Origin of the sequence: Cystobacter fuscus, assembly GCF_044360685.1 — a bacterium.
GTDB classification, from domain to species: domain Bacteria; phylum Myxococcota; class Myxococcia; order Myxococcales; family Myxococcaceae; genus Cystobacter; species Cystobacter fuscus_C.
This window is the reverse complement of record NZ_CP043491.1, coordinates 1,323,517-1,435,959: the sequence shown is the minus strand read 5'-3', so window position 1 is coordinate 1,435,959 and position 112,443 is coordinate 1,323,517. Positions and strand designations below refer to the sequence as shown.

General features: G+C 68.5%; 106 protein-coding genes (2 of these 106 cut by a window edge). 50 read left to right on the top strand and 56 right to left on the bottom strand.

The window, feature by feature from the left end:
* Both F0U63_RS06020 and F0U63_RS06015 read right to left on the bottom strand, forming a co-directional pair.
* Window positions 1-761: the beginning of an ATP-binding protein gene (locus F0U63_RS06020; protein ID WP_395844615.1), read on the bottom strand. It extends 1,216 nt beyond the left edge of the window; the window shows 761 of its 1,977 coding nt (coding positions 1-761); its start codon is at window positions 759-761; its stop codon lies beyond the left edge, outside the window.
* 2 nt (window positions 762-763) lie between these two features.
* A complete protein-coding gene (locus tag F0U63_RS06015; RefSeq protein ID WP_395844613.1) occupies window positions 764-1,927 on the bottom strand; it encodes an acyl-CoA dehydrogenase family protein in 1,164 nt (387 codons plus the stop codon).
* 233 nt (window positions 1,928-2,160) lie between these two features.
* Here F0U63_RS06015 and F0U63_RS06010 point away from each other — a divergent pair, with 233 nt between their 5' ends.
* Window positions 2,161-3,147: an alpha/beta fold hydrolase gene (locus tag F0U63_RS06010; RefSeq protein WP_395844611.1), complete on the top strand. Its 987-nt coding sequence runs from the start codon at window positions 2,161-2,163 to the stop codon at window positions 3,145-3,147.
* 6 nt (window positions 3,148-3,153) lie between these two features.
* Here the strand turns inward: F0U63_RS06010 and F0U63_RS06005 are convergent, their stop codons facing one another.
* From F0U63_RS06005 to F0U63_RS05990, 4 genes are all read right to left on the bottom strand, one after another.
* Entirely contained in the window at window positions 3,154-5,226 is a 2,073-nt protein-coding gene (locus F0U63_RS06005; RefSeq protein ID WP_395844609.1) for a DUF2075 domain-containing protein, read from the bottom strand.
* Window positions 5,227-5,530: 304 nt separating this feature from the next.
* Window positions 5,531-5,995, bottom strand: coding sequence for a dirigent protein (locus F0U63_RS06000; RefSeq protein ID WP_395844607.1), 465 nt, complete (start codon window positions 5,993-5,995; stop codon window positions 5,531-5,533).
* A 256-nt stretch (window positions 5,996-6,251) separates the two neighbouring features.
* Entirely contained in the window at window positions 6,252-7,028 is a 777-nt protein-coding gene (locus F0U63_RS05995) for a hypothetical protein (RefSeq protein WP_395844605.1), read from the bottom strand.
* A gap of 9 nt (window positions 7,029-7,037) precedes the next feature.
* Window positions 7,038-7,517, bottom strand: coding sequence for a MarR family transcriptional regulator (locus tag F0U63_RS05990; RefSeq protein ID WP_395848323.1), 480 nt, complete (start codon window positions 7,515-7,517; stop codon window positions 7,038-7,040).
* Between the two features lie 1,318 nt (window positions 7,518-8,835).
* Between F0U63_RS05990 and F0U63_RS05985 the strand changes: the two genes are divergently transcribed.
* Together F0U63_RS05985 and F0U63_RS05980 are read left to right on the top strand one after the other, a co-directional pair.
* Entirely contained in the window at window positions 8,836-10,317 is a 1,482-nt protein-coding gene (locus F0U63_RS05985) for a carboxylesterase/lipase family protein (RefSeq protein ID WP_395844603.1), read from the top strand.
* A 51-nt stretch (window positions 10,318-10,368) separates the two neighbouring features.
* Complete coding sequence (locus F0U63_RS05980) at window positions 10,369-11,598, top strand: uracil-xanthine permease family protein (RefSeq protein WP_395844601.1); 1,230 nt, start codon at window positions 10,369-10,371, stop codon at window positions 11,596-11,598.
* 24 nt (window positions 11,599-11,622) lie between these two features.
* On the opposite strand, the gene F0U63_RS05975 is transcribed toward F0U63_RS05980, so the two are convergent.
* Window positions 11,623-13,278 (bottom strand): acyl-CoA synthetase, encoded by a 1,656-nt coding sequence (locus F0U63_RS05975; protein WP_395844599.1) that lies wholly within the window; start codon window positions 13,276-13,278, stop codon window positions 11,623-11,625.
* Window positions 13,279-13,453: 175 nt separating this feature from the next.
* Here F0U63_RS05975 and F0U63_RS05970 point away from each other — a divergent pair, with 175 nt between their 5' ends.
* The 6 genes from F0U63_RS05970 to F0U63_RS05945 all read left to right on the top strand — a co-directional run bounded on the left by F0U63_RS05970 (window position 13,454) and on the right by F0U63_RS05945 (window position 24,610).
* Window positions 13,454-13,969, top strand: coding sequence for a hypothetical protein (locus F0U63_RS05970; RefSeq protein WP_395844597.1), 516 nt, complete (start codon window positions 13,454-13,456; stop codon window positions 13,967-13,969).
* Window positions 13,970-15,463: 1,494 nt separating this feature from the next.
* Window positions 15,464-16,576, top strand: a complete 1,113-nt coding sequence (locus F0U63_RS05965; protein ID WP_395844595.1) for an S-(hydroxymethyl)glutathione dehydrogenase/class III alcohol dehydrogenase — start codon at window positions 15,464-15,466, stop codon at window positions 16,574-16,576.
* Between the two features lie 2 nt (window positions 16,577-16,578).
* Window positions 16,579-17,424, top strand: a complete 846-nt coding sequence (gene fghA / locus F0U63_RS05960) for an S-formylglutathione hydrolase (RefSeq protein WP_395844593.1) — start codon at window positions 16,579-16,581, stop codon at window positions 17,422-17,424.
* Between the two features lie 177 nt (window positions 17,425-17,601).
* Window positions 17,602-18,639, top strand: a complete 1,038-nt coding sequence (locus tag F0U63_RS05955) for a polysaccharide lyase (protein WP_395844591.1) — start codon at window positions 17,602-17,604, stop codon at window positions 18,637-18,639.
* Between the two features lie 199 nt (window positions 18,640-18,838).
* Window positions 18,839-22,921: a serine/threonine-protein kinase PknK gene (locus F0U63_RS05950; RefSeq protein WP_395844589.1), complete on the top strand. Its 4,083-nt coding sequence runs from the start codon at window positions 18,839-18,841 to the stop codon at window positions 22,919-22,921.
* A 66-nt stretch (window positions 22,922-22,987) separates the two neighbouring features.
* Complete coding sequence (locus F0U63_RS05945) at window positions 22,988-24,610, top strand: hypothetical protein (RefSeq protein ID WP_395844587.1); 1,623 nt, start codon at window positions 22,988-22,990, stop codon at window positions 24,608-24,610.
* On the opposite strand, the gene F0U63_RS05940 is transcribed toward F0U63_RS05945, so the two are convergent.
* On the bottom strand, window positions 24,591-26,402 hold the full coding sequence (locus F0U63_RS05940; protein WP_395844585.1) for an OPT/YSL family transporter: 1,812 nt from the start codon (window positions 26,400-26,402) through the stop codon (window positions 24,591-24,593). The genes F0U63_RS05945 and F0U63_RS05940 overlap by 20 nt on opposite strands.
* Entirely contained in the window at window positions 26,399-28,714 is a 2,316-nt protein-coding gene (locus tag F0U63_RS05935; RefSeq protein WP_395844583.1) for an ATP-binding protein, read from the bottom strand. The genes F0U63_RS05940 and F0U63_RS05935 overlap by 4 nt, the downstream gene beginning before the upstream one ends.
* A gap of 208 nt (window positions 28,715-28,922) precedes the next feature.
* On the opposite strand from F0U63_RS05935, the gene F0U63_RS05930 reads away from it, so the two are divergent.
* Together F0U63_RS05930 and F0U63_RS05925 are read left to right on the top strand one after the other, a co-directional pair.
* The gene (locus tag F0U63_RS05930; protein ID WP_395844581.1) at window positions 28,923-30,296 is read left to right on the top strand and encodes a protein kinase; all 1,374 of its coding nucleotides are present in this window, start codon (window positions 28,923-28,925) and stop codon (window positions 30,294-30,296) included.
* 335 nt (window positions 30,297-30,631) lie between these two features.
* Window positions 30,632-31,576 carry a hypothetical protein gene (locus F0U63_RS05925; RefSeq protein WP_395844579.1) on the top strand — a complete coding sequence of 315 codons (945 nt, stop codon included), beginning with the start codon at window positions 30,632-30,634 and terminating at the stop codon, window positions 31,574-31,576.
* 7 nt (window positions 31,577-31,583) lie between these two features.
* Here the strand turns inward: F0U63_RS05925 and F0U63_RS05920 are convergent, their stop codons facing one another.
* Together F0U63_RS05920 and F0U63_RS05915 are read right to left on the bottom strand one after the other, a co-directional pair.
* Complete coding sequence (locus F0U63_RS05920; RefSeq protein ID WP_395844577.1) at window positions 31,584-32,336, bottom strand: YqjF family protein; 753 nt, start codon at window positions 32,334-32,336, stop codon at window positions 31,584-31,586.
* 10 nt (window positions 32,337-32,346) lie between these two features.
* Window positions 32,347-32,775 carry a hypothetical protein gene (locus F0U63_RS05915; RefSeq protein WP_395844575.1) on the bottom strand — a complete coding sequence of 143 codons (429 nt, stop codon included), beginning with the start codon at window positions 32,773-32,775 and terminating at the stop codon, window positions 32,347-32,349.
* Between the two features lie 206 nt (window positions 32,776-32,981).
* Between F0U63_RS05915 and F0U63_RS05910 the strand changes: the two genes are divergently transcribed.
* Window positions 32,982-34,508 carry a peptide MFS transporter gene (locus F0U63_RS05910; RefSeq protein WP_395844573.1) on the top strand — a complete coding sequence of 509 codons (1,527 nt, stop codon included), beginning with the start codon at window positions 32,982-32,984 and terminating at the stop codon, window positions 34,506-34,508.
* Between the two features lie 13 nt (window positions 34,509-34,521).
* Here F0U63_RS05910 and F0U63_RS05905 read toward each other — a convergent pair whose 3' ends face one another.
* A complete protein-coding gene (locus F0U63_RS05905; protein ID WP_395844571.1) occupies window positions 34,522-34,923 on the bottom strand; it encodes a hypothetical protein in 402 nt (133 codons plus the stop codon).
* A gap of 594 nt (window positions 34,924-35,517) precedes the next feature.
* Here F0U63_RS05905 and F0U63_RS05900 point away from each other — a divergent pair.
* On the top strand, window positions 35,518-36,144 hold the full coding sequence (locus tag F0U63_RS05900; protein ID WP_395848322.1) for a DUF4265 domain-containing protein: 627 nt from the start codon (window positions 35,518-35,520) through the stop codon (window positions 36,142-36,144).
* A 533-nt stretch (window positions 36,145-36,677) separates the two neighbouring features.
* Window positions 36,678-37,088 (top strand): ester cyclase, encoded by a 411-nt coding sequence (locus F0U63_RS05895; protein ID WP_395844569.1) that lies wholly within the window; start codon window positions 36,678-36,680, stop codon window positions 37,086-37,088.
* Window positions 37,089-37,139: 51 nt separating this feature from the next.
* Here the strand turns inward: F0U63_RS05895 and F0U63_RS05890 are convergent, their stop codons facing one another.
* The 11 genes from F0U63_RS05890 to F0U63_RS05840 all read right to left on the bottom strand — a co-directional run bounded on the left by F0U63_RS05890 (window position 37,140) and on the right by F0U63_RS05840 (window position 48,156).
* Window positions 37,140-38,480 carry an amidohydrolase family protein gene (locus F0U63_RS05890; protein WP_395844567.1) on the bottom strand — a complete coding sequence of 447 codons (1,341 nt, stop codon included), beginning with the start codon at window positions 38,478-38,480 and terminating at the stop codon, window positions 37,140-37,142.
* A 106-nt stretch (window positions 38,481-38,586) separates the two neighbouring features.
* The gene (locus F0U63_RS05885; protein ID WP_395844565.1) at window positions 38,587-39,489 is read right to left on the bottom strand and encodes a MerR family transcriptional regulator; all 903 of its coding nucleotides are present in this window, start codon (window positions 39,487-39,489) and stop codon (window positions 38,587-38,589) included.
* A complete protein-coding gene (locus tag F0U63_RS05880) occupies window positions 39,482-40,156 on the bottom strand; it encodes a lysophospholipid acyltransferase family protein (RefSeq protein ID WP_395844563.1) in 675 nt (224 codons plus the stop codon). Before F0U63_RS05880 ends, F0U63_RS05885 begins: the two co-directional genes overlap by 8 nt.
* Window positions 40,153-40,500 (bottom strand): lycopene cyclase domain-containing protein, encoded by a 348-nt coding sequence (locus tag F0U63_RS05875; RefSeq protein ID WP_395844561.1) that lies wholly within the window; start codon window positions 40,498-40,500, stop codon window positions 40,153-40,155. Before F0U63_RS05875 ends, F0U63_RS05880 begins: the two co-directional genes overlap by 4 nt.
* The gene (locus F0U63_RS05870) at window positions 40,497-40,913 is read right to left on the bottom strand and encodes a lycopene cyclase domain-containing protein (RefSeq protein ID WP_395844559.1); all 417 of its coding nucleotides are present in this window, start codon (window positions 40,911-40,913) and stop codon (window positions 40,497-40,499) included. The genes F0U63_RS05875 and F0U63_RS05870 overlap by 4 nt, the downstream gene beginning before the upstream one ends.
* Complete coding sequence (locus F0U63_RS05865) at window positions 40,910-42,046, bottom strand: glycosyltransferase (RefSeq protein ID WP_395844557.1); 1,137 nt, start codon at window positions 42,044-42,046, stop codon at window positions 40,910-40,912. Before F0U63_RS05865 ends, F0U63_RS05870 begins: the two co-directional genes overlap by 4 nt.
* Window positions 42,043-43,014 carry a carotenoid 1,2-hydratase gene (locus F0U63_RS05860; protein ID WP_395844555.1) on the bottom strand — a complete coding sequence of 324 codons (972 nt, stop codon included), beginning with the start codon at window positions 43,012-43,014 and terminating at the stop codon, window positions 42,043-42,045. Before F0U63_RS05860 ends, F0U63_RS05865 begins: the two co-directional genes overlap by 4 nt.
* Entirely contained in the window at window positions 43,011-44,468 is a 1,458-nt protein-coding gene (locus tag F0U63_RS05855) for a phytoene desaturase family protein (protein ID WP_395844553.1), read from the bottom strand. The genes F0U63_RS05860 and F0U63_RS05855 overlap by 4 nt, the downstream gene beginning before the upstream one ends.
* Before the next feature lie 25 nt (window positions 44,469-44,493).
* Window positions 44,494-45,531, bottom strand: a complete 1,038-nt coding sequence (locus F0U63_RS05850) for a phytoene/squalene synthase family protein (protein ID WP_395844551.1) — start codon at window positions 45,529-45,531, stop codon at window positions 44,494-44,496.
* On the bottom strand, window positions 45,528-47,072 hold the full coding sequence (locus tag F0U63_RS05845; protein ID WP_395844549.1) for a phytoene desaturase family protein: 1,545 nt from the start codon (window positions 47,070-47,072) through the stop codon (window positions 45,528-45,530). The genes F0U63_RS05850 and F0U63_RS05845 overlap by 4 nt, the downstream gene beginning before the upstream one ends.
* A gap of 13 nt (window positions 47,073-47,085) precedes the next feature.
* Window positions 47,086-48,156: a polyprenyl synthetase family protein gene (locus F0U63_RS05840; protein WP_395844547.1), complete on the bottom strand. Its 1,071-nt coding sequence runs from the start codon at window positions 48,154-48,156 to the stop codon at window positions 47,086-47,088.
* Between the two features lie 89 nt (window positions 48,157-48,245).
* Between F0U63_RS05840 and F0U63_RS05835 the strand changes: the two genes are divergently transcribed.
* From F0U63_RS05835 to F0U63_RS05820, 4 genes are all read left to right on the top strand, one after another.
* Window positions 48,246-48,833 (top strand): peroxiredoxin family protein, encoded by a 588-nt coding sequence (locus tag F0U63_RS05835; protein ID WP_395844545.1) that lies wholly within the window; start codon window positions 48,246-48,248, stop codon window positions 48,831-48,833.
* Between the two features lie 10 nt (window positions 48,834-48,843).
* Window positions 48,844-49,749, top strand: coding sequence for a TIGR01777 family oxidoreductase (locus F0U63_RS05830; RefSeq protein ID WP_395844543.1), 906 nt, complete (start codon window positions 48,844-48,846; stop codon window positions 49,747-49,749).
* A 77-nt stretch (window positions 49,750-49,826) separates the two neighbouring features.
* Window positions 49,827-51,029 (top strand): metallophosphoesterase, encoded by a 1,203-nt coding sequence (locus tag F0U63_RS05825; protein WP_395844541.1) that lies wholly within the window; start codon window positions 49,827-49,829, stop codon window positions 51,027-51,029.
* A gap of 106 nt (window positions 51,030-51,135) precedes the next feature.
* Window positions 51,136-51,678: an FHA domain-containing protein gene (locus tag F0U63_RS05820; RefSeq protein ID WP_395844539.1), complete on the top strand. Its 543-nt coding sequence runs from the start codon at window positions 51,136-51,138 to the stop codon at window positions 51,676-51,678.
* Window positions 51,679-51,702: 24 nt separating this feature from the next.
* Here the strand turns inward: F0U63_RS05820 and F0U63_RS05815 are convergent, their stop codons facing one another.
* The 5 genes from F0U63_RS05815 to F0U63_RS05795 form a co-directional block, all read right to left on the bottom strand.
* Window positions 51,703-52,350 carry a tetratricopeptide repeat protein gene (locus F0U63_RS05815; protein ID WP_395844537.1) on the bottom strand — a complete coding sequence of 216 codons (648 nt, stop codon included), beginning with the start codon at window positions 52,348-52,350 and terminating at the stop codon, window positions 51,703-51,705.
* Window positions 52,322-53,815, bottom strand: a complete 1,494-nt coding sequence (locus F0U63_RS05810) for a protein kinase (protein WP_395844535.1) — start codon at window positions 53,813-53,815, stop codon at window positions 52,322-52,324. The genes F0U63_RS05815 and F0U63_RS05810 overlap by 29 nt, the downstream gene beginning before the upstream one ends.
* A 178-nt stretch (window positions 53,816-53,993) precedes the next feature.
* A complete protein-coding gene (locus tag F0U63_RS05805; protein ID WP_395844533.1) occupies window positions 53,994-55,127 on the bottom strand; it encodes a MopE-related protein in 1,134 nt (377 codons plus the stop codon).
* 2 nt (window positions 55,128-55,129) lie between these two features.
* Entirely contained in the window at window positions 55,130-56,377 is a 1,248-nt protein-coding gene (locus F0U63_RS05800; RefSeq protein WP_395844531.1) for a PEGA domain-containing protein, read from the bottom strand.
* Window positions 56,378-56,426: 49 nt separating this feature from the next.
* Entirely contained in the window at window positions 56,427-57,590 is a 1,164-nt protein-coding gene (locus F0U63_RS05795) for a M20 family metallopeptidase (protein WP_395844529.1), read from the bottom strand.
* 206 nt (window positions 57,591-57,796) lie between these two features.
* Here F0U63_RS05795 and F0U63_RS05790 point away from each other — a divergent pair, with 206 nt between their 5' ends.
* The 3 genes from F0U63_RS05790 (at window position 57,797) to F0U63_RS05780 (ending at window position 60,980) form a co-directional block, all read left to right on the top strand.
* Window positions 57,797-58,231: a host attachment protein gene (locus F0U63_RS05790; RefSeq protein WP_395844527.1), complete on the top strand. Its 435-nt coding sequence runs from the start codon at window positions 57,797-57,799 to the stop codon at window positions 58,229-58,231.
* Between the two features lie 224 nt (window positions 58,232-58,455).
* The gene (locus F0U63_RS05785; protein ID WP_395844525.1) at window positions 58,456-60,351 is read left to right on the top strand and encodes a methyl-accepting chemotaxis protein; all 1,896 of its coding nucleotides are present in this window, start codon (window positions 58,456-58,458) and stop codon (window positions 60,349-60,351) included.
* A 26-nt stretch (window positions 60,352-60,377) separates the two neighbouring features.
* Complete coding sequence (locus F0U63_RS05780) at window positions 60,378-60,980, top strand: HAD family hydrolase (RefSeq protein WP_395844523.1); 603 nt, start codon at window positions 60,378-60,380, stop codon at window positions 60,978-60,980.
* Window positions 60,981-61,193: 213 nt separating this feature from the next.
* On the opposite strand, the gene F0U63_RS05775 is transcribed toward F0U63_RS05780, so the two are convergent.
* Entirely contained in the window at window positions 61,194-61,796 is a 603-nt protein-coding gene (locus F0U63_RS05775) for an adenylate/guanylate cyclase domain-containing protein (protein WP_395844521.1), read from the bottom strand.
* 273 nt (window positions 61,797-62,069) lie between these two features.
* On the opposite strand from F0U63_RS05775, the gene F0U63_RS05770 reads away from it, so the two are divergent.
* Window positions 62,070-62,483: a hypothetical protein gene (locus F0U63_RS05770; RefSeq protein WP_395844519.1), complete on the top strand. Its 414-nt coding sequence runs from the start codon at window positions 62,070-62,072 to the stop codon at window positions 62,481-62,483.
* A 16-nt stretch (window positions 62,484-62,499) separates the two neighbouring features.
* Window positions 62,500-63,303: a hypothetical protein gene (locus tag F0U63_RS05765; protein ID WP_395844517.1), complete on the top strand. Its 804-nt coding sequence runs from the start codon at window positions 62,500-62,502 to the stop codon at window positions 63,301-63,303.
* A 77-nt stretch (window positions 63,304-63,380) separates the two neighbouring features.
* On the opposite strand, the gene F0U63_RS05760 is transcribed toward F0U63_RS05765, so the two are convergent.
* From F0U63_RS05760 to F0U63_RS05750, 3 genes are all read right to left on the bottom strand, one after another.
* Window positions 63,381-64,286 (bottom strand): hypothetical protein, encoded by a 906-nt coding sequence (locus F0U63_RS05760; RefSeq protein ID WP_395844515.1) that lies wholly within the window; start codon window positions 64,284-64,286, stop codon window positions 63,381-63,383.
* Window positions 64,287-64,289: 3 nt separating this feature from the next.
* Complete coding sequence (locus F0U63_RS05755; RefSeq protein ID WP_395844513.1) at window positions 64,290-66,569, bottom strand: AAA family ATPase; 2,280 nt, start codon at window positions 66,567-66,569, stop codon at window positions 64,290-64,292.
* Window positions 66,570-66,757: 188 nt separating this feature from the next.
* The gene (locus tag F0U63_RS05750; RefSeq protein ID WP_395844511.1) at window positions 66,758-67,168 is read right to left on the bottom strand and encodes a hypothetical protein; all 411 of its coding nucleotides are present in this window, start codon (window positions 67,166-67,168) and stop codon (window positions 66,758-66,760) included.
* Window positions 67,169-67,303: 135 nt separating this feature from the next.
* Here F0U63_RS05750 and F0U63_RS05745 point away from each other — a divergent pair, with 135 nt between their 5' ends.
* Together F0U63_RS05745 and F0U63_RS05740 are read left to right on the top strand one after the other, a co-directional pair.
* Entirely contained in the window at window positions 67,304-68,227 is a 924-nt protein-coding gene (locus F0U63_RS05745) for a DUF2381 family protein (RefSeq protein ID WP_395844509.1), read from the top strand.
* An 11-nt stretch (window positions 68,228-68,238) separates the two neighbouring features.
* Window positions 68,239-68,739, top strand: a complete 501-nt coding sequence (locus tag F0U63_RS05740; RefSeq protein WP_395844507.1) for a hypothetical protein — start codon at window positions 68,239-68,241, stop codon at window positions 68,737-68,739.
* A 40-nt stretch (window positions 68,740-68,779) separates the two neighbouring features.
* Here F0U63_RS05740 and mnhG read toward each other — a convergent pair whose 3' ends face one another.
* The 7 genes from mnhG to F0U63_RS05705 form a co-directional block, all read right to left on the bottom strand.
* Window positions 68,780-69,136 carry a monovalent cation/H(+) antiporter subunit G gene (mnhG, locus tag F0U63_RS05735; RefSeq protein WP_395844505.1) on the bottom strand — a complete coding sequence of 119 codons (357 nt, stop codon included), beginning with the start codon at window positions 69,134-69,136 and terminating at the stop codon, window positions 68,780-68,782.
* Entirely contained in the window at window positions 69,133-69,411 is a 279-nt protein-coding gene (locus F0U63_RS05730) for a K+/H+ antiporter subunit F (protein WP_395844503.1), read from the bottom strand. The genes mnhG and F0U63_RS05730 overlap by 4 nt, the downstream gene beginning before the upstream one ends.
* Window positions 69,408-69,896 (bottom strand): Na+/H+ antiporter subunit E, encoded by a 489-nt coding sequence (locus F0U63_RS05725; RefSeq protein WP_395844501.1) that lies wholly within the window; start codon window positions 69,894-69,896, stop codon window positions 69,408-69,410. The genes F0U63_RS05730 and F0U63_RS05725 overlap by 4 nt, the downstream gene beginning before the upstream one ends.
* Window positions 69,893-71,533, bottom strand: coding sequence for a monovalent cation/H+ antiporter subunit D (locus F0U63_RS05720; protein ID WP_395844499.1), 1,641 nt, complete (start codon window positions 71,531-71,533; stop codon window positions 69,893-69,895). Before F0U63_RS05720 ends, F0U63_RS05725 begins: the two co-directional genes overlap by 4 nt.
* Entirely contained in the window at window positions 71,530-71,868 is a 339-nt protein-coding gene (locus F0U63_RS05715; protein WP_095984321.1) for a Na+/H+ antiporter subunit C, read from the bottom strand. The genes F0U63_RS05720 and F0U63_RS05715 overlap by 4 nt, the downstream gene beginning before the upstream one ends.
* Complete coding sequence (locus F0U63_RS05710) at window positions 71,868-74,759, bottom strand: monovalent cation/H+ antiporter subunit A (protein WP_395844497.1); 2,892 nt, start codon at window positions 74,757-74,759, stop codon at window positions 71,868-71,870. The genes F0U63_RS05715 and F0U63_RS05710 overlap by 1 nt, the downstream gene beginning before the upstream one ends.
* 248 nt (window positions 74,760-75,007) lie before the next feature.
* The gene (locus tag F0U63_RS05705) at window positions 75,008-75,325 is read right to left on the bottom strand and encodes a DUF1330 domain-containing protein (protein WP_395844495.1); all 318 of its coding nucleotides are present in this window, start codon (window positions 75,323-75,325) and stop codon (window positions 75,008-75,010) included.
* A gap of 344 nt (window positions 75,326-75,669) precedes the next feature.
* On the opposite strand from F0U63_RS05705, the gene F0U63_RS05700 reads away from it, so the two are divergent.
* Both F0U63_RS05700 and F0U63_RS05695 read left to right on the top strand, forming a co-directional pair.
* Window positions 75,670-76,488, top strand: coding sequence for a slipin family protein (locus F0U63_RS05700; RefSeq protein WP_395844493.1), 819 nt, complete (start codon window positions 75,670-75,672; stop codon window positions 76,486-76,488).
* Window positions 76,489-77,021: 533 nt separating this feature from the next.
* Window positions 77,022-77,423 (top strand): YybH family protein, encoded by a 402-nt coding sequence (locus F0U63_RS05695; protein ID WP_395844490.1) that lies wholly within the window; start codon window positions 77,022-77,024, stop codon window positions 77,421-77,423.
* A gap of 314 nt (window positions 77,424-77,737) precedes the next feature.
* On the opposite strand, the gene F0U63_RS05690 is transcribed toward F0U63_RS05695, so the two are convergent.
* On the bottom strand, window positions 77,738-78,691 hold the full coding sequence (locus F0U63_RS05690; protein WP_395844488.1) for a LysR substrate-binding domain-containing protein: 954 nt from the start codon (window positions 78,689-78,691) through the stop codon (window positions 77,738-77,740).
* A gap of 45 nt (window positions 78,692-78,736) precedes the next feature.
* Here F0U63_RS05690 and F0U63_RS05685 point away from each other — a divergent pair, with 45 nt between their 5' ends.
* From F0U63_RS05685 to F0U63_RS05675, 3 genes are read left to right on the top strand one after another with little or no spacing between them, the layout of a single operon-like run.
* Complete coding sequence (locus F0U63_RS05685) at window positions 78,737-79,045, top strand: carboxymuconolactone decarboxylase family protein (protein ID WP_395844486.1); 309 nt, start codon at window positions 78,737-78,739, stop codon at window positions 79,043-79,045.
* Window positions 79,046-79,070: 25 nt separating this feature from the next.
* Window positions 79,071-79,478: a tautomerase family protein gene (locus F0U63_RS05680; protein WP_395844484.1), complete on the top strand. Its 408-nt coding sequence runs from the start codon at window positions 79,071-79,073 to the stop codon at window positions 79,476-79,478.
* Window positions 79,475-80,038, top strand: coding sequence for a DUF4865 family protein (locus F0U63_RS05675; RefSeq protein WP_395844482.1), 564 nt, complete (start codon window positions 79,475-79,477; stop codon window positions 80,036-80,038). Before F0U63_RS05680 ends, F0U63_RS05675 begins: the two co-directional genes overlap by 4 nt.
* Before the next feature lie 147 nt (window positions 80,039-80,185).
* Here the strand turns inward: F0U63_RS05675 and F0U63_RS05670 are convergent, their stop codons facing one another.
* From F0U63_RS05670 to F0U63_RS05660, 3 genes are all read right to left on the bottom strand, one after another.
* The gene (locus tag F0U63_RS05670) at window positions 80,186-81,553 is read right to left on the bottom strand and encodes a sodium-dependent transporter (protein WP_395844480.1); all 1,368 of its coding nucleotides are present in this window, start codon (window positions 81,551-81,553) and stop codon (window positions 80,186-80,188) included.
* Between the two features lie 85 nt (window positions 81,554-81,638).
* Window positions 81,639-82,292, bottom strand: coding sequence for a hypothetical protein (locus F0U63_RS05665; protein ID WP_395844478.1), 654 nt, complete (start codon window positions 82,290-82,292; stop codon window positions 81,639-81,641).
* Window positions 82,293-82,372: 80 nt separating this feature from the next.
* A complete protein-coding gene (locus F0U63_RS05660; RefSeq protein WP_395844476.1) occupies window positions 82,373-82,915 on the bottom strand; it encodes a GNAT family N-acetyltransferase in 543 nt (180 codons plus the stop codon).
* A gap of 294 nt (window positions 82,916-83,209) precedes the next feature.
* Between F0U63_RS05660 and F0U63_RS05655 the strand changes: the two genes are divergently transcribed.
* The 5 genes from F0U63_RS05655 (at window position 83,210) to F0U63_RS05635 (ending at window position 86,288) form a co-directional block, all read left to right on the top strand.
* Complete coding sequence (locus F0U63_RS05655; protein ID WP_395844474.1) at window positions 83,210-83,827, top strand: hypothetical protein; 618 nt, start codon at window positions 83,210-83,212, stop codon at window positions 83,825-83,827.
* Window positions 83,828-83,878: 51 nt separating this feature from the next.
* A complete protein-coding gene (locus F0U63_RS05650) occupies window positions 83,879-84,448 on the top strand; it encodes a hypothetical protein (protein ID WP_395844472.1) in 570 nt (189 codons plus the stop codon).
* 3 nt (window positions 84,449-84,451) lie between these two features.
* A complete protein-coding gene (locus F0U63_RS05645) occupies window positions 84,452-84,976 on the top strand; it encodes a hypothetical protein (RefSeq protein ID WP_395844470.1) in 525 nt (174 codons plus the stop codon).
* Window positions 84,977-85,096: 120 nt separating this feature from the next.
* Window positions 85,097-85,690 carry a hypothetical protein gene (locus F0U63_RS05640; protein WP_395844468.1) on the top strand — a complete coding sequence of 198 codons (594 nt, stop codon included), beginning with the start codon at window positions 85,097-85,099 and terminating at the stop codon, window positions 85,688-85,690.
* Window positions 85,691-85,739: 49 nt separating this feature from the next.
* Window positions 85,740-86,288: a hypothetical protein gene (locus tag F0U63_RS05635; protein WP_395844466.1), complete on the top strand. Its 549-nt coding sequence runs from the start codon at window positions 85,740-85,742 to the stop codon at window positions 86,286-86,288.
* A 66-nt stretch (window positions 86,289-86,354) separates the two neighbouring features.
* Here the strand turns inward: F0U63_RS05635 and F0U63_RS05630 are convergent, their stop codons facing one another.
* On the bottom strand, window positions 86,355-86,900 hold the full coding sequence (locus F0U63_RS05630; RefSeq protein WP_395844464.1) for a cysteine hydrolase family protein: 546 nt from the start codon (window positions 86,898-86,900) through the stop codon (window positions 86,355-86,357).
* A 117-nt stretch (window positions 86,901-87,017) separates the two neighbouring features.
* Between F0U63_RS05630 and F0U63_RS05625 the strand changes: the two genes are divergently transcribed.
* Window positions 87,018-88,007, top strand: a complete 990-nt coding sequence (locus F0U63_RS05625) for a GlxA family transcriptional regulator (RefSeq protein ID WP_395844462.1) — start codon at window positions 87,018-87,020, stop codon at window positions 88,005-88,007.
* A gap of 82 nt (window positions 88,008-88,089) precedes the next feature.
* A complete protein-coding gene (locus F0U63_RS05620; RefSeq protein WP_395844460.1) occupies window positions 88,090-88,446 on the top strand; it encodes a hypothetical protein in 357 nt (118 codons plus the stop codon).
* Here F0U63_RS05620 and F0U63_RS05615 read toward each other — a convergent pair.
* The 5 genes from F0U63_RS05615 to F0U63_RS05595 all read right to left on the bottom strand — a co-directional run bounded on the left by F0U63_RS05615 (window position 88,432) and on the right by F0U63_RS05595 (window position 95,726).
* Window positions 88,432-90,135, bottom strand: coding sequence for a methyl-accepting chemotaxis protein (locus tag F0U63_RS05615; RefSeq protein WP_395844458.1), 1,704 nt, complete (start codon window positions 90,133-90,135; stop codon window positions 88,432-88,434). The two genes, F0U63_RS05620 and F0U63_RS05615, sit on opposite strands and share 15 nt — an antisense overlap.
* 353 nt (window positions 90,136-90,488) lie before the next feature.
* Complete coding sequence (locus F0U63_RS05610; protein ID WP_395844456.1) at window positions 90,489-91,259, bottom strand: SDR family oxidoreductase; 771 nt, start codon at window positions 91,257-91,259, stop codon at window positions 90,489-90,491.
* A 633-nt stretch (window positions 91,260-91,892) separates the two neighbouring features.
* On the bottom strand, window positions 91,893-92,654 hold the full coding sequence (locus F0U63_RS05605) for a DUF5953 family protein (protein ID WP_395848321.1): 762 nt from the start codon (window positions 92,652-92,654) through the stop codon (window positions 91,893-91,895).
* Window position 92,655: 1 nt separating this feature from the next.
* Window positions 92,656-93,300, bottom strand: coding sequence for a DUF6310 domain-containing protein (locus F0U63_RS05600; protein WP_395844454.1), 645 nt, complete (start codon window positions 93,298-93,300; stop codon window positions 92,656-92,658).
* Window positions 93,301-93,728: 428 nt separating this feature from the next.
* A complete protein-coding gene (locus F0U63_RS05595; RefSeq protein WP_395848320.1) occupies window positions 93,729-95,726 on the bottom strand; it encodes a S46 family peptidase in 1,998 nt (665 codons plus the stop codon).
* Between the two features lie 252 nt (window positions 95,727-95,978).
* Here F0U63_RS05595 and F0U63_RS05590 point away from each other — a divergent pair, with 252 nt between their 5' ends.
* A complete protein-coding gene (locus tag F0U63_RS05590; RefSeq protein ID WP_395844452.1) occupies window positions 95,979-97,175 on the top strand; it encodes a hypothetical protein in 1,197 nt (398 codons plus the stop codon).
* A 163-nt stretch (window positions 97,176-97,338) separates the two neighbouring features.
* Entirely contained in the window at window positions 97,339-98,472 is a 1,134-nt protein-coding gene (locus F0U63_RS05585; protein ID WP_395844450.1) for an esterase/lipase family protein, read from the top strand.
* A gap of 1 nt (window position 98,473) precedes the next feature.
* Here F0U63_RS05585 and F0U63_RS05580 read toward each other — a convergent pair whose 3' ends face one another.
* A complete protein-coding gene (locus tag F0U63_RS05580; RefSeq protein WP_395844448.1) occupies window positions 98,474-99,229 on the bottom strand; it encodes a hypothetical protein in 756 nt (251 codons plus the stop codon).
* Window positions 99,230-99,368: 139 nt separating this feature from the next.
* On the opposite strand from F0U63_RS05580, the gene F0U63_RS05575 reads away from it, so the two are divergent.
* The 4 genes from F0U63_RS05575 (at window position 99,369) to F0U63_RS05560 (ending at window position 103,073) form a co-directional block, all read left to right on the top strand.
* Window positions 99,369-100,088 (top strand): esterase/lipase family protein, encoded by a 720-nt coding sequence (locus tag F0U63_RS05575; RefSeq protein WP_395844446.1) that lies wholly within the window; start codon window positions 99,369-99,371, stop codon window positions 100,086-100,088.
* A 147-nt stretch (window positions 100,089-100,235) separates the two neighbouring features.
* Window positions 100,236-100,793: a DNA starvation/stationary phase protection protein Dps gene (dps, locus tag F0U63_RS05570; RefSeq protein ID WP_395844444.1), complete on the top strand. Its 558-nt coding sequence runs from the start codon at window positions 100,236-100,238 to the stop codon at window positions 100,791-100,793.
* A gap of 83 nt (window positions 100,794-100,876) precedes the next feature.
* Entirely contained in the window at window positions 100,877-101,767 is an 891-nt protein-coding gene (locus F0U63_RS05565; RefSeq protein WP_395844442.1) for a CHAD domain-containing protein, read from the top strand.
* Window positions 101,768-101,819: 52 nt separating this feature from the next.
* Window positions 101,820-103,073: an Hsp70 family protein gene (locus F0U63_RS05560; protein ID WP_395844440.1), complete on the top strand. Its 1,254-nt coding sequence runs from the start codon at window positions 101,820-101,822 to the stop codon at window positions 103,071-103,073.
* A gap of 15 nt (window positions 103,074-103,088) precedes the next feature.
* Here F0U63_RS05560 and F0U63_RS05555 read toward each other — a convergent pair whose 3' ends face one another.
* The 4 genes from F0U63_RS05555 to F0U63_RS05540 form a co-directional block, all read right to left on the bottom strand.
* Entirely contained in the window at window positions 103,089-104,453 is a 1,365-nt protein-coding gene (locus F0U63_RS05555) for a hypothetical protein (RefSeq protein ID WP_395844438.1), read from the bottom strand.
* A 145-nt stretch (window positions 104,454-104,598) separates the two neighbouring features.
* On the bottom strand, window positions 104,599-105,192 hold the full coding sequence (gene def / locus F0U63_RS05550) for a peptide deformylase (protein ID WP_395844436.1): 594 nt from the start codon (window positions 105,190-105,192) through the stop codon (window positions 104,599-104,601).
* 62 nt (window positions 105,193-105,254) lie between these two features.
* Window positions 105,255-105,659 carry a helix-turn-helix transcriptional regulator gene (locus F0U63_RS05545; RefSeq protein ID WP_395844434.1) on the bottom strand — a complete coding sequence of 135 codons (405 nt, stop codon included), beginning with the start codon at window positions 105,657-105,659 and terminating at the stop codon, window positions 105,255-105,257.
* A gap of 128 nt (window positions 105,660-105,787) precedes the next feature.
* Window positions 105,788-106,366 (bottom strand): chalcone isomerase family protein, encoded by a 579-nt coding sequence (locus F0U63_RS05540; protein ID WP_395844432.1) that lies wholly within the window; start codon window positions 106,364-106,366, stop codon window positions 105,788-105,790.
* Window positions 106,367-106,479: 113 nt separating this feature from the next.
* Here F0U63_RS05540 and F0U63_RS05535 point away from each other — a divergent pair, with 113 nt between their 5' ends.
* The 6 genes from F0U63_RS05535 (at window position 106,480) to F0U63_RS05510 (ending at window position 111,655) form a co-directional block, all read left to right on the top strand.
* Complete coding sequence (locus F0U63_RS05535) at window positions 106,480-107,259, top strand: alpha/beta fold hydrolase (protein ID WP_395844430.1); 780 nt, start codon at window positions 106,480-106,482, stop codon at window positions 107,257-107,259.
* Between the two features lie 87 nt (window positions 107,260-107,346).
* Window positions 107,347-108,204, top strand: a complete 858-nt coding sequence (locus tag F0U63_RS05530; protein WP_395844428.1) for a hypothetical protein — start codon at window positions 107,347-107,349, stop codon at window positions 108,202-108,204.
* A 386-nt stretch (window positions 108,205-108,590) separates the two neighbouring features.
* On the top strand, window positions 108,591-109,061 hold the full coding sequence (locus F0U63_RS05525) for an Lrp/AsnC family transcriptional regulator (protein ID WP_395844426.1): 471 nt from the start codon (window positions 108,591-108,593) through the stop codon (window positions 109,059-109,061).
* A 3-nt stretch (window positions 109,062-109,064) separates the two neighbouring features.
* Window positions 109,065-110,276 carry a PLP-dependent aminotransferase family protein gene (locus F0U63_RS05520; RefSeq protein ID WP_395844424.1) on the top strand — a complete coding sequence of 404 codons (1,212 nt, stop codon included), beginning with the start codon at window positions 109,065-109,067 and terminating at the stop codon, window positions 110,274-110,276.
* A 123-nt stretch (window positions 110,277-110,399) separates the two neighbouring features.
* On the top strand, window positions 110,400-110,744 hold the full coding sequence (locus F0U63_RS05515; RefSeq protein WP_395844422.1) for a hypothetical protein: 345 nt from the start codon (window positions 110,400-110,402) through the stop codon (window positions 110,742-110,744).
* Between the two features lie 32 nt (window positions 110,745-110,776).
* Window positions 110,777-111,655 (top strand): RimK family alpha-L-glutamate ligase, encoded by an 879-nt coding sequence (locus F0U63_RS05510; RefSeq protein ID WP_395844420.1) that lies wholly within the window; start codon window positions 110,777-110,779, stop codon window positions 111,653-111,655.
* A 9-nt stretch (window positions 111,656-111,664) separates the two neighbouring features.
* On the opposite strand, the gene F0U63_RS05505 is transcribed toward F0U63_RS05510, so the two are convergent.
* A complete protein-coding gene (locus F0U63_RS05505) occupies window positions 111,665-111,955 on the bottom strand; it encodes a hypothetical protein (protein WP_395844418.1) in 291 nt (96 codons plus the stop codon).
* 127 nt (window positions 111,956-112,082) lie between these two features.
* On the opposite strand from F0U63_RS05505, the gene F0U63_RS05500 reads away from it, so the two are divergent.
* Complete coding sequence (locus F0U63_RS05500) at window positions 112,083-112,298, top strand: hypothetical protein (RefSeq protein ID WP_395844416.1); 216 nt, start codon at window positions 112,083-112,085, stop codon at window positions 112,296-112,298.
* A gap of 10 nt (window positions 112,299-112,308) precedes the next feature.
* Here F0U63_RS05500 and F0U63_RS05495 read toward each other — a convergent pair whose 3' ends face one another.
* A protein-coding gene (locus F0U63_RS05495; RefSeq protein ID WP_395844414.1) for an AEC family transporter crosses the window boundary here: on the bottom strand, window positions 112,309-112,443 show its 3' end. Its footprint extends 768 nt past the window's final position; only the last 135 of its 903 coding nucleotides appear in the window; its start codon lies off the right edge, out of view — the gene reads right to left on this strand; it ends in the stop codon at window positions 112,309-112,311.

Here is a 112,443-nt window from a genome sequence, read left to right as displayed (position 1 = left end):
AACCCGCCCGGCCCCGTCGCGTCTTCGGGCAGGGGCGCCAGGGAGGCCGCGAGGAAGCGCGGCCCGTGCGAGCCCTCCGGTTCGAGCAGCGCCTGAGCCGGAGCGCCGGTCGCCCGCACCTTCTCCAGGAGCGCCTCGAAGCCCGGCGGCAGCAGCAGCGCCAACGGCGCCCTCGCGAGCCGCTCCTCGGCCTGTCCCAGGATTCGCCGCGCCGCCGGATTGATCACCCGCGCGTGGCCCTCCGCATCGAGCGCCAGGATGCCCAGGGGGGCGAGCTCCAGCAGGCGGTCGAGGACGGCCGAGGGCCTCGGCCGGACCGGCTCCGAGGCCAGGAGCCGTGAGGAGGCGCCCTGGAGCGTGCGCTGATGCTCGCGCCGCAGCCGTGTCTCCCGGACGGCCCGCTCAAGATCCCCCGCGAGCTTCGCCACGCCCTCCGCGCCATGGAGGCTCGTGCGTTGACCGATGAAGGGGGTGTACCTGAAGGTGGCCCGTAGGGCCTCGAGCTGCTCGGGGGAGGCCAGCACCAGGACGCTCACGTCGCGATCCAGCCTCGCCACGCGCTGGGCCAGGGAAAGGGGCTGCCGCTCGAACGGGCCGATCACCAGCGCGTCGAAGGCCCCCGGGTTGCGCTCCAAGCGCGCCAGGACATCGTCCGCCGAGGGCACCTGCTCCAGGGTGACGTCATGCGCTCCACACCGCTCGCGGAGCACTCCCGCGCTGTCGGTGTCCATCGCGACCAGCAGAGCCCTCGCCGTGCCCACGATCAGTCCCCCAACAACGGCAGGTCGAGGAGGGCGCGCCCCACCCAGGTACGGAGGATGTCGGTGGTGGGCGACATGACGTGGGCCGCGCGCGCGTCACGCAGGTGGCGGAAGAGGGGCGAGCCACTCTCGGAGTAGCCCTGTCCCCCCACGAGCGTCATCGCCTCGTTCACGACGTGGACGGCGCAGTCGGCGACCTCGGCCTTGGCGGAGCAGAGCGCCGCGAGGGCGGTGGCCTCGCCCTGGTCTCCCCTCGCGGCGGCACTGTGGATGAGCAGCCGCGTGCGCTCGACGACGGCCCAGAGCGTTCCCAGCCGGTGCTGGAGCACGGCCTGGCTGGAAGGAGACGCGCCGCCGTGGGCGTAATGTCGGCGCTTCAGGTGCGCGGTGGCCTCCTCCAGCGCGCTGCTCGCGATTCCCAGGTACGTCCCCGCCATGGCGATGAGGAAGTACGGCGCCACGACGTTGAAGACGTACCAGATCTCATCCCCCTGCTGGCCGAGCAGATGGGTGGCCGGGACGAAGACATCCTGGAGCCGCAGCGTCCGGGCCGAGTTGCCTCGCATGCCGACCCCTTCCCAGGAGCCCTCCCACGCCAGGTGCTCCGCCTGGGCGGGAAGGATGACGCAGGAGAAGTCCCCCGGCTGGGCGGCCTCGCCCGAGGCCAGGGTCGAGACGACGTAGGAGTCCGCGTGCCCGCCATTGGTGACGAAGGACTTCGCGCCCTCGAGCCGGTAGCCCCCGGGGACGGCGGTGAGCCGCGTCTGGGGCAGGTAGAAGTGAGCCCCGGTGCCCGACTCGCTGAGCGCCAGGGTGGTGAGGTGCTTGCCCGCGGCGATGGGCTCCAGGAACGTCCGTTGGTGGAAGGAGGTCGCCTTGGCGGCGAGGACCGCGGACCCCACGCAGTGCATCCCGAAGCAGATGGCCGTCGAGGCGCAGACGCGGCCGAGCACCTCGCAGGTCCGCGCGAGCGCGACGAGCCCCTGTCCCTGACCACCGAAGGCCGCGGGGACGACCAGGCCCCCCAGCCCCGCGGCCTGGAGGGCACGAAGGCCCGTCTCCGGCCAGCGTCCTTCGCCGTCGACCCGGGTGACTTCGGGAGCAACCACCTCACGAGCCACCTGGTCGGCCGCGCCGAGCAACTCACCGAGAGACAACCGCTTCAAGTCCACCTCATACCCGGGCCCTCGTCTCGAGCTGCCCGACGAGGGCCACTGCTGAAAGCGCCAAAGTTGTGCCCCCAATATGGGTCAGGGCCACGGGATGAACAGCATTCGCTCGTGTGCCTGATGGCCACAGGCGGGGCCAAGCGTACGGGGGTGGAACAAAGGCTCCTGGGAGGAATGCCCTGGTGTTGACTGCGTGACGCGAGCCAGGCCTGTGCGAGCATCGCGGGCCCATGCGAAAGCCCCTCCTGCTGTCCTGTCTGCTCCTGTCGGTTGGTTGTGCCACCCCGTCCGGGCCGCGCCCGGACGGCGGCGATTCACTGCATCAGGTGAAGCGCGTGAAGGTCGCGGAAGGCGTCGAGCTCGAGGTGCTCGACTTCGGAGGCCAGGGCCCGGCGCTCGTGTTCCTGCCGGGCATGGGCAACACGGGCCACGTCTTCGACAAGCTCGCGCCCGAGTTCATCGCGAATCACCACGTCTACGCCTTCACGCGCCGTGGGTTCGGCGCCTCGAGCTGGCCCGGCACGGGCTATGACACCGCGACGCTGGGCCTGGATGTCGTCCACGCGCTCGACGGCCTGGGAATCCAGAAGGCCGTGCTGGCGGGCCACTCCATGGCGGGGGACGAAATGACCTGGGTGGGCGGCCACCACCCGGAGCGCGTCGACAGGCTCGTCTACCTGGACGCGACGGATGACCGGGCTGGGATCGCGGTGTTCCTGAGGGACCTGAGCCACCCGCCCATGCCCACCGTCGAATTCCCGGCGGGGGCGTCACGCGACGCCGTCGTCGCCCTGCTCACGCGAGACCTGGGCGGTCCCTACCCCGCGCACGAACTCGATCGAGGCCACGAGTTCGACCCCACCACCGGCGGCTACGTGCGCCCGCACCGGCGCCCCGATGTGGTGGAGCAGCTGCTCCGGGGGATGGCCAAGGCGGACTTCTCCGCGCCGCGCGCGCCCGTGCTCTCGCTCTCCGATGGACAGGGATTCGCCGAGTGGATGGAGGCCATGATGGGGCTCGAGAGCACGCCCGCCGACTTCCGGGAGAAGGCGCGCGACTTCCTGCCCGGGCTGCGGCGGGACACGGAGGCCGCGGACGCCGCGCTGCGGAAACTGCCGAACTGGAAGCTGGTGAAGCTCGAGAACGCACGGCACTACCTCTGGCTCACGAACCAGGCCGATGTCGTGCGGGAGATGAACGCCTTCCTCGCGCCCTGACGGCCGTCAGGATGCCACGCGTGTCGCGCGCTGTCCGCGAAGGAGCGACTCGACGTGTGCCCGTGTCTCCGCGTCCAAGATGAACACGTGGGTGCCCCTCATCCCGCGCGTGAGCAGCACCCGGTAGACGTTGCGCAGCTTGGTCGCGGCATCCTCGCCACTCGCGCGGACGTCGCGCTTGAATGTCTTGTCCTTGTTCTTCGAGAGATCCGCCACCCACCGGTCCGTGCGCCAGACGAGATCCTCGCCCCAGATCACTCCCACGTAGTCGAACTCGAAACCCTGCACCGAGTAGATGGACCCCACCTGCTCGTAGTATTCGTCCTCGTTGGCCCAGCGGTAATACTGATTCTCCAGGGGTTTACGCCCTTGACCCGTCTTCTCGATCCACGGCGCGCTCCACGCTCCGAAGCGCTTGTCCTTCACGTCGCGCACCAGACGCTCCGGACCCGTGCCCACCGGTGACCACGGCCAGCAGTAACCCGCGACGATCCGGCTACGATATCCCTGGTGGCGGAGCGCGCGCAGCCGCCGGTCCATCCGGACCATGTCCGGCTCGACCTCGAGCGCATAGGTCCCCTGCTCCTTCCACACGAGGTCCGCGCTGTCACGAAAGCCCAGCAGGGTATCAACCCACCGGACATAGCTCTCGCTCCCACCACAGCGGAACTGCAGATCCAGTTCCAGTTCCACCAGCCGGACCCCGAGACGCTTCGCCGCCTCACGCACCACCGACGCCTGGCCGATCTCACCAGCGCGCACGGCCTGGTTGTCGTCGAGGAAGAACGCCGTGACGCGGCTGGCGCGGATCACCTCTTCAATCATGGGCGTGTCCGAGAGCCGCCGGATCTTCCCGTTCGGGAACTTCACCCGGCGGAAATCCCAGAGCCGGTGAGCCTCGTCGGCCACCACCAGGTCCAGCACATCGGCCTGGCGTGCACCCGCCTTCGCGACATCCGCGAAGGTGCAGAAGATCTGTTCGATGGGCAGTTCCTTCTTGAAGCGCACTCCTTGGAGCTCCTTGTGGAGCCGCTCGGAGAAGGCGAGCGTCTTGCCCTGGAGGTTCGTCTGGAAGGCCTGGGAGCCCGTGGCATGAACCACGCGCCAGTGCTTGTTCGCACCGTGTGCCAGGAGTTGAATCGCCAGCACGCTCTTGCCCGTGCCCGGGCCGCCCTTCACCAACACCACCGTACGAGACCCGTCCGAGCGGCCCTCCTCCACGGCGGTGATGATTCTCAGATAGGCCTGCCGCTGCACGTCGAGCAGCCGCCACTCGAACTCCCCCTGGATGGTGCGCACGACCATGTCGAGGAGCTTCTCCGAAGGCCGTGTATGACCGGTGGCAATGAGCTCCGCCGCTCGAGTTCCCTCCCCGTGTCCGAGCTGATCGTGGAGCCAGTCGGCGAAACGACGCTGCTCCCGTTTCACGAACAGGGGGTACTCGCGGAAGAGATCACCGAAGGCATCGGGATCCCTCAACAACAAGATGGACCTTGGCTCCTCCATCCCATGCAACCAGACGCAGCCGGTGATGTGGACCCCGTCCTGGACGAAAGCTGAATGGTAGTACCGGAGAAAACCCACGTAGTCCCGCACCTGAGCCGAGGGGTGGGGACGACTGTCGTTCATCACGAAGACTTCTTCCCGCCAGGGGGACTTGCGCACCGTCGTCCATTGCTTGAGTTCGACGACCACGGCCGACAGAAGGCCCTCGAGGTTCCTCCCCGTCAGCAGCGCATCACACCGCCGTCCCCGGATGGGCATCCACAACTCGACGAAGATCTCCGAGCGCCGCAGCCGCTCGTCACGCAGGACCTCGGCGAGCGCACGCAGGGAGTGCTTCCAGGCCAGCACCTCTCCTTCCGACGGTGCTTCCCCTTCGAGCGCCTGGAAACGCTCCTTGAGCAGCCCTGGCAGCGAGTCCGCATCCATATCGTCGAGGAAGCGCGGGACCGGAGCGCGGTACAGGTGTTGCGTACCCAGGACCGCGGAGGACATCGCCTCACTGTTGGGGCGCTCCTCGTGGGACACGTCCTCGGATGCCGGCCGCTCGTTGCGATTCTTGCGTCTGCCCGCCACGGGTGACTCCCTCGGAAATGGCTCGAGTCTATCCGAGTCAGCGAGAGGCGATTCGCGGGGAAGGAACCTGCCAGGGCCCCCACCTGCCTGACGACCTCATACAAATACGCATCGGGAAGTGGAGGAAGAGCCCTCCACCTCCCGAGGCACGCACCCACCAGGGAGAGGGGGGGAACCCCTGGGAGTACGCAGGCCGTTGATTGCAGCGCATGTGCCAGGGCGTCTTCTCTCGGAAGGAGGCCCCGCATCCCCAGGATGGGGCGAGGCAGGGCGCCTCACCCGAGGCACAATGCCCCACGCCCCCCTACTGCTTGGGCTTCAGGAAGGTGAGGACCTGGGTGAACGTCCTGTCTCCGTTGGGAGTCGTGAGCAGCACCCCACTCGCCCCCACATAGGCGCCCGTGCCACCGATGATGGGAATCGAGGAGGGGCCGTTCTCGGCCTCCCGGCCCGCGACAGTGATGGTGCCGTCGGCCATGGTGAGCGTCCACTGGCACTCGCTGAACTGGCCGGGCAATGTCCGGATGCAGAAGCCGCTGTTGGAGCCGATGTTCTCCTTCGCCGCGTTCAACAGGGGTTGATCAAACACAAACATGTCGCCCGGCGAGTCACCCGGCGGTGCCAGGTCCACCGGCGAGGCGATCCCGCTGCGGGCATCGGCGATGGTGGTCAGCGTCCAGGACTCCTCCGCCTGGGCGTTGTCGACACAACCCAACATCGGGGCGGTCAGGGATACGACACTCACTGCCACGAACATGGCCTTGCGCATCTCGTTCTTCCTTCGGGTGTTGCCCAGTCTAGAGCAGTGCAGACTTGTAGCATAATGCCGCAGGTCTTCCACGAACTGCTTGCCAAGCATACAGCAGGCACGTCGCTCTCCCACGCATTATGTTGTCCCAGCGACAATGAGCAGCGACGAGTATCTGACGTCCATAACAGGCCTCATACGAAGCCACCGCCACCAACGCCCCCATCAGCCATTAACATGAACCGAGCAACCGATGACACAACAGAATATTACAGTTCTATGTGCGGCTCGGCGCCACGGGATTCAAATTCACAACAACCGTATTCACAACCCCAACAGGCAGCACAAACCTCTCTTGAACAAAAGCTTGTCTTTTCTGTGGTCGAGCATCCAAAACCACCAACCATGCCTCTTGACGAGACTCCATCTCCATATAAGAGGCAAGCTGACTGGGTCCCTCAAACCGTCCAGTCAAAACCTTTACTTCAATCAAATGAACAACACGAGAAAGAACAACCAACAAATCAACGTATCCAGTGCCACTTCCGACCTCTCTAAAAATGGCACCATTACCATCCAGCACGGCATACAAAAAAACTGCCAAATGCGATTGAGCTATCGACTCTGGTCGTTGACGCAACCTGCCTTTTTTCCTCGACACCCAAAAAGAGTCCACAGCTTTACTTCTCAGAGCAAGACTAAATTTCTCCAACAAGACGCGCATGCTTTTTCGCTTCAACCTTTTTACGGCACGTCTTTCAGCCTTCAGTCCTCCAGCAAAAACAGCATCAGGATCTACTTGGTCCTTTTTTTTTAGAAATTTGCGATCCAACTCACACAGGAGCACACGCCCAAATTCTTTTTTATCCTTGATCTTATTACGTTTATAAAAAACCGTTCTAAGCCTTCCAAGCAGAACTAAAAATTCGACATCCCTCACATCCCAACGTCTTGAAGCATAAAGATTCGCGATAGCGACAGCAAATTGATCGTCATCGTCCCACGATCGCCGGGAGAAATAATCTTCAACGAATCGTTGGATGGAAAATATCATCAATCACCATCACTTTTCACCACGCCCGGAGCGACTTGAAGTACCTATCCTCTTTTTCTTTTTCCTATCAGGCGTTCGCCTCTCTTTACCACTGGACTCCAAACCGAACTCGCCAGTCAAAAACCGCGAGATCCTCAAAGATTTATCCAGGGACTTTTTGTTCCACACAGTACGTCCTCCTGTACCATCACGAATCTCTAGCAACCCCTCCTCTTCAAGTGCCTTCAACGCAGCACTCACATTCTGTCTTTTCATCCCCAGGAAGGCGGCAATCTCCTGCACACCTCGGACACCATCGGTGGCCAAATAAACCTGGGCTTTTCTCTTACTATCCTTGAAAATCCGCTTCACCGTGCCAAAATGCTTTTCCTCCTCTGCCCGCAAGGCAAAAGCATTTGTCTGCTCTATCGAGTCAACTTTATGCTCGATCTTCGAGAGCCGACTCAGTATCTGCTGATCACGATCCAATTTCTCTGAAGAGCCCCCCATCAATCACGCCTCCGGCTGCGGCTCACCTTCCTTGATTTTGATTTTCCATCCTGCTTTCGGGCTTTAGACAACGCCGGCGCTACAGATGACATGGGTACACCAGTAAGCACTGAAATCTCAGTTGACGTGCACCCCAGTCTGCCGAGGGACTCTATTATTTCTTTCTGAGTTTTATCTCCCCAGACCTCCTGCAACTTCAATTTCACCAACAGAAGCAGTAGCCGTTCTACGGCCTCATCTCGATCAGCAGATTTACTCTCAGCCATACACAATCACCATCCTGGCGTTACTGCGTTCGCCTTCCTGGCTTCCGCCCCTTAACACCATCAATCTTGGAACCACCATTCTTTCGAGCTCTGAGAAGAGCCATACTGACTCCGCTCAAGCCAATACCCAAAACATCCGAAATTTCTTTCTGAGGAACCCCCAACCGATGGAGCATCTGGATCAAGTCACCGGATTCCGTTTTTTCCTGAAGCTGACACATCATCAACCCAATCAGTATATTCAAACGAACAACAACCTGTTCTTCTGAAGCTTTGTTCACTGGATGCCCCAATCAGCGCCGAGTTCGGATTTTTACATGCCTCTGCTTTTGTGCCCTTTTTTCAACACCTTTAGACTTTTCGGCACGACGCTTCAGCACCCTCAGTGAGTCCTCGCTAGTTCCAAGTACCCGAGCAGCTTCACGCCGCAACAAACCAAGCCGCTCCAGAAAATCAGCTTGAGTAGCCAAGTCATCTTCGGTCAGTCCCACCCTATGCAGAGCCAGAACAGCGCTCGCACGCCCAATAACCCCTAGCCACCGCACTGCTTCTGAATCATCTGGCTTCTCCACGACCACTCCCAAGCAGGCAAGAATTCTCCATCACAGTTCTACTCGTCACCGCGAACCATCCCACAACAGGAGGTACATCGGCACTTCCCTACACGCCATATATTGTAGAGCCAAGCTGATTCTTAGCCCTACCTGAACAAGCGGCCATGTCCTTACTGATTATCAACATTACCGAGCAGAAAAACCCAATCCCAGTGACATAGAGCACAGATCTGGCCCGTCGCTCCATCATCCATCAAAGGAGATCCGCTCAGTCACCAGACAGGTTGTCACATAAGGGACAACCGGCAGTACGCCGCAGTGTATGATATGCGACAGGGAGGAGTGTTCCAGTGACCGACGGACTAAACCGGAGAGAAAGGCCACTTTAGGCTCAACCTCACAGACTGGGCTTACCTCCGCAATAATGCTACTCGCACCCAAGCTAGTCTTATTGATGATGGGGTTAACAACGGGTGCTGATTGGGGTCTTCTAGCGGAATGACGAACCCCACCGACACGCTGATCGTCGACACGAGCAACGGCAAGCTCCGCGGCAAGCGCATGGGCGGAGTCCATGCATGGCTGAACATCCCCTACGCGGCTCCACCCGTGGGCCCCCTGCGCTTCCGCGAGCCCCAGCCCGTCCAGCCCTGGACGGGCATCCGGGACGCGACCCGGTTTGGCGCCTCCGCCCTCCAGCCGCCCCTGCTCCCCGGCCCCCTCAACACGGTGATCAGCTCCGCGAGCCAGTTCAGCGAGGACTGTCTGTACTTGAATGTCTGGTCGCCCGCGGCGGATGGACGCAAGCGCCCGGTGTGGGTGTGGATCCACGGCGGCGCCTATGACCTGGGGGGCGGCTCGCAGTACCTCGGACACGAGCTGGCGAAGCAGGGGGACATCGTCTTCGTCAGCATCAACTACCGCCTGAACGCGTTTGGCTTCCTGAACCTGGGCGGACTCTTCGAGGACGAGCGCTTCGCGCACAACGCCGGGATGCTCGATCAGGTCGCGGCGCTGCGGTGGGTGAAGGAGAACATCGAGGCGTTCGGCGGAGATCCCGGGCGCGTCACCATCGGGGGCGAGTCGGCCGGCTCCGCCTCCGTCGTGACGCTGATGGTGATGAAGGCGGCACGAGGCCTCTTCCACGGCGCCATCGCCCAGAGCGCGGGGATGAGCCTGCACGCGGATTGGAACAGCAGCCTGGACATCGCCCAGGAGTTCGCCAGCCAGTTGGGCGTGGGCCGCGACAACCGGGACCAGCTCTGGAGTCTCCCCGCGCCCCTGCTCTCGCGGGCCATGGAGCGCACCAAGAAGACGCGCCCGGAGGGACTCGCGACCCGTCCCTACTTCGATGGCCAGGTGCTGCCCTCGTCCCTCGAGGAGGCCCGGGCCATCCGGACCCCGGACATCCCCCTGTTGATCGGCACCAACCTGGACGAGCACCGCTTCTTCACCGTGCTCCGCCTGCCCATCATGCCCTTGAAGCGTCCGCGCCTCGCCAACCTGCTGACGCGCCAGTTGGGAGCGGAGCGGACCGACAAGCTCCTCGCGCTCTACCCCGACACGGACCGCGGCCTGACGGACCTGGGCAGCCACACCATCTTCACCATGCCCAGCATCCACTTCTCCGAGCAGCATGCCCAGCACGCGCCCACCTGGCGCTACCGCCTGGACTATCCCTCCCCCTTCCTCAAGCTGGGGGCGATGCACGCGCTGGACCTGTTCCTGCTCTTCCCCTTCCCGCCCCGGCTGACCCGGCTGCTGCTCGGCAAGCCGACGCCGGAGCTGGAGGCGCTCGCCCAGCGCATGAAGCGGCATTGGCTGCGCTTCGTGCGCGAGGGGCGCCCCGAGGAGGGCTGGCCCGCGTACGACCTGGAGAAGCGAAAAACCCTCCTGCTGAACCTGAAGGACGAGCTGGTGGAGGATCCCGAGGGCGCGCGGCGCCGGGCCTGGGCGGAGCGCGACGTGATGCCGAGCTGACCGGAGTCCAGGAGGTGGCGAAACGGGCCCGGTGAGCTAAGCCGGAGATCCATGCCCCCTCTGCCGCTCCAGAAGAAGGTCGTCCTGGGCCTCCAGCACACCATCGCCATGTTCGGCGCCACCGTGCTGGTCCCCCTGCTCACGGGCCTCAATCCGAGCGTCGCCCTGTTCGGCGCCGGGCTCGGCACGCTGCTCTTCCATGCCCTCACGGGCCTGGGCGTGCCCATCTTCCTGGGCAGCAGCTTCGCCTTCATCGCCCCCATCCTCGCGGTGATGAAGGCCGAGGGCCCCGCCGCCGTGGGAGGCGGCCTCGTCGCCGCGGGCGCCATGTACGTCGTCTTCTCCGCCGCGGTGAAGGCCGTGGGCGTGGGCCGCGTCCAGAAGGTGTTCCCCCCCATCGTCACCGGCCCCGTCATCATCGTCATCGGCCTGAGCCTCGCCGGAGTCGCCATCAACCAGGCCCAGAGCCACTGGGGACTGGCGCTCGTCACGCTGCTGGCCGCCATCCTCACCAGCGTCTTCGCCCGGGGCCTCTTCAAGATGATCCCCATCCTCATCGGCGTGCTCACCGGCTACGGGACGGCGCTGGTGCTCGGCGGCGTGGAGCCCACGCGGCTCGCCGCCATCCGCGACGCCGCCTGGGTGGGTCTACCCCCCTTCCATGCTCCCCACTTCTCGTGGACGGCCATCTTCGTGCTCGCCCCGGTGGCGCTCGTCACCTTCATCGAGCACATCGGCGACGTCATCGTGAACGGCCGCGTGGTGGGCAAGAACTTCCTCGAGTCGCCCGGCCTGCCCCGCACGCTGTTCGCCGATGGCATCGCCAACATGGCGTCCGCCGCGCTCGGAGGGCCCGCCGCCACCACCTACGCGGAGAACACGGGCGTGCTCGCCGTCACGCGCGTCTACGACCCGGCCGTCATCCGCATCGCCGCCGTCTTCGCCATGCTCTTCGGCCTGTCGCCCAAGCTGGCCGCCGTGTTCCAGAGCTTCCCCCCAGGCGTGCTGGGCGGCGTGAGCATCCTGCTCTTCGGGATGATCGCCTCGGTGGGCATCCGCACCCTGTCCGAGGCACGCATCGACTTCGCCCACAGCCGCAACCTCATCGTGGTGAGCCTCATCCTCGTGCTGGGCCTGGGGGGCGCCAAGATACCGGTGACGCTCGGCGAGGTGCACCTGGAGCTGCACGGCATGGCGCTGGCCGCGCTCGTGGGCCTGCTCGCCAACGCGCTGCTCCCCGAGTCCCTCAACCGCGAGGAGCACGACCCGCACTCCACTTGAGTGCGGGCCGGCGCATGGGCCCTCTCAGTCCTTCGCGGGAGGCCGGTTGAGGGCCAGGGCCCTCAGCTCGTTGCGGCGGATCTTCCCGCTCACCGTCTTGGGCAGCTCGGTGACGAATTCAATCTCGCGCGGGTACTTGTAGGGCGCCGTCGTGCGCTTGACGTGCTCCTGCAGCTCGCTCGCGAGCGCCTCCGAGCCCGTGAACCCCCGCGCGAGCACCACGTAGGCCTTGAGGCGCTGCCCGAGGCGCTCGTCCGGCACGCCCACCACGGCCGACTCCACCACGGCCGCGTGCTCCAGCAGCGCCGACTCCACCTCGAAGGGCCCCACGCGATAGCCCGATGTCTTGACGACGTCGTCGCGCCGGCCCACGAACCAGAAGTAGCCGTCCGCGTCCTTCACCGCCCGGTCGCCCGTCACGTACCAGTCGCCGCGGAACGCCGTCTGGTTGGCCGCATCGTCCTCGAGGTAGCCGTCGAAGAGCCCCACGGGCCGCTCCGGCTTCACCCGCACCGCGATGTCACCCTCCTGCCCCGAGGGCACCTCCTGGCCTGCATCGTCGATGACCGACACGACGAAGCCCGGCGTGGGCTTGCCCATGGAGCCCGCGCGCGGCTCCAGGCAGGAGAACATGCCCACCACCACCACCGACTCCGTCTGGCCATAGCCCTCGCGGATGGTCAGCCCCGTGGCCTGCTTCCAGGTGTCGATGACCTCGGGGTTGAGCGGCTCGCCCGCGCTCGCCACGTGCCGCAGCGCGGACAGGTCATACGCGGACAGGTCCTTCTGCACGAGAGCCCGCCACGCCGTGGGCGGCGCGCAGAACGTCGTCACCCGCTGCCGCTCGAGCATCCGCAGGAAGCGCTCCGGCTCGAAGCGGCCCCGGAAGTCGTACACCACGTTGCACGCGCCCTGGCTCCACGGGCCGAAGAGCTTGCCCCAGGCGCACTTGGCCCACCCCGTGTCCGACAGCGTCAGGTGCCGGTCCTCCGGCGTCAGATCCAACCAGTAGCGGCCCGTCACCTCGTGACCCAGCCCATAGCTGGCCTGCGTGTGCTGCACCCGCTTGGGCATGCCCGTGGTGCCCGACGTGAAATAGAGCAGCATCGGATCATCCGCCCGCGTGCGCTCGAAGGCGTCGCCGGACGCGTCCTCCGGCGCCGCCGCGGACGCGTACGCCACCCAGGGCGAGGGCGCCGGCCCCACCGACACCCAGTGCCTCACGGCGCCCGTGCCCGCGAGCCCCTCGAACCGGTCCAGGCAGCTCGCGTCCGCGATGACGCCGTGGGCGCCCGCGGCCTCCAGCCGGTAGCGCACGTCCTTGGGGGTGAGCATGGGGGTGCCCGGCATGAAGACGATGCCCGCGCGGATGCACCCGAGCACCAGGAACCACCACTCCGGCACCCGCGGCATCATCACGAAGACGCGATCGCCCTTGCGCAGGCCCAGGCCCGTCAGGAAGCGCGCCGCGTGCAGCGAGCGCCGCCGCACCTCGCTCCAGGTGAAGCTCCGCTCCGCCCCCCCCTCGTCGCTCCATTGCAGCGCCACGGCCTCGGGGCGCTCACGGGCCCACCGGTCGGTGACATCCCCGGCGAAGTTGAAGAATTCCGGGCGGTTCCACCGGAAGCCACGCCAGGTGGCTTCGTAGTCGGTCATGTTACGAGGGGGTGACAAGGCCATGGAACGCTCCAATCGAAAGGCGGCGTGTGAACCCGGCCGCCACGCCTGTCCCCACACAATATTCATGGGTTGGCGCCCTGGTGGAAGCGGTTGGCGGCCGCAGGAAAGCAGTCATACCCCCAGTCAAGGCAATCAGTGGACTCCCACGACACCGCTCCGTTGACGGGAGACCTCCATGAACGCGAACGCGATTGCGCTGACTCCAACCACCCCCCACCGGTCGTTTGGCGTCTACGCCCGGGTGCTCGCCACGCAGATCCTCTATGTGGCACCGCTGCTGTGGCTGCTCGAGCTGGCCCAGAACCAGGCCTGGAAGGCCGTGAACGGGACCTACGGCTGGCTGTACCCGGACTCCCCCTACGGCTGGTTCTCGTTCGGGAGCATGGTGCTGTGGGTGGGCTCGGTGTTCCTGATGTGGACGATGCACTACTACTGGTTCCACCCCCGGCAGATGAAGGCCTGGTCGCGAGTCTGCATCGGCTCGGTGGTGTGCTGGGTGGGAGAGTGGGTCGGCGGCTTCATGGCCGTGGCGCTCACCGGCAAGCACCTGCATGTCTGGCCCGGCGCGGCGCTCGTGTACGTGAGCGTCCCGGCCATCTTCTTCTGGGTGAGCAACGTCATCGTCTACCACCTGCTCACCGTGCACGTGGTCGACCTGACGCCGCGCTACGACGTGCCGGCGGACGAGTGAGGTAGGGCGCGGGGCGGTACCACGTCCCGCGCTCGAGGATGTTCCCGCAGGTCAGGTTCCACACCGCGTCCATCCTGGCGCGGTAAGGCTCGCCCGCTTCGATCTCCGCCTCGCTCCTCGAGGCGTCGAGCACGAGCGGGCTCCGGCCCTCCACTCCCGGCGGGCACACCCGTTCCCAGGCTGGCGAGACCCACGAGGGCTCGGCGAGCACGGTTCACGGCATGGTCCCCACGCGGACGGTGGACGTGGTGGTCCAGGTGGTGGACGCGAGCGTGCCGTTCCAGTCCACCTCGGACCCGCTCACGGTATCGCCCCACGGGCCCCATCAGGGGCTCGCCCGCCAGCGTCCCCGCTCCTGGGGAGAGCCGCGTCAGGCGTCCACGCCGGGCGAAGGCGTACGAGTGCTCGGGACGCGGAGCACCGGCTCCTGTCCCTCCCTTCACCCGTACCGTCGCCAGGGCCCCTCCAGAGGGGAGGAGCCCCCACCCACCTGCATGGGCGGGCCCTCGCCTTCCGGGAGCACCCCCGGAAACGAGCCGTTGGGCTCGGCCTCCCCCTCCCTCGGGGGAAGGCACACGACTCCCTCGAGCGCACGGCACCCCGTGGCCCGAGTCACCGCACTCCCCTTCGAACGAGCGTCTCCCGCTGCCGACGAGCAGCTCACCTCGCGGTGCGAGCGAGGCTCCGGGCAATGGAGGGAGCTGGGGAGGGCGGCGCAACGCATCAAGTCCCCGCGAGGCGCTGAGCGCCCCCCGCGCGAGGACAGGGTCGGGCGGCACGACAGCCGCTCCTCGAGAGTCGCCACTCGTCAGCGACAACGCCGCGACGAAGGACCTTGGTGACACGCTCTCCCTGCCGCGGACGACTCCGGGCATGCTCACCTGCCCGCGGCGGACTGTTCGCTCCACTCGCATGACTCCGGCAACCGCCTCACGGAGCCCATGCGCGTCATTCCCTCTCGAGGAGGGGAGCACCTGGTGTACCCACGGGTGCTCGGTTCTTCTGGCCAGCGCCGGAGACGACTCCTCCGGGCGGGGAGCGGACAGCGGGAGCCCCGGCTTCACCGCGGGGGGCGGTGCAACCTCCGGGCGGACCGCGAGGCCCACCAGGAGCACTCCCCGGACACGGGCGGAGCGCTGGGGTGACACGGTCTTCCGCGCGGGAGCGGGGGGCCTGGGGGCCGGACCGTGCGTGTGCGGGATGTTCTCCTCCAGATAGAAGGAGAGCGCGTCGAGCGAGGAGTCCACCCTCGCGCAACCGGAAGCCAACAGGGAAAGACACAACGAGGCCACGAGGAGCCGCGTCCCGCCGGGCCCCGTGCTTCGCCGTCCGCTGTTGACTTCACCTCTCATGCGTACCGCCTGTGTTACCGCGCCGCGCGGCAAGCGCAATTCTTCGGCCGATGAAGAAGATCTCTGGCGGAGGCCGCGGGCCCCTCCGTTACGCTCCGCCACGTCGCGCTACACCCCTCCCCCCACCCACGAGGCATCACCCATGGACATCAAGGCCGCCATCGCGTTCGAACCCGGCAAGCCCCTGCGCATCGAGACGGTGCATCTCGAAGGACCCAAGGCGGGCGAGGTGCTCATCGAGCTCAAGGCGACGGGCATCTGCCACACCGACGCGTACACGCTGTCCGGCAAGGATCCCGAGGGCCTGTTTCCCAGCATCCTCGGCCACGAGGGCGCGGGCATCGTGGTGGACGTGGGCCCGGGCGTCACCTCTTTGAAGAAGGGGGACCACGTCATCCCGCTCTACACGCCCGAGTGCCGCCAGTGTAAGTCGTGCCTGTCGCGCAAGACGAACCTGTGCACGGCCATCCGCGCCACCCAGGGCAAGGGGCTCATGCCGGATGGCACCAGCCGCTTCCGGCTCGGCAAGGAGCCCATCCACCACTACATGGGCACGTCCACGTTCGCGCAGTACACGGTGCTGCCGGAGATCGCCGTGGCGAAGATCCGCGAGGACGCGCCCTTCGACAAGGTCTGCTACATCGGCTGCGGGGTGACCACGGGCGTGGGCGCCGTCGTCTACACGGCCAAGGTGGAGGCGGGCGCGCGCGTGGTCGTCTTCGGCCTGGGCGGCATCGGGCTCAACGTGGTGCAGGCGTGCCGCATGGTGGGCGCGGATCAGATCGTCGGCGTGGACCTGAACCCCGGCCGGCGCGCCATGGCGGAGAAGTTCGGCCTCACGCACTTCGTCAACCCGGCGGACGTGCCCGCGGGCGAGCTGGTGCCCTACCTCGTCAACCTCACCGGTGGCGGCGCCGACTACAGCTTCGAGTGCATCGGCAACGTGAACACCATGCGCCAGGCGCTCGAGTGCTGCCACCGCGGCTGGGGCGAGAGCATCATCATCGGCGTGGCCGCCGCGGGGCAGGAGATCAGCACCCGGCCCTTCCAGCTCGTCACCGGACGCGTGTGGAAGGGCAGCGCGTTCGGCGGCGCCCGCGGCCGCACCGACGTGCCCCGCATCGTCGACTGGTACATGGAGAAGAAGATCAACGTGGATGACCTGGTCACCCACACCCTGCCCCTGGAGCGCATCAACGAGGGCTTCGACCTGATGCACAAGGGCGAGTCCATCCGCACGGTGGTGAAGTACTAGCCATGGACGCGCTCAAACCCCACGCCGAGAACCGCTGCTTCGGCGGCACCGTCGGCGTCTACAAGCACACGTCCCAGGAGTGCGGCGGTGAGATGCGCTTCACCGTCTACCTTCCGCCCCAGGCCCAGGCCGGCAAGGTGCCCGTCCTCTATTACCTCTCCGGCCTCACGTGCACCGAGGACACCTTCCTCATCAAGGGCGGTGCGCAGCGGCTCGCCGCCGAGCTGGGGTTGATGCTGGTGGTGCCCGACACCAGCCCGCGCCAGACCGGCATTCCCAAGGAGGACGCCGACTGGGAGGTGGGCACCGCCGCCGGCTTCTACCTGGATGCCACCCAGGCGCCCTGGGCCTCGCGCTTCCGCATGTACAGCTATGTCACCCGGGAGCTGCCCGAGCTGGTGGGCAAGCACTTCCCCGCCCGGATGGACCGCGAGGGCATCTTCGGCCACTCCATGGGAGGCCATGGCGCGCTCGTCTGCGCGCTGCGCCAGCCGGGCCGCTACCGCTCCGTGTCCGCCTTCGCCCCCATCAGCGCGCCCATGCGCTGCCCGTGGGGACAGAAGGCCTTTGGCACCTACCTCGGGCCAGACACCGAGGCGTGGCGCGCCTGGGATGCCACGGAATTGCTGCGCGGCGGGGCTCGGATTCCTTCATTGCTCGTGGATCAGGGCACGCAGGACAAGTTCCTCGCGGAGCAGCTCAAGCCCGAATTGTTGCGCGCCGCTTGCGAGCAGGCAGGGCAGCCCCTGACACTCCGCTCCCAGGACGGGTATGACCACGGTTATTACTTCGTTTCCACCTTCATGGCGGACCACCTGCGGCACCACGCCGCGGCGCTAAACGCCTGAAACCTTTCAGCTCAATGATTGCTCACCCCGAGGGCCCTCACACCAGCCCTCGGGGGGCTCCTTCCTGGGCAGGCGAGCCAGCCTCGATTTCCCAAGGGGGGATGACGGGGGGACGTCATCGGGAAGTTAAAAAGCAAGTCACTTGTCCCTTTTGTCCCAACGACGAAAGGACACAGATTGAAGCGACTGCTGAACATTGCCGCCCTCGCGCTGCTGGTGCCCACCCTGGCCTCGGCCTCCGTCGTATGGAAGGGCGACCTCGAAACCGGAAATCTCTCTCAGTGGGACGCTGAGCAGAGTGTGTCCTCGAACCGCCTGATGGTGGTGACCTCGCCGGTGCGAGAGGGTCGTTACGCGTTGAAGACCACCGTGCGCCAGGGGGACAACCCCATCAAGGCGAGCGGCAACCGCAACGAGGTGGTCTATCTGAGCCGCGAGACCTCGGGCTCTGAGTACTTCTACAAGTGGAGCTCGCTCTTCCCCTCCAGCTTCCCGAGCTCGCCCAGGTGGGCGCTGTTCACCCAGTGGCACCAGGAAGGGCACAGCGGCTCCCCCCCGCTCGAGCTCTACGTGGTCAATGACCGGCTCAACCTGCGGGTGGGTGGCAGCAGCGGCAAGGTCGTCTGGACGACCCCCCTGCAGCGCGAGCACTGGAACGACTTCATCCTCCACGTGAAGTGGTCCTCCGACAAGAAGGTCGGCTTCATCGAGCTGTACCACGATGGCAAGGTGGTGCTGCCCAAGACGTACATGGCCACGCAGTTCGGCAGCCAGCGCAACTACCTCAAGATGGGTCTGTACCGGGACGCGTCCATCAAGCCGGAGGGCGTCGTCTACCATGACGGTTTCGTGCAGAGCACGGCCCTGGAAGACGTGCTGCCCGCCGTGGCCACCCAGGAGCCCCAGGCGCCCTCCCCGGAGCAGCCGATCGACACCGCGCCCGACATGGACGATCCGACCAGCGGCCCGCCCGATGAGGCGGCCCATGATGGTGCCATCACCCAGGGCCCCTCGGACAACTCCCCGGGAACCTCCGGCCTGGTGCCTGGCTCGCCCAACGCCTACGAGGACGGCCTGCAGCCCCAGAGCTGCGGCGGTGCCTCGGCCACCGGCGGCACGCCCCTGCTCATCGTCGGCATGTTGAGCCTGCTCGTCATGGCCAGCCGCCGCCGCAAGACGGCGCACGCGCTCGCGCGCCGCTCCTCCCAGCGCTAGGAATCACGCGAGGACCCTCCTCGTGCGCCACCGCACCCCCGGGCCCCACGGCTTCGGGGGTGCGCGCGCGAGGGCTCCCTCTTGACGCGGGAGAGCGTGCACCTTGCACTCTCCGTACGGGTCGGATGGCCGGAGCCCTCCCCTTCAAGTCCAGTGATGGCGCACGCTGAACAAAGGGGATGTACCGGGGCAGGAGAGGATGTCCACCGTCCGGGGTCATTTGGAGGAGGATCGCCCAGAGGGTGGTAGACTGCCGGCCGTGCCGCGGTGCGTGACATGCGGACAGCGTTGGGAGGGGGCCCACGCGCATTGTCCCCGAGGAGCTACCCCGACCGACTCACCCCGCGGGGGGGACGGCCGGGCGGTGCCATGGCGTCATATCGTCGGCTATATCCTGGACGAGGAGGTCGCTCGCGGAGGGTTCGGCTCGGTCTACTCCGCCCGTCGCGAGTCCGATGGCGAGCACGTGGCCATCAAGATCGCCCACCCCGAGATTTCCCTCGCGCGCGCGCAGCTCGAGCGCGAGGCCCAGGTGATGCGCGCCATCGGCCCGCCCACCGTGCCCGCCGTGTACCACACGGGGGTGCTGCCCGATGGGGCCGCCTACCTCATCATGCAGTTCATCCCCTGGCCCACCCTCGCCCAGCGCATGGCGCGGCTGGCGGGCCCCATGCCCCTGCCCGAGTTCACCTCCCGCGCGCGCTCGCTGCTCGACGCGCTCGCGGTAGTGCATGAGCGGGGCGTGCTGCACGGGGATCTCAAGCCCGAGAACATCTTCCTCGACGACACGGCGCACACCGCGGGCTTCTTCGACTTCGGCCTCGCGCGGCCCGTGGGCGACCTCGTCGTCACCGCCTCCGCGGACGACGCCACGCCGCCCCTGGGGCTGTCCTTCGTCGGCACCGCCGAATACATGTCCCCCGAGCAGTGCGTGGGTCCCCACGGCCTCGACGCCCGCTCGGACCTCTATTCGCTCGGCGTGCTCTTCTACGAGATGCTCACCGGAAGGCCGCCCTTCTTCGGCACCTCGGTGGACGTCATCCAGGCGCACCTGTCGCGCCGGCCCCTGCGGCCCTCGGAGCTGGCGCCCGTCCCCGCGCCACTCGAGCAGCTCGTGCTGCGCTGCCTCGCCAAGGAGCGCAAGTTCCGCCCCGACTCCGTGGCTGGGCTGCGGCGTGAACTCCAGGAGGCCCTGACCCAGGCCGAGAAGCCTCCCAGTCCCGTGCAACTCCCCGTGCCCGCGGTGGACAGGCCCGCCGCCTCACCGCCCGCGGGCGTGCGGCGCTCGGTGGCGGTGCTCTTCTTCCGCTCGGGCGCCAACCCCGTCACCGTGCAGAGGGCACTGGCCAGCTGCGGCGGGCAGATGGCCTTCCATGATGGCACGCGCTTCGCGGGCGCGTTCGATCCGGACGCGGGCGAGAACCCCGTGCAGCGCGCCCGCCAGGCCGCCGAGGGGCTCGCCTTGCAGAACCTCGCCCCCGCCGCGCTCGTGGACGTGGCCACGGTGACGGTGCAGCGCCGCGCCGGAGGCCCCGCGCGCTACCTGAGCCCCATCTTCGCGCGCCAGGACCGCTACCCGAGGGACCAGGACACCTCGGCGCTGCTGCTCACCGGCGCGGCGGTGGAGGCGCTGCCGGATCTGCGGTGCGAGCCCGTGCCGGAGCGCGAGGGCATCTTCCGCATCGCGTCCACCACCCCGGGGCCCGAGGACGTCACCATCCTCCAGCACGGCAGCGGGGTGCTGGTGGGCCGGGGCAGCGAGCTGGCCGAGCTGCTCGAGAGCGCGGGCCGGGCGCTGGTGGATGGAGCGCCCACGCTCGTCACGGTGCTGGGTGACCGCGGCCACGGCAAGACGCACCTGAGCGCCGCGCTCGCCCAGCAGCTCCACATGTCGCTGACCCATACGCGCATCGCCTCGTGGCGAGCCCGCGAGCCCGTGCAGGGAGACCCCGAGGGCACCCTGCGCATGCTGCTGCGCGGCGCGCTCTACGGCTTCCGCAACGAGCAGGAGCTGACGGGCTCGGAGACGGAGGGGCGCGCCACCTGCACGGAGCTGCTCGGTCCCGCGCTGGCCCAGGAGCTGTGGCCCGGAGTGGCCTCCACCCTGGGTTGGCTCGCGCCGGGCGCCGCCGGACTGCAGAACTGGGCCGCGGCCCCTGGCGCGCTGCGCACGCTGGCCATGCGCGCCACGGGCGAGCTGCTGGCCGCGCGCGCCCGCCGCCAGCGGCTGTGCCTCATCCTCGACGACGCGCAGTACGCCGAGGAGACGGCACTGGACGCGCTGGAGTACGCCGCGCTCGCCGAGTCGCGCCTGCCCCTGTGGATCTGCGTGTTCGCGCGGCCGGGCTTCGAGCGCATCCGCCCTTCGTGGGGCACGCGCGCCGCGCGCCGGCACGTGCTGCCCCTGGGGCCCCTGACGCCCCCGAGCGCCATGGAGCTGTGCCGCACGCTCCTGCGCCCGGTGGAGAACGTCCCCGCGGCCGCGCTGGAGCGGCTGACCGAGCGGGCCCAGCGCATCCCCCTGTTCCTCGTGGAGCTGGTGCGCGGCCTCAAGCGCCAGGGGCTCGTGCGCCAGCGCGCCAGTGGTGGCAGCTGGTTCCTGGCCACCGACGAGCTGGAGCGCATGCCGGAGATGCGGCTGGTGGACTGGCTGGCGGATCGCGAGCTGGGAGCGCTGCCCGCGGAGCTCGCGGCGCATGCGCGCCTGTGCGCCCTGCTCGGTCCGGACTTCACCGCCGCCGAGGCCGAGGGCGTGGTGTCCAAGCTGGAGGAGACGGACTTCCCGTTGGATCCCCGCCACGCCACGCGCCGGCTGGTGGACCTGGGCCTGCTCGTGTCCCACCGGCAGGAGGGGTTGAGCTTCCGCAACGAGCTGTTGCGCGTCACCGTGGAGCGCTCGCTGCCCGAGGCGGACCGCGAGCGCATCCACAGCGCCGCCTTCCGCTACTACCTGAGCTCGGCGGGCGCCGCCGAGCGTCAACGCCTGCCGCGTCTGGCCCTGCACGCCGCCGCGGCGGGCCTGCGCGACGAGGCGGCCGCGCTCTACATCGACCTGGCCGAGTCCGCGCGCGGCCGGCACGCCTACATCGAGGCCGAATCCACCTATACGCGCGCCCTGGAGCTGCTCGACAGCGGCGACCGGCGCCGGCGGCTCACCGTGCTGCGGGGCCGGGGACTCATGCGCTACCGCGTGGGGCGCTACGAGGACTCGCTGGCGGACTTCGCCGGGGCGCGGGAGCTGGCGCGGCACATCGGCGACTCCGCCGCCGAGGTGGACCTGATGCTGGAAGAGGCCATGGCCTACGACTGGATCAACGACTACGCGCGCTCGGAGGAGCGGGTGTACGCGGCCCAGCAGATGGCCGACGCCGGCAACCACCACTCGCCCCTGTTGCAGGTGCGGCTGCTGCTGGGCCAGGGGCGCGCGCAGTTCCGCAATGGCCGCTGGGAGGAGTGCTGCGCGCCGCTGCAGGAGGCGGCCGCGCGCGCCCGGGAGCTCGGAGACGCGGGCTACGAGTCACGGATCGTGGCGCAGCTGCTGCTCGGCGTCATCCTGCCCAACATCGGACGCATCGACGAGGCCGAGCAGCTCTTCGAGGAGGTCATCGCCGCGTGCACCGAGCGCGGGGACCGGCTGCACCTGGGCAGCGCCATCTGCAACCGCCGCAACCTGTGGGTGGCGCGCAACGACTTCCAGGGCGCGATGCAGGACCAGGAGCGCTTCATGCAACTGGGGCGCGAGCTGGGCATGGTGGGCTGGGAGTACTTCGCCGAGCACAACATGGGCGAGCTGCTCTACCAGGCGGGCAACACGCAGGAGGCGGCGCCCCACATCGCCCGCGCCATCGAGCTGGAGCGGCACCACCCGGAGATGGCTCCGCGGCCCTGGGCCCTGCTGCTGCAGGCGCGCTCGCTCGCGTATAACGGCCAGGACGCCCAGGCGCGCGAGCTGCTCATGGACATCCGCCGGACGCTGAAGCAGAGCGGCGCGGAGTTCACCCCCTCGGAGGAGGTCATCTTCTCCCTGGTGGAGCTGGCCACGCGCGACGCGAGCGCCGAGGAGTGGGACGCGCTGCTCGCGCGCTCCAATGAATTCTCGGTGGAGCAGGAGCCGCTGGAGGTGCTGGAGCTGCGGGGCCTGGACTGGCTGCGGCGGGGCGAGCGGGCACAGGCGCAGCTCATCCTGGAGGAAGCCCTGCGCCGCGCCGAGACGATGCCCAACGTGATGCGCGATCGTCTGCGGCGCAGCCTGGAGCGAGCCCAGCTCACTCCCGCGGCGTGAGCGCCCAGGCGGTGGGAGGGAAAAGGTCTGCCCGTGCCGAGCCCTGGCATAGAGTCGCGGACGTTCATGAACGGTCCTCCCTCCCCCGTCGCATCCTCCCCGCCGAACGGACGTGTCACCGGGCTCGTGGGCGTGCTCTGCGTGCTCGCGGTGCTGATGAGCACCTTCGCGCTCGTGCCCGACTACTGGTGGGAGCGGGGCTTTCCGCTCGATGACGCGTGGATCCACGCCGTGTACGCGCGCAGCGTGGCTCGGGGCGAGGGCCTCAGCTACAACCCCGGCGTGCCCGCCACCGGCGAGACCTCGCCCCTGTGGGCGATCGTCCTGTCGGTGGCCTACCTCGGGGAGCCGGGCGTGGAGCGCGCGGTGCTCCTCACCAAGCTGATCGGCTTCCTGCTGCACGCGCTCACGGCGGCGGGCTGCTACCTCATCTTCCGGGACGCGGGCCGCCGGTGGGCCGCGAGCGCGGCGCTGCTCGTGCTGGTGAGTCCGCACCTGGTGGCGGCGAGCCTCTCCGGCATGGAGGTGCCCCTGGCCACGCTCGTGGCGGTGGGCTGCGTGCTCGTGCTGCGCGGCCAGCGGCCGGGCCTCTACGCGCTGTGTGGCGCGGCCGGCCTGCTGGCCCGTCCCGAGGGAGGACTCTTCGTCTTCCTCCTGCCGCTCGTCGTGCGCCCCCAGCCCGGCCTCCGGCCGCTCGTGCGCCGGTGGGTGGAGGCGGGCGTGGGCGTGGCGATCGCGGGCGGCGCGTGGGCCGCGTGGAACCTCCAGGCCTCGGGCAGGCCCCTGCCCGGAACGTTCTACGCCAAGGTGACCACCACCTCGGGCGAGCCCATGTTCCTGTCGATGCTGCGCGCCGCGACGTTGGGACTGTGGAAGTTGCTGCCCGAGGTGGCCCTGCCCTGGCCCGTGCTCGTCCTGCTCGCCGTGCTCGCGCTCCGCGCCGTGGTGCTCCGCCGGCTCACCACGGACCCGGAGCGGCGGGCGGCCGGACTGCTCGCCGTGGGCCTCGTGTTCTTCACCGTCTCCATGGCCCTGTTGCGCCTGGCGATCGTCCAGATCTTCTACCTCCAGCGCTATGTCCTGCCCGCCCTGCCCTTCATCCTGGCGCCCCTGCCCATCCTCCTGGGGGCCTGGATGGAGTCACGGCTGGCCAGACAGGGTCCGCGCCTGCCCGTGCTCGTCGCGGTGGCGCTCCCCCTGGTGGTGGCCACGGGCCTCCTGCCGCGACTGGAGCGGTTGGAGAACGACGCGCACAACATCGACGACCAGCAGGTGCAAGAGGGCCTCTTCCTCGCACAGGCCGCACCCGAGGACGTGGCGTGGGTGCTCGACGCGGGGGCCTCGCGCTTCTTCGGGCGGGCCTTCGTCGTGGATCTCCTCGCGCTCAACTCGCCCCGCATGTTGGACGACGCCCAGGCGTTCCTCGCCGAACACCCCCCGCGCTACCTCGAGTGGACGAAGGGCTGGGCCGCCATCGTCTCCGACACGCCCTCGGGGCTGAGAAACGTGGGGACCTTCCAGCCCACCACGCCCTTCACCGTCACCCTCGTGCGGACGATGGCGACGCGGATGTTGTTCGAGTGCGCCCCCGGCAGCGGGGGCATCTACGCGCGCGCCAACTACCGCTGGCGCTACCAATGCGCGACGCCCGCTCCGTCATCGTCAGGGCTCACCCCGGAGGGGGAATGAGACCGGAGGCGATCAACACCGCGACGAGCACGCCCAGGAGCGTCTCGCCGAGGATGGCACCGGTGCCCATCGCCTGCACGGGCTGGAGCGCGGAGGGCCGCAGCCGGCCCACGGCGGAGACCAGCAGGGAGCCCAGGCAGATGGTCACCGCGTAGTAGGCCGGCACGAAGAGCCCGATGGCCATGGCCGCCGCCGAGGGCAGCACCCGGGCCCAGCGCTCGCGCGAGCCCGCCACCGACAACAGGCCGCCCACGACGAAGGCCCCGCCCATGGCCAGCGCGGAGCCGGGCGGCAGGCCCGCGAGCCCTTGGGAGGTGAGCTGCGCCACGGCCTTGAATTGCCTCGCGGTGGGCACGGGCAGCACGTTCGACTCGAGCCCATACACCGACACCAGCACGAAGTAGGTGGGAACGGCCACCGCCACCCCCCACAGCAGCCCCGACAACTGCGCGAGGAACTGGCGCGAGGCACTGGCGCCCAGCAGCCGGCCCGCCTGGAGCGACCACAGGCTCGCGCTGGTGTGCGACGCGGCCCCGGACACCACCGTTCCGGCCGCGATGTTGAGGCCCTCCCGCCCAGGCGCCACCACGCCGAAGCCCACCTGCGTGAGCTGGCCCACATGGCTGATGGGCGCGATGTCCGACTGTCCCGTCGCCCGGGCGCACACCGCGCACAGCGGGAAGGTCACCCCCAGCGCCAGCAGCAACTCGAGCGGGCCCAACCCGAAGGCCCAGGTGCCCGCCAGCAGGCACAGGAGGATGACGGGAAGCACCGCCCGCCCCACCCCACGGCCCACCGCGGACTCCCAGCCCTCGCGGTGCGCGCCGAGCGCCCGCACGTCCCCCACCATCGCCGGCAGCGCGCGCAATTGGGACAGCAGCGACGTGGCCGACGCCCCCACCATCAACCCCACGCCCGGCCACAACAGCCAGGACGACAGCTCGCCATACTCGGCCGCCGCCATCCCGGAGTGGACGAGCCAGGGCGCCACCCCGCCCCAGGCCAGCGCCGAGCCCAGCAGCAGGCTCAAGCCCGCATGGGGACCCGCGAGCACGCCAATGCCCAGCAGCATCGGCATCCACCCCACCCCCAGCATCAGGCTGTCCGCGCCCACCCCACCCAGCCGCACGCTCGCCGGCAGCAGCGACGCCCCGGGAATCACCCCGCGCGCGTCCCTCAGCCAGGTGAGCGCCGCGGAGACGACACCACTCACCCACAAGCCCCGTGCCCGCGCCGCGTAGGCCGAGCCCGTGGAGTGCAGCGTGGAGATGAGCTGCGAGGTGGCGACCCCGGTGGGAAATGGCAGCGCCTCCTCCTCCAACAGCCGCCGTCGCGACAGGTAGGCGAAGAGCACGCCCAGCGCGCCCAGCCCCACGCCCCACGCCGCCACCGCCCAACCGGGAGGTTGCGTGCCCAGCAGCGCCAGCGCGGGCACCGCGCCGATCAGCCCCGCGCTCGCGGGCGTCGCCCCCACCGAGACCGCGGTCGTCTGGGCGAGGTTCGTCTCCAGGGGCGACAGTGGAGCGCCGCGCCGGGAGAGCAACGACAGGCCCCCGAAGGCCAGCAGCGCCGACATCAGGCACCCGGACTCCCAGAAGCCCGTCTTCAGTCCCATGTAGACATTGGTGACGGCGAGCATCGCGCCAATGCCCGAGCCCACCAGCCACGCGCGCGGCGTCCACTCGACCGGCGCGGAGGGCTCCGGCGCAATGGTCTGGAACGGGGGCCGTGGCGAATCCAGGGACGGACGCGAGGCTTGCTCTCGCGCGAGGTCCGCCTGTCGCTCGCTCACCTCGCACCTTCCCGGAGCAGGGTCACCGGCGGACTCGCCGCGTCGTTGGACGCGGAGCCCTGCAACTGGGCGGAGCGGCCCACCAGGGCCCGGAGCTGGCGCAGATCCAACGGCTTGCTGAGCTTCGGGTTGGGCACCTCCTGCAGGAAGCTCAACGCGCGCGGGGTGAAGGCGCCGCCGGTCATGAAGACCACGCGCTGGGCCTGATCCGGCGCGCTGCGGTTGAGCTCGGCGTACAGGTCCATGCCCGTCATCCCCGGCATCATCACGTCACAGAGGATGAGATCGTAGCGATTGCCCTGCTCGAGCAGCTTGAGCGCGGCGCGCGCCCCGTTGACGGTGGCCACCTCGTGCTCGGGTGACAGCGAGCGCTGCAACGCCCGCGTCACGTACGGCTCGTCGTCCACCACGAGGATGCGCGCCCGGCCCACCGCGGCCAGGGGCTCCGGCTCCGAGCGCGCCTCCATGGGCGTGCCCGCGATCCCGAGGAACACGCGGAAGGAGCTGCCCTTGCCGGGCGTGCTGTCCACGCCGATGCGGCCCCCCATGGAGTCGATGATGCCGTGGCAGATGGACAGCCCCAGTCCCGTCCCCTCGCCCACGGGCTTGGTGGTGAAGAAGGGATCGAAGACGCGCGCGCGCACCTCGGGCGTCATGCCCACGCCCGTGTCGCGCACCTCCACCACCACCTCGCTCGCGCCATGGGAGCGGATGACGACGCGGATTTCATGCTCCTGCGCGTCCCCCTCGGGGATGGCATGCGCCGCGTTGAGCAGCAGGTTGAGGAACACCTGGCACAGGCGCGACTCGCTGCCCTGCACCGCCGGCACCGGCTCGAACTGCGTCACCAGCCGGGCGCGGTGCTTGATGACGTTGTCCGCCATCTTGCACGCCAGCTCCACCGCCTTGCTCGCGTCCACCGGCCCCAGCTTGTCCTCCTGCTGGCCCCGGGCGAACGTCTTCAAATCCCGCACGATGGAGGCGATGCGCTCGGCGCCCTCCACCGTCTCGCGCACCACCTGCTGCAGCGGCTCCACCTCGGAGCCCACCGCCGAGTGCTTGAAGCGCTCCAGGCGCTCGGACACCAGGTGCAGGTTGACGAGCATGTAGGCCAGCGGGTTGTTGATTTCATGCGCCACGCCCGCGCCCAGCGTGCCCACCGACGCGAGCCGGTCGGCCACCTGCAGGCGGCTCTGCAACAGCCGGCGCTCGGTGGTGTCGCGGTGCACGAGGATGTGCGCGATGGTCCGCCCCTCCGCGTCGCGCAGCGGCGCCACCACGGACTCGCACGAGCACTGCGTACCGTCGGGCCGCTGGAAGTCCAGCTCCCCCGTCCACCGCCCCTGGGCCTCCAGCGCCGCGAGCACCTCGCCCGTGCGCTTGTCCTCCTGTCCCGGATGCAGCAGCGCCGAGAGCGTCTGCCCGAGCGCCTCGGCCTTGCCCCGGCCGAACATCTTCTCCGCGCTCGCGTTCCAGTCGATGATGCGCCCGCCCCGGTCCGTGATGACCACGCCCTCGCACAGGCTCTCGAAGATGAGCGCCTGACGGCGCAGCTCCTGCTCGGCCAGCTTGCGCTCGGTGATGTCCATCACCGTGCCGGTGATGCGCACGGGCGCGCCCGTCTCGTCGCACAACACGTCGCCCTTGCACGACAACCACCGGCCGCGCGCCCCCGTCACCTCGATGCGGTACTCCACGTCCAGGTGCGCGCGCTGGGCGAGCGCCGTGGCGAGCGCCTCGCGCACCCGCTTCAAGTCCCCCGGCTGCACCACCTCGCCCAGGTCCGTGGGCCTGCCCGACAGCGAACCGACCGGCAGACTCAGGAGCCTGTCCACCTGCTCGCTCCACGTCACCGCGCCCGTCACCGCGTTCCAATCCCAGATGCCCACGCGCGCCGCGCTCAGCGCCTGGCGCAGCTGCTCCTCGCCCTGCTCCACCAGCTCGCGCATGGAGAAGCGCAGCACCGTCACGGTGCCAATCTGCACCCGGTCCCCCTCGTGCAGCTCGGCGGACGCGATGCGCACGCCATTGAGGTAGGTGCCGTTGGTGGAGCCGAGGTCCGCCAGGTGGAAGCCGCCCTCGGGCGTGCGGGTGATGCGCGCGTGCCGGCGCGACACCCCATGGTCATTGATTTGAAAACCCGCGTCCGCGCCCCGGCCGAGCACGTGCTCGCCAGCCTCGATGCGGAAGACCTTGCCGATGGCCGCCGGGGTGGTGGTGCTGGTGAGGATGAGGCATGCGCTCTCCGCGGCGGCGAGTGGCTTCGCCGGCCCTCCGCACATCGTGAGGTCGTCCACCATCTTCATGAGCATGCGCCTTACCAGGATCAGGGTTCATCCACCGGAGGGGGCAGTATCCAGCAGACTCGGGTCCGGTCACATCACCCCCACCCGGACGCGGGACACCTCATCCATCAGCCACAGGACAGCCCGCCATCGCAGGTTAGCTCAACTGCCCTCCGCTCGACAGTGGGGGGGGACCCCCCCTGTGAGAACACTCCATCCGAAGTGCTAATCTTGAATGATGGCGGACCTGGATAGCACCTTCCACATCCTTCCCCACAAAGAGCATACACCGTCTCGGGAGGTACCAGCCCGAGTACAGGTCTCACCTGGAGTGCTCGCGGGGGAATACGTTCTCAAGGCGGTCCTGGCTTCCGGGGGGCACGGAGCCGTGTACGAAGCGGAACACCGCATCCTCGGCCGGCGCGCCGCGGTGAAGGTGTTGCATCCGCACCTGACGGATCAGGGCGAGATGTTGCAACGCTTCGTGCGCGAGGCGCGCGTCGTCAATCAGATCCGCCACCCGCATATCGTCGACGTGTACGACTTCGGCATGCTGCCGGATGGCAGTCCTTATTATGTCATGGAGCTCTTGCCGGGCCGCACGCTCAGCCAGCTCCTGCACGAGCGGGGACGTCTGTCGCCGGAGCGGGCACTCGCCTTCCTGGAGCCGGTGTGCGAGGCGTTGGAGGCGGCCCACCGCGCGGGCGTGGTGCATCGGGATCTCAAGGCGAGCAACGTGGCCGTGGTGTCCGAGGGCGAGCCCCCGGTGGTGAAGCTGCTCGACTTCGGCATCGCCAAGTTCATCCACCCCGAGCCGGGCCAGGAGGGGCTGACGATCGCCGGCCAGCGCCTGGGCACCTCGCAGGCCATGGCGCCCGAGCAGTTCCGCAGCGGCAACATCGGCCCCACCACGGACGTGTACGCGCTGGGCGTGCTGCTCTACCAGATGCTCACCGGCCACTACCCCTTCCAGTCCGATGACCGGCTGGAGGTGGAGCGCATGCACCTGGAGGCGCCCCCGCCGCGGCCAAGCACCGAGGCGCCCGTGCCGCCCGCGGTGGACGCGGTGGTGTTGCGCTGCCTGGAGAAGGAGGCCGAGCACCGCTACCCGGACGTGGACTCCTTCCGCACCGCGCTGCGCGAGGCGGTGTTGCCCGCGTCCACCACCCGGCTCACCGCCATCAGCCGCAGCGTGCGCGCCTTCGCCCTGCATGCCGAGGTGGTGCTCGAGGAGGGCGCCGAGGACGACGCCGCCTACACCACCGTCTCCGAGGTGCTCGACGGGCTCGAGCAGGATCTGCGCGCCGCGGGCTTCGTGCTCGCCGTGCAGACCGGCATGGCGCTGCTGGGGGTGCGTCCGCTCGACGAGCCGCCGCGCACGGGCGCGCGCGAGTTGCTGGAGACGGCGCACCAGCTCCACGAGCGGGCCCAGGCCCGTGCCCGAGGCACCCCCGTGAGCGTGCGCGCCTGCGTCCACGTGGGCCAGGTGGATGCCCGGCGCGGCCCCGAGGGCATCGACATCACCGGCGGTCCCCTGGCGGACATCGCCGGCTGGGTGGTGCGCGACACGAACGGGTTGGGCATCACCCCCGCGGCCGCGCGCGCCTGACGTCCCCCGCTTCCCTTCCCCTGCCTGCCGCGCGTGCGTTGAACACCGGGGTGTGGCCCTCGTGGGCCCCCCGTGTGTCCGCCCGCGCCTCGTCCCCGGTACGAGCCGCGACCCAGCGAAAATGACACTTCCACACCTTTCGGACCTGCCCCGGGGTCCAGGTGTTTTCATCTAAACTGTAAATAACCGGTTACATGAAGTTTCCCTTCTACACAGCTTTATCTTTTGTCACAGTAAAGGCGTGGAGAACGGGTTGTCGGGGTTTTTCCGAGAGTTCCCACAAGGAGGAGTTGCTTCACCGAACATCAACATCCGTTTTGGGGGGGAGGAAGTCCATGCTGATGAAGACCTTCGAGTCTCGGAGCAGTGATGGAAGCAATGGCCCTGCGGGATGGCGGTGGTGGGCGAGCATCCTGTTGGTATTCACCATCGGGTGTGGACCCGGAGAAGAAACGTTCTCGGAAACGGAGACATCCGAGGAAGCGCAACAGCTGCTCCTGCTGAACAACGGACTGAGCCTCAACGGACTGAGCCTCAACGGCCTGAGCCTCAACGGCCTGAGCACCAACGGCCTGAGCCTCAATGGCCTCTCCACCACGAGCTTCCACAACTGGTTCCAGGTGAACGCGGCGCTGCGCGCCGAGGTGATGAAGTACCTGGTGGAGTGCGCGGTGCCGGTGGGCATGACGCGTACCTACACGGCCCCCAGCACCGGGACGACCTACACGTGGAACGGCGTGTTGGGACTGGCCCCTGGCTGGAGCAGCGGGCTGGCGGCCTCGACGGTGGAGCTCCAGGTGGTGTCCGCGTGCATGGCGGCGCATGCCAACAAGTACGGCCTGCACGTCTCCGTCTCCCTGCGGGGCCTGGACGGAGCCAACAATGTGATCGCCACCACCTCGCAGGAGGTCACCAGCCACACGCTGCGCGAGGCGTGCTTCTTCGGCAACCTCTTCGATGGGAGCACGGGCGTGTTCGGCGGCAATGACGGCCTGTCGCTCTCGGCCCAGCAGAGCAGCCCCCGCGTGTGCGGCCTGCCGGGCGCGACCTCCACCACGTCGCAGTGCTCGCCCCTGGTGTACGTGGGCAGCTGCTCGCTGTACTGCACCCGCGACAGCAGCAATACCTACTACACCTCCTGCGTCTACAACGGCGTCACCTACCGGCCCGTCACCACCCGGATGAAGCCGTCGGACATCGCCACCTGCGGCAACGGCGTGTGCGAGCAGACGGAAAAGAGCGGCCTGCCCGCCTACTGCTCCGCCGACTGCGGCAGCTGAGCACGCGTCAGCGCACCACGCGCCGCAAGCGGAACACGTCCACGTCCACGCCCTCGGAGAAGTGGGCCAGGGGCGCCTCGGACGGGCGGGACAGGCCCGCGGCCGCCAGCAGCGTTTCCTCCAGTCCCTCCACGTCCGCGCCCCGCACCTCGTAGGGCGCGTGGTGCACCTGCCCGCGGTAGAGCTCGCCGCGAGCCTGGGAGTAGAGGAAGTAGCGCTCGACGAGGAAGTGCTGGAGCGTGCCCGGCGTGGACGTGGACGCGCTCCCCTTCGGCCTGCACCGCACCGCGCAGGTGGCGGGCGTGGGCGGAGGCCAGCGGCGCTCGGAGCGGTAGGCGTAGGAGGAGCCCCCGGGCGCCGCCGTCAGCTCCATGCCCGCATAATGGTAGGGCAGCTTGAACCACGCCCGGGCCAGCCGCACCGCGATGGCGTTGGCGGCCTCGAGGCTGAAGAACCAGACGCCCGGGTCGCGCCCCTGGAAGTGCACGTAGGTGCGCACGTTCGTCTCGTGGAAGTCCGACAGGAAGCCCACCGCGGGCAGGCCCCGGGGCCGCACCCCGCGCATGGTGAAGGGCACGAGCCCCACGAAGGCCCGGCCCTCGAAGGTGTCGAGCGTGAGGCCCTCGGGCAGCAGCGGCGCCACCTCTTCCACCGGCAGCGACCAGTGCAGGAAGAGCAGGTGGCGCCAGCTCTGGTACATCACCGGCCGCTCCTCCGGGCGGCGCGTGGGCGAGAGGCGATCGATGTCCGGCGAAGACATGGCCCGCACCTCAACCCCCCTGCGCGCGGGGCGGGGGCGGCAGGTCCGGGTCGATGCCGTGGGCGAGCCAGTCCACCGCCTTGCGCTCCCACTGCGGCTCCTTCAACGCATCCAGGTAGCGCTCATAGGAGTAGACGCCCGTGGACTTGGCGATGCGGAGGATCTGGATCAACGCCACGGTGCTGTCCAACACCACCACCGAGCGCTGCATGCCATGGGCACGCAACCACACCATCGCCTCGCGGATGACCTCCTGGCTCTCGGGGGGATTGGACTTCTGGGTGCGTGAATCCACCAGCAACCCGAAAGGCCGCCCCTCGAGGCGAAGCACCCGGGCCTTCAAATCCTCGAACCACAGACGCGCCTCCGAGGGAATGATGTACCCGGGGGCGGTCGAGCGGAAACCATAGTCCGTGGCCACGTTCTGGGGGACGGTCATCTCCGTGTCTCGTCTCGTCGAAGGGGACCACGCACCAGGTTCTCCGGCCCGTGGGCGGGACGACTCTAGCGTGAACGCTCGCGCCTCCGAAGATTCGTGGGCCCCTCCGCCCGAATGCGAGTGCATCCAATGGCCCTGAAAAAGTCCAAGCGATAGAGTCGGGGGTCGGCTGGACACACGCCAGCCGTTCCCCCCTGGAGTTCGGAATGACGATGACCCCGGCCCCCTCACTTTCTGGAGAACCCGCGGCCCCAGCGCTCGCGGCCCGGGGCTTCTTCGGCCATCCGCGGGGACTGGCCACGCTGTTCTTCACGGAGATGTGGGAGCGCTTCAGCTTCTACGGCATGAAGGCGCTGCTCATCCTCTTCATGACGGAGACGGCGGCGCGCGGAGGACTGGGCTTCGACACGGCGAAGGCGAGCGCCATCTATGGCCTGTATGGCTCGGCGGTGTACCTCACGGCGCTGCCGGGAGGCTGGCTCGCGGACCGGTTCATCGGCCAGCGCAGGGCGGTGCTCGTGGGCGGCATCATCATCGCGCTCGGGCACTTCAGCATGGCGATGACCGGGGTGGCGTTCTTCTACCTGGGGCTCGTGCTCATCGTGACGGGCACGGGGCTGCTCAAGCCCAACATCAGCGCCATGGTGGGCGGGCTCTACCCCGAGGGCGGGGCGCGGCGCGACGCGGGCTTCTCCATCTTCTACATGGGCATCAACATCGGCGTCTCCGTGGCGCCCATCGTGGTGGGCCTGCTGGGCGAGCGCGTGAGCTGGCACGCGGGCTTTGGCGTCGCGGGCGTCGGCATGGTGCTCGGGCTCATCCAGTACGTGGCGGGCGGCAGGCACCTGGGCGACGTGGGACTGAGCCCGCGCGAGCGCGCGGAGCCGTCCGCCGAGGCGCCGCGCAAGGGCTCACGCGGCCTGGTGCTCGGAGTGGGAGCGGTGCTGGTGGTGCTCCTGGGCGTGTTGCAGGCACTGGGCGTCGTGGACATGACGAACGCGGTGGGCCTGGGCGACGCGGCGGGCTTCGTCATCGTGGCGCTCGCGCTCGCCTTCTTCGGGTACATGTTCGCCGCGGGGGGGCTCGACGCCGCGGACAAGCGCCGCCTGGCCGTCATCGGCGTCTTCTTCCTGAGCTCCGCCATCTTCTGGGCCGGCTTCGAGCAGGCGGGCTCCTCGCTCAACCTCTTCGCCCGGGAGCTCACGGACCGGGACGTGTTCGGCTGGAACATGCCCGCGAGCCTCCTGCAGTCCATCAACGGGGTGTTCATCATCACCCTGGCGCCGGTGTTCGCCTGGCTGTGGGTGTGGCTCAACCGGCGGGGCCGCGAGCCCTCCAGTCCCGCCAAGTTCTCCCTGGGATTGGTGATGCTGGGGGCCGGCTTCCTGGTGATGGTGGGCGCGTCGCTCGCGGCCGCGGGTGGCCACCGGGTGAGCCCCATGTGGCTGGTGCTCACCTACCTGCTGCACACCTTCGGCGAGCTGAGCCTGAGCCCCGTGGGACTGAGCACGGTGACGAAGCTCGCGCCGCCGCGCACGGTGGGCATGATGATGGGCGTGTGGTTCATGTCCATGTCGCTCGGCAACCTCATCGCCGGGCGCGTGGCGGGACAGTTCGAGGCCATGCCCCTGCCGCAGCTCTTCGGCGCGGTGGCCGCCGTCGCCATCGCCGCGGGCGTCCTGCTCGCCCTCTTCGTCAAACCCTTGCGGCGGATGATGGGCGGGGTGAACTGAAAGGCATACCCGGCTACGGAGCGGCCGGGTGCGCCTTCTCCGGAAGCTGGTAGTCGGCGAGCCAGCCCTTGGGCGATTTCACGAACACGAGGGAGTGGACGGACGGCTCACCACGGGCGGGGTTCTCCTCGGCCCATTGTTCGAGCGCCTCGAGCCGGTCGATCGCCTCACGAGACTTGAGCATCACCTCGGAATTGAGCAGGTTGCTCGGAAGAGCGTCCCAAGGGGGAGAGGACCGGCGGAGGGAGACCACCGCCGTGTCCCCGGAAACGCGTACGTCCGTGGCCTCGCAGGAGACGAAGTGGGCCAGGTCCTCGTGAAGGTCCCGGCGATCCAGCTCGGTGAACGGCGCCAGGTAGGGCTGCCTCTGAAGGAAGAGAAGGTCCTCCCGCCGGATGAGCAGGGAGGGATCCACCAGGGTGGGAAGCCGCGAGGTCGCGGGGAAATCGAGCAGTTGATGCGTACAGAGGCATGTACAGCGTCGCCAGTACCATGGCCTCATCTTCCGAAATGGTTTCGGAGACACGGCAGCGGGCGACGGTCCCTCGCGTCGTGATGAAACATTGGACACGCATCAGGGCCGGGGTGGAATCCTCAGGCCGGCTCGCCTCGCGCCCAGCCGTGCACCCCGCCAGAATGAGCTGCGCCCCCAACAACAATGAACGACCCGTCCTCGCCAGACATGAAGCTCTCGACATGGCGAAGCAGGGTACTCCACAAGCCCGGGGGCACCTACGGCGCCCTGATGCTGGCGATGGGCCCCGACCTCCGTCCTGTGGGAGGAGGAATGGCCTCCTGCAAGCTCAGCGCAGGGCACAACCGCGCGATGCCCGGTGTGCAAGCGTCGGTCGAAGGAGTGCTCGCGCCCCGCCGCACCCAGGAAACCACGGTGGCAAGATTCTTCCGAACACCTCTTCTTTGAAGGTCACCATGTTCACGCCTCATGGCCGCGCCCTGAACGCTCCCTTGTTATTCGTCGCCGCGGTCCTGGCGCTGGCCGTGCCCTTCTCTGTCCAGGCAACAAGTACCCGCCTCCATCCGGAGCCGACCTCGTCGCTCGAGGCCCCACTTACATTCGTGGCGGTCGAAGAACAGTCGGAACACAGGAGTTCTTGGAGCCAGCTCAATTCCAGGACGAGCGAGTCCATTTTCGTGGCCGGCAAGACCACGAGGGGGGAGTTCCGGGGGGGCCCGCTCAGGGAAAGCCTTCACTCCCGCAGGGAAGAGGGAGATTGATGCGGCGAACGCCGCGAAGAACAACGGCAGCAACAAGTGCGAGAACTGCGGGGAGGATGGATACGAAATCGATAACATCCCGTTCTACGCCAAGGAGGTCGCGCTCGGGGACGTGGTCGCGGCCCAACCAGACGCCAGTGGAGTCCTCTGGTATTCCGAGCTGGTGCGTCCCAGCGGACACAGCACCCTTCAGCTCTGGTTCTCGCGCCAGGAGGATGTCGAGTCCGTTCGCGAGGCCCTCCGCCAACGGGGATGTGCCTCGGAGCTCAGCGACCTGCCCCGCCTGGTGGCGGTGGATGTTCCCCCCCACGTGCCCTACGCGAACATCAAAGCATTACTCGAGCAGGGAGAGCAGGCGGGGCAGTTCGAATACCAAGAGGCGTGTCTCGGCTTCAATTAGAGACGTGACACAAGAAGGCAAGGGAGTCGATGTCCGCGTCCCTCATGGCGTACACGTCCGGCGAGGTTGAAGCGCGGATCATGGTGCGGCCGCCAGGTGCTGGCGCCCGGGCTGCCAGCACCCAGGTCCGAGCCATACCCCGGATAGAACAGCACCGTCGTGCGCAAGAGGGTGTTCGCCGGCTTCTCCGCCGTCTCCACCATGGCGGCCTGCGCGCCCTGGGAACAACCCAGCAGACCCATCCGCGGCGGGTCGATGCGGCTGCCCGCCGCCAGTCAGGCCCTTGCCCAAGCACTGCTCCTGCCACAGGGCGCTGTCCGAGTCAGCAAGACACGCCGTGCGTCCAGTGCATACGCGTGACCCACGCTCATCCACTGCGGTTGAATAATTCACTCAACACCATCAGGGTAATCAGCCCCCCCACACCCGGCCCCCGCTGTCTGATCAATCGCAGACGCCCGTGAGGGTGGAGGTTGTCTTTATGGCGGCACCCGTTATCATCCCGCTCCCCGATTACCCCGGAAGGTTCCACCATGGACGCCACGAAGACCCGCCAGTTCTACGAGGAGTGCCTGACCGCTCTCTACATCCAGCGCGACACGGGACGCATGGCAGAGTTCTACGCGGAGGACATCGTCAGCCACCCCTCTTTTCCGGGGCAGACCCCCGGCCTCAAGGGCGTCGAGATGACGGCCCGTTACTTCCTGGACACCTTCGCCGACATCAGCTTCCGCATCGAGTCCTTCAGCCAGGAGGGGGAGACGTTCTCGTGCCACCTGGTCACGACGGGCACGCACGTCGGCAACTTCATGGGCATTCCGGCCACGGGCCGCAAAGCGGAGATCGTGGACAAGCTGCGCTGCCGGATCAAGGACGGCAAGATCGCCGAGCAGTGGAGCAACGTGGACACCGAGTCGCTGCAGCGCCAGCTGGGCGCGGCCTAGCAGGACGCTGAAGCCGGCCCCCTCCCGGAGGGGGCCCGTGTCCGCCCAGGCTCACTGCTTGAAGGACTCGGCCACCTTGTCGCGCATGCGCTGCAGTTGCTCGCGCGTCAGCCACTGGCCACGCACCATCACCCCGAGCGCCTGCCCCGCCTGCCCGACATCCTCCAGGGGATTGCCCGGCAGGAGCAGCAGATCCGCGTGCTGGCCCACCGCCACCGTGCCGAAGCGCGCCGCCGGCTCCACGTGCTCCTCGATGAAGGCCGCGGGGTTGCGCGTGCTCGTCGCCAGGGCCTCGTAGGGAGACAGGCCCGCCTGCACCAGCTCCGCCAGCTCCAGGTGCACCGTCTTGCCAGGAAAGAGCCCGGCGTCCGACGCGTTCGTGCCCAGCACCAGCCGCACGCCGGCCCGCTGCAGCGACAGGGTGAGGTGCCGCACGTAGGGGTACGCCGCCCGCTGCCGCTCGGAGAACTGCCGCACGTCCACCCGGCGCGTCGGGTTGGAGTAGCGCCAGTCACTCATCACCTTCGGGGACAGGTAGCGCGCCTCGGGGTCCGAGAAGACGCCCTCCAGGTCCTCCATCATCCGCAGCGAGGTGTGGACGTGCGACAGGTCCGGCACCACCGTCGTCCCGGCCGCCTTGGTGCCGAGCGCGAAGCCGGCAATGCGTGACTCGTCGCGCGAGCCGGCGAGGAAGTACTCGATGCCGTGGGAGATGAAGGCCTGGCGCGCGCGCAGCACCGCGTCCACGCCCACCGTGCGCGGCACATGCCCCATCACCGGCAGCTTCTGCTCGCGCGCCGTGGCCACCAGTTGCTCGTACACCCCCGGCGCGACGTTGTCGTAGACCTTGATGGCGTCGTAGCCCGCGCGCTTCTGGCGCACCACCGCCTGGCGCGCCTGCTCCGGCGAGTTCACCGACACCACGATCCCCCCCTCGGGGCCTCCATCCATGAGCGGACTGCTCGTGTAGAGCCGGGGGCCGAGCACCTCGCGCCTGGCGATCTGCTCGCGCAGCTTCAGGTGGCGCGGGGTGCCGTTGAGCTCGAAGACGGTGGTGACGCCGTGGGCCAGGTACGACAGGAGCTGCTCGTCCGAGTGCAGGTGGATGTGGAAGTCCGACAGGCCGGGCATCAGGTAGCGGCCCTTCGCCTCGATGCGCCGGGCGCCCGCCGGCACGGTGATGGCCGAGGCGGGACCCATCGCCGAGATGAGCCCATCGCGGACGACGACCGTCTGCTCCGGCAGCACGCGCTCGGAATCCATGGGGACGACGTTCACCCCGATGAAGGCCACCGCCTCGTCCGACCCGGCGGGCCCGGACCCGGAGCCGTGCACGCACCCCGGCAGTGGCAACGCGATGGAGAGCAACAGGAAGCAGACACCCAGGAGCATCCCGGCGCTCGGGGTCTTCAGGACAGGTCTTTTCACGAGTGGCATGGCCGGCGCGGAGTATAGAGGAGCGCGCTCACGCCGGGAGCCACCCTCGCCCGGCGCTCGCCTAGTCCTCCAGGAGCCGTGGCCAGTCGGCGGCGTGCTCGAAGACGCGCACGCCCAGGCGATCGCACAGCGCCCGGTACTGGAGCGCCGCCCGCCCTCCCACCCAGATGGCCATGCCCGCGGCGAGGCCGCTGGTGACCCGGGTGAGGATCTCCTCGAACTCCCGGGCCCCCGGGTCCAACACCGACGACAGGCCCACCAGGTCCACCTCGAGCGCCCGCGCCATGCGGACCACCTCGTCGGTGGGCGTGCGCTGGCCCAGCAGCGTCACCGTCATCCCGGAGTGGCGCAGCCGCAGCGCCATGCCCAAGAGGCCCAGCTCGTGCTGCTCCTCCGGGAAGCACGCCAGGAGCGCGTGCCGCGGTCCCTTGTTGGGCGCGGAGTGCAGGAGGCTGATGAGCCGCGCGCGGATCTCCTGCGTCACCAGGTGCTCCTGCCCCACCGTGAAGACGCCCTGGTGCCAGAGCTCCCCCACCTCCTGCTGCAGGGGCACCAGCACGTCCTCGTAGGCCTTCAACGGAGAGAGCGCCGAGAGTACCTCGTCCAGCGTCTCCGACACCCGGCGTTGATCCAACGCCTTGACCGCCGCCAGCACCTCCTCGCGCCAGGTGGCCACGCTGCCGTCGCTCGGCTCCGGAGGCGGGGACTGGGAGGGCCGCGCCGCGTCGATCTCCGCCAGCAGTTGCGGCAGCATCTTCGCCGCCTCGCTGATGGACACGCCCTCCTCGGTGAGTTGCTTGAGGCGCTTGAGCAGCGCCACGTCCCGGTCCGTGTACACCCGGTAGCCCGAGGGGGTGCGCTGGGGCGAGAGCACCCCATAGCGCCGCTCCCAGGCGCGGATGAGCTCCACCCTCACGCCGGAGAACTCGGCGGCGATGTGAATGCGGTAGGTGCGCTCAGCCATGGCCGCGCACCGCGTCCCAGCGCTCGGCCACGCCCCGGGCGCCGGACACCACCTGGGTGAAGCCTTCCAGATTCGTCGCCGCCTCCAGCCGCCGTGCCGCCGCCTCCAGCTCCTTCCGGTAGCGCTCCAGGGGGGCCGCCGCGTGCGGCTCGCCCACCTCCACCAGCACGTCCGGCCGCTCGTGCTCGAAGAAGGCGTAGCGGATGCAGAGCGGAACGCAGCGCGCCCCGCTCACCCGCGCGAGCAGTTCCACCCCGCGCTCCAGCTTCAGCGAGCGCACGCCGTGGGGCCTCAGCTCTCCCTCCGGGAAGATGCACACCGCGGCCCGGGGCCGCGCGAGCAGCGAACTCGCGTAGCGCAGTGTCTCCAGCGACGAGGCCGCCTCACCCCGCCGGATGCTGAAGGCACCGATGCGCGACAGGAAGCGATAGCGCGCCAGGTTCTTCTCCTCCATGACACAGTATGTGTCCCAACCCGCCGCCCGGCCAAGCTGGTGCAGCACGAAACCATCCCACCAGTTGGAGTGGTTCGCATAAACGAGGCGCCCGGCCACGCCGTCCTCCAGCGCGCCGCGCACCCACAAGCCCCGGAAGGACGAGCGGAACTTCCAGCCCACGTAGGTGTCGACCATCCATCCCGGAAGCCCGCCCTTGGCCGCGTGTATCACGGCACGCGCGCCTCACGCCGGGCCAGCAGGGCGGCGAAGAGGGTCAGGCCCAGCGCCACCATGACACTGGTGAGCACGAAGAAGAGCAGCTCCTCGAGCGGCACCGCGCCGAGGTAGATGCCCAGGTGCTTGCCCTCCCCGAAGCTCCAGATGCCCTCGCGGATGGCCAGGTGATCCGCCACCGACAGGTAGACGCCCATGACGCCCGCCGGCACGAGCGCCGCGCGCAGCACCGTCCAGGAACGCTCGCGGAAGTAGAACACCAGCACCCCGAGTTGCAGCGCGATGAAGGGGCCCGCCCACGCCATCAGGTGGATGAGGTACGCCCAGCGCGACTCCATCATGACACCACCTCCTTGGAGCCCAGCTTGTTGGAGCCCAGCTTGTTGGAGTCCAGCCGGTGCTGGCCCGCGGGCACCGGGGGGCTCGCGGGGGACTTGCGGGCAGCGGGCGCGAGCGACACCCCGCGCAGCCGCGCGAGCACCCATACCCCCACCAGCAGCGTCTGCAGGCCGAAGAAGAGGTACTCCTCCAGGGGCAGGTAGCCCACGGTGATGCCCCAGATGAGCTCCGGCTTGAAGCGCCACAGCCCCCACTTCACCGCCAGGTTGTCCCAGGGGCACGTGGCCACGTAGACGATGGCCAGCAGGGGCACCAGGGGCAGCAGGGCGCGCCGGGTGAGCACATGGCGGTAGCGCACCGCCAGCAAGATGATGGGCAGCACGACGAACAGGCCCAGGAAACGTGCGTACGTCATACCCCGCCCTCCTGCTTCAATTCCGTCCATCCGGGTGACATCCGGCCTCCTGGGTGCAACGCATAGACACGCCCCCGCCAGGTCACCCGAGGGGGGTGCGCGAGGGAGCGGACGAAGGCGGCGAGCAACAGGGCCTCGCCCAACAGCCAATCCAGCGCGAAGCGGAGCGCTCCGCCCTCGGGGCGCCCTGCCCCCGGGAGGGCGCCGGGAGCACTGAGCCGCGCGAGCCGCCAGGACAACAGGGTGCGCACGGCCACCAGCGCCGCCACGCACCCCCGCAGGCCCGGCGAGCCCGCCGCCATGCCGAGCACCAGCAGCGGCCACGTGGGCGTGAACAGCAGGGGCACCGTCGGGTACAGCCCGGGCCGGTGGCTGCGCAACACCTGCATCCAGCGCGTGAAGCGGGCCAGGGCCGCGTCCCAGTCCCCCGCGGCCAGGGGCACCACCGCCGGCACCTCGCAAAGCGCCACGCCGAGACCGCGCGCGTGCAGCCGCTTGGACAGCTCCAGGTCCTCGCCGATGTGGTCCACCAGTTCCGGCAACTCCTCCACCGCCCGGCCGCTCAGCCCGAGCGCCTTGCCACACACCGCCGCGGCCCCGGCGCTCATCACGTGCAGCGCCCGGAAGCTGTGGTGCGTGCGGCGCAGCAGCGCGGCCACGGCCCGCCCGGCGAGCCCCCGCGCGTCCACCGGCGTGGGCACCGCCGTGCTCAGCGCCGCGCCCGCCGCCACCGGTGCCGCCAGGCCCGCCACCAGCTCGCCCGTCACCACCACGTCCGCGTCCACCACCAGCACCACCCGGCCCTCCCGGGGCAGCACCCTCAGCGCGTGCAGCAGGTGCCCCACCTTGCGGTTGGGCGTCGAGGGATCGCTCGGCACCCACCGCACGTGCTCGGGCAGCGGTGGCCGCTCGGGGGCGAGCACCACGTGCTCCAACGGGCCCGCGTAGTCGATGGGCGTGGCCAGGTTCTCCACCTCGCGGGGCGTGGGCGCGTCCACCGGACGCAGCAACAGGACCGGCACCCGCGTGGAGGCCACCGCCGGACGCCGCCGCATGAGGCGCGCCAGCGCCACCGCGCTGAAACCACCGGCCAGTCCGCTCCAGGCCATTCCCAGCGCCGCCCACGTGCTCATGCCTGGCGCTCCACGCGCGTGCGGAAGTGCGCCATCCAGCGGATGAAGGGCGAGTGGAAGCGCTGGAAGTCCGCCACCTCCCCCATCACATCCAACCCACCCTGGCGTGCCTCCAGCCGGGCATAGAAGGGAGAGGACTCCAGCAACCGGGGCTCGGTCGTCCCCCCGGGGCCCGACACCAGCCGCTCCGGCACACGCAGGCCCCATCCCGTCATGCGCGTGCTCAGCGGCTCCGCGCGCACCGGCCACCGCTCACACGACGTGCCCCGGGCACTCGCCGTCACGCGCAGGGGAGCCACTCCACCCGGCAGGTGGTACTCCACCACCGTCTCCTCCGGCCCGTGTTGCCGCGCCCAGTACCAGCCCGGCAGCCGCGCGCCCAGCAACTCCTCGCCATGGTTGGTGTCGTGGTAGCCGTGGCCCTCGACGCTCACGCCCTCGGAGTCCACCGACAGCCACGCCCTCGCCCGGGGCGCCAGCGCCCGCCAGTAGTGCGGCACACCCGGCACCAGTTGCACCTCCTCGGTCGAGAAGGACTCGGGCTGGAGCACCAGCCGCGCGCGCACCGCTCCGCCCAGGGGCGCGCACCGCTCCTCCACCTCCAGGCACACCCGGCCATCCCGCGTGTACTCCAGGCGCGAGCGGCCGATGCGCAGCTCCCGGCCCTCCTGGAGCACCGATGCCCGGGGATACTCGCTGAGCACCCAGCGCACTCCGCGGCCTCGGTGGTAGAGCGCGAAGTTCACCGCGCTGTGTTGCAGGGGCAGCGCGCCCCGCGGCGCCCCCACCGAGTAGCGCGGCGAGAAGAGCGAGCCGAGCATGAAGATGAAGACGGCGCTGTACTCGCCCGCCGTCACGTCGGCGTAGAACCAGCGATAGGCCCCGGCCGTCTCCGGCAGCCTCGGCAGCGCGTCCAGCCACGACTCGCCCCGGAGGGCGCGCGGCGTCAGGAAATCCAGGCGCCTCATCCGCCGCTCCTCAGGTGCGCGGACGCCATGCGGGCGGCGAACTGACCCGAGAGCATCACCAGGGGAACGCCTCCGCCCGGGTGCGTGCCCCCGCCCGCGAAGAAGAGTCCGGGCGTGCCTCCCCGGATGCGCGGACGGCGGAAGGGGCCGAAGCGGCCATGCGGCAGGAAGCCGTAGATGGAGCCGCCGGGCGCGCCCAACGCCGCGAGGTCCACCGGCGTGCGCTGGGCCACCACGCGCATGCGCCCCTTCAGCTCCGGGTAGTGGGTGAGCAGCTTGTCGAACATCTGCGCCTTCACGCGCTCGCCATGCTGCTCCCACTCCGCCGCGGCGCGCTCGGCGGCACCGGGCTCGCGCGGCAGCGCCGGGGCATTCACCATGACGAACAGGCCCGTCTTGTCCGGCGGCGCCACCGTGTCATCCGTCGCCGCGGGGTTGCAGAAGTACACGGTGGGATCCGCCGCGAGCTGGCCCGCGAACAGCTCGTCGAATTCGCGCCGGTAGTCCCGGCTGAAAAGCACGGTGTGGTGCGGCAGGGCGGGACGGCCATCCACCTCCAGCAGCAGCACATGGCCCGACAGCGACAGCGGCTCGCTCCCGCGGCCCAGCTTGTCCAGCGGATCCGCGTTCACCACCACCGAGTCGAAGCGCTCCTCGCCACCGGACGGACCCACCCGGTAGCCGTGGCCCTCGCGCTGGTAGTGCACGCGCGTGTTCAGGTGCACCTTCACGCCCAGACGCGCCACCGCCGCCCCGAGCGCATCCACCAGCGCGCCAATCCCGCCCCGCACGTGGTGCACGCCGTACGCGCGCTCGATGTGGGGCACCAGGGCGTAGGCCGCGCTCGCCGCGTAGGGCGATGCCCCCGCGTACGTGGCGAAGCGGCCCACGAATTGCCACATGTGCTCCGTCTTGAAATGAGCCCGCGCCAGATCATCCAGAGTGGACAGCTTCATGCCCCGGGCCACGGCCACCATGCCCCGGCGCATCACCCGGGACATGAAGCCCGCCATGCCCTCGAAGGGGGCCTCCAGGTAGGGCTCGCCCGCGGCGCGCCAGATGTGCTCGGCCTCCGCGTAGAAGCCGTGCACGCCCTTGCCTTCGCTGGGACGCAGCCGCTCGGCGCTGTGCGCGGTGCGCTCGAGGTCCTTGTAGGCCACGAAGCCGCACCCGTCCGCGAAGTGGTAGGTGCACTGCGCCTCCAGCTCGAGGAAGGGCGGCAGCAGGTCCGCCGCGCCCAGCGACTCGAACAGCCCGCGCACGACGTCCGGGAGCGTGAGCAGCGTGGGCCCGGTGTCCAGCCGCAGTCCGCCCACCTGCACGGACTGCGCCTTGCCACCGAGGTGGGGACCGCCCTCGAAGAGGGTGACGTCATGACCCTCCTTGGCCAGCAGTCCGGCGGCCGTCAGTCCTCCGATTCCACCACCCACCACCGCGACACGCATGGGCTTCATCTCCCGACTCCCGGACGCTCGCGCGTCATGGCATGGATCCCGTCGTGACAGCGCGCGCGGACGGCAGCAGGGGAACCACCGCCGCTCCCGGCGCGCGCACGTGCATGAGTGGCACCGTCGCGGGCCGCACGAGCGCGTGGGTGGCCAGCGCGAACTTGCGCGACTTGGTCACCGCCGAGCGGCCCGAGAAGACGTCGAAGTCGCGCTCCTCGATGACGCGCAGGATGTCTCCATAGATGGAGCCCATGAGCATCACCATGCGCTGCGAGCCGAAACCCGACAGCGCGGGGATGCCCGCCGCGGCGCGCTCGTAGTAGGCGCGAGCCCGGGCGATCTGCCAGCGCATGAAGTCGCGCCAGCGGTCATCCACCACGCCCCGGCGCAGGTCCTCCAGCGACAGCCCGAAGGCCGCCAGTTCCTCCGTGGGCAGATAGACGCGGTCGCGCTCCAGGTCCTCGCCCACGTCCCGGAGGATGTTGGTGAGCTGCATGCCCCGGCCCAGGTCCGCCGCGGGCCCCAGCGCCCACTCCTCGGAGCACCCGAGCATCGCCGCCATCATCAGCCCCACCACGCCCGCCACCCGGTAGCAGTACAGGTCCAGCTGCGACCAGGTGTCGTAGCGGCGGATCGTCAGGTCCATCTCCATGCCGGAGATGAGCTCCTGCATGGGGTACTCGGGCACGCGGAAGCGCTGGATGCAGTCCACGAGCGCGGCCAGCTCCGCGGGGTGCCACGGCCCCTCGCCCCCAGTGGCGCGCGTGGAGGGCGGAGGCAGGCGGGGGTCCGCCAGCTCGGGCGTGTCCAGGAAGAGCTCGGCCACGGCGCGCCGCGCGCGGGTCAGCCGCTCGGCCAGATTCGCGGGCACCGCGCCCTTGTCCGCCCCGTCCGCCACGTCCACCATGTCGTCCAGCCGCCGGCAGAAGGCGTACAGGGCGAAGGCCGCCTTGCGCCTCATGCCGAACAACATGAACGAGGCGAAGAAGAAACTCTTGGCATGGTGCCGGGTCACCTGCTCCGCCATCCGGTACCCGCTCGCTACCAGGCTCTCGTCCCGCGACTTCATGCCGCTTCCTCCATTGCACCGGGCCCGGTCCCCCCAGGCGCGCGCACGACGTTGTCCACTCCCGCCCACGTGAGGATGCGCTCCACCGCCAGACGCGCGGAGATGAGCACCGTGGGCAGTCCCGTTCCGGGCTGCGTGGAGGCTCCCACGAAGAAGAGGTTCTTCACACGCGGATCCTGATTGGACGGACGGAAGGGACCAATCTGGAAGAAGTTCTGCGCGAGCCCGAAGGCGCTGCCCCGCGCCAGGTTGAACGTGGACGCCCAGTCGTCCGGGGTGAGCACGCGCTCCACCTCGATGTCGCGCTCCAGCTCCGTGTGGCCCAGCTCCGCCAGCCGCTGGAACACCTTGGCGCGCACGCGCGGGCCCTCCGTCTTCCAATCCAGTCCCTCGTGCTGATGGGGCACGGGCACCAGGATGTAGAGCGCGTCCTTGCCCGGCGGCGCGAGGCTCGGGTCCGTGTGGGCGGGGGCGTTCACGTAGAAGCTCGGATCCTCGGGGACACGGAAGCGCTCGAAGATGGAGTCGAACGAGCCCTTGTAGTCGTTGCCGAAGTAGACATTGTGGTGGAGGAATTCGTCGTAGCGTCGGCGCATGCCCAGGTAGAGCATGTAGCCGCTGGAGGTGTAGCGGAGCTTGTCCGCGCGCTTGAGCCGCGTGACGTTCTTGTCGAGCAGCTTCTCGTACGCGTAGGGCAGGTCCGCGTTACACACCACGACGTCGGCCCGCACCACCTCGCCGCCCTCCAGCTCCACGCCCGTGGTGCGCTTGCCCTCGGTGAGGATGCGCCGCACGGGCGTGCCGTAGTGCAGGTGCACGCCCTCCTCGCGCGCCACCTTCTCCAGCGCCAGGGGAATGGCATACAGCCCGCCCTGGGGGAACCACACCCCCACGCCCAGCTCGGTGAAGGGCAGCAGCGCGAACACCCCCGGCGCGGCATAGGGAGACACGCCCAGGTACATGGACTGGAAGGTCATCCCCGCGCGCAGCCGCTCGTCCTTGAAGAAGCGGCCAACCTCCGAGTACATGCGCCGGTGCGCGCGCACCTCGAGGATGCGCTTGAACACCGAGGGCACGAAGTAGTCGGACAGGCCCGCGTAGTTGCGGCCCACGAGGTGATCCAACCCCGTGCGGTACTGGGTGCGGCCGAGCGCAAGGAAGGACAGGTAGCGCTGGAAGCTGCCGGGCTCCACCCGCTCCAGCTCGCGCCCCATGGCACACAGCTCGGAGGTGAAGGTGATGGCCGAGCCGTCGCGGTAGTGGATGCGGTAGTTGGGATCGCACCGGTGCAGCGTGAGGTAGTCCTCCATGCGCCGGCCGAGCGAGGTGAACGTCTCCTCGAACACCTCGGGCATGAGCACGATGGTGGGGCCCAGGTCCCAGGTGAAGCCGTCCACCTTGAGCTGATTGCAGCGCCCGCCCGGGCCGTCCGTCTTCTCGAAGAGGTGCACGCTGAAGCCCGCGTGGGCCAGCCGCGCCGCCGCCGCGAGCCCACCCACGCCCGCGCCCACCACCACCGCCTGTCGCTTGCCACGCTCCACGGTGCATCTCCTCTCAAACCATTGGCTGGGACGACGGACCCACGAGCGCGCGCATCAGGTCGCGCAGGCCCTGGGGATTGGGCAATGCGGCGAGCGCCCTCACCGCGCCTCGCGCCGCCCGCGCGGCGATGCGCTCGGTGGCCAGGCGGCCCCCGGCTTCGTCCACCAGGACGCCCACCCGGGACAGCACGGCGGCGTCCTTCTGCTCGCGGGGCAGGTTCCACAGGGCCTCGAGTTCCGCGCGCGCCTCGGGTCGCGAGCGCGACCAGGCGGCCATCAACGGGAAGGTGCATCGCCCCAGCACGAAGTCGCCAGGGCCACCCCAGGGCACCTCGAGCAGGCTCGCGGACTCCTGACGCAGCAGGGTGGCGAGCCCCAGGCCGCACCCCACGCGCGCCAGGCGCAGCCGCAGGGAGTCCTCCGCGCCGGCCAGCATCGCGCCACACACCAGGGAGGTGGCGAGCCCCTCGCGCACCATCCGCAGGCGGGCAAGCTTCAACGCCTGACGCACGCCGCCCTGCTCCGCCAGCACCCCGCCCTGCTCGCGGCGGAAGAGGCCCGGCACCGTGGAGCGATCCATCCGCAGGCAGTACTGGCTCGCCTGCACGGCGCCCGGCACATTCGCCTCCGTCATCACTTCCAGCGCGCGGGCGAAGAGGTGATCCCCCACGACCACCGCCAGGTGTCCTCCCGCGGGGCCCGGCACGAGCCGCGCGTGCAGCGGCACCCCGTCCGGGCGCGTCCGCGAGAACGCCAGCACGTCGTCATGAAGCGCCCGCGAGGCATGCAGCAATTCCATGCCCGCGACGAAGCGCCACAGGCCCGCGGGCACCGTCGTCGAGCCCCGCGCCAGGCAATAGCCCGCCAGGAGCAGCGCCGGACGCATCCGCTGGGTGGAGCGGGACAGCAGAGCCCTCGTCTGGCCGAGTGCCCTTGCCCAACCTTCGTCCAACCGGGCCTCGTCCGGCAGCTCCAACAGCTCGGCCAGGGCGCCCTCCACCTGGGCCTGCACCAACGCCAACCACGCCCGCTCCACGGACGGAGCCAACCTGGGCGCAGCGGCGATGAACGGCGTGGGCCCCATTCGGCACTCCTCCAGACGCGTGGCTACCTTCGTATGTGGAGGTAACCTTTGCGTCCAAGGTTTGTCAAGGCTATGTTCAGGGTTTGTACATGCTCCGTCCAACATCCTTCCCCCTGAAGACGTGGTTCGCGGGAGCACTGGTGGCCGCGGTCCTGGCCACCGGCTCCGTCCTCGCCGCGCCACTGGAGGCCGTGCCGATGAATGCAACCTTGTGGGATTCCCGTGGAAAAGAAGTGGACCTGTCCCAGTGGCGGGGAAAACCCGTCATTCTGTTCTACGAGGACCGTCACTCGACGACACTCAACGCCTCGCTGAAGGACGCGCTGTTCAACCGGGGACGGGAGATGGGGCTGTTGCAGGCGGCGTGGGTGGTGGCGGTGGCCAACCTGGAGTCCTTCAACTTCTTTCCCGCGCGGGACATCGCGCTGTCACACGTGCGCGGCGAGGAGAAGAAGTGGGGCGTGCCCATCCTCGTGGATCTAGAGGGCGTGCTGGGCGAGGCGCCCTGGAAGCTGCCGAAGAAGACGTCCTCGGTGATGCTGCTGAGCGCGGACGGCCGGGTCGTCTACAGCTACTCGGGCCGCTTGGAGCAAGCGGACATGGACGTGTTCTTCGGACACCTGAGCACGCTGCTCGGCGTGAACATGACGGGCGCGCCGCGGGACACCCATCCATGAAGGTGTCCCCATGAAGGTGGCTCTCAGTGGCGCGAGCGGGCTGTTGGGCCCGCCCCTGGTGCGGCGGCTGCTGGACGCGGGGCACGCGGTGCACGTGCTGGCGAGGGACGTGAAGCGCGCGCTCGGGCGGCTCCCGCCGGGAGTGACGGGCTCCTTCTTCGACGCCACCACGCCCCTGTCGCCCGAGGCCCTGGCGGGAGCGGAGGCCGTGGTGCACCTGGCGGGCGAGCCCGTGGCGCAGCGTTGGACGGCCGCCGCGCGCCAGCGCATCCAGGACAGCCGGGTGGTGGGCACGCGGCTGCTGGTGGAGGCCGTGCGCACGGCGGGCACGGTGCGTGGCTTCGTCTCCGCCTCGGCCATCGGCTATTACGGGGCGGACCGCGGCGAGGAGCCCCTGACGGAGACGGGCACGCCCGGAGGCGACTTCCTCGCGCGGGTGTGCCGGGGCTGGGAGGCCGAGGCACTGGAGGCCGAGCGCGCGGGCATCCGCACGGTGGTGGCGCGCATCGGCGTGGTGCTGCATCCTTCGGGCGGCGCGCTCAAGGCGATGCTCCCCGCCTTCCGGCTGGGCGTGGGGGGGCGCATGGGCTCGGGGCGGCAGTACCTGAGCTGGGTGCACCTCGAGGACGCCGTGGGGCTCTTGCACCACGCGCTGGAGCGGGAGGAGCTGCGAGGGCCCCTGAACGTGACGGCGCCCGAGCCGGTGACGAACGCGCGCTTCGCCCAGGCACTGGGGGCGGCGTTGGGACGGCCGGCGCTGGTGCCGGTACCCGCCCTCGCGCTGAAGCTCGCGCTGGGGGAGATGTCCGTCACGGCGCTCGGCGGCCAGCGAGTGCTGCCCGAGCGGGCCCGGGAGACGGGCTATGTCTTCCGCCACCCCGAGCTGTCCGAGGCACTGCGCTCCCTGCTTGGCTGAGCGGGCGCCCGCTTCACGCTTCTTCATGGACGGAAGGGTTGCGACGGTCCGGGGTGCCCGTGAGTATGCGAGGGCACATGGCCATTCCGACGCGGCTCCTCGTCTTCTTCGCCCTGATGTCCCTCATCGTCGTGGGCGGTCACCTGTACCTGTACCGGCGGCTCTTCCGGGACACGGGCAGGTCTCCCCTCTGGCGGCGCACGGGCGCGATCCTGCTGGGCGTGCTCGGCGCGAGCCTGATCCTCTCCCGGCCGCTCATGGCGCTCGCGCCCTCGGCGGCCATGTCCGCCTTCGCGCAGGGCAGCTGGTACTGGATGGGCGTGGCGGCCTACCTGTTGCTCACGCTGCTGGCGGTGGGGGGCGCGCGCTCTCTCGCCGGGTGGATCGCACGCCGGCGCGCGGCCCCGGCGGCCCCGGTGGGCAACGCCGCGCCGGTGTCCGAGGAGCGGCGGGAGTTCCTCGCGCGCGCGGGCGCGGGAGTGGCGCTGGTGGCCACGGGAGGCATCACCAGCCATGGCACGTGGCGCGCCTTCCATGCCCCGGTGGTGAACGAGGTGACGGTGAAGCTGCCGGGGCTGCCCAGGGCCCTGGATGGAATCACGATCGTGCAGCTCAGTGACATCCACGTGGGCCCGCTCATCCAGCGCCGCTTCATGGACGAGCTGGTGGCGCGCACCAACGCCCTGAAGGGCGACCTGGTGTGCATCACCGGCGACCTGGTGGACGGCAGCGTGGAGGAGCTGGGCCATGCGGCCGCGGCGCTCCGGGAGCTGCGCTCGCGCTTCGGCACGTACTTCTGCACGGGCAATCACGAGTACTACTCGGGCGACCGGGAGTGGACCGAGGCCCTCACGCGCATGGGCGTCACGGTGCTGCGCAACCGCCACGTGCGCGTGGGCGACGCGGGCGCCTCGTTCGATCTCGTGGGCGTGGATGACTGGGGGGCGGCGCGCTCGGGCTACCCGGAGCGTGGCTACGACTTGTCGGCGGCCCTCGCGGGGAGGGATCCCACCCGGGCGTCGGTGCTGCTGGCGCATCAGCCGGCGGGCTGGCGCGATCAGGCGCAGAAGGCGGGCATGGGGCTGCAGTTGTCCGGACACACGCACGGCGGGCAGATGTTCCCCTTCACCCTGGCGGTGTCCGCCATCTGGGAACACGACGCCGGCTTGTTCCGCGAGGGCGAGCACTCGCTCTACGTGAGCCGGGGCACGGGCTTCTGGGGGCCTCCGGTGCGGGTGGCCGCGCCGCCGGAGATCGTGAAGGTGACACTGCTCGCGTGAGGCCGCTCGGATTTCACGCCACGTAAACGCGCACTCCTGGACAGCCCGGCGTCCCCAGGAAGCGTCAAGATGGGAATCCCCTCGTGAAGATGATTGTCTCGGAGCCATGGCACGATCCCTGTTGATGTCCCTACTCGTGCGCCAGCACCTGGCCCTCAAGGAGAAGTTCCGCGCCCGTTATCCCCACAGCTGGTTGGTCTGGGAGGCGGGGGTGTGGAACGTGCCGGAGAGCAGCGAGCAGAACCACGGTGCGACGCGGCTGCCCACCTCGGATCTCCGGGACTGTCTGCCTCCGGGCGACGCCATGTGCTTCGAGCTCTCCCCGGGCCGCGACGTGCTGATGATCGGCCGGGCCTCGCACAACGCCTTCGTCATCAACGACGCGACGGTGTCACGCGAGCACCTGATGCTGCGCGCGCGGCCGGACGGAGGCTGGACGGTGGAAGCGCTGAGCCAGGGCGGACCGGCGATGCTCGGCGGCCAGCTGCTGCCGCCCGGAGAACCTCGGCCGCTGGAGAGTGGAATGCACCTGCAGCTGGGCGATGTGCGGCTCACCTTCCACGACGCCGAGAACTTCCACCAGCGCATGGGCCACACGGCCGCGCTGGTGATGGCCCAGGCGCGCGGCTCGCCGAACAGCCCGGCCTGAGCCCCGGCCCCGTGAGGAGCGTGGCTAGCGGATGGTGCCCAGCGTGGTGGGACGCGGCTGGGGCGCGGTGGCGGCGTAGACGATGCCACCGGCCGCGATCGCCACGGCGCCCGCCCCCGCCCACACCCACCACTTCTTCGCCAGGCTCTCGCCCTTGACCTCGGTGTGGGCCGGCGTGGACTTGGACGCCACGGTGCGCGAGCGCTCGCTGTCCTGACGCGCGCGCCGCTCGGCCACCTCCGCCGTCTGCTTGCGCAGGGAGGAGTCCTTCTGCTGCGACTTGCCCACCGCCGCGTCCATCTCGGCGATCAACTCGCGCACGAGCGGGGCGTTGGCCGGCGGTTGCTTCGATTGGGCCAGGTAGCGGCGGTAGAAGGTGGCGGCCTGCTCGGGCTGCTCCAACTGCCGGTAGCACTGGGCGATGTTGAAGAGGAAGCCGGGCAGCGGCAGCAGCCGGTACGCCTCGACATAGGCGTCCAGGGCCTTCTGGAACTGCGACTGCTCGTAGGCGGCATTGCCCTCGAGGAACTTCGCGCGGGCCTGGGCCTGCGCACGCGCCTCTCCACTCTGGGCCTGGGCGCGCGCGGACAGGGGCGCGAGGGCGAGCAGCCCCACGACCACGGCCACCCACCACCCGGAGCGCTCAAGGAGCGAACGGATCAATGACGGCATCACGGTTTCCCATGGGCGGTTTGCGCGAGAGGGACGAGCGCGAGAGGGACGAGCGCGAGGACGCGTTCGTCGCGCGCGCGGGCTTCGTCCCCGCTCGCACCAGGGGCACCTCGAGCGAGGAGGAGGCGTCGAGCCGCAACTGGTGCTCGCTCGGCACGTAGCCAGCCAGCTCCACGCGCACGCCCAGGGAGCTGGCCGAGGAGGGCAGCTGGGCCACCCACGGCGTCACCCCGAGCGTCTCGCCCGTGTCGGCGCGAACCACCCGCGCGCCCGAGGGCACGGAGTTCACGGTGAGGGAGATGGGCACCGGCTCGGGCTTGGGGGCCTCGGCCACCCGTGACTCGGCCACCACGGCACCCGGCGCGGAAGCGGCGGGCTCGCCGCCTCGCATCAGCACGAGTCCCACGCCCGCCAGGGCCAGCACGCCCGCCAGGGCCATCCAGCCCGCGCGCCGCGGCATCCGCAGCGCGAAGGGCATCGGCATGGGCCGGGTGGGGCGCTCCTCGGGAGGCACGACGGCCAGGGTGGCCGCGTCCGAGTCCATCAGCAGCGCGGTGATGAGCTCGGCGAGCTGCGCGGGCCGCCCCTCGGGCTCCTTGGACAGGCAGCGCAGGGTGATGGCCGCCAGCTCCGGTGGAATCGCGTCGCCCGCGGGCGTGTGCGTGGGCAGCTCCGGAGGCGGCTCGGTGAGGATCTTCACCATGAGCTGGCCGAAGTTGGGCGCCACGAAGGGCGGCTGTCCGGCGAGCAGCTCGTAGAGGACGGTGCCCACGGCGTAGATGTCCGCGCGCGCGTCCACCGGCAGCCCCGCCGCCTGCTCGGGCGACATGTACGTGGGCGTGCCGATGATTGTGCCATCCAACGTCCCGTTGACGCCCTCGGCGGTGAGCAGCTTGGCCACGCCGAAGTCGAGCACCTTCACGAAGTCCGTCTGTCCGCTCTTGTGGGCGATGAAGAGGTTGTCCGGCTTGATGTCGCGGTGCACCACCCCGAGCTGATGCGCCGCGCTGAGCGCCGCGCACACCTGCACCATGATGCGGCGGATGCGCGCGAGGCTCAGCCGCTCCTCGCGCAGCAGCTCCGACAGGCTCTGGCCGCGCAGCAGCTCCATCACGCAGTAGACGTGACCGGCCGCCGCGTCCTCGACGAAGTCGAAGATCTCCACGATGTGCTCGTGGTTGATCTGATTGACGGCGTGCGCTTCCTGGAAGAAGCGCCGCACGAAGTTGCCGTCATGGGCGTAGGTGGAGCGCAGGACCTTGAGGGCCACCTGGCGTCCCAGCCGCACGTGCCGCGCCTGGAAGACCTGCCCCATGGAGCCCTCGCCCAGCAGGCGCTCCAGTTGATAGCTGCCCAGGATGTCGCCTACCTGCAACTGCGTCTCCAAGATCGTGGAACCGCCGGGTCCGGCGTTGCGCGAGCCAGTGGAGAGTACAGTACCTGGGATGAGGTCGTCGCCGCCCATGAGAGGACCAAACTCTCCACGGAATCTGTTCCCGGCAACCCATACGTGAACAGCGCCGTCAGCTGGGCGACTTTTGTGCTCCAGGCCTGCCCTCCCGTGGCACCGGGTTGGCCCGGCGTGTGAACAGCCCTTCTTCCCGGAAGAAGAAGGGCTTGAGACAAGGCATCACCTGGGTGGATCAACTACACGTGCCGTTGCTCTTGCAGGTCTTCCCAGTCCCGCAGGCCGTACCGGTGGGGCAATCGGTGGTGTCCGCGCAGTCGACCTTGTTGTCCTTGTCGTTGTCGACATTGTCGTTGCAGGTGGTCTCGGCGGCGACGTTCGACTTACAGGTGCAGCCCGTCCCACACGCCTGATTGGCACAGTCCGTGTCCGCGCAGTCGATCTTGGTGTCCTTGTCGTTGTCGTTGCCATCGCCGCAGGCGGTCTCGGCGGCGACGTTCGACTTACAGGTGCAGCCCGTCCCACACGCCTGATTGGCGCAATCCGTGTCCGCGCAGTCGATCTTGGTGTCCCTGTCGTTGTCGTTGCTATCGCCGCAGGAGATCTCGGCGGCGACGTTCGACTTGCAGAGGCAGCCCGTCCCACACGACTGGTTGTTACAGTCCGTGTCCGCGCAGTCGCTCTTGGTGTCCTTGTCGTTGTCGACACCATCGGTGCAGGTGGTCTCGGCGGCGACGTTCGACTTGCAGGTGCAGCCCGTCCCACACGCCTGATTGGCACAGTCGGTGTCCTCGCACCCCACGAGCCCATCCCCGTCGTCGTCCGAGCCCTCGGTGCACGTCTGCTGCACGCGTCCCGTGCACTTGCCCGCGAGGCACGTCTGGCCCGCCGAGCAGGCCGTGCCACACGCGCCGCAGTTCTCGACGTCCTGCTGGAGGTCGAAGCCCTCGTCCGTCACGCCGTCACAGTTGTCGTCGACGCGGTTGCACAGCTCTTCGGTGGGCAGGACCTCGCCCTCGCACAGCTGCTCGTTGTTGGCGCCGCACTTGGGCGTGCCGGCCTTGCAGAGCCCCTTGCCCGCGGTGCCCTCGGGGCCGCCATAGCAGGTCGCGGCCAGATCGTCCTTCTTGCCATTGCAGTCGTCATCGACGCCATTGCACACCTCGGTGGCGTTGGCGGAGGGCATGCAGCAATAGCCGCTCAGACCTTCCCGGGGCACGCACTTCTCCCCGGCCAGGGCGCAATCCTCGTTCGAGGCGCAGCTGAAAACAGTGCCATCCGGAAGCTCCGGCACCCAACACGCCGAGGCCGCCACGGCCATCACCAGGCCGAGCCCCAGCGCACAAACGAGAGAAGAAATCGACTTCATGATCAGAAGCTCCCACCAAACACGAGATGAAGGGCCATGCCATCGCGCCCCGAGCCGCCCGTCCCACCGGCCACCGGAGCCACCGAGGAAGACGCCGGCGCGGAGCGCTGCGGCACGATGATGAGCCAGGCCAGGCTGCCGGCCGCCACCGCGCCTCCGCCCGCCATGAGGGCCGTGGAGATCAGCGCGCTCTGCCGCATGGACTCGTAGTCACGCCGGTGGATGTCCACCACGCCCTGGCGGTCAATCTTCAGCGTCCGCTGCTGCAGGGGCAGGCCCATCGCCACGCCCGCGCCCACCGCCGCCAGTCCCAGCACCGTGGTGTAGAGGGCGGGGCGGCTGAAGATGGTGGGATTGGAGGAGCCCGACTTCCTCTTCTTCGCCGGCGTGCGCTCGTCCAGCTCCGCCAGGGGGCTCTCCGGCGCGGCGCCACTGAACTCCAGCCGCACGGTCAGCTCCTTCGTCTCGCCCGGGGTGAGCGTCACCGTCTTCGTATAGGTGTTGTAGTCGTCCGCCTCCACCACGAGCTGGTTGTCCCCGGGCGGCAGCTTCGCCTCCACGTTGCCCACGCCCAGCACGCGCGAGCCCACGCGCACCACCGCGCGCGACACGTTGCTCGCCACCTTGAGCATCGCGCGGGGCCTGGCCAGGGCCGTCACCCGCTTGGCCAGCGTCTCGCCCGCCTCGCGGATGAAGGTGCTATCCGTCGGCTTGCGGCCCGTCACCACGTCCGTCTCCACCACGCCCCGGTCCCGATCGAACGTCCACAACCGCAGCGTCCAGCCCTCGTCCTCCAGCGACAGGCGCGCGGTGGTGAGCAGGTCCGCGTCCAGCGTGTCCGCCGCGCCGCTCAGGCACGAGGCCTCCGCGCAGCGCAGCGTGGTCGCGTAGTCGTTGCCGAGCTGCTGGCGAGCCTCGGCCGGAGTCGCCGCGCGCACCACCTTGCCGGTGCGGAACGCCACGCCCTGCAACCACCCCACCCACCTCTTGGCGGCCGCGGCGCCGGCGCGCTCGGGTGTGTCCAGACCCACGAGCCCGAAGCGCGGCATGAGATCCGCCCCGGGGCCCGAGCTGAGATCCAGTCCCATGGAGCCCTCCTGAGGTGCTTCCTCGGAGGACTCCTCGGTCTGCTCATTGGACTGCGGGGCATTGGAGTCCGAGGAGAGATCCAACCCGAAACCACCCTGGGCCCTGGCCGGACCGGAGGCCAGCGCGACCAGGACGGCGGCGACGACGAAAGGGGTACGCATGGGGCCCCGTTCTACCCTGAACAGCGCCCGTTGCGGAGCACTCCGCGCGTCACGCCCCGCGCGAGGCCAGATAGCGCGCCAGGGCCTGTGCCTTGGGCACCAAGGTTTCCACCTCGATGAATTCCTCCACCGTATGGAAGCCCTTGCCCCGGGGGCCGAGCCCATCGATGGAGGGGATGCCCATGGAGGACGAGGTGCTGGCGTCCGAGCCACCTCCCACCAGGGGGGACTCGCCCCGGCCCAGCCCCGAGGCATGGGCACATGCCCCATACGCCTCCATCAGCGCCGCCGAGGCCTCGGTGCGCTCCAGGGGCTCGCGCGACACGCCCCCTTGCACCTCGATGCGGGTACCAGGCACCCCCGCCGACGCTTCCTCGGCCGCCTGGTGGAAGCGCCGCACCAGCTCCTCGCCGTCCGCGCGGGTGCAGAAGCGCAGGTCCACCTCCGCCACCGCCTGGTCCGGCACGGTGTTCTTGCCCTGTCCCCCCGTCACCTTGCCCACGTTGACGGTGAGGCCGCGCGGGTAGTCGGTGAGCTGCTGCACCCGGTCCACGAAGCGGGCGATCGCCCAGAGGGCATTGGCGCCCTCGTGGTGGGCGTTGCCGGCGTGGGCCGCCTTGCCGCGCGCCGTCGCCACCGCCATGCCCGTGCCCTTGCGCCGGGTGATGATGGCGTCCCCGGCCCGGCCGGACTCGAAGACGAGACAGGCCTCGGCCCCGGCGATGGCCTTCCGGATGACACCGACCCCCTCGGGCGACCCCACCTCCTCGTCCGACACCACCACCAGGCGCAACGGAGGCAGCCGCGCCAGGCCCCCCGTCGTCGCGAGCGCCTTGAGCGCCCAGGCGATGACGACGAGCCCGCCCTTCATGTCCAGCACGCCCGGGCCGCGCCGCAAGGAGCCCTCGCGCCGGTACCCCTCGAACTTGCCGGGGGGAAAGACCGTGTCCAGGTGCCCCACGAGCGCCAGCGGCCGGGCGCCCGGCCGTCCCTCGGAGCGGAAGACGAGATGATCCGCGTAGCGCTGGCTGGGCACCACCTCCGCCACCAGCCCGGGCATGGCGAACTGCTCGCGCAACAGGGCCCCCACCCGGCGTCCGCCCTCCGGATTGTCCGTCCAGGAGTTCACCTCGACCAGGGCGGCGAGCGCCTCCTCCATCTCGCCCAGTCTGCCCACCAGCCAGTCCGCCGCTGCTTGACCACCCTCGTGCATCACCACACCTCCTCTGCCCCGGGAACATCCCTCCCGGGACGCTCCCACGCCAGCACCCCGCCACGTCCCGGTCACCTGAACGACGCTCGAGCCCCCCTCACCTTCCCGCCTGCCCGGCGGGCCTCCCGGCGCGCGCCATCCCTCTGGTCTGGGGGTGCTTGCCGGGAACCCGGATGCTTCGCACCTCAAGCACAGGAGGAAGCACAATGGCGGACGCGCTGTGGATTCTGGTGGCCAATGCAAGCCGGGCCAGGCTCTTCTCGACGGACGAGCGGGCCGAGAAGTGGGACCTGCGTGAGGAGTTCTTTCACGAGGAAAGCCGTCAACGCTCCACTGAACTGTTCCAGCAACCCGACAACCCCAACGCGGGCGCCCTGAGCAAGCCCCAGCCCGAGAACCAACCCGATGCGCGCCAGCAACTGGAGCATCAGCGCTTCGCCAAGGAGCTCGCCGAGCGGCTCGAGCGCGGCATCAATGACCGGGCCTTCGACCGGGTGGTGATCGCCGCGCCTCCGGAGTTCCTGGGCATGCTGCGCAAGTCCATCAGCCCCCGCGTCCAGCAACGGCTGATGCTCGACATGCGGGCGGACTACACGCACGTGCCCGTCAAGGACCTGCCCGAGCGCATCCCCCTCACCTAGCAGGGCGGACGGCCAGGCGGCACCCGTCGGGGAAGGGGCCCGACGGGAAGGGGCCCGACGGGAGTAGGGGTTTTCGGAGCTTTCCCGGCTCGCGCCTCCCTCCCATGGGACCGGGGGGGCGCCCAGGCAGGTGGACGGGACGGACTCCGTGGTACACGGGGGTGGGGCGCACCTGGGAGGCAGGAAGCGCCGGCTCTCTTCCCCGCGCCAAGGTTCCGAGATTCATGCGAGTTCCCCTGATCGATTCCCTCAAACTGCGCGGCCGGTTGACCTTGTACGTCACCCTGCTGGCCCTCCTCCCCCTCGGGGTGACCTCCATTGGAGGGGTGATCTCCACCCAGCGGGCGATCAAGGCGCAGGTGCACGAGATGCTGCGCATCGAGGCCGAGGGGCTGAAGGATCTGGTCGAGGCGTCGCTGGTGGAGCGCGAGGCGAGCGTGCGCAGCTGGGCCGAGGACGCGCTGGTGCGCGAGGCGCTGCGCTCGGGCACGCCCGAGCAGAGCGACGAGGTGCTCGCCCGTCTGCAATTGCACTACAACACCTTCGCGGGGCTGGTGCTCTTCACCGACGAGGGCCGCGCGGTGTCCGCGAGCACGTCGGCGCTGCGCGACTCGTTCCTCGGCCAGGACGAGACGGTGCGCGAGTCGGTCTGGTTCAGGGCCGCCCAGCAGGGCCAGTTCACCAGCTCGACGCTCACGCGGGAGGACCCCATCTTCGGCATGCCGGTGCTGCACCTGGCGGCGCCCGTGGTGGACCCCCGCGACGGACACCGGCTGGGCGTGCTGCTCGCGGCGTATGACTGGGGACAGGTGGGCGAGGTGGTGAAGGCGGCACTGGCGCGTGCCCGCGCGCGCAAGAACAACAGCTTCGCCCTCGAGGTGCGCACCGGCTCGGGCACCGTGCTGTTCAACTCGCGGGGCCAAGAGGCGTGGAACGTGCCCGATGCCGTCACTTCCGAGGCCATCGATGGCGACGAACTGCGGGACGTGGGCGACGGCTGGCACTTCGTGGCGATGTCGGATCCCGCCGAGGTCTATGCCCCGGTCACCCGGATGCACGTGCTCTTCATCATGAACCTGTTCATCGTCGGCGGCATCGTGAGCGTGTGCGCGTTCCTGCTCGGCCGCACCATCACCCGGCCCATCGTCCACCTGAACCAGGTGGTGCGCCACATCGTGCGCACGGGAGACCTCGCCCAGAAGCCCGAGGTGAACTCGCGTGACGAGGTGGGCGAGCTGGCCGAGTCCTTCCTGCAGATGGTGGACAAGCTGCGCGCGACGACGGACAGCCTCCAGCGGGGCACGCGCGTGCTCACCGACACCGTGGCCGCGCTGACGCGCGCCGCCGAGCAGGAGGAGAGCAACATCACCCGCCAGGCGGCGGCGCTGCAGCAGACGCAGGTGACGGCCCAGGAAATCAAGCAGACGTCGCTCCTGGCCGCGGAGCGGGCCGGGGCGGTGCTCCAGGTGGCCACGCGCGCCGAGGAGCTGGGCACGGGCGGCGCGCGCGCCCTCACCGAGAGCATGAGCGGCTTTCAGACCCTGCGCGAGCAGGTGGACGAGATGGCGGTGCAGATCGGCCAGCTCAACGAGCGCGCCCAGCGCATCGGCGGCATCACCCTGACGGTCAAGGGGCTCGCGGACCGCTCCAACATGCTCGCGCTCAACGCGGCCATCGAGGCGGTGCGCTCCGGCGAGCACGGCAAGGGCTTTGGCATCGTGGCCAAGGAGATCCGCACGCTGGCCAACCAGTCCATCCAGTCCACCGGCCAGGTGGGCACGCTCCTGGAGGACATCACCCATTCCATCCTCAAGACGGTGGAGCTGAGCGAGCAGGGCCAGCAGCGCATGGACAGCGGCCTCGCCCAGGTGCGCAGCAGTGGTGACAGCATCCAGGCCCTCAGCCGCATCGTGCAGGACAACATGACGGCCGTGCGGCAGATCGCCAGCGCCGTGAATCAGCAGAACGCGGGCATCCAGGAGATCTTCAACGCGCTCACGGACATGTCCGCCCTGATGCACGAGACCATGTTGGGACTCCAGGCCACCCAGCGCGTCACGAGCGAGCTGCGCGACGTGGCCCAGCAGATGGAGAAGGTGGCGAGCAGCTACCGCGTGTAGCCGTCGCGATGGTACGAGGGGGACCCATGTCCCCACGCCTCCACGCGGTCATCCTGGATCTCGGCAACGTCCTCGCCTTCCACGACAACGCCCTGCTCTTCCGACGTCTGGGAGAGCGCGCGGGCTTGAGTGCCCAGGACGCCGAGCGCCGCCTGTCCGGCGCGGGCTGGACGGCGGCCAACCGGGGACAGCTCGACGCGGAGGGCATCCGGAGCGACGTGTGCGGGGCGCTCGGGGTGGAGCTGCCCATGGACGAGTTCAACGCCCTGTGGAACTGCCACTTCACGATTCACGAGGAGGTACTGCCCCGGGTGGAAGGGCTGGTGGGGCGGGTGAAGCTGGTGCTGCTGTCCAACACCAACGTGCTGCACGTGGAGTGGCTGCGGCCCCGGCTGCCCATCCTCGAGCGCTTCAATCACCTGGTGCTCAGCTGCGAGGTGGGCCTGGTAAAGCCCGAGCCCGCCATCTACCAGGAGGCCCTGCGGCACGCGGGCTGCGCGCCAGAGGAGGCCGCCTTCTTCGACGACGTGCCCGCATATGTCGAGGCCGCGAACGCCGTGGGCATCCAGGGCTGCGTCTTCACCACCGCCGCCGCCTTCGACGCGCAGCTCCGGGCGCTCGGGTTGTAGCGGGCACTACTTCGCGTAGCGCCCCACGGGCGGCTCGTGACGGGCACAGCCGCGCCTCCGGGAACTGCTCCGCGAGGTACTCGCAGATGGCCAGTGTGGGCGAGCGCGAGATAGGGCCGCAGCGACCAGGAGGAGTAGTTCTTCGAGCCGACGACGAGGGAGAGCTCGTTCATGGGGGCGGACCTTAGCGCCCCCACTCCCCGAGAGAAGGACTCAGCTTCGGGCGCGGCTGGGCAGCAGCCCGCGCAAACGCGCCACCCACGAGCGCGAGCGGCGCACGGGCGGATCAATCCGGTAGACGGGCACCGGCAGGCGGATCTTCTTCAAGTCGCTCCGGCCCAGGCGCACCATGGAGGCCTCGACCTGGAGGCCGCGCACCTGCCGCGCCACCGGCTCACTGACATAGAGGGTTCCGGGCCGCGCGAGCGACTCCAGGCGGGCGGCCAGGTTGACGCCCTCGCCGAACACGTCTCCATCCTGGTGCACCACCGAACCCAGGTGGATGCCGATGCGCAGCTGCACCCGGCGCTCGTCCGGCACGCACTCGTTGCGCGCGTTCAGCGCCGACTGCAACTCCAGCGCGCAGGCCACCGCCGGAAGTGCTTCGTCGAACTCGACGAGAAAGCCATCCTCCAGCCGCTTGATCTCCCGCCCGCCATGACCAGACAGCAGGCTGCGCACGAACCGTCCATGCTCCTCGCGCAATTCGTTGTTGAGCGACTCATCCCGACGAGCCTCGGTGCTCAGCTCCACCATGTCCGTGAACATGATGGCCGCGATCTTGGGGGGCTCCGCTTGTTGCGCATCCACCATCATCCGCGATCTCCCTCCCCCCCAGACCTGACGAATGTTACCTCACGAACACTCGCCTGCATCCACCGGCACTCCTCCGAGGAGCGAGCACCGGAGCCTGCCCATTGAGGCCGGAACGGTGCGAGCCCGTCCCGCCAGCAACCCACCTTTCGAGTACGATGAGGCTAGCCCATCCTCCGCGCGAGCAACAACCGGGGGACCGCACCTGGAGTGGGGAGCCGTCGAAGACGTGACAACCCGCGTCACGCACATCCTGTGATTGTTGAGCCGCCCACCATGTCCGTTCCCGACAATCCCCAGGACGATCGGACCCCACCGTGGACGCCCATGTTGCTCGCACTGGGCGTGTTGTTGATGGCCACCGCGGCGCGTCATGAACGAGGAGTGTTGGCCGCGCTCGCCACGCTCGTGCTGCTGCCCAGCTTGTGGCGGGTGCTCACACGTCGGTGGGTGCGCGGGGATGTGGTGCGCGGGCTCGGCATGGGGTTCATCACGAGCCATGCGCCGCTGCTGCTGGGCGCGTGCTCCACGCTCGGCCGGCCCGAGTGCCGCATCCACCTGTGCATGGAGGGAGTGCTCGCGGGAGTGCCTTATGTGCCCTGGGCGGGCATGCTCGGCACCCTGCTCTACTGGGCCTGGACCACGCCGCCTCCGGAGCCGCAGGATCCGCCGATGCTGCCTCCGGACTGAAGTCCCTGCACGATCCATGAGGCATGAACAGCTCATTGCGTTGCAACTGCCGTCATTCCTGCATGGCACCTTTCGCTCGGCGCAGCAGAAGGCGAGGAGAGAGGGCCTGCGGTGTGGTGAGCAGTACCGAGTGAAAGGAACCTTCCCCGCTCCTCGGCAGATGGTGGATGTCCCCCCAGGCGAGGTGTTGGTAGCGCACGATGTGGTGGACTTCCAACACGAGCGCCCGGCCTGGCGGCTGTACCTGGTGTCGGATGTCATGGACGCTCTGCTCGATACCGTGGATCAGCAGAACACGTTACCCACGAGGGATGCCTGCGAGGCCTTCTTCCTGGAGACAGCCTGGGGCGCGCTCTACTTCGCGCTGGCCCAGATGGGCCCGGTGAGTGCGCAGCGAACGGCGAAGCGCCTCCAAGCGGTGCTGCGCTTCTGGGAGCCGCTCCAGTGCTCACGCTATCTCTTCAAGAAAGTGGGGGTGGCGCACACTCTGGAGGAACTGATGGTGGCCTCCTACGACTGGGCCATGGATGCGTGGTGCCCGGAGGGAGACGCTTCCGTGCACGAGCGTCTGGCAATGGCCGCGAAGCGCATGGAACGGGCTACACGAGAGGACTGCATCGAGGCCATCTTCCGGGAAATGCCGCGAGCCCTCGCGCATGCCGGCACGTTGAAGCACTGGAAACTAGTGGCCGACCCTGACTTCCAGCGAGAGCGCCTCACCACACTCAACTCATGGTTCTTCGAACGAGTCTCCGCCGCACGCCCGGGGGATCTCATCTGGCTGTTGACCAACTGGGATCATGAGCTTGAGGTGCAGTAGGGCGTATAATTGAGATCCTGGTCGGTGCTGCTCTGTATGGGAGTTTGCTGTCGGAGGGTTCCCATGGAGAAAACGCATCAGGAACGGGATGCGCCACGGCCGTACAGTCCAGGTTCCTTGCGAACCACCAACTCATGGGCCGCCAGGTAGTAGTCCTTCGCCTTCGCGGGATCGCGCTCGTACAGGTCGAGGAAGGCACGAGCGCATCTTGAATGCGGAAAGCGGTTGCCACGTGCCGCCGCGAGTACTTGCTCGGCAAGCCGACGCTGTTCCGGTGTGCCGTTCTTCGCCCGCTCGAGCTTCTCCCACAGCATCACCAACAGGTGAGCCCGTCCATCGCGCAGGTCGGTCCGGAGGTGCAGCCGGAAGAAGTCGATGGTCACCTGCGCTCGTTTCCGGTCATAGCCGCCGCGCTTCGCGGGCACGGGGAGGACGCCCTCGAAGGTGATGAGTTCGTCAGGGGAAGGATCCGCCATGCCGAGCGGGACAATGAGCAGTGGCTTTTCCTCCGCATTCAGCTTCGCGATGTCACTGCCCTCAGCCGAGAGTTCGCCATCGATGGGGAAGTGGTCGGCCTTGAGAGGCGAATTGCAGACCTTGCAGGTGACGACGTAGTTATGCGGTTCATGCGCGAGCAGTGGGTAGCCCTTGGGGTTTCCGCTGCGGACCTTGTACCGGATGCGAAGTTCCTTGGCGGTCTTCGCATCGGGCCAGGGAATGACGCGACTCTTTGGCCGGAAGTGCTCGACATCGTACTCGATGTTTGCATACGGGCTTTCGGCCATGGGTCGTTCGCAGTAGGCACATTTGTGATGCTGAAGCGCCATGTAGACGCCTTTCACCTCACTCCAGAGGCCCTCACCGGAAAAACGCTTCTGCTTTCGTACCTGCTGCGTTTGCTTCGCCGCGCGTTCGCGCCAGTCCGGAACTTCCTGATCGATGAGACGGACCAGTTCCTGAGGAGTAACAGGAATTCGGATCATCGGTCACTTCCGGCCCGGTCGATGGGATGCCTTGCGTTGGGCTTTCGCGCTCTTCGTCGACGTTCTTGAGGAAGGCTTTCTCACGGTCGATTTTTTCGCAGATTGCTTTTGTGGCTTGAGAATTCCTGGTTTCGAGCTGATCTCCCATACTCGTACCATCTTGTCGCTGGAGGCACTCGCCACCCTGAGGCCTGTTGAATCCCACGCCATGCCAATCACCATTTCCTCATGGCCTCGTAGGACCGACAACTCCCTGCCCGTCTCCCCGTCCCACACTCGCACCGTCTTGTCTCTGGAGACACTGGCCACCCTGCGGCCCATTGGGTCCCACGCCACACCAACCACTGCTTCCTCATGGCCGCTTAGAACCAACAACTCCCGGCCCGTCTCCCCATCCCATACCCGCACCGTCTTGTCCCAGGAGGCACTGGCCACCCTGCGGCCCATTGGGTCCCACGCCACGCCAACCACCGCTTCCTCATGGCCGCTTAGAACCAACAACTCCCGGCCCGTCTCCCCATCCCATACCCGCACCGTCTTGTCCCAGGAGGCACTGGCCACCCTGCGGCCCATTGGGTCCCACGCCACGCCAATCACTTCGTTCTCATGGCCGCTTAGAACCAACAACTCCCGGCCCGTCTCCCCGTCCCACACCCGCACCGTCCCATCGTTGGAGGCACTGGCCACCCTGCGGCCCATTGGGTCCCACGCCACGCCAATCACTTCGTTCTTATGACCGCTTAGAACCAACAACTCCCGGCCCGTCTCCCCGTCCCATACCCGCACCGTCTTGTCCCAGGAGGCACTGGCCACCCTGCGGCCCATTGGGTCCCACGCCACGCCAACCACCGCTTCCTCATGGCCGCTTAGAACCAACAACTCCCGGCCCGTCTCCCCATCCCATACCCGCACCGTCTCGTCCCAGGAGGCACTGGCCACCCTGCGGCCCATCGGGTCCCACGCTACCTCAGCTATACTGTTTTCATGGCCTCGCAGAACCAGAAGTTCGCGACCTGGGAGTTCTGACACCGGAGCATCCCCAGCCACAGGCCCTCCCGCGACCATCCGCATGAAGCGCAGCGCATCCTCCGAGCCCCCATCACGTGCCTGGTCGGCGACCTCCTTGAGCTGCTCGAAGAAGCGCTCGTCCCGTGAGGACTCAAGCCCAAAGGACTGGCTCGTGAGGATCTGGTCCGCACTCAACCCGTAGAGTTCCTCACCGGGCCGCAGCACCTCGGTGGCCATCACACCGCCCGCACGCTTGCGCTCTTCCAACAGGAGCACGTTCTGGGAGGAGAGCGTGCTCACGACGAGCGGACTGTGCGAGGTCAGGACGAACTGGAGCCGAGGAAACGCACGCGACAAGCTGGGCACCAGATGGCGCTGCCACTCCGGATGAAGGTGCAGATCCACCTCATCCACGAGCACGACCCCTCTCATATCCACCAGCCGCTGACCTTTCTTGCAGATCAGATGAAGGTGGTACAACACATCCCCCACCCAGCAAAGAAACGCCCGATAACCATCGGAGAGCGCAGGGAAGGGCAACACGGAACCGCCCCGCTGAAACAGGCTCTCCGGGTCCTCGCGATCCTCCCACTTCCCAAGCATCTTCGTGCCCTCGGGGAGGAGCTCGTTCATCAAGTTCACGATTTCCTGGTGCCGCTTCTTGTCCTTGCGCGCCACCTGCGGCAACCAGGCCGCCAGGGGCATGAGCGTCATGTGCTCCTCGAAGAGCCCCGCCACCCGGCGGTAGCGAAGGATGCGCTCCTTGGCGCGGCCCTCCACGCTGCTCGCTCCCGTCTCCACCCGGCGCGTCGCGCCATAGCCCAGCACCAGGAAGGCAGGAGACTCTTCGTCCCAGAGACGGATGTGCCAGGACGGCGGCTTGCTCTCGATCAGGAAGCGATCCGTGTAGCCACGGGGCGGGGCCATGAGGGTAGCCGCGATCTCCTCCTCCTTCCCCTCGCCCAGTCCATCCTGGTCATGCAGGACGACGTGGGCCTTCACCCGCGCTTCGGTGGGACGACCCTTGACCCTCCGGACCAGCGCATAGGGGACGTAGCCCGACCCCATGGCGAGGACAGGCGCGAGGGTACTCAGCGCCACAGCCCGGAGCACGCTCGTCTTGCCCGACCCGTTGCTGCCGAGCAGCAACGTGACGTTGTCCAGGTACGGCACGCCCGTGGGGGCGGGTGGGGCCCCATCGCCCGGATGGCACAGCGGCAGTTCCACCGACTCGAAGCTGCGAAGGTTCTGGATGGTCAGCGAACGGACGTACATGGCGCCCTCCACTGCCGCTTAAAACCTCAGTGACGGGTCCATGCAAGCCGCAAGCACGCTCAGGCCCGAATCCAGAGGCCCAAGTGCCCAGTAGCCCCGCTTCCCGCCGCCCCATCCGACCGAGCGGGCGAGCCTCAATCGTGGTGCAGGACCGCACTCAGATCCCCAAGGGCTGGCGAAGGGCATCCTCAGCGGGCTCGCCGCGACCGTGCCGCACGGTCGATCAACGCCTGGTAGGCGAGCGCTCCGGGCACGGAGCCCACCATCCAGCAACCAACGGCCTCGATGAAGAAGAAGCGCTCCCGCCCGGCGATCCAGAAGTGGAGCAGCACCATCCCACCAACACTGGCCAGTGCACCGCCGAGCAGACCCGCATACGCCGGGGCCCGGCCCAGACCGAAGAGCATCCCCCCAAGCGCACCGCCGAGCGTGCAGACCCCAAGAACGAACCATCGGTCCACATCCGGGTCGCCCCCGAAGCCCGCCACTTCCTGGGCTCCGAATATCGCGGGCAGGAACAGCAACAAGAACCCCACCTGGTTGAGGCGGGTGGCACCGTCCTCACGGTGCATCGCGAACGGATGAACGGGGTCTTTCAATCAGGACTCCTCGAAGCGCATCTCCATGATGCTCGGCTCCACCGGCATCCTCGTCAAGAGACCGGACGTCACCAGGCCCGTCGGCAAACGAACGCGCTGGCGGCTCCCCACCCGCCTTGATAAGTTGACCCGCCCATGCGCCTGCTCCTACCTTTCCAGTCCGCACTGTTTGTCGTCCTCGTGGCGTCAGCCGCCCTGGCTGGCGAACGAGAGAAGCGCGCGCTCCGCACCGTTTTGCTCTCGGAGCACGCCGAGGAGGACACTCACCGCATCTACGTGAAGGGACAGGTCATCACGACACTCCGGTTCGAAACGCCTGTCGATCCAGACAAGACAAAGATGATCGGCTGGGAAGGCAGGATCGAACCCTTGGCGGTCGTTCGGAACAAAGTCATCCTGGAGCCCCTCCACGATCTCAACGACGACGAAGCCATTCCCATGGTCGTGACGTTGATGGATGGAACAGAAGTGCCGTTTCTCCTGAGGCCCCCGCGTCATAAGGACTGGGGTTGGTCAGACCAGCAGGTGGACGTGTTCAAGAATCGCGAGAGCCATGCGGCCATGCACGCGGCCCTGCTCGACGCGCTTGAGAAGAACGCGAAGCTGAGCAGCGAAAACGAGCGTTTCCGAAAGGAAGAAACCTCCGAGGACCACGCCCTTGCCGCCCTGCTGGCCTCGGGTGCGCTTGAGCAGACGCCGTTCATACCCAAGGAAACGTTCTCGGGCAAGGACGAGGACTCAGACGTCCGAGCGACAGTGTTTCGTGGCAAAGACAAAGTCGCCGTCATCTTCAAGGTCAAGAACATCCACGCGGAGAACCCGTGGAGCGTGCAGCGGGTCCAGCTCTCCACCCTACCTGACGGCAAGGAGCGGTCCGTGGCCGTCCGCTCCTCCGTCCGAGAAATCCCACCCGGAGGCTCTGGAGTGGTCGCGATTGTCGCTGACGGAAGCGCGTTCATGGACGAAGGTGTCTTGAAAGACCTCTACCTCGAGGTCTACCGCCAGGACGGCCGACTGCAAGCATACGTCGCGCTGGCTCACCGGCTCATTGCGAGATAGGAGCGGAGAACATGGCATCCAACAAGTTCGCGATCCTGGGCTGCGCCCTCCTCCTCGTCATGTCCTCCGGCTGTCCTGGAACCGCGACGGGGGGCGTGGCCCTTCGTCCTGACGGCACGCCGGGACCCGAGAAGTGCCCGGAAGAATCCAAGAAGGCGATGAGCTATCTCCGCATGTTCGTGGGGGAAGGGGGCTGGGTGCAGATCGATGCGAACCAGTCGAGCGCTCGGACCATCACCCTCTACGACGGCCCCATCGAGAGCGTGCTGGATGAAAACATCGGGCTGCTCGAAGCACCGGCCCGGCTCTATGGCCGGGTCTGGACCAGCGGGCCCCAAGCCACCCTCCGCTACTACGAGGCGCAGCCGATGAAGGGTGGAGCCAAAATCCCCATCTGCGCGGTGGCACGGCTCGGCTTCGAGCAGCTCCGGAAGCGGCCCGAGTCCAAGCCTGGAACGGCCCTCCTGGATACCTCCAGCGCGTTCGTCTTCATCGTGGACGACTTCCGCTAGACACCCGCCGCTCACTCATTGACGAGGATCCGGGAAGGCGTCAGTCCCGGGGTGGTTCGTCCGCGCCAGGCACCGGAATCTCCTCGCCCCGAAGGCGAGCCCGGAACACCGCGGCCCGCATCAGGAACAGGGTGGTGACCGGCACGGTGAGCGCGATGAACACCGCGATGAGCAGCGCATGAAGGTAGAGCTGGCCGCGTTCGAAGGAGACCTGCACCGCCGTCGCGAGCGTGAAGCCCCAGGTTCCCAGCGTCGTGCCCAGGGTGGGCGCGTGGACGCGCTGGAAGAAGCTCTTGAGCCGCAGCACTCCGAACGATCCAATCAGTGCCGCCAGGGCGCCCAGCACCACGAGCAACGCGGTCAGCGCATCCACCCACGCGGGAGCCCACGTATTCATTCGATGATCTCCCCGCGCAGGAGGAACTTGGACATCGCCGTGGAGCCCACGAACCCGAAGAGGGCGATCAAGAGCGCCGCCTCGAAGTAGGAGCTGCTGCGATAGACGAGCCCGAGCGCGAGGATGACCAGCATCGTGTTCTGGTACAGGCAGTCGAACGCCAACACGCGGTCCTCCGCCCGGGGCCCGACAATCATCCGAGCCAGCGCCAGCATCATCGCGAGGGCAAGACAGCCGAGGGCGAAGACCAGCGCCCAGGAGAGCAGAGGGCTCATTCGAAAATCTCCCGGAGCGGACGCTCGTAGTGCTGCTTGATCAAAGCCACCAGGTCCGCCTCGCTCTGAATGGCGAACACGTGCAGGAGCAGGACGCGATTGTCCGCCGACAACTGCGCCCAGGCGGTGCCCGGCGTGAACGTGACGATCATCGCCAGCACGGCCAATCCGTTCGGATCCCTCAGCTCGAGTGGAATGAGGACGAAGCCGGAGCGGATGTCGCGCGAGCGCCGGGTGAGAATCACCCACGCCACCTCGGCGTTCGACCGGAGCATCTCGAGCAGCACCCGGCAGAACAGACGGACCATGACGAGGGGCCCGCGCAACCGCACCGGGGTTGGCCTGAGCTTGAGGGTCACCGCGGGCCAGAACAGCGCCAGAGCGGCGCCCAGCACCAGCGTCCCCGCGCTCAACGACTGCATGAGCAGGATCCACAGCAGGAGCAGCGCCACCGAGAGCGCGGGGGAAGGCAGCAGCCTCCTCATCGCCCTGCCTCCGGCGCCGTGACGGACGGCCGCACCTGGGCTCCGAGCACCGCGTCGATGTACCCGCGGCGGTCATAGAGGGACTGGGCCGTCGCGCGCGCGAACTCCATCGCGGGTCCCGCCGCGAGCGTCAGCACCGCGCACGCGGTGAGGAGCGCCACCACGGGCAATCCCTCCGGCGCGCGGACTCGCGGTGGCTCGCGCTGCATCTCCGACCAGAAGGTCCGGATTCCCGTGCGCGTGAGCGCGACGAGGGTGAGCAGGCCGCAGCCCAGGAGCACGCCGGTGAACAGCCAGGCACGGGCGGAAAAAAGCCCGCTCCCCTCACGCGACCCGAGCGCCGCCGACAACATGCCGAGCTTGCCGATGAAGGTGGGCAGGGGAGGCAAGCCGGAGGTGAGCAGCGCGCACGCGATGAAGGCCATGCCCAGCAATGCGGTGGAGGCGGGGAACGGCAGGGCGACGAGCGGCTCCTCCGCGTCGTCGAGGTTGACCTCCTGCGTTTCGAGCGTCGCGCTCAAGAAGGGCGCCTCGTCCACGACGGTCGCGCCCGCGCGCCAACGCTCGACGAGGTCGACGAGCAGGAAGAACACGCCGGAGGCCAGCGTGGAGCCCACCAGGTAGAACATCGCGGAGCCGAGGACGGCTTGCTCGCCCAGCCCCAGCGCGGCCAGGAGCGTCCCGGCGGAGACCATCACCCCCGCCGCCGCCTGGACCGCGAGCCGCTGCGAGGCGAGCATCCCCAGGGCCGCGAGCACCGCGGAGACCACTCCGAAGACGAGCAGACCGTCCGCGCCAAACCCCGCCAGCGGCCCCCCGGCGAACATCAGCGTCCAGAGCCGCACCAGGGCGTAGACGCCCACCTTCGTGAGCACCGCGAACATCCCCGCCACGGGCGGAGTCGCCGACGAATAGGCGGGAACGAGCCAGAAGTTGAGCGGCCAGATCCCCGCCTTGGCTAGGAACGCCACCGCGAGGATGGCCGCTCCCGCGTCGATGAGGTGCCGGTTGGCCACCTCCCCCTCGGACAGGCGCGCGGAGAGCTCCGCCATGTTGAGTGTCCCCGTGACGCCGTAGATCATCGACACGCCGATGAGGAAGAGGGACGAGGCGGCGAGGTTCACCGCCACGTAGTGCAAGCCCGCGCGGACCCGTGACCTTCCGGAGCCATGCAGCAACAGGCCGTACGAGGCGGCGAGAAGGATCTCGAAGAAGACGAAGAGATTGAAGATGTCCGCCGTCAGGAATGCGCCGGAAAGCCCCATGAGCTGCAACTGGAAGATCGCGTGGAAGTGAACACCCGCGCGGTGCCAACGCGTGAAGGCGAAGCAGAGCGCGCAGGTGCCCAGGCTCCAGGTCAGCACCAACATCCCCGCCGACAGCCGGTCCACCGCGAGGGTAATCCCGAACGGCGCGGGCCAGTTGCCGGGGAGGTAGGCCACGACGCCGTATTCGTCCACCCACGCCAGGAGCGCCGCCGAGACGGCGAGTCCCAGCAGCGCGGAGCTCATCCCCAACACCAGCTTGGCGGGGCGCTTGCCCTCGCCCATGAGGAGCATCACCGCCGCGCTCAACATGGGCAGGAGGATGGGAACCACCATCAAGTGCGGCATCAGGCCTTGAATGAGCGCGCTCATGCTTCGGTGCCATCCACGTGGTCGGTCCCGGTCATCCCGCGCGAGGCCAGGGTGATGACCAGGAGGAGGGCCGTCATCGCGAAGCTGATGACGATGGCTGTCAGCACGAGCGCCTGAGGTACCGGATCCGTGTAGTGGGCGAGGTCCCGAGGGACGCCGTCCACGAGGATGGGTTCCTTGTCGATGGCCAGGCCGCCGATGCTGAAGATGAAGAGGTTGACCGCGTAGGAGAGGAGCGACAGGCCAACGACCAGCTGGAACGTGCGGGGCCGTAGAAGGAGCCAGACGCCCGAGCCGGTCAAGATGCCGATAGCGATCGCGAGCACCACTTCCATCAGTCACCTCCCGAGGCCCGGTGAGCGCGGATCGACTGGTGGGCAATCGCCACGAGGATGAGCAACGTGGAGCCCAGCACCAGACAGAACACGCCCAGGTCGAAGAACATCGCGCTTCCGATGTGCAGCTCGCCCAGCACCGGCACGCTCACATGGAAGGTGTGCGAGGTGAGGAGCGGATACCCGGCCACGAACGCTCCCGCGGCCGTGCCGAGAACAAACAGGAGACCGGCGCCGATCAGCACGCGCGGCGCGAGGCGCAACCGCTGCTCGACCCACTCGGTCCCGGAGACAATGTACTGGAGCAGAAACCCCACCGACATCACCAGCCCCGCCACGAAGCCACCCCCTGGCGCGTTGTGCCCCCGCAGGAAGAAGAACGTCGCCACGACTCCCGATACGGGCAGGAGCAGGCGGACCAGCACCGCCGGGACCATCAGGTACCCCACCGCCGTGTCCCGCGCCATGCGTGGGTTCACCAGGTCCGTGCGCAGGTCCTTCGGCAGCGCCTGCTGCTGGGGCGGAAGCTCCATCACCTCGTTCGCCGGCCGGAAGCGCCGCAGGAGCGCGTAGACCGTGAGCGCGACGAGTGCCAGCACCACCCCTTCCCCGAAGGTGTCGAACCCGCGGAAGTCCACCAGCATCACGTTCACCACGTTCCGCCCGCCTCCACCGCTCAGCGCGTTCTCGAGGAAGAAGGAGGTGCGCTCGGGGAGTTCACGCGTCATCACCGCGTAGGCGAGGAGCGCCATGGCGCAACCGGCGCTCACCGCGATGATGAAGTCGCGGGCTCGCCGGCCCCTGGCAATCCGCCGGGTATGCGCGTCGTACACGCCACGAGCCGGCTCTCGCGGTGGGAGCCACCTGAGCCCGAGCAGGATGAGCAGCGTCGTCACCACCTCGACGGTGAGCTGGGTGAGCGCCAGATCCGGAGCGGAGAACCAGATGAAGGTGACACAGCTCACCGCGCCCGCGGTGCCCGAGAGCATCAGCGCGGCGAGCCGGTGGAACTTCGCCTGCCATGCCGCCCCCAGCGCCGCGATGCCGCCCACCACCCAGAGCGCGATGAACACCGGAGAGAGCGGCACCCGTGGACGATCCCCCTGGCCGAGGCCTCCCCAGAGCGCCACGACGCCCACGAGCAGCGTGACCAGAACCATCGCCAACAGCTGCCGCTGGAGCCCCGTGGTGAGCAGCCGGCGGCGAAGCCATCTGCTCAGCGCGGTGAGCCACGCCAGCAGTGACGTGAAGAGCCTCGCGCCATCGAACCGCTCCACGAAGCGGCCTCCAACGCGCACCCGCCCTGCCTCCAGCCGCTGGACCAGCAGGTACAACACCCCGCCACCACCGAGCGCCAGCGCGCTCATGAGGAGCGGGGGAGTGAACCCATGCCAGATCTTGAGGCTGTACGGAGGGACCTGCCCCCCCACGACCGACCGGGACGCGGCCTCGAGGATGGGACCGATCGACATCGCTGGCGCCACCCCCACCACCAGGCACATGAGGACCAGCACCCCGACGGGGACGCGCAGCCAGATGGGTGGCTCCTCCGGGGCACGTGGGGTGTTCAGCGCGCTGACGGGCCCGAAGAACACCTTCACCGAGAACCGGAGCGAGTAGGCGACGCTCCCCATGCCAGCCAGGGTCGCCGCGACCGGCAGGCCCCACTGGACGGCCGGAATGGCGTCGATGAAGACGGTCTCGGCGAAGAACATCTCCTTGGACAAGAAGCCATTGAGCAGCGGGACTCCCGCCATCGCCGCCGTGGCGACGAGCGCGAGCGTGCCGGTGATGGGCATGAAGCGGAAGAGCCCCGACAGCCGCCGGATGTCCCGCGTCCCCGTCTCATGATCGATGATCCCCACCGCCATGAACAGCGACGCCTTGAAGGCCGCGTGGTTCATGAGGTGGAACACCGCCGCCACCGCCGCGAGCGGGCTGTTGAGCCCCAGCAGCAACACCACCAGCCCGAGGTGCGAGATGGTGGAGTAGGCGAGCAGTCCCTTCAGGTCGTTCTGGAACAGCGCCGCCCACGCGCCGAGCAGCAGCGTGACGAGCCCCGCGGAGCCGGTGAGCCAGAACCAGGTCTCCGTCCCCGAGAGCACCGGCCACAACCGCGCCAGCAGGAACACGCCCAGCTTCACCATGGTCGCCGAGTGCAGATACGCCGACACCGGCGTCGGGGCCGCCATCGCGTTCGGGAGCCAGAAGTGGAAGGGAAACTGGGCGCTCTTGGTGAACGCGCCGAGAAGGAGGAGGCCGAGCGCCACGGGGTAGAGCGGGTGGGCCTTGACTCGCTGCGCGCTCCCCAGGAGTACCTCCAGCTCGTAGCTGCCGGCCATCTGGCCGAGCACCAGCAGCCCCGCCAGGAGGCACAGGCCGCCCATGCCGGTGACCGTGAGCGCCATCCGAGCCCCGCGCTGTGCGTCCTTGCGCTGGTTCCAGTAGCCAATGAGCAGGAACGAGAAGAGGGAGGTCAGCTCCCAGAAGAAGGCCAGCTGCAGCAGGTTTCCCGAGAGGACCACGCCCAGCATCGCCCCCATGAAGGCCAGGAGGAACGCGAAGAACCTCGGCACGGGATCCGATGGCGAGAGGTAGTAGCGCGCATACAGCATCACCAGCGCGCCGATGCCCAGGACGAGCACGCAGAACGTCCAGGACAGGCCGTCGAGCCGCAGCACGAGGTTGAGCCCGAGCGAGGGCACCCACGCGAAGTGCTCGACCCGCGAGCCTCCGTCCTGGACGCTCGGGAAGTGGAGCGCCACGCCCACCAGGCCCACCAGCGCGGTGAGGCCCGCGAGCCCCGCCGCGCGGTTCCGGGCGCTCGTGGGCAGCAGTGCCGCGATGACACCGGAGACCCAGGGAATGACCAGGAGAGCGAGCAGCGTCATCAGGGGCCAACCACGGTACGCGGCACGGCCTTGACGCTCTCCGGGAGCCGGGGCGCCAGCTCAACAGGGATGAGCAATGAATGAAAGGCGTGGGGCCTGCTCCGCCCAGCCACGAGCCAGGCACGGTGGTCGCGAGTCATCTGGGGCATCGCGCCAGACTGTCCGTTCCCACCCGAGAAAGAAAGGCAACAGCCCTATGGCGTTGGGTACTTGGCACATGGAATGTGTCCCAGCGCCGCGATGCGTGCCTACTTCGTGCTGGCGGGCGACATCCCCGGAGGCAATCCCTCCACGAGCAGCATGTCCGTGTGGCTGCTCGCCTGACGCATCGCCCTGGCGGAGGCGTACTCGGGAGAGTCCCACCACTCCCGGGCTCGTTCCACGGTGGGGAACTCGAGGAGGATGATCCTCGTCGGGCTCCACGCGCCCTCGAGCGTCTCCGTCGCGCCCCCCCGTACCAGGTATCGGCCTCCGTAGGCGGCGACCGTTGGCGGCGCGAGCTGCTTGTACCGCTCGAAGGTCTCCGCATCCTTCACGGTAATGTCGATCATCAAATAAGCAGGCATTCGTTGTCCTCTTGTCAGGTCGGGAGCCCATGTTCCGGGTGGCTGACGCCGTCAAGATAGCCGCGGTAGCTCGTCGTACCCGTGTCAGGCCACCGGGACCGGTGCGTCCATGCGCGGTGGGGAGTCCTCTCCAGCGCCCGTGGACATCGGTCCGGGGGTGTCCTGGGCTCGGGGTCTCCCCTTCATGGAAGCTCCAAAGAGCCGGGGTTCAACTCCCCAACGAAAGCTCCGGGAGCCAGCGCCTTTCGAGGCGCACCGTGCGGAACGGCCATGCGGGTGAAAAGCCCCCGCCGCACCGCCGGGGCTCCCGGAGCCGTCGTCTTTGGCTGAACGAGGTGGGACCGGTGGACATCTTTCGAATCTTCCCGCTGTTGATGTTGGCACTCGCGATGGGGGTGGTTGCCTACTGGCTGCTCGTGCTCAAGGTGGTCGTCCCCGAGGGCTTCACGGCCCTGCTCTACCGCCAGGGCCGTTTCGTGCGCCTGTTGAACCCAGGAGCCCATTGGCTGCCGCGCTGGGGCCACGACACGCAGCAGGTGGACATGCGCCAGCGCAACCTCACCGTGCCCGGCCAGGAGGTGCTCAGCCAGGAGCAGGTGGGCCTCAAGGTGAGCATCGCCGTGCGCTTCGTGGTGGCCGAGCCCGAGCCCGCCCTGCACCGCGTGCAGAACTTCACGGAGGCGCTCTACCTGGTCGTGCAACTCGCGCTGCGCGAGGAAGTGGGCCGCCATCCCCTGGAGGAACTGGCGGCGGGCCGCGTCGACCTGGGCCAGCGGCTGCGCGAGCGGGTGGCCGGCGAGGTGCGCGCGTTCGGCCTCTCGGTGGAGGCGGTGGAGGTGAAGGACGTGATGCTGCCGGCGGATCTGCGCCGCGCCTTCTCCGAGTTGCTCAAGGTGAAGAAGGAGGCGCAGGCCATGCTGGAGAAGGCGCGAGGCGAATCGGCGGCCCTGCGCAACCTGGCCAACGCGGCGAAGCTGGTGGAGCAGCATCCCTCGCTGCTCGACCTGCGCATGCTGCAGACACTCGGCGGCGCGAGCACCACGCCCGGCAACACCTTCGTCCTGGGCGTGGGCGCGGAGCTGTCACCCCGCGCGCGCAAGCGCCCGGCCCCGGGTGGAGCGCCGGTGCCGCCTCCCGAGGAGGACGAGCCCGGGTCCACCTGAGCGTGGGGCCTCACTTCCCACGACGGGTTCCCCCTGAGGTTGTGTCAGGCTCGATGGAAACGGCGGGATCGGCAACATCGACCTGCCGATCGCGGCGGAGTTCCGGTTGCCCGGCGATGCGGCGGGCACGCCTCGGGTGCATGTGGAGCAGGCCGTGAAGACCATCACGAGACCGGTCCAACGGTGAGGCGGCCGGTGGCGACGGCAAGAATTTCGACCACGCCGACTGGGCGAACGCCCGGTTGTCTTGCGACGAATCCGAGTCACCAGCCTCCGGCGGCGGGTTCGATTCCCGTCGGGGATACACAAGCCGAGGAGGGCAGGCGCACAGCGGGGCGCCGAGCTGCCCAGTCCCCGACTCCTTCCCGGTCGCTGCCTCAAGCGCCACCCTCCCATCCTCCTCACCTGCCCGGGGAGCGTCGCACCGGTTGTAACGTGCTCGCAGCTGAGCTTGAGAGTTAGTCAATCGAAAGCAGCATCTCGGCGCACGGTGAGCGCACTGCTCCGGCGCCGGCAAACGAGAGGGCAAACACATGGGCACAGAGACCCCATCGGCGGCGGTGCACCAATACCTCGATGCCTTCAACCGAGGTGACGTGCAGGCAATGGCAGCGACGTTCTCTGTCCCTGGCCAGATTCTCGACGGCATGGCGCCGCACGTCTGGCAGGGGCCGACGGCGGCTCAGGACTGGTACAGGGACGTCCTGAGCGAAGGCAAGGAACACGGTGCTTCCGGCTATTTCGTCAGTGTTGGGGAGCCGCTGCACAACGACGTCACCGGCGATACTGCCTATGTCGTCCTGCCGGCGACCATGACATTCGACCTGAACGGCACGAAGGTCACGCAGTCCGGAGCGATGTTTACGGTCGCGTTGCGGAAGACGGCGGAAGGCTGGCGCGTGGCGGCCTGGGCGTGGACGAAAGGCACCCGATAGCGAGTCCGTGGGCACATGCTACCGCCAGGCTCCCACGGACTTCTCGTGTCGGACCGGATTTGGACCAAATCAGGAAGCGTGCGCACATCATGCGCATTCACAGCGCCTTGGTCACGTCACCTCCCCCCGGAGGATGGACGGCCCATGGATAAGGCGGAGGCCGTGACCCACCTGTGATGCGCCGCGACGGCTCGGGAGGGGCGTTTGTGACACGGGAGTGACGGCGGGCGCGGGACGGCCGGGTTGTCAAGCCCCGCCGCCCGTACCGCCTCGTCGCCGAGCCGTTCGGGTCCGAGGCGCTCCTACGCGCTCTGCTACCGAAGCCTGCCATCCCGCTCCGCGACGCTCTCACGTATGATTTCAAGCAGCCGCCGGCAAGCCGGCGTGGGAGCGGCCTCGGCTCGATGAATGGCAAGGCCAAGCTCGGGCAGCGCCGGCAAACCGCATTCTTCCGGGCTCAGGATACGTAAGCTCGGCGTCATGCCGAAACGCGTGCGCACCGTGATGCCAAGCCCCGCGGCGACGGCCGCCCAGACGCCGCCAAGGCTCGGACTCGTGAACACGATCCGCCACGGAATGCCGGCGCGGTCCAGCGCCTCGGTCGCCATGCTGCGCACCAGGCACGGCGCCTCGAAGGCAACCAGCGGCACCGGCTCGTTACGTTCGCACCAGGGTCCAAGCGGCCAGTCCGCGGGTCCGATCCACTGCAGCGGATACGCGCCGACCGGCTCCATGTGCGGGGTACCTCCTCCCGCATGCCATGCGAGCGCCAGGTCGAGCTTCGCCGTCTGCACCTGCTTCATCAGCTCCCCATTGCGCGCGACCTTCGCTTCGATGCGCACGCCCGGATGGCCGCGCGCGAAGCGCCCCAGCACATCGGACAACAGGTGTTCGCAGAAGTCCTCCTGCAGGCCGAGCCGCACCCATCCCTCCAGTTCCAGGCCGCCTACCGCCATACACGCCTCGTCGTTCAGCTCCAGGATACGGCGCGCGTAACCGAGGAGCACCTCGCCAGCGTCCGTCAGGCCCAGACCTCGCCCTTCCTTGCGCAAGATCGGCGTGCCCGCCTGCTCCTCCAGTTTTTTCAGCTGCGCGCTGACGGCGGAGGTCGAACGGCCCAGCTTGTCGGCGGCCCTGGCGAAACTGCCGAGCTCCATGCCGACGCTGAAGCTGCGCAACGCATCCAGATCGAAATTCACCCTGTGCATGCAACCATCCCGCTTTTTCGAACGGTCGATTCGGAACTTCCCGATTTTATCGATGATCATGGTTCGCTACCATGGCGCTGTCAATCAACCCAAGGAGCCAACGCCATGAGCACTTTGGTAGGAACAGGCCACAAAACCATGGGCTCGGTGGCGCCCAAGCTGGCGGAGATCTCGGATGCCGTTCTGTTCGGCGACATCTGGGAGCGCGCCGCGCTGTCCAAACGCGATCGCAGCCTGGTGACCGTGGCCGCCCTGATCGCGCTGTACCGGCAGGAACAGCTGCCTTTTCATCTGAGCAAGGCCGTTGAGCACGGCGTCACGAGGGAGGAGCTGACCGAGGTCGTCACACATCTGGCCTTCTATGCCGGCTGGCCGGCCGCGGCCAGCGCGGTGAAGCTGCTCGAAAGCCTTTAACGACCTGGACCAGGAGCCGCATGCCATGCCCCTCGCCCGTATTTCGCTGCGCAGAGGACGATCGCCGGCGTTCTTGAAGGCGCTGTCCGACAACGTCCACCGCGCGCTCGTCGAGGCGTTCGAGGTTCCGCCAGACGATCGCTTTCAAATCATTCATCAGCATGAACCGGAAGAACTGATATTCGACCGGCACTATCTGTGCGGCCCGCGCTCCGACAACTACGTCCTGGTCTGTATTACGGCGGGCAGACACCGTACGAGCGCCGTCAAGCAGGCTTTCTATCGGCGGCTGGCCGAACTGCTGGCTGATGCGCCCGGCATCCAGCCAGAGGACGTCATGGTGGTCGTCAACACCACCGAGGCCGAGGACTGGTCGTTCGGTCGCGGAATCGCGGCGGTGCCCAAGGTCTCCATCCAAGAGGAATCGCGATGATCGCCATGCAGTACGGATTCATCCTGCCCGCCGACTACGACATGTCGATTGTCGACCGTCGCATCGCCGAAAAGGGCCACCTCATGGATGGCTTCCCAGACCTGGTATTCAAGGCCTATCTCAGCGCCCGGAAGACAGCGCGGCAGCCGCCGGACTCCGAGAACCTGTATGCCCCCTTCTACCTTTGGAAGTCGACCGCGGGGATGAACGATTTCCTGAGTGGACCGGGCTTCGTCGGCCTGACGCAATCGTTTGGCTGGCCGTCCGTGAAGACCTGGTCGGTGTGGCACGCGGAAGTGCCACCACGGATCGCGGATGCGCGTTTCGCCACGCGCGTATCGGTTCCCATCCGGCCCTATGCCGCGCTCGATGCCCTGCGCGCATCCGAAATCGAACGCGCGAAGGCCTGCGTGCACGATGACGGCGCGCTGGCGGCGCTCGTCGGATTCGAGCCGACCACCTGGACCCTGGTGCGCTTTCAGCTTTGGGCCGAGCATCCCTCCAGCGACCGGCTCGAGGACCGCCGTATCTACTCAGTCGGGCACGTGTCCACGGCGTAAGGAGCAGTCCGGGGCCAGGCGTGCGCCCCGCCCAAGGGGGCCGCACGGCCCTGTGCTGGCTCGGGGCTGGATGCTGCACATCCGCCCGCTCGGGCTCGAAAACCACTGACGTCAAAACAGCTCCGCGGTTCCCGCGGTCCCCGCTGCTCAGGTGCCGCCGAGGAGTCCCAGGCTGTGCAGCAGGATGAGCAGGATGAGAACGGGGGTGACGTAGCGGACCAGGACGTGGACCCCAACGTCGTACCAGGCGGGCTCGCCGTGGCCCTTGCTCATCTCGTCGCGGAGGACGGCGCGTGGGACGAGCCAGCCACCCACCACCGTGATGGCCAGACCGCCCAGCGGCAGCAGGACATTGGAGGACAGGAAGTCGAAGAGGGAGAAGACGTCCCGGCCCAGCACGCGCAGGTGCGAGAGCGCCGGCCCCTGCGACAGGGTGGCGGGGATGCCCAGCACCGCCATGAACAGCGCGGTGAGGAGCGCGGCCGTGGGGCGGCGCAACCGGGCGGAGCGGATGAGCCACGCCACGGGGACCTCCATCAGGCTGACCATGGCGCCCAGCGTGGCCACCGCCGCGAGCACGAAGAAGAGGGCGGTGAAGAGCTCGCCGCCGGGCATCTGCGCGAAGACGCGAGGGATGGTGACGAAGAGCAGGCCCGGGCCGCCCGCCGGTGTGTCACCCAGGGCGAAGACGGCCGGGAAGATGGCCAGGCCCGCCAGCAGCGAGACCAACGTGTCGGCGAGCGCCACGCGCGCCGCATTGGGCACCAGGCGCGTGTCGTCCGGCAGGTACGAGCCGTACGTCGTCATGGTGCCCATGCCCAGCGACAGCTTGAAGAAGGCGAGCCCCAGGGCCGACAGCAGCACCGCGCTCGAGAGCTTCGAGAGGTCGGGCGTGAAGAGGTAGGCCACGCCCGCCGACGCTCCCGGCAGCGTGAGCGCGCGCACGTCGCAGGCCAGCAGCAGCAGCAGCAACAGCGGCATGAGTGTCTTGGTCACCTTCTCGATGCCGCCCGACACACCCGAGGCCACCACGCCCACCGTGACGGTCAGCACGGCCAGCTGCCACAGCACGGGCTCCCACGTGCCGCCCACCAGCGTCTGGAACGTGGCGGACGTGAGAGGCGCGCCCGAGACGAAGGCACCCAGCGACTTGAAGACGTAGGCCAGCACCCACCCGGCCACGTCCGTGTAGAAGGCCATGATGAGGAGCGACGAGGCGAGTCCCGCCCAGCCGATGACTGCCCAGAAGCGCTGGCGCGGCACGATGCGCGCGTAGGCTTGCACCGCGTCCACGCGCAGGTGCCGGCCGATGGCGTGCTCCACCACCATCACCGGCAGTGCGGCGAGCGCCACCGCCAGCAGGTAGGTGAGCACGAAGGCCGCTCCGCCGTTGGAGCCGGTGAGGTAGGGGAACTTCCAGATGTTGCCGAGGCCGACGGCGGAGCCGAGCGTCGCGGCGAAGGCGCCGAGGGAGGAGCCGAAGGCATCCCGCTTCGTGGGGGTAGGTTCGGGCATGAGAGCAGGAGCCTCTACCACGCGGAACCCGAGAGAAACAGACGACCGCGCGGACGCAGAGGGCTACCCGCGGCTCGATGCGGCCCTACGGCAGCTCCTTGCACGCGCGGTCCAAGGGGGCGAAGAGATAGGTGACCGAATTCGCGCAGGTGACGTTTCCCGAGACCGAGCCGTAGAGCTCGCCTCCGAGGATCCGGATGCTGGAGGTCGCGGTGACGGCCGGGCCCGGCGGACTCATCCTCGTCAACCGTGAATTCCGCACCTCCACTTTGGGAGCATAGGGGAAGCCACCGTCCGTGGACACCAGCGCCGCATGGGAGCCGGAGAGGGCGCTGTCGAAGACCAGCAGTTCGTGGCCGAGGATCTCCACCCCATGCGCGACACGCGTGGAGCCCGATTCAGTCCGGACCGCGAAGATGGTGCTGCGGTGCACCTCCACGAAGGCCCCCATGACATAAACGCCCCGGCCCGGGCCTGTCTTCGAGACGGCCTTGAAGTCGCTGTCGACGATGCGCACGATGCCGCCATCCACCCTCACGGCGGTGGTCTCGGCCTCGCCAGACATGGACACCGTGCACTCGCGAAGCTGAGCGTCCTGCCAGACAATCACTCCGATGGTGGACGTGTTCGTTCCCGTGCTCTGGCTCTCGATGGACACGCGCGAGAGCAGGGTGCCAGGCTGGGTCGTCCGCAGGGCGAAGCTGAAGGAGGAGGTCGCCAGCGGGGTCCGCCCAGACACGCCGCCCACGCTCTCCCATCGGGCGTCCGTTCGCCATCGGTTTGGCGCCTGGAGCAAAGACGCCATGGAACCTCGTGAGGCTACTTCTTCCTGGCCCGCCATTCCTCACGGCTCTGTCCCCAGAGTTCTATCGGAGAGGAGTCGTAGGGCGGTGGCAGCTTCCCAGGTCCCAGCAGGGGCGAGCCCAGCCGGCGGGCGACCTCTTGCGATGGCTTGTTGTCCGGAGCGATGGAGTGAATCACCCGCGTCCAGCCAAGCTGGTCGAACGCCCAGTCCATGCTCGCCGCCGCCGCCTCGGTGGCGTAGCCGCGCCCCCAGTACTCGCGCAGCAGACCCCAGCCGACCTCCGGCCCCGGCCACCCCTCCGGCATCCAGGGCCCCACCCGTCCGACCCAGCGGCCCGTCGTCTTCTCCAGCACGGAGAACATGGAGAACCCCTGCAGCGCCCACGAGCCCGCCATGGCGCTCATGGCCCGCCACGCCACCGCGCGCGGCTGCACGCCGCCCAGGAAGCGCGCCGACTCCGGGTCACCAATGAGGGCCGCGAAGCCATCCAGGTCTTCCAGCGCGATGGGACGCAGGATGAGGCGCGCGGTTTCGAGGGTAGGTCCAGGGGCAATCACCTTCGGTCTCCAGGGCAGGCGGGAAAGGGCGCCAGGATCCCGCCGGACCTCTGCAGTGGCAAGGATGGGATGCTCGAGGAACTGAAGCGGTCCGTGCGCCATGCCCGGACGATGGCATCATGACCATCCCGGTTTGCCGCTCCTTCGCCGCGCTCCATACAGATTCGTAAGCTGACAAGAACGTCGCGGTTCCGCGCAACGCCGCCGTGCTCCGTCCTCTGGGCGCTCAATGGCATCTCGGTTGCTAAGGCGCCCCGCACACCCTGACGGCCGTCTTTTCCGGGAAGGAACCCCATGATGCAGCCCCCTTCACTGAATCACTCGACGCCCTCGACCGCGCCCGTCCCCCGCTACCGCCGCTGGGCGGCCTACCTCGCCCTTGTCGTGGCAGGCATCGGCTCGGTGGCCACCTCCCCCCCCTCCTCACCGATGGTCAGCTCGGAATACGAGGGCTCGCCCCTGACCATCACGACGCAGGCCCCCACCACGACGCGCCACCTCAAGGTCCGGGTCACCGCGGAGGACTATTCGTTCGATCGAGCCGAGGTGAGCGTGACAGCCCAGGTCACCGCGCGTTGGACGCCAGCGGACCCCAGCCACACGGAGAAACCCTGGCTGCTCACGCGGCTGTACGTCCCGTCCGAAGACTATTCCGGCCCCGGTCCCGGACACGGCCAGGTGCTCGTCCTCGGCGAACCCGGGCAACCCGTGTCGCTGCAGACCTATACGGGCGGCACCTCCGAGTGCAAACCCGACCAGGGTTGTGAATGGACCGTCCCCCTGGAGTTCGAGCTCCAGCCGAATGCCACCGAGGGCTCCGTCGAGGTGGAGTGGAAGGTGACGGCCGAGGCGTACGTCGAGGGCACGAACGATCTGCCCAAGGGCTTCACCGTGCAGGTCTCGGAGCAGTGAGGCGCCGCCCCCGAGCTTCTTCTTCAATGGCGAACCTGGAGACCTCCCCTCATGAAAACCTCCTCGCAGCACCTGCTCCTGGGCGGCCTCACGTTGATGATGGCCGCGTGCACTCCCCCCGACCTCGACATCTCGGCGACTCCCGCCGAAATCGAGAGTGAGGAGATCTCCCTGACATCCGCCGCGCCCAAGGTCGCACAGCGCCTCGTCCTGGTGGCCTCGGTGAAGGAGGGCACGAAGGTGAGGATTGGCAGCGCGTGGCTGTCGCTCTCGGTGTCGCACGGCTGGAAGCAACCAACGGACGACACCGCGGAGGTCATTCCGTGGTTCCGTATCCGGATCGTGAATGAGCGCGACGGCAGTGTCCACGCGGAGAGGTCCATCCTGCCCAATGACATCTACGCCCCCAACCCCATGACGTTCTACGGCCTCGACGACCACGGAGTGTGTCGGCGGGCCGAGGAGCGGTGCGAGGTGCCGATCCGGATCGAACTCGAGCGGCAGGGGCCTCCGTCGGAAGGCACCGTGGACGTGCGTTGGAAGGCCACCGGGTACGCGAACGCGGATGAGGCGGAAGGCAGCAACCTTGAGGTCCGCCTGGTCCGCCCGCGGGAGAACTGAACCATGACCGCCCCCGCTCCGGGCCCCTCGAGGCCTTTTCCCGGCAGCGCGATGCTGCACCCGCTCGTGCTCGGAGCGGTGGCGGTGCTCATCCTCAATGACCACATCCTGAAAGCCCGCTGGCCGTCGTGGTGGACGGGAAAGCTCTCGGATGTGGCCGGGCTCGCCATGTTCCCCCTGCTGCTTCAGGCGCTCTGGGAGCACGTGAGCGCGCGAGGTGAGCGGTCCTTCCATCCATCTCGCGCCGTGCTCGTGGGGTGCGTGCTGCTGACGGGAGTGTGCTTCTCCGCGATCAAGCTCTCCCCGCTCGCGGGGGCGGGATGGCAATGGGGGTTGGGGGCACTGCAATGGCCCTTCCGCCTCCTCCAGGCGCTGCTCTCGGGCCGCCCGCCTCCCCCCCTCCTGCCCGTCGCGCACACACTCGATGTCACCGACCTCCTCACGCTGCCAGCCCTGCTCGTCTCCCTGATGCTGGGCTGGCGCCGGTGCGGTCCGGAGACTCAGCGGATGGGATGTCCGAACTGCTGACAGGAACGTCGCGGTCGGGCTCGACGCCGCCGTGCACCTTCCTCTGAGCGCCCCATGGCATCTCGGTTGCTAAGGCGCCCCGTGCATCCCGACGACAGTCCGCCCCCGGGAAGGAGCCCCATGATGCAGCCCCCTTCACCCGTCCCCCGTTACCGCCGCTGGGCGGCGCACCTCGCCCTTGCCGTGGCGTGCATCGGCTCGGTGGCCACGTCCCCCTCCGCGGCTCCCCTGCAGGTCAGCTCGGAATACGAGGGCCCGCCCCTGGGCCTGACGACTCGAGCCACCACCGCGACGCGTCACTTCAAGGTCCGGGTCTCCGCGCAGGAGCAGTCGTTCGATCGAGTCTGGGTGGACGTGACAGCCCAGATCACCGCGCGCTGGAGTCCAACGGATCCCAACAACCATGAGAAACCCTGGCTGCTCACGCGGATGTACATTCCGTCCGACGACTATTCCGGCCCTGGCCCTGGACGGGGCGAGGTGCTCGTCCTCGACAAACCCGATCAACCCATAACGGTGGAGGCCCACACGGGCGCCAGTTCCGAGTGCAAGAGCAACCAGGGTTGTGAATGGACCGTCCCAGTGGAGTTCGAACTCCTGCCGCACGCCGCCGAGGGCTCCGTGGAGGTGGCGTGGAAGGTGATGGCCGGGGCGTCCCCCGAGGGCGCGACCACGTTGCCCAAGGGCTTCACCGTGCAGGTCTCGGAGCAATGAGGCTCCGCCCCGAGCTTCTCCTTCAACGACGAACCTGGAGACATCCCTCATGAAAGCCCCCTTGCCGCACCTGCTCTCGAGCAGCCTCTCGTTGATGGTGGCCGCGTGCCATCCCGGCTACACCGTCCCGGCGCCCCACTCTCAAGTCGAGAGCGTGGTGATGTCCCTGCCCCCCTCCGCGCCCAGGGTCGAACAGCGCATCGTCCTGGTCGTCGCACCGAAAGAGGGCAAGAAGATGAGGCTTGAATATGCCTCGTTGTCTCTCGATGTGGATTACTCCTGGCAGGGTCTGAAGAGCGACACCTCGGAGAGCACTCCATGGTTCCGTGTCCGGATCGTGGACGAGCGTGACGGCAGCATCTACGCGGAGAGAGCCAATGACCTCGACACGCTCCGTCCCCTCATGAGGATCTACCGCCTCGACCACCCCTTGTGTCAGCAGGCCGAAGAGCGGTGCGAGGTCCCGTTCCGGATCGAACTCGAGCGGCAGGGGCCTCCAGCGCAAGGCATCCTGAACGTGCACTGGAAGGCCACCGGGTCCGCGCTCGTGCATGAAACGGAAGTCAGCAACATCGAGGTCCGCCTGCGAGAGCGCTGACCGGGGGCGGTGCGGTCCGGAGACTCAGCTCGAGTGGCGAGCGCTGGCCGGACCGGGTCAGCTGGCTCACGCCAGGAACTCATCGGTGGACTGGGTCCTGGCATAGGCGAAGCTGAGCGCCGCCATGAAAGCGGCATGAACCTGAGCGGCGGGTACGCGCACGCCTCCGAATTCCAGATCGCGGCTGGCGCAGGCATCGTGGATCAGGGTGCAGCGGTAGCCCAGATCGGCCGCCGCTCGCACCCCGCCATCGATGCACATGTGGCTCATGGCTCCACAGATGATGAGTTCCTCGATCCCGTGGCGCTCGAGGATTGTCTTCAGCTCGGTCTCGCGGAAGGAGTTGACGAAGTGCTTCAGCACCACCGGCTCCGCCGCCGCCGGGGTCACCTTCTCATGGATCGCGGCCCCGCTCGAGCCTGGAGTGAAGAAGGGAGCGTCGGCGGTCTTGAACTCATGGCGGACATGGACGACCAACTCACCCCGAGCCCGCGCGGCGGCGATCAGCCGCGCGGTGTTGTCCGCGGCGGCGTCAATGCCGTCGAGGGTCCATTTCCCGCCCGGGAAGTAATCATTCTGGACGTCGATGACGATGAGGGCGCGCTTGCTCATGGTGCCTTCCTTCTGGTCCTGGCCGTTGGGGTGCCGCGGTGAATGGCCGGAAGATAGAGCGGCGCTGCGTCCCATGGGGATTGGCGGAACTGACAGGATCAGGGGTAGAACTGACAAATGACCACGGGGCACGTCCTGGCCCATATCGGACTGCTGATCTATCCCGGTGCCCAGATGTCGGCGGTACATGGGTTGACGGACATGTTCCGCATCGCCAACCGGCTCGCGGCCCAGCAGGGCGTGTCGGGCGTGCCCTCCCTGCGGGTCAGCCATTGGCGGCCTGGCGATGGCGGGAAGATGGAGCGGGTCTTCGACACCCACGCCCAGGCCGGGGCGTCCCTGGTCGCGTTGATCCTTCCGCCAAGCCTGGAGGAAGAGCCGCGGGAAGAGCAGAGGAGGACGCTGGCCCGCTGGATCGCCGCCCGGCATGCCGCGGGCACCACGCTCTGCTCCATCTGCGCCGGTGCCTTCCTGTTGGCGGAAACGGGGCTGTTGGATGGCCGGCCGGCGACGACCCATTGGAGCCTGGCGGAGCGGCTGGCCGAGCGATTTCCCGCCATCCGGCTGGAGCCGGACAAGCTGCTCGTCGAGGATGGAGACATCATCACGGCGGGTGGCGTGATGGCCTGGGTCGATCTCGGGTTGCGGCTGGTGGATCGGCTGCTCGGTCCGAGTCTCATGCTGGCGACCGCCCGTTTCTTCCTGGTGGATCCCTCCGGGCGCGAGCAACGCTTCTACAGCCACTTCTCGCCCAAGCTGCACCATGGGGACGAGGCCATCCTGAAGGTGCAGCACTGGCTCCAGGCCCGCGGCCCGGAAAAGGTGACATTGCCGATGATGGCGGCGCATGCCGCGCTGGGCGAGCGCACCTTCTTGCGCCGCTTCCAGAAAGCGACGGGGTTGAGCCCGACCACCTATGTTCAGTACCTGCGTGTGGGCAAGGCACGGGAGCTGCTGGAGTTCTCGAACCTGTCCATCGAGCAGGTGGCATGGCGGGTGGGCTACGAGGACCCTGGCGCCTTCCGCAAGGTCTTCTTCAAACGGATGGGCTTGTCCCCTGGTGACTACCGGCGCCGATTCAGCGTCACCGGCCATCGAGGCGCGTGAGCCGTGACGCGGCACTGGCTACAGCCGAGGGGCAGTGTCAGCGCCTTGCCCCGGACCCCAGCACGGCCGGGAATGTGGTGAGATGGGCGCCAGAGCATCCGGGTGCTGGCTCGTCGGCGGTCGGCGGCCCTCTGGAGCCCTGGGGGTCCCGGAGCTGGAGCTACAGGACAACCGCGAGCGCATCCTCAACGGGCGGACCCCGGCCAACCTCCAGGCGCGGCTGGTGGAGCTGCTGCCCGCCATCGCCGAGAAGCTGCCCCAGCCCCAGGAGCTGCGCTCGGTGAGCATTGGCGGTGCGGCAGGCGCCCAGGAGGGCCAGGCGCTGACCACGCTGGTGACGCAGATGCTGGTGCGGTCGAAGGTGTCAAAGAACTCGTTCCGACATCTCGTCTCCTACGAATCGTCTGACACCTTCTTCCGAGATTCAGGTCATCGGTGATTCGTCGGCGGGAGGGGGAGCCGGAGCCACGGGAGCGTGGGCATTCGCCGCGGCCTTGAGTGCGTGCGCCGTGGGCAGAGTCTGCCCATGGGCAGCGCTCCCCACTCCAGGACGGGGCCGCATGAGAGCGCCGCGCTCGTGGCTGTCCTCCACACGGAAGTAAGACACCATCTGGGTGAGCACATCAGCCTGGGCGGAGAGCTCCTCGGCGGTAGTGGCCAGCTCCTCGGAGGCCGAGGCGTTGCGCTGCGTCACCTGGTCCACGTGCTGCATGGCCTTGTTCATCTGGACCACTCCGTCGGCCTGCTCGTTGGAGGCGGCCACCACCTCCTGCACCAGGTCCGCCGTCTTGCGGATGGAGGGCACCAGTTCCTCCAACAGATGTCCCGAGCGCGTCGCCACCGTCACACTGCTCTTCGCCAGCTCGCTGATCTCCTTCGCCGCCGTCCGGCTGCGCTCGGCCAGCTTGCGCACCTCCGTGGCCACCACCGCGAACCCCTTGCCGTGCGCTCCCGCCCTCGCCGCTTCGATGGCCGCGTTGAGCGCCAGCAGGTTCGTCTGGTAGGCGATCTCCTCGATGATGGACACCTTCTCCGCGATGGAGGTCATCGCCTCCACCGTCTTCTTCACCACCTGGCCACTCTCCTCGGCGTCCCTGGCGCCCTTCACGGCCATCTGTGCCATCTGCCGGCTGTAGTCCCGGTTCTGGGTGATGCTGGCCGTCATCTGCTCCAGGCTCGCGGTGGTCTGCTCCACGCTGCTGGCCTGCTCGCCGGTACCTTGAGAGAGGCTCTGCGAGGAAGCCGAGACCTGCGTGGCGGCCGCGCTGAGCGTGGCGGCACCCATCCGGACCTCCGCCATCGCCTCGGAGAGCTTCCTCACCATTTCCTTCAGGGCGAACAGGAGGCTCGTCCTGTCGTTTCCCTTCGTCTCCACGTTCACGGAGAGGTCTCCGTCCGCCACCCTGTGCACCATCTCCGCCGCGTATCCCGGCTCCCCGCCGAGCTGCTCCGCGATCACCACCGTCGTGAGCAATCCGATCCCGAATGCGATGACGACGGCCGCGAAGATGACGCCCATGACGGACCGCCTGAACTCCGCGTAGGAACTCGCCGACCGCTCCGAGAACTGCTCCATCGCCGCGAACTGGTGCGCCTCGAGCTCCGTGATGGCCGCCTCGATCTGGTTCTCGACCGCCCGGACCTCCTTCACGCCCGCGTCGACGTAGAGATCCTTGCTCGTCGTGAGCATCCCGGGCAGCCGCCCGCTCGCCGCGAGCCGCAGGACATCCTGCTGCTCGCTCCGGAGCTGGGTCAGGAGCCGGTCCACCTCCGCGGCCTTGAGCTGCTGAGCCGAATCCGAGCTGAAGATCGTCCGCCGGTATGCCGCGAACGCCTCCTCGAGCTGCTTCCGGCTCTTCTCGAGCTCCGCGGTGCGATCCGAGAGTCGCTCCGTGCCCACGTCCAGCACCACGTTTCGAATGGTGCGAGACATGTGGAGCATGTGTACGTCCGCCTCGAGCAGCTTCGCGAGACCGAGCGCGTGGTGCTCGTGTATCTCTTGGAGGCTCTCGTCTGTCTGCGCCATGCCACGCAGGCCCTGCACGCCGACGAAGACGGCAAGCACCGTGAGCAGCCCGAATCCGAGCGTGAGTTTCGTGACGACCTTCAAGTTGCGGAACCACTTCACGGTGTTTTCCCCCGCGGTTGTCGCATGGGGCCTGGGTGCAGCTCGACCAACGCTGTCAGCACCGGCCCGGGGCTCCTTCATGGAACCCCTACCCAACCTGAATCGAGCATCACATGGGCCCCTCGTGATGGGAACAACGTCAGGTGCGAGGGTTACCCACCCTCCCCGCCCACTGGACACTCCCGGCGCCATGAGAGCACGGCCCCGGAGAGAGAGGTGCTTGGACGCCAGACAAAGGGAGGAGGCAGAACCCTGAGTGCCTGCCTGAAGAGCACCGGGGCGGTGGGCTTGCTCCGATGACGTGGACAGTAGGGTTACGCTGCCAACTTCTGCGCTGGTGACAAAGCGCGGGGTCAGCGCGACGTGCGCACCTTGACGAGCATGTCGTTGAACTTCGTGTAGAAGGCGTCGTACTCCCCGCGCGCCTCGGCGAAGCGCTGCGGCTTGACCCGCTCGACCAGGATTTCGTGGGCGTCGGACGACTCCTGGAGCAGGCGCATCGTCTCCTCCAGGTAGTCCTTGAGCGGCATGGCCATGGGGTCGCGCGCCTGGTGCTCGCCCGTCAGCTCCGTCTGGACATAGGGCGGCACGAGCTCGATGACCCGCACCGCGGTGTCACGCAGCTGGTAGCGCAGCGACTGCGTGTACGAGTGGATGGCCGCCTTGGTCGCGCAGTAGGTCGGGTTCAACGACAACGGCGTGAACGCCAGTCCGGACGAGACGGTGAGGATGGCGGCGTGCGGCTGCTTGAGCAGAGTGGGCATCAGCGCCGCGGTCAGCCGGATGGGCCCCAGCAGGTTGATGTCAATCGTCTCCTCCGCGATCGCCGTGTCGCCCTCCCGCAGGTTCTCCGTCTTCATGATGCCGGCGCTGTGCACCACCACGTTCAGCGCGGGGAAGCGCCTGGTGAGTTCCTTCGTGAAGGCCTGGATGCTCTCGACGCTGCCGGTGTCCAGCGTGAGGTATTGCATTCCGGGGTGGGCCTTCGCCGTCCCGGCGAGCACGCCCTCACGCCTGCCCGCGATGATGACGGTGTTGCCGAGCTTCTGAAAGGCCTCGGCGAGGCCGCGCCCGATTCCAGAACCGCCTCCGGTGATGAGGATGGTGTTTCCCGTCGTCTGCATGGTGTCTCCTCGCGGCGCTCGCGCCGCCTGGTCGTCGTGTGAAAGGAAGGGTCGAACCCGGGACTACCGGCGCTCGCTGTCCAGGTGCTTCATCTGCTGCGCGGGATAGCGATCTCCAGAGATGTTCACGAGCGACTCGAGCGCCCGGGCATCCGCCGCCGACAAGGTGTCTCTCCTTATGGACGCGCGACACCCTGAAATCCAATAAATAGGATGAATTCCTATCATGCACGGCATCTATGAGAAGGACCTGGACCTCAACCTGCTGCGCGTCTTCGTCGTGGTCGCGGAAGCGGGCCAGTTGCAGCAGGCTCTCACCAACAGATGGCGAGGCCGCGCCGGTGGGTCGTCATGTCCACGCGAGGGCCCTCCCCGGGCTCCACCCGGTGGGCATTTCAAGAGTGGATCCCACCGTGCGAGGGGCTCGCCCCCACCCGGCGTATCGCCAATGGTCGCGCGCTCATTCAGTCCCTGGAAGGGGGAAAATGGAGCACCTGAACACGCGGTCGAAGGTGTCAAAGGACTCGTTCCGACATCTCGTCTCCTACGAATCGTCTGACACCTTCTTCCGGACACATTCTTCCGGCCACGGAATTGGAGCAGGCTCACGGCCATTGCGAGCCGTGCTGAGTCTCAAGGGGCTGCGCGCCCGCCAATCTCCGGGAATCGCTCGTAGGCCCGTTTAAGCACGTCCAGGTGGACGGGGTTGTCCAGGTCGAGCGGTGTATCGGTGAGCTGCACGACCCACCCGCCCGTCGCGGTACGCCGCGCACGTGACAGCAGCTCCGCATCGCGTGCTGGGTCCGGAAAGCCGATGGCTTCTGCGGCAGTGGGCGACCAATAGTTCATCCACCCGAAGCGAGCCGGAATCGCGGGTAAACGGATTTCCTCTGTGAGTTTGAGCGGCGGCAGTCCACGGGGTGGAACATGCGGTCCACGCACGGAATGATGCACCTGCTGCGCCATCTTCGCCGCCACGCCCTCCGGCGTCGCCCGCCCCCAGAACGCGCGTGTGGTCTCCCCCATGCTTTCAAGAACATCCGCCGCCGCTGTGCTCCCCACCACATGCAGTGGCAGTTCAGCATGGACTTCAAACTGTGCCTGCCCTCCTGGGGAGATCCCCGCAGGTCTTTCCCATCCCGAGACCGTTACCCGGTAGTCCTTGTCGCCATTGCAAACAAGCCCAAACCCCCTCCCGGTTGGCCGCCCTTGGGCGAGCCATGCCTCGCGCTGCGGTAGCGGGATTAGCTTTCCTTCGTTGGAAATTGTCCACTCCAGGCGCAAGCCGGGAAGCGCTCGCTCCATTCCACGAACGACAGCCAAAGGGCGGCCATCATCACGCGCGAGAGCAGGCGCGTAAACGGTGAGGACGAGAGAACTCTGTGGGTGTGTCATTTCAGCACCAATCCATGACAACAATATCAAGGGTGTCATCTCGGTCGAGCAATGCGATTTTGTGTGCGGGACTTCGCACGCCGACCCGAAAATCAAATCCACAGGCCAGAGCAAGGGCGCGCTCGTACTGCAACTCTAGGACTTGATCGTTGAGCACAATTCTCCGAAGGTCGGGCGGATACGTATCGAAGTTGTCTGTCTTGACTTCCCAAAGTGTGCGCGCGGCCTGTTGCAGCGCGTCGAAGTTCTTCCCATTCACGAACACATCCCTGCCGGGGAAACTGTTGTTCGGAATTCTGTCGGCGCACTTGTCGTGCAGTTTATTTCCCCCAAGGTGACGCTTCGCCGGTACGGGCTCGCACCTGCGGCGCTCTTGCTCAGAGATGTCGGTTGGCCCCACGGGCGGGAAATCCGGTCCTTTAGGCTCCGGCTTGGGCCTTTTTTTCGGCGAGGGTTCCTGCTGGGTGGGCTTCTTTACAGGCACCGGGCGTGTTGCAGGCACGGGTCCTACCTCGGGGCGACCCCTCCTCAGTTCATATGTATCGAGGGCCTCTTTGATGAGGAAGCCCACCACCACCACGCCCGTCACCACCACCGCCCCCACGGCAATTTCCGGTGCTGCCAGGACGCACGGCCCGAGCCCCATGGCAGCAGCCCCAGCAGAGGCCACTGAACATCTTCCTGTGAGGTCGCGAAACTCAACCCGGCCATGGTCAAGGGCCCGATAGCACCTCTCCGCCAGCAGGGGCCAGGGCTGCGAAGCCTCCTGGACCACGCACCGTCCCCCATCCGTCCACGGCAGGGCCGCCGCTCGCTGGAGGTTGGCATACCTCGGGTCCCAGTCCACGGGCTCTTCCGGGATCGGCGCTGAGGTAGCGCAAGCGGAGACATAGAGCAGAAGAGCGAAGCACGCTTGGAGACGCATGGCCGGGTTCTCACTTGGAGCTAGGACCTAGCTAGCGGGTCCTGGTGGGTCCGGTCGGAGTATGCGGGCGCGCCCCGAAAGCCACGAATGAGCGCGCCGGGCCCACGGCAGGGGGTCGGGGTGCAGCAGCTGCAGCCAGGCCCAGGAACTCAGCGTTGGTGCTCGCGCAGCTCCTTCACGAGCCGCCCGGCGCCATAGACATGCTCGAGCGCGCGCAACAGGCCCTCGCCATGGACACCCACCGCGCGGTTGGTCTCCGGCACGTAAGCGTACCGGCCACCGAGCGATGGCAGGTTGCCGTCGAAGATGAGTCCCACCACCCGGCCCTCGCGATCCACCATGGGGGAGCCCGAGTTGCCACCGATGATGTCGTTGGTGGTGGCCACGTCCAGAGGCGTGTCGTCGGGCACCTTGCCCTTGGCCTTGAGCCAGGAGTCCGGCAGCCGGAAGGGCTCCTTGCCCGTGTGACGCGCATAGGCCCCCGCGAACGTCGTCAGCGGCGCCACGGTCTTCGTGTCCTCCCGCCAGCCCTTCACCACGCCGTAGTTCAGGCGCAGGGTGAAGGTGGCATCCGGGTAGCCCGTGGTGCCGTAGGCCGCCAGCCGCGCCTTCGCGAGCAGCTCGCCATTCTTCTTGAGCACCGACTCCACCGTGTCCTCGTAGCGCGTGCGCACCTCGCGTGACAGGCCATCCACCCGGCGCGCCAGGAGGATCATCGGATCCTTCGACGCCGCGATCGCCGCCGCCCCGCCCTCGAACAGCCGCTTGCGCTCCTTCACGTCGAACAGCCGCGTGCCCTTCACCAGCGCGCGCGCCAGATCCTCCGGCGCCTCGCGGCCGAGCACCTCGCGCACGAACGCGTCATCCGCCCCGAGCGTCTCGCGCAGCTTGTTGAAGCCGAAGGTGAGCAGCCGCTCCTCCAGCTCCGGGGTGATGGGCGCCTCGCGCAGGAGCTGCTGGCGCAGGCCGGGAAGCTGGCCATCGGTGTACTCGCGCAGCCGCTCGGCGTTGGGCTTGGGCAGCTCGTCCGCCGCGCGCACGAGCTGCCGGGCCAGGGTGAACAGCTCCGAGGGAAAACCGTCTCCTCCTTCCTTCAACCGGTAGCTCGCGAGCAGGGGCCGGGAGGACTCCAGCGCGCGCGCCATGGCGTCCCAGGCGCCCGCCGTGGTGGCCTTGAGCGCCGGCGTGGCGTTCACCTTCGCGCGCAGGTCCGCCTCCTCCCGGCGCTTGCTCGCGAGCAGCGAGGGCTCGGCCAGGGCCTGATGCCGGCCACGCAGCGCCTTCAGGCCGTTCTCCACGGAGCGCAGCTTCGCCCGGGTCGTGCGCCAGCGCTCGGGCGAGCCCGAGGCGTACTCGCGCAGCAGGCCCCGCATCTCCGCGAGGTGGAGGAGCGTGTACGGCAGCGCCACGTCGCGCTGGAACTCCAGCTCCGCCACGCTGCTCTGGCGCTCGGTGCCGCCCGGGTGGCCGGAGACGAAGACCAGGTCCCCCTCCTTCGCGCCCTCCTTCGCCCAGGGCAGATAGGTGTCTGTCTTCAGCGGCTGGCCCGCGGTGTCCCATACACGCAGGAAGGCCGCGTCGAAGCCGTAGCGGGGGAAGTTGAAGTTGTCCGCGTCCCCACCGAAAGCGGCCATGGAGAACTCGGGCGCGAAGACCAGGCGCACGTCCTGGAAGCGGCGGTACTTGTAGAGCTGGTAGCGCCCCCCGTGGAACAGCGTCACCACGTCGCAGCGCCACTCGGGCCCGGTGGCGCACTCGCCCTCGATGCGCGACATCTCCGCGTTGAGCGCGGTGTTGAAGGCCGCGCCCTCCAGGCCCTTCGTCGCGCCCTGCAGGCGCGCGGTGACGTCCGTCATCTCCACGAGCTGGTTGGCCTCCACCTTGGGGCAGCGCAGCTCGTCCTTGGGCTCCTTGGCGAAGAACCCCGTGGCGAGATAGTCGCGCTTGGGCGAGGACAGGTCCTCCACGCACGAGCGGACGCAGTGGTGGTTGGTCATCACCAGGCCCTCGGGCGACACGAAGCTCGCGGAGCATCCGCCCGCCAGCCGCACCGAGGACAGCCGCACCCGGTCGAGCCAGTCCTGGGAAGGCTCGAAGCCATAGGCGGCCTTCACCGCCTCCCGGGGAAAGGCATCATAGGTCCACATGCCTTCCTCCGCGGCGGCGGGGAGGGCCAACAACGAGCCAAGGGCGAGCAGACGTTTCACGGTGGGTGTTCCCGACTGTCGAGGGGGTGGAAGAGGAGTTCGGTTCTTGCCTGGGAGGGCCGGGACGTCAACCAGAGAGGAGGGGCGAGTGGGTGGCCGCGGAGGGGCGAGCAGCGGCCTCCTCGGCGGAGCGCCCCTGGGTGCCATGGCCAGACGGAGGTGCGCAATCTCGAGTCACGGGAGGCGCACGACATGGACACGGAGGAATACGGCATTGCCCACGCGAGCCGGCTCATGACGCGCTTCGCCGAGCGCACCGGACTGGCCGGCTCCCCGCGCTCGTCGCGGCGCTACCTGTGGACGGACGCCTTCGCTGTCTGCAATTTCCTCGAGCTCGCACGCCTGACGGGTGACTCGCACTACCTGGAGCTCGCTCGCCACCTCGTGGATGAAGTGCACCATGTCCTCGGCCGTCACCGGGCGGACGACACGCGCGTCGGGTGGCTCAGTGGCCTGGGGGAGCGGGAGGGCGAGGCGCATCCCACGCGAGGAGGTCTGCGAATCGGAAAATCCCTCCCCGAGCGCCAGCCGGACGAGCCTCCCGACAACGAGTTGGAGTGGGACCGGGATGGCCAGTACTTCCACTACCTCACGAAGTGGATGCACGCGCTCGACCAGGTCTCGCGCGCGACCGGCGACCCGCGCTTCAATCTCTGGGCGAGGGAGCTCGCCGAGGTCGCCCACGCCGCCTTCACCCATGGCCCGCCCGGACGACGCCGGATGGTCTGGAAGATGAGCACGGACCTGTCCCGGCCCCTCGTCTCGTCCATGGGGCAGCACGATCCGCTGGACGGGCTCATCACCTGCGTGCAGCTCGAGGCCACGAGCACCTTGCTCCCAGGCGCGGCGGTGGGGCCTGTGCCGCGACGGGCCGTCGAAGACTTCGCCGCGCTGCTGCGCGTCACGGACGTGCGGACGGTCGATCCGCTCGGGCTCGGTGGACTCCTCTCGGATGCCGGCCGCGTCGCGCAGCTCGAGGCAAGCGAGGCCTTCCGGGATGGCGCGCTCCTCGAGAGCCTGCTCGCCGCCGCCCTGGAAGGACTGTCCCTGTATTCGCTGTATGGTGAAGGGAGTCAGCCCGCGTCCCGGCGTCTCGCGTTCCGGGAGCTCGGGCTCGCGATCGGGCTCTCGTCCATCGGATTGATTCAGCCCGCCGTGGGCGAAAGGCCCCTCCAACGCCTGAGGAACTTCGCCGCGCTCGGCTCCGAGCTCGTCTCGTTCTGGCTCGCTCCCGAGCACCAGGCCGTGCGCTCCTGGACCGAGCACCGCGACATCAACGAGGTCATGCTCGCCACGAGCCTCATCCCCGAGGGTTTCCTGGTCCTCGAGGGGCCCAGAGGCCCGGTGGGTGCCGGGCGTGATGGATTCCGGCCCGACCCCCGAGGTTGACCAGGACCGCGGCCCCGCCATTTCACGGTGAGTGTTCCAGACAAGCGAGGGGGGTTGAAAAGCAACCCGGCTCTTGCCTGGGAGGCCCAAGACGTCAACCAGAGCAAGGGAGCATGCACATGGGGCTTGAGTTGAGGGCCCGGACCCCTGAAGGTTGGGCGGAATGGCGACGAAGCACTACATCCTCCTGGTTCCCGGCTTCTTCGGCTTCGCCAACCTGGGAGAGCTGCTGTACTTCGGGCACGTGCGCGACTACTTCGTCGCGGAGATGAAGGCCCGGGGCGTGGACGTCGAGGTGGTGCAGGTCCTCACGCACCCCACCGGCTCCATCCGCACGCGGGCGGGGGACCTGCTCAAGTCCATCGAAGCCCACGTGAAGGACGATGACTGCCCCATCCACCTCATCGGCCACTCCACCGGAGGGCTCGATGCCCGGCTCTTCGTCAGCCCCGGGGTGCTCCTGGGCGATGACATGGACGTGGAGCGCTTCGCCCGCCGGGTGCGCACGGTGGTGACGGTGTCCACGCCCCACGCGGGCACACCGCTCGCGTCCTTCTTCCTCGGGCTCTTCGGCCAGAAGCTGCTGCAACTGCTGTCGCTCTTCACCGTGTATGTGCTGCGCTTCGGCCGGCTGCCCTTGAGCGTGGCCTTCCGCTTCGGCAGCCTCATCACCCGGTGGGACGAGCAGCTCGGCTTCCGCCCCACCCTGTTGGATCAGCTCTTCGAGCAGCTGCTGGGCGACTTCTCCGCCGAGCGCCGCGAGGAGCTGGTGCGCTTCCTCGGGGACGTGGGCAATGACGCGTCGCTGGTCCCCCAGCTCACGCCCGAGGGCATCGACCTGTTCAACGCGAGCTGCCAGGACCGGCCCGGGGTGCGCTACGGCTCCGTCATCACCCAGGCCCGGCCTCCCTCGCTGCGCACGCGGCTGGGCGCGGGGTTGGACCCGTACGCGCAGATCACCCACACCGTCTATGCCTTCCTGTACGGGCGCACCCAGCGCATGCCCCTCACCGCCATTCCGCCGCATACGCCCGCGCAGACCGCGGCGCTGGTGGAAGCCTACGGCGCCCTGCCGGGTCCCCAGGCGTGTGATGGCATCGTCCCCACGCGCTCGCAGGTCTACGGCCGGGTGCTGACGGCCGTGCGCGCGGACCACCTGGACGCCATCGGCCACTTCGACCAGCCCGCGCACCGCCCGCCCCATGTGGACTGGCTCATCTCGGGCTCGGGCTTCCGCCGGCTCCACTTCGAGCGCCTGTGGCGCACCGTGGTGGACTTCATCCTCCTGCAGACGTGAGTCAGACGGAGCGCCGCTGCCGCAACACGCCCGCGCCGCCCCCCGACTCCCGGTGGATGCGCGCCACGGACAGGGCCAGGAAGACGAGCAGCCCCACCAGCAGCCCTCCCCCGAAGGCGACGATGAGCAGCACGGGTTGAGCGGCCTTGAACATGCCCCGGACGAGTCCTCCACCCACGGACTCGCTGAGCTGGGACACCCGCGCCTCCCCGCACCCCCGGGCCGCTTCCCCTTCGAGCCCCTGGCACTCGGGGAAGAGGGGGCCGAACTCGTCCTTGGATTGTTGGATCACCGAGGCGGCCACCTGACCGGCCGCCGCCGACATGCTCCGCGCCAGCGGCCCCGAGCCATCCGCTCCGAGCTGGCGCTCGAGTTCCGCGCTGAGCCCCCGGGCCAGCTGCGCGGACAGCACGGACACGGGCCCCCGCCCTCCCAGGCCCGACCCGCCCGTTCCCGTGGAGGCCGCCGCTCCGCCCCCCGCCGCGCCTCCACCCGAGGCCACGCCGCCGGGGTTCTCCTCGACCTGTTGGGCCTTGGGCGGGGGCTCCCCGGTGATGAGCGCGTCCAAGGCGCCCCGGGTCATCTGTCCCGCCGTGCCCCGCATGAGGGAGGCCTCCTGCTCCTGGTCGACCTCTTCCTTCTGCTGGCGGATCGCCTCCAGGGCCCCCTTGGTGCTCTGGCGAACCACCGTGGCACAGCCCAGGACACCCGAGAGCTGCACGAGCATGAGCAGACCCAGGAGGTTCTTCTTCGACATGGCTGTCTCCTCACCGGGGTTGCATCCGACCAGACCCCCCGTGGCTTCAACATACGTACGGGTGTGAGGGAGGATGGGTTGCATGCATGATGGGCCCTCGCCTGCCTGGAGGCTCCCATCCTGGCCCGGAGAACCCCGCATGACTCCCTCCCGACCACTTCCCACGCCCCGTCCCCCTCGCGGGGTGTTCGTGGGACTGCTGCTCGCCACCCTCACCGGCTGCGCCACCATGCCCGCCGTGCGCGCCTCGAGCGAGCCCGTCCCCGTGCTCTTCGTCCCCGGCACGGATGACAACGCCAACCGGCTCAACCCCATGCTCGACACCTTCGTGGCCGCGGGCTGGCCCCGGAACCGGCTCCATGCCGTGGACCTCCACCCCAACAATGGACAGCTCCCCATCGAGGCCATCTCCTACCAGGTGGGCCGCGCCGCCGAGGCGCTGCGCCGGCGCACCCACGCCGAGCGCGTCGACGTGGTGGCCTTCAGCCAGGGCGCCCTGTCCACGCGCTACTGGATGCAGTCCCTGGGTGGGCAACCCCACGTGCGCCGCTTCGTGTCCATCTCCGGGCCGCACCAGGGGACATGGTTGGCCTATCTGCGGAGGGATCCCGCCCTGGTGCAGATGCGGCCGGACAGCCCCTTCCTGCTCGAGCTGAACCGGCGCGAGAAGCCCTTCGGCGACACCGAGGTCTTCTGCTTCTGGACGCCCCTGGACGGCGTCATCTTCCCCGCGGAGAACTCGCGCCTGCCCGGCACGCACGAGCGCGTCTTCCACGTCCCCTTCCACCCGACGATGATCACCCACCCCGGGGTCATCTCCGCGGCCATCGAGGCGCTGGCGAGCCCCACGCCTCCCTGAGGCGCCATCCGTCTGCTCGCCCGCTCCCCTGCCGAGCCAACGCTGGACGAATCCCCGCTTGGCGCCCGCCGCCGCCATCCCCACCCTGTGGCTCTGAAGCGAACCGGCGGGCTTTCCCTCCGGAAACACTCGACCAGGGGCTAGTTCATGACCACCAAGTTTCCCAGCCACATCAACCTGCCGCGCGAGGCCCGCTCCGAGCTGATCGATCTGCTCAACACCTGTCTGGCGACGGCCGTGGACCTGCACTGGCAGGTCAAGCAGGCGCACTGGAACATCCGCGGCAACCACTTCATCAGCCGCCATCTGCTCTTCGACAAGGTGGCCGACCACGTGCGCGAGCACGCCGATGAGTTCGCCGAGCGCGCCGGGGCCCTGGGCGGCTACGCGGAGGGCACCATCCGGCTGGCCATGAAGAACAGCGAGCTGGAGGAGTACGACCTGAGCGCCGTGAACGGGGATGACCACGTTCGCGTCATCGTCGACCGCGTGTCGCGCTACGCGGCCACCATCCGCGACGGCATCCAGCGCTGCGACGAGCTCAATGATCCGGTGTCCTCGGATCTGCTCACGCAAGTGCTCGGCACGGTGGAGGAGGACCTGTGGTTCCTCGAGAGCCACCTGTATGGCTCGTCCAACATCGCCCGCGAGGAGACCGGCCCCTCCGTCATCCGCGAGGAGACCAACTCCTCGACCAACGCCTGAGTTGTCTTGTGCAGGAGAGACCCCGCCAGGGGCATGAGGCGGGGCTTGCACGGTGGACGGGGGCGGTCTTCTGATACGCCCCCATGTCCCCTTCCTCCCCTTCCCATGGGCTGGACCGTGAGAGCCGGCGGACCCAGGCCGCCCGGCAGCTGCTCACCGCGCGTCTGGCCGACGCGCGCCGGGCGGAGGCCGCCCTCACCCGGAAGCTCACCCCGAAGCGCGTCCACGATCTGAGGGTGGCCACCCGCCGGCTGCGCGCGGTGCTCGAGGCGTTCCGCGACATGGGAGACCTGAAGGCGCGCGAGCGCGAGGTGAAGCGGCTCCAGGACGCGCTCGGCGAGGTGCGTGACCTCCACGTCCAGGGGGCCTGGCTGGAAGAGGCGGCCCAGAAGGGCGAGTCCTCGAGACGCGCCGGCTTCCAGGCGATGCACGCGCGCCTGATGTCTCCACTCCCCGACAAGGAACGGCGGCTGCGGCGCGCGCTCGTGCGCTGGGCGGACCAGACCGTCCCCGCGCTCGAGCGGGAGACGCGGCGGCTCAAAGGCCCGGGCAAGTACGGAGGGCGGCGCGTACGCCAGGAGCTGAGCCACCGCCTGCTCCAGTTGGAGTCCCTCATGGAGAACCGCGCGAAGGACCTCACGCCCGCCCTGGCGCATGCACTGCGCAAGGACGTGAAGAAGCTGCGCTACGAGGCCGAGCTCTTCGTTCCCGCCCTGGGCCGCCAGGTGAAGCCCCTGATCAAGGCGCTCGAGCCCCTGCAGGAGTCGCTGGGCGAGTTGCATGACGCGGACGTGCGGCTGCACCTGCTCCAGCACTTCGCCCTCCATGGCGCCGCGGCCCAGCGCGCCGCGGCACGCACGTTGCTCAGGGGCGCGCGCGCGGAACGTGCCCGGCAGGCCGCCCGGGCTGGACGGCACCTCGGGGACTGGCACGACGAGAAGCGCACGCACGCGCTGTGCGCGCTGCTGGAGTGAGCGGTACTCGGCGCTACCCATCTCCGTCATTTGCACGTAGAGGAAGCGCCCCATGCCCGCCTGCGGACTCGACTTCGGAACCAGCAACACGGCACTCGCCCTCCCGGACGGAACGGTGCTCCCCATCTCCCCCGGCTACAGCGACCCGCGCCTCTACCGCTCCGTCATCTTCTTCCCCGAGGACGAGCGCGACGCGTACACGGGCGCCCCCGCCATCTCCCGCTACCTGGAGGACCCCTCGGGCCGCTTCATCCAGTCCGTGAAGTCCTTCCTGCACAGCGCGTCCTTCCGCGCCACGCAGATCCGCGGGCGCACCTGGCTCATCGAGGACCTGGTGGCGCTGCTCTTGCGCCGCGTGCGCGAGGCCGCCGCCCCCCACACCGGCGGCACCGCCCCCGAGTGCGTGGTGCTCGGCCGCCCCGCCCTCTTCTCCACCGACGCCGCCGCGGACACGCTCGCCGAGCAGCGCCTGCGCCGCGCCGCGGAGAGCGCCGGCTTCACCCAGATTCAATTCCTCATCGAGCCCATCGCCGCCGCGCTCTCCTACGAAGCGCAGCTCACCCGCGACGAGCTCGTGCTGGTGGCGGACTTCGGCGCGGGCACCACGGACCTGACGCTCATGCGGCTGGGGCCCTCGCGCCGGGGCAATCCGGACCGGCGCGCGGACGTGGTGGGCTCCACCGGTGTGCGCATTGGCGGTGACCGCTTCGACGCGGAGATCATGCGCCACTCGCTCCTGCCGCGCTTTGGCGCCGGCTCCACCTACCGCGTGCGGGGCTTCAGCGACAAGCGGCTGCCCGTGCCCCAGCACGTCATGGCCAAGCTCCTGTCCTGGCACGAGATGTCCTTCATCCGCGAGAAGTCCACCCAGGAGCTGCTGGAGCTGATGCAGGAGTCCAGCGACAAGCCCGCCGAGGCCGCGGCCCTCTACGATCTCGTCATGGACAACCTGGGCTACCGGCTCTTCCGCGCCATCGAGGCCGCCAAGGTGCGGCTGTCCTCCGAGGAGGAGACCACGCTGGACTTCGAGGAGGCGCGCATCCAGCTGCACGAGCGCATCACCCGCGCGGACTTCGAGACGGCGTGCGAGCCGCTCTTGCGCGAGCTGAGCGAGGTGACCGAGGGACTGCTCGCGCGCTGCGCGGGGGCGGGCGAGGTGGACGCGGTGTTCCTCACGGGAGGCTCCTCGCAGATTCCCTCGGTGCGCCGGCTCTACACCCAGCGCTTCGGCGAAGCGCGCGTGCGCACCCGGGACGCCTTCACCTCCGTGGCCGAGGGCCTGGGACGCGCCTCGGCCTCCCTGTGAGGGGAGCCCCCCTGCTCAGGGATCCGCGAGCCAGCTCGCGATGCGCGGCCAGACCAGCTGCTCCGCGTCGGAGGCGAGGAACAGATCCGCGTGGCCGTAGTCCAGCGCGCGGGCGCCGTCCGACAGGCGCTTCACGATGAAGACGCTGATGTCCTTGTCCTTGGTGCCGAGCTGCGCCAGGGTCGCGAGGCCCAGGTCGCCCATGCCCCCGGCGGCGCCCACATACAACACCGGCACCTTCACATGGTGAAGCCGGTCGTTGTAGGGCTGGCTCGGCGAGCCGCACCACAGCGCCAGCGTCTCCACCTGCTCGCCGATGCTCTGGAAGGGTGAGGCCTGCATCATCACGTCGAACAGGAAGCGCTCGTTCGTCCAGGTCAGGCCCGTGGGAACCGAGCCCGAGAAGGTGCCGCCGGTGAAGTGGTACCCATCCAGGAGGGGAACGGGCTGCAACTTGAAGGTGGCGGAGCCCGCCAGCAGCGCGGCCTCCCGATTGGTGAACCCCTCCATGTAGTCCGAGCTTGCCTTGGGGAAGGAATTGGCCAGGGAAACCAGCTCCAGGAGGAACTGGCCACTGCTCTCCACATAGACGCCCGACTGTTGGAGCGGGGAGAGCATCTTGTACCCCAGGCACGCGGCCGCGCGCTGGTTCACGGCCGTCTTCTCGTCGAGCACATAGGCCATGTCCACGGGGACGAAGGCGCGCACCAGGCGCTGATTCGCCGGCAACTTCGCCTCCGCGTTGAGCACCGCGTATCCGATGGCGGCGCCCCGGCTCCAGCCCAGCAACGGCATGGGCTCCACGCTCGAGAGGCCCAGCGAGCGCAGCTGGCTCGCCAGGACCATTCCGGCGCGCACGTCCTGCAAGTGCGTCTCCAGGTTCCAGCTCTGCATGAAGGTGAAGTCAGTGGTGGTCGCGGGGACGTGCACCCAGCGCAGATCGATCCCCCACACATCCATCTTCTGGCGCGCCAGGTAGATGGCGAAGGACTTCCCGCGCGGCACCGCGGAACTCTCCACGCTCGGCAGGAAAGCACCCCGGAAGCCCCACAGGTCTCCATGCACCAGGAAGACGGGCTTCTGGCCGACCCGGGGGATGCCCGGAAGCAGCTCCGCCACCACGCGGTGGACGGTGATGACGTCGTAGTCGCCAGAGCCCACCCGCACGGTGTAGCTGTACTCGGCGATTCCCTCATCCACCACCCGCCGTGACGCATCCAGCAACCTGCCCGCGGTCAAACTCTCCACGAGGCCCTCGAAGTCCGGGGGCGCGTCCGTGGAGGACACGTCTCCAGGCTCGGGCGGCGGGGCCTCGCTCGCCATCGCCGGGCCCACCACGCACAGCAAGAGACACACCATCCACTTGAACGGAGACCTCATCGCACACCCCTCCAGAGGGGAAAGTCGTCAATGAGGAAAAAATTGTCCTTCAAGTGAGCCTGGACAACCCAACCTGTGAACTTTTCGCGCCCGATTGTGGAGTGGGGCACGGAGGCGCGAACTCACCTCTTGCCGAAGCGCGCCTTCAGGGCGTCAGACCCAAAGCCTGGCGGATGTCCGCCACCTGACGCGAGGCCCAGTGCCGCCGGTGGTTGTCCAGGGTGCTGAAGCTGCGTGGCTCCATCCGGTCGATGTACAGCGTGCCATCGAGGTGATCCACCTCGTGCTGGAGGATGCGGGCGTACCAGCCGCGGGCGGAGCGCGAGAAGGGCTGACCATTCTCGTCGAAGGCCTCCACCCGCACGCCACGTGCGCGACGCACCAGGGCGAGGAAGCCCGAGACGCTCAGGCACCCCTCCTGGAACTCGGCCGGCGTCGCGTCCTCCACGATGAGGCGCGGGTTGATGAGGACATGGAAGTCCACGGGCTCGCGCTCACGCGCGGCCAGGTCCGCGGCGGGCAGGCCCGCCATGTACTCCGCCCGATCCTCGATGACCACCAGCCGCACATCCACCCCCACCTGAGGGGCCGCCAGTCCCACCCCCGGCGCGTCCCGCATGGTGTCGCGCATGAGGGAGATGAGCTGCCATGTGGCGGGGCTCGTCATCTCCTCGGGGGTGAGGTCTCGCGCACGCTGGCGCAAGACCGGTTCTCCGGCCTGGACGATTTTCAGCACCATGGCCGGAGACGATACGCGCAAGCGTGGCGCCCGGGCGCGGGGAATCCGCGGAGGTGTCCGCTTCAATCTCCTGGCGGTGAGCGGCGCTTGCCCGGGCCACGCGTGCGCCAGATGTCCGAGGCGAGCGCCGCCAGGCAGCGCAGCTCGCTCGGAGACAACTGGCGCAGGAGCGTAGCGAGGTGGAGCAGTTCCGCGGACTGCTCCGCGTCCTGCTCCCGCGCGCCGGCCTCCTGCTCCGGCCAGCCGGCGCCCAGCCCCAGCAGTTCGCTCGCCGACAAGTGCAGCGTCGAGCACAACCGGTACAGCGTGGGCACGCTGGGCAGCATCTGCCCGCGCTCGATCCGGCCATAGATCGCCGTGGCGATCCCTACTTGAGAGGACACATCCGCCTGGGTCAGTCCCGCCTTCTCCCGGGCCACCAGGAGGGCCGCCCCCAGGTTGCGCTTCAGCGTGTCGAGGTCGTCCATTCCCCGGGGACACTACTTCTGAAAACAGATGGAGGGAATCAACTTGTCTGGTTGACCTCCCATCCCCCCTTGGATCCCCCTACCCGACGCGCTTCACCCATCCCCCCGCGTGGACGCCTGGGCGGTACTCAGTCGCGGTCGTAGATGGGGTTCTCCTGGAGCCAGGCGTCGAAGAGCGCGTCGGCGAAGGCCTTGCCCGGAATCATCGCGCCCTGGGAGCCCTCACCCGACACCCTCAGCCCCTGGTCCGGCAGATAGGTGATGAGGAGCGAGTCCCCCGAGTTCACGGCGCGCAGCGACTGCACCAGCTGCTCCGACTGCCGCTTCATGTCCGCCGAGCGCATCACCGCGCTGTGGGACAGGAAGCTCCGGAAGGCGTTCGCCAGCTCGTCACGCGGGATGCTGCGCTTGAAGTGCAGCTGCAGCTGCTTGGGGCCCTGGAAGGAGATGGCTTCCCGGGTGGAGCCCGGCGTCTGCTCCAGGTACAGCCCCCAGACGTAGAGCTCGAAGAAGAGCAGCTTCTTGAGCTCGATGTGATCCAACAGCAGTTTCTTGCCTTGGAGCGAGATGGCGTCCGGCAGGCGCACGCCCCCCACGGCCCGGGCCTGGGCCGTTCCCGCGAACAGCACCATCGCCACCACCGCTCCCACCACCCACCGCGCTCCCCGTCCCCCGAACCCCACACCGTCCAGTCGCTTGGGCATCATGTGGTGAAATTGTTCATGGCCCCGAGTGCCGACCAGTCCCGTCTATTCCGGATATGGAACGAGGGCTCGCCTGCCCGCTTGCCGAGGGGAGCCCTGGGCGTTAGGTGGCGGGGGTGATTCTCGCGAGCTTCCAGTTGGGTGAAGGACAGCGGCCGACGGTGCTGCTGCATGGATTTCTCGGCACGGGGCGCAACCTGCGCTCGCTGGCGGCGGCCTGGAGCGCGGCGGACCCGAGCCGCCGCTTCCTGCTGCCGGACCTGACGGGCCATGGCACCTCGCCGCCGCTGCCGCCCGGGGCCACGCTGTCCCATGTGGCCATGGACGTGGTGGAGACGGCACGCGCGGCGGGCTTCGAGGGGCCCCTGGAGTTCGTGGGGCACTCCATTGGAGGCCGCGTGTCACTGGCCGCGAGCCTGGCGACGCCCGGGGACGTGGCGAGCGTCACGCTGCTGGACATCACCCCGGGCCCCATTCCCCCGGGTCTGTCCGAGAGCGGCAAGGTGCTCGAGAAGCTGCGGGCGTCGCCCGCCCGGGCCGCGGATCGCAAGGCGATGCGCGAGGAGCTGACGGGACGGGGCTTGTCGGGCCCGCTCTCGGACTGGCTCCTCATGAACCTGGAGCCCGCGCCGGAGGGAGGCGTGCGCTGGCGCTTCGACCGGGAAGCGCTCGGTGAGTTCCACGCGCGGGTGAACGGCGAGCAGTTCTGGAACGCCCTGGCACGCCCGGAGCTGCCGGTGCGCTGCATCCGCGGCGGCCGGGCCGCCTACGTCTCCGATAATGATGTGGCCCGGATGGAGGCCCTGGGCTGTCCGGTGGACACGCTCCCCAACGCGGGGCACTTCGTCCACGTGGACGCACCGGACGAGCTGCTGCGCTGGCTGCTACGCGGCTGAAGCGGCCCGCGCTCCTGGCGGGCAGAGGAGCGGCGGCTGAACCTGTCATCCATCGCGAGGCCCCCACCCGGTGGTGACATTCGTTCCATGCAAGCCGATTCCAAGCGCATGCTCGGCGAGATCCTGATGGAGCTGGGACTGCTCGATCGTGCTCAACTTCGTCTCGGTCTGGTGCACCACCACGAGATGGGGGTGCCCCTCGGCAGGGCGCTGGTGCGCGAGGGCCTGTGCACCGAGGCGGACGTGTTGCGCGCGCTCGCCCAGCAGGCGGGCTTCCCCGCCATCGACCTGGACCGGGAGCCCCTCCACCCGAAGCTCACCCGGCTGGTGTCCAAGCGCGTCGCCCGGAAGTACCGGGCCATCCCGCTGCGGCTCGACAAGGGCGAGCGCGAGGTGCTGCACATCGCCCTGCCCGCTCCCGCCTCACTGGAGGCCCTGGACGCCGTGCGGGCCGTCTCCGGCAAGCCCCGCGTCGAGCCGTACGTCGCCTCGGACCCGGCCATCTCCCGGGCGCTCTTCGCGCTCTACCGTTTCCAGGAGCAGACCGAGCCGCCAGTGCGCCCGCTCTCCCTGGAGCGGGGACCCAACGCGCCCGTCCTCCTCTATGCGTGGCCGCCCGTCACGGCGACCCTCATCTCCCGCTCGCTCGCCCGCGAGGGCATCCGCACCCGGGTCATCTCCCCGCTGGAGACGCTGCACACCACCGCCTCGGATCTGGTGTTCGCCCCCGTGCAGGCCATGGAGGGACTGCTCGCGGGAGAGGCGCGCATCGGCGGCACGCTGCTGCTCGCCGGCTCGTCGGACGACGAGGACCTCGCGCGGGCCCACCGCATCGGCGCCAAGGGCTATGTGCCCAATCCGCTCGACGGCTACATGCTGCTGCGGGCCATCCGCCGGCTGCGCCCCCGGACCGGAGAGGGCTCGGGCGCCCAGGGCTCGGTGTGACGCGCCCCGGCCGCCCCCATGGCTTCACTCGTTGCTGAAGAACAGCCCGGCGGCACCGCCCCGCGGCCCTGTCCCATCACGGGCAACAGGAACTCGAGCACGGCCTGGGTGTCACTGCCCAGGGTCCAGGCAACGCCCAGCGCCTACACACCAACGCCGAGCTCCACCCACCACAACCCCTTGACGAACCGGTGGGCCACCCAGGCGCCCACGCCGATTCCCATCAGGAAGCCGGTCACTCTCCTCCCCTTCTCCCGCGGCCCACGGACGCGGCGCATGCCCGTCTGGCTGCTCCGCCGTCAAGCTTCTTGCACAAAGGGTGGACGACATATACCTTATTCGTGGAGAGCCACCGAGGCTTATAAAAATAAGGTCCCCCCGCCGACATGGATGAACTCGACTACCACCTGCTCGACTTGTTGCAGCGCGAGGGCCGCGCCACGCAGCTGGAGTTGTCCCGAGCGGTGGGACTGTCCCAGCCTGCGGTGGCCGAGCGCATCCGCAAGCTCGAGGAGCGGGGGGTCATCACGGGCTACGCGGCGCACGTGGACGCGGCGAAGCTGGGCAAGGACATCACCGCCTTCATTGGCGTGAGCATCGAACATCCCAAGTACTTCGAGGGCTTCGCCAAGAAGGTGCTGGCGCTGCCCGAGGTGCTCGAGGCCCACCGCGTGGCGGGACAGGACTCGTACATCCTCAAGGTGCGCACCCGGAACACGAAGACGCTCGACACCCTGCTCGTGGAGACGCTGCGGGTCATCGCGGGCGTCACGCGCACCCACACCACCATCGTCCTCACCTCCATCAAGGAGGGGACGCACGTCCACGTCTCTGAAGATGAGCTGAAAGGAGCCTGAAACATGATCGCCGCCCCCCTCGCCAATGCTCCTCCGCCGTTCCCGCTCTCCCAACGCATGTCGCGCATGAAGGCCTCCGCGGTCCGGGAGATCCTCAAGGTGGCCGAGCGTCCGGACGTGCTCTCGTTCGCGGGCGGCCTGCCAGCGCCCGAGCTCTTCCCGGTGGAGGCCATCGCCCAGGCCCACGCGGAGGCCTTCGCCGAGGAGGGCCGCGCCGCGCTGCAGTACAGCACCACGGAGGGCTACGGCCCCTTGCGCGAGTGGATCTGCGCGCACATGGCCGAGCGCGGGCTGAGCGTGGGGGTGGATCAGGTGCTCATCACCAACGGCTCGCAGCAGGGCATCGAGCTGGTGGCCAAGGTGATGCTCGACCCGGGAGATCTGGTGGTGGTGGAGAACCCCAGCTACCTCGCCGCGCTGCAGACGTTCAGCGGCTACGAGGCCTCCTACGCCGTCGTGGGCAGCGACGATGACGGCATGCGCGTGGAGGACCTCGAGCGCCTGGTCACCTCGCGCAAGCCCAAGCTCATCTACCTGGTGCCCAACTTCCAGAATCCCAAGGGCACCACGCTGTCGCTGGAGCGCCGGCGCGCGCTCGTGCGCTTCGCCCAGCGCCACCGCATCCTCATCCTCGAGGACAACCCCTACGGCGAGCTGCGCTTCCGGGGCGAGCACCTGCCGTCGCTAGCCTCGCTCGACGACGAGGGCGTGGTGGTCAGCCTCGGCTCGTTCTCCAAGACGCTGGCGCCCGGGTTGCGCATCGGGTGGATGGTGGGGCCGCGGGACATCCTCCGGGCGGTCACCGTGGTGAAGCAGGCGGCGGATCTGCACACCGCCACGGTGGCGCAGCGGGCCACGGCGCGGCTGCTCACGCGCTTCGACTTCAATGCCCACCTGGAGCGCCTGCGCGTCATCTACGGGGAGCGCTGCATGGCCATGCTCGCGTCGCTGGAGCGGCACATGCCGGTGGGCACCCGGTGGACGCAGCCGGACGGTGGGATGTTCGTGTGGGCGGAGCTGCCGCGCGGCATGAGCGCGGACGCGCTCTTCCCCCTGGCGCTGGAGAAGCGCGTGGCCTTCGTGCCGGGCGCGCCCTTCTACGCCGCCGAGCCGCGCCACGAGTTCATGCGCCTGAACTTCTCCAACCGCCCGCCGGAGCTGCTGGAAGAGGGCATGCGCCGGCTCGGCGCCGTCATCGCCTCCCAGCAGCAGTGAGCCCGTGAGGGTTTCGTCCGCCCGCCCGCCCGCTCCCCATCCACCCGGAGCGGGGGGGCCGCCGCGCGCTGGACGGGATGCCTAGCTTCTCCCCGCGAACCACTTCGACCGGAGGAGAGCACCATGGCGGCACAGGGCTGGAAGGCACGTGTAGTGGTGGGCCTGCTGGGGATCGCGGGACTCATGGCCGGCTGCACCGAGCGTCAGGATCACGAGCTGCGTCAGGACGCCCGGGAGGTAGGCAAGGCGGTGGGAGACACGGCCCGCGACGTGGGCGACGCGACGCGGGAAGCCGTCGAGGGGTTCAAGGAAGGCGTGGGGGGCTCCGGGACCGAGCAGGGTGACGGCCACATCGGGGACAAGAAGGGCGTCATCGACGACGGCGAGGGCCCGTTCGAACAGCCCGCCCAGCCCGGTGAGAAGAAGACCCTGCTCAATGATGGCGAGGGGCCCCTGGAGAAGAAGTAGCCGAGCCCCACTCCACCCGATATCGAGGGGCCATGCCCGTCCCTGGCACGCCCCTCGATATCGCCCTGGTCACCGCGTCCACCTACCCCCATTGCCGGCCCGACGAGACACTCCTCACCGAGGCGCTCGCCGCCCGGGGGGTGAAAGCCGGACCCGTCATCTGGGATGACCCGGCGGTGGACTGGAGCCGCTTCCGGCTCGCGCTCATCCGCACCGCCTGGGACTCGGACATGCGCCGTGACGAGTTCGTCGCCTGGGCCGAGCGCGCCGGAGCCCAGTGCCCCTTGTGGAATCCTCCCGAGGTGGTGCGGTGGAACACGCACAAGAGCTATCTGCGCGAGCTGGAGTCACGCGGTGTGCCCATCGTGCCCACGGCCTGGCTCGAGCGGGGTTCGACCCCGGACGTGGAGGCCCTGCTCGCCGAGCGCGGCTGGAGCGACGCGGTGGTGAAGCCCGCGGTGTCCGCGGGCGCGCGCGACACGCTCCGGGTGCGCGGGCCCACGGAGCTGCCCGCCGCGCGAGAGTTGGTGGCGCGCGTACTGCCGCACAAGGACATGATGGTGCAGCCCTACATCGCCTCGGTGGAGGGCCATGGGGAGCGCTCGCTGCTCTTCTTCGGAGGGGAGAACACCCACGCCATCCTGCGGCCCGCCGCCCTGTCGGCTCGTCCGGGTTATGATCCCACCCTCGCCGAGCCCATCCCCTCCACCGAGGAGGAGCGGGCCTTCGCCCGGAAGGTGCTCGCCGCCACGGGCTTCGAGCTCCTCTACGCCCGCGTGGACATGGCGCGGGACGAGCAGGGCGCGCTGCGGCTGATGGAGCTGGAGATCACCGAGCCCAACCTCTTCCTGCACCAGGGCGGCCCCGAGGCCGTGCGGGGCCTGGTGAACGCGCTGCTCGCCCGGCTCTGACGTCCGGTGCTACTTGGGCGCCGGCTTCGCGTCCGCGGCAAGCGCGGGCGTGGGCGCGGACTCGGGAAGGCGCGGAATCACCCGCTGGCTGTAGCGGGCGGCGAGTGACTCGGGCGTCAGCTCCTCCTGCGCCTGCTTGGGGTTGCTCGCCCACTCGAAGTCCTCGGGCACCTTGCCGCCACCCTGGGTCTTGTAGCCCATCATGTCCGGGAACTTCGCGGACCACTTGCCGCCGGGATCTCCCTCGCGGGTGACGGGCTCACGGGAGGGACGCGGGGTGTAATAGATGCCTTTTTTCATGAGGTCTTTCTCCTAGCAGGAGTGCGCGCGCTCCGGAACCCCTCGCCCGCCTCCTTGCTCTCCAAGGGAGCACGAAGAGCCGGCCCGTGTCCCTTGTGCTCGCCGGAAGCTGCGTTACCAGTGGATCATGAACGGTTCACCTGAACAGAACACGGGCGAGGGCATCGCCGAATTCGTCCTCCCTCAGGGATGCATGCTGTGTGGCGGCGCGGTGAACATCCGCAAGACACCGGGAGGTGGCGCGCACAGCTATTGCCCCCACTGCCACTGGCTGTCCCGGCCACGGCTGCGCATGCGCGCGGACGGCCTCGAGCTGTCCTTCGCCACGGAAGCCTTCGCCTGAGCCAGGGCTCCTATCCCATCAACCACAGGGCCGCGGGCACCGTGAGCAACGACAGCGGGATGCCCACCCCCACCATGAGGGCGGACAACTCTGGATCCAACCCATGGTCCACCGCGAGGATGGCCCCCGTCACCATCGGCGCCAT

Coding starts and splice junctions, on each gene's coding strand:
- F0U63_RS06010 (WP_395844611.1), top strand. CDS start 2,161: ATGCGAAAGCCCCTCCTGCTGTCCTGTCTGCTCCTGTCGGTTGGTTGT.
- F0U63_RS06000 (WP_395844607.1), bottom strand. CDS start 5,995: ATGCGCAAGGCCATGTTCGTGGCAGTGAGTGTCGTATCCCTGACCGCC.
- F0U63_RS05995 (WP_395844605.1), bottom strand. CDS start 7,028: ATGATATTTTCCATCCAACGATTCGTTGAAGATTATTTCTCCCGGCGA.
- F0U63_RS05990 (WP_395848323.1), bottom strand. CDS start 7,517: ATGGGGGGCTCTTCAGAGAAATTGGATCGTGATCAGCAGATACTGAGT.
- F0U63_RS05985 (WP_395844603.1), top strand. CDS start 8,836: ATGACGAACCCCACCGACACGCTGATCGTCGACACGAGCAACGGCAAG.
- F0U63_RS05980 (WP_395844601.1), top strand. CDS start 10,369: ATGCCCCCTCTGCCGCTCCAGAAGAAGGTCGTCCTGGGCCTCCAGCAC.
- F0U63_RS05975 (WP_395844599.1), bottom strand. CDS start 13,278: ATGGCCTTGTCACCCCCTCGTAACATGACCGACTACGAAGCCACCTGG.
- F0U63_RS05970 (WP_395844597.1), top strand. CDS start 13,454: ATGAACGCGAACGCGATTGCGCTGACTCCAACCACCCCCCACCGGTCG.
- F0U63_RS05965 (WP_395844595.1), top strand. CDS start 15,464: ATGGACATCAAGGCCGCCATCGCGTTCGAACCCGGCAAGCCCCTGCGC.
- fghA (WP_395844593.1), top strand. CDS start 16,579: ATGGACGCGCTCAAACCCCACGCCGAGAACCGCTGCTTCGGCGGCACC.
- F0U63_RS05950 (WP_395844589.1), top strand. CDS start 18,839: ATGTCCACCGTCCGGGGTCATTTGGAGGAGGATCGCCCAGAGGGTGGT.
- F0U63_RS05945 (WP_395844587.1), top strand. CDS start 22,988: ATGAACGGTCCTCCCTCCCCCGTCGCATCCTCCCCGCCGAACGGACGT.
- F0U63_RS05935 (WP_395844583.1), bottom strand. CDS start 28,714: ATGCTCATGAAGATGGTGGACGACCTCACGATGTGCGGAGGGCCGGCG.
- F0U63_RS05930 (WP_395844581.1), top strand. CDS start 28,923: ATGATGGCGGACCTGGATAGCACCTTCCACATCCTTCCCCACAAAGAG.
- F0U63_RS05925 (WP_395844579.1), top strand. CDS start 30,632: ATGCTGATGAAGACCTTCGAGTCTCGGAGCAGTGATGGAAGCAATGGC.
- F0U63_RS05920 (WP_395844577.1), bottom strand. CDS start 32,336: ATGTCTTCGCCGGACATCGATCGCCTCTCGCCCACGCGCCGCCCGGAG.
- F0U63_RS05915 (WP_395844575.1), bottom strand. CDS start 32,775: ATGACCGTCCCCCAGAACGTGGCCACGGACTATGGTTTCCGCTCGACC.
- F0U63_RS05910 (WP_395844573.1), top strand. CDS start 32,982: ATGACGATGACCCCGGCCCCCTCACTTTCTGGAGAACCCGCGGCCCCA.
- F0U63_RS05895 (WP_395844569.1), top strand. CDS start 36,678: ATGGACGCCACGAAGACCCGCCAGTTCTACGAGGAGTGCCTGACCGCT.
- F0U63_RS05890 (WP_395844567.1), bottom strand. CDS start 38,480: ATGCTCCTGGGTGTCTGCTTCCTGTTGCTCTCCATCGCGTTGCCACTG.
- F0U63_RS05885 (WP_395844565.1), bottom strand. CDS start 39,489: ATGGCTGAGCGCACCTACCGCATTCACATCGCCGCCGAGTTCTCCGGC.
- F0U63_RS05875 (WP_395844561.1), bottom strand. CDS start 40,500: ATGATGGAGTCGCGCTGGGCGTACCTCATCCACCTGATGGCGTGGGCG.
- F0U63_RS05870 (WP_395844559.1), bottom strand. CDS start 40,913: ATGACGTACGCACGTTTCCTGGGCCTGTTCGTCGTGCTGCCCATCATC.
- F0U63_RS05865 (WP_395844557.1), bottom strand. CDS start 42,046: ATGAGCACGTGGGCGGCGCTGGGAATGGCCTGGAGCGGACTGGCCGGT.
- F0U63_RS05860 (WP_395844555.1), bottom strand. CDS start 43,014: ATGAGGCGCCTGGATTTCCTGACGCCGCGCGCCCTCCGGGGCGAGTCG.
- F0U63_RS05855 (WP_395844553.1), bottom strand. CDS start 44,468: ATGAAGCCCATGCGTGTCGCGGTGGTGGGTGGTGGAATCGGAGGACTG.
- F0U63_RS05850 (WP_395844551.1), bottom strand. CDS start 45,531: ATGAAGTCGCGGGACGAGAGCCTGGTAGCGAGCGGGTACCGGATGGCG.
- F0U63_RS05840 (WP_395844547.1), bottom strand. CDS start 48,156: ATGGGGCCCACGCCGTTCATCGCCGCTGCGCCCAGGTTGGCTCCGTCC.
- F0U63_RS05835 (WP_395844545.1), top strand. CDS start 48,246: ATGCTCCGTCCAACATCCTTCCCCCTGAAGACGTGGTTCGCGGGAGCA.
- F0U63_RS05830 (WP_395844543.1), top strand. CDS start 48,844: ATGAAGGTGGCTCTCAGTGGCGCGAGCGGGCTGTTGGGCCCGCCCCTG.
- F0U63_RS05825 (WP_395844541.1), top strand. CDS start 49,827: ATGGCCATTCCGACGCGGCTCCTCGTCTTCTTCGCCCTGATGTCCCTC.
- F0U63_RS05820 (WP_395844539.1), top strand. CDS start 51,136: ATGGCACGATCCCTGTTGATGTCCCTACTCGTGCGCCAGCACCTGGCC.
- F0U63_RS05815 (WP_395844537.1), bottom strand. CDS start 52,350: ATGCCGTCATTGATCCGTTCGCTCCTTGAGCGCTCCGGGTGGTGGGTG.
- F0U63_RS05810 (WP_395844535.1), bottom strand. CDS start 53,815: ATGGGCGGCGACGACCTCATCCCAGGTACTGTACTCTCCACTGGCTCG.
- F0U63_RS05805 (WP_395844533.1), bottom strand. CDS start 55,127: ATGAAGTCGATTTCTTCTCTCGTTTGTGCGCTGGGGCTCGGCCTGGTG.
- F0U63_RS05800 (WP_395844531.1), bottom strand. CDS start 56,377: ATGCGTACCCCTTTCGTCGTCGCCGCCGTCCTGGTCGCGCTGGCCTCC.
- F0U63_RS05795 (WP_395844529.1), bottom strand. CDS start 57,590: ATGCACGAGGGTGGTCAAGCAGCGGCGGACTGGCTGGTGGGCAGACTG.
- F0U63_RS05790 (WP_395844527.1), top strand. CDS start 57,797: ATGGCGGACGCGCTGTGGATTCTGGTGGCCAATGCAAGCCGGGCCAGG.
- F0U63_RS05785 (WP_395844525.1), top strand. CDS start 58,456: ATGCGAGTTCCCCTGATCGATTCCCTCAAACTGCGCGGCCGGTTGACC.
- F0U63_RS05780 (WP_395844523.1), top strand. CDS start 60,378: ATGTCCCCACGCCTCCACGCGGTCATCCTGGATCTCGGCAACGTCCTC.
- F0U63_RS05775 (WP_395844521.1), bottom strand. CDS start 61,796: ATGATGGTGGATGCGCAACAAGCGGAGCCCCCCAAGATCGCGGCCATC.
- F0U63_RS05770 (WP_395844519.1), top strand. CDS start 62,070: ATGTCCGTTCCCGACAATCCCCAGGACGATCGGACCCCACCGTGGACG.
- F0U63_RS05765 (WP_395844517.1), top strand. CDS start 62,500: ATGAGGCATGAACAGCTCATTGCGTTGCAACTGCCGTCATTCCTGCAT.
- F0U63_RS05760 (WP_395844515.1), bottom strand. CDS start 64,286: ATGATCCGAATTCCTGTTACTCCTCAGGAACTGGTCCGTCTCATCGAT.
- F0U63_RS05755 (WP_395844513.1), bottom strand. CDS start 66,569: ATGTACGTCCGTTCGCTGACCATCCAGAACCTTCGCAGCTTCGAGTCG.
- F0U63_RS05745 (WP_395844509.1), top strand. CDS start 67,304: ATGCGCCTGCTCCTACCTTTCCAGTCCGCACTGTTTGTCGTCCTCGTG.
- F0U63_RS05740 (WP_395844507.1), top strand. CDS start 68,239: ATGGCATCCAACAAGTTCGCGATCCTGGGCTGCGCCCTCCTCCTCGTC.
- mnhG (WP_395844505.1), bottom strand. CDS start 69,136: ATGAATACGTGGGCTCCCGCGTGGGTGGATGCGCTGACCGCGTTGCTC.
- F0U63_RS05730 (WP_395844503.1), bottom strand. CDS start 69,411: ATGAGCCCTCTGCTCTCCTGGGCGCTGGTCTTCGCCCTCGGCTGTCTT.
- F0U63_RS05725 (WP_395844501.1), bottom strand. CDS start 69,896: ATGAGGAGGCTGCTGCCTTCCCCCGCGCTCTCGGTGGCGCTGCTCCTG.
- F0U63_RS05720 (WP_395844499.1), bottom strand. CDS start 71,533: ATGAGCGCGCTCATTCAAGGCCTGATGCCGCACTTGATGGTGGTTCCC.
- F0U63_RS05715 (WP_095984321.1), bottom strand. CDS start 71,868: ATGGAAGTGGTGCTCGCGATCGCTATCGGCATCTTGACCGGCTCGGGC.
- F0U63_RS05710 (WP_395844497.1), bottom strand. CDS start 74,759: ATGACGCTGCTCGCTCTCCTGGTCATTCCCTGGGTCTCCGGTGTCATC.
- F0U63_RS05705 (WP_395844495.1), bottom strand. CDS start 75,325: ATGCCTGCTTATTTGATGATCGACATTACCGTGAAGGATGCGGAGACC.
- F0U63_RS05695 (WP_395844490.1), top strand. CDS start 77,022: ATGGGCACAGAGACCCCATCGGCGGCGGTGCACCAATACCTCGATGCC.
- F0U63_RS05690 (WP_395844488.1), bottom strand. CDS start 78,691: ATGATCATCGATAAAATCGGGAAGTTCCGAATCGACCGTTCGAAAAAG.
- F0U63_RS05685 (WP_395844486.1), top strand. CDS start 78,737: ATGAGCACTTTGGTAGGAACAGGCCACAAAACCATGGGCTCGGTGGCG.
- F0U63_RS05680 (WP_395844484.1), top strand. CDS start 79,071: ATGCCCCTCGCCCGTATTTCGCTGCGCAGAGGACGATCGCCGGCGTTC.
- F0U63_RS05675 (WP_395844482.1), top strand. CDS start 79,475: ATGATCGCCATGCAGTACGGATTCATCCTGCCCGCCGACTACGACATG.
- F0U63_RS05670 (WP_395844480.1), bottom strand. CDS start 81,553: ATGCCCGAACCTACCCCCACGAAGCGGGATGCCTTCGGCTCCTCCCTC.
- F0U63_RS05655 (WP_395844474.1), top strand. CDS start 83,210: ATGATGCAGCCCCCTTCACTGAATCACTCGACGCCCTCGACCGCGCCC.
- F0U63_RS05650 (WP_395844472.1), top strand. CDS start 83,879: ATGAAAACCTCCTCGCAGCACCTGCTCCTGGGCGGCCTCACGTTGATG.
- F0U63_RS05645 (WP_395844470.1), top strand. CDS start 84,452: ATGACCGCCCCCGCTCCGGGCCCCTCGAGGCCTTTTCCCGGCAGCGCG.
- F0U63_RS05640 (WP_395844468.1), top strand. CDS start 85,097: ATGATGCAGCCCCCTTCACCCGTCCCCCGTTACCGCCGCTGGGCGGCG.
- F0U63_RS05635 (WP_395844466.1), top strand. CDS start 85,740: ATGAAAGCCCCCTTGCCGCACCTGCTCTCGAGCAGCCTCTCGTTGATG.
- F0U63_RS05630 (WP_395844464.1), bottom strand. CDS start 86,900: ATGAGCAAGCGCGCCCTCATCGTCATCGACGTCCAGAATGATTACTTC.
- F0U63_RS05625 (WP_395844462.1), top strand. CDS start 87,018: ATGACCACGGGGCACGTCCTGGCCCATATCGGACTGCTGATCTATCCC.
- F0U63_RS05620 (WP_395844460.1), top strand. CDS start 88,090: ATGGGCGCCAGAGCATCCGGGTGCTGGCTCGTCGGCGGTCGGCGGCCC.
- F0U63_RS05610 (WP_395844456.1), bottom strand. CDS start 91,259: ATGCAGACGACGGGAAACACCATCCTCATCACCGGAGGCGGTTCTGGA.
- F0U63_RS05605 (WP_395848321.1), bottom strand. CDS start 92,654: ATGACACACCCACAGAGTTCTCTCGTCCTCACCGTTTACGCGCCTGCT.
- F0U63_RS05600 (WP_395844454.1), bottom strand. CDS start 93,300: ATGGGGCTCGGGCCGTGCGTCCTGGCAGCACCGGAAATTGCCGTGGGG.
- F0U63_RS05595 (WP_395848320.1), bottom strand. CDS start 95,726: ATGTGGACCTATGATGCCTTTCCCCGGGAGGCGGTGAAGGCCGCCTAT.
- F0U63_RS05590 (WP_395844452.1), top strand. CDS start 95,979: ATGGACACGGAGGAATACGGCATTGCCCACGCGAGCCGGCTCATGACG.
- F0U63_RS05585 (WP_395844450.1), top strand. CDS start 97,339: ATGGCGACGAAGCACTACATCCTCCTGGTTCCCGGCTTCTTCGGCTTC.
- F0U63_RS05580 (WP_395844448.1), bottom strand. CDS start 99,229: ATGTCGAAGAAGAACCTCCTGGGTCTGCTCATGCTCGTGCAGCTCTCG.
- F0U63_RS05575 (WP_395844446.1), top strand. CDS start 99,369: ATGACTCCCTCCCGACCACTTCCCACGCCCCGTCCCCCTCGCGGGGTG.
- dps (WP_395844444.1), top strand. CDS start 100,236: ATGACCACCAAGTTTCCCAGCCACATCAACCTGCCGCGCGAGGCCCGC.
- F0U63_RS05565 (WP_395844442.1), top strand. CDS start 100,877: ATGTCCCCTTCCTCCCCTTCCCATGGGCTGGACCGTGAGAGCCGGCGG.
- F0U63_RS05560 (WP_395844440.1), top strand. CDS start 101,820: ATGCCCGCCTGCGGACTCGACTTCGGAACCAGCAACACGGCACTCGCC.
- F0U63_RS05555 (WP_395844438.1), bottom strand. CDS start 104,453: ATGAGGTCTCCGTTCAAGTGGATGGTGTGTCTCTTGCTGTGCGTGGTG.
- def (WP_395844436.1), bottom strand. CDS start 105,192: ATGGTGCTGAAAATCGTCCAGGCCGGAGAACCGGTCTTGCGCCAGCGT.
- F0U63_RS05545 (WP_395844434.1), bottom strand. CDS start 105,659: ATGGACGACCTCGACACGCTGAAGCGCAACCTGGGGGCGGCCCTCCTG.
- F0U63_RS05540 (WP_395844432.1), bottom strand. CDS start 106,366: ATGATGCCCAAGCGACTGGACGGTGTGGGGTTCGGGGGACGGGGAGCG.
- F0U63_RS05530 (WP_395844428.1), top strand. CDS start 107,347: ATGCAAGCCGATTCCAAGCGCATGCTCGGCGAGATCCTGATGGAGCTG.
- F0U63_RS05525 (WP_395844426.1), top strand. CDS start 108,591: ATGGATGAACTCGACTACCACCTGCTCGACTTGTTGCAGCGCGAGGGC.
- F0U63_RS05520 (WP_395844424.1), top strand. CDS start 109,065: ATGATCGCCGCCCCCCTCGCCAATGCTCCTCCGCCGTTCCCGCTCTCC.
- F0U63_RS05515 (WP_395844422.1), top strand. CDS start 110,400: ATGGCGGCACAGGGCTGGAAGGCACGTGTAGTGGTGGGCCTGCTGGGG.
- F0U63_RS05510 (WP_395844420.1), top strand. CDS start 110,777: ATGCCCGTCCCTGGCACGCCCCTCGATATCGCCCTGGTCACCGCGTCC.
- F0U63_RS05505 (WP_395844418.1), bottom strand. CDS start 111,955: ATGAAAAAAGGCATCTATTACACCCCGCGTCCCTCCCGTGAGCCCGTC.
- F0U63_RS05500 (WP_395844416.1), top strand. CDS start 112,083: ATGAACGGTTCACCTGAACAGAACACGGGCGAGGGCATCGCCGAATTC.